General features: G+C 28.0%; 112 protein-coding genes (2 of these 112 cut by a window edge). 54 read left to right on the forward strand and 58 right to left on the reverse strand.

Features of this window, described 5'->3' with window-relative positions; all coding sequences use genetic code 11:
* The 9 genes from cyoE to MPF13_RS01010 form a co-directional block, all read right to left on the reverse strand.
* Nucleotides 1-854, reverse strand: partial view of a heme o synthase gene (gene cyoE / locus MPF13_RS00975; protein ID WP_502924063.1) — the 5' portion only. 13 nt of this gene lie to the left of the window's left edge; only the first 854 of its 867 coding nucleotides appear in the window; the start codon lies at nt 852-854; its stop codon lies beyond the left edge, outside the window.
* A 231-nt stretch (nt 855-1,085) separates the two neighbouring features.
* On the reverse strand, nt 1,086-3,155 hold the full coding sequence (gene remB / locus MPF13_RS00980) for a gliding motility outer membrane protein RemB (RefSeq protein WP_249980379.1): 2,070 nt from the start codon (nt 3,153-3,155) through the stop codon (nt 1,086-1,088).
* 1 nt (nt 3,156) lies between these two features.
* Nucleotides 3,157-3,729 (reverse strand): acyltransferase, encoded by a 573-nt coding sequence (locus MPF13_RS00985; protein ID WP_249980381.1) that lies wholly within the window; start codon nt 3,727-3,729, stop codon nt 3,157-3,159.
* 3 nt (nt 3,730-3,732) lie between these two features.
* On the reverse strand, nt 3,733-4,479 hold the full coding sequence (gene deoC, locus MPF13_RS00990; protein ID WP_249980383.1) for a deoxyribose-phosphate aldolase: 747 nt from the start codon (nt 4,477-4,479) through the stop codon (nt 3,733-3,735).
* 67 nt (nt 4,480-4,546) lie between these two features.
* Complete coding sequence (locus tag MPF13_RS00995; RefSeq protein ID WP_249980384.1) at nt 4,547-5,299, reverse strand: energy transducer TonB; 753 nt, start codon at nt 5,297-5,299, stop codon at nt 4,547-4,549.
* A 67-nt stretch (nt 5,300-5,366) separates the two neighbouring features.
* Entirely contained in the window at nt 5,367-6,044 is a 678-nt protein-coding gene (locus tag MPF13_RS15535) for a CHAT domain-containing protein (protein WP_284041116.1), read from the reverse strand.
* Nucleotides 6,038-8,047, reverse strand: a complete 2,010-nt coding sequence (locus tag MPF13_RS15540; RefSeq protein WP_284041117.1) for a CHAT domain-containing protein — start codon at nt 8,045-8,047, stop codon at nt 6,038-6,040. Before MPF13_RS15540 ends, MPF13_RS15535 begins: the two co-directional genes overlap by 7 nt.
* A 64-nt stretch (nt 8,048-8,111) precedes the next feature.
* Complete coding sequence (locus MPF13_RS01005) at nt 8,112-11,366, reverse strand: leucine-rich repeat protein (protein WP_249980385.1); 3,255 nt, start codon at nt 11,364-11,366, stop codon at nt 8,112-8,114.
* A gap of 147 nt (nt 11,367-11,513) precedes the next feature.
* Nucleotides 11,514-12,926 (reverse strand): DUF4412 domain-containing protein, encoded by a 1,413-nt coding sequence (locus tag MPF13_RS01010; RefSeq protein ID WP_249980386.1) that lies wholly within the window; start codon nt 12,924-12,926, stop codon nt 11,514-11,516.
* Nucleotides 12,927-13,024: 98 nt separating this feature from the next.
* Here MPF13_RS01010 and MPF13_RS01015 point away from each other — a divergent pair, with 98 nt between their 5' ends.
* The 5 genes from MPF13_RS01015 to MPF13_RS01035 all read left to right on the forward strand — a co-directional run bounded on the left by MPF13_RS01015 (nt 13,025) and on the right by MPF13_RS01035 (nt 20,155).
* Nucleotides 13,025-13,576: an RNA polymerase sigma factor gene (locus tag MPF13_RS01015; RefSeq protein ID WP_249980387.1), complete on the forward strand. Its 552-nt coding sequence runs from the start codon at nt 13,025-13,027 to the stop codon at nt 13,574-13,576.
* Nucleotides 13,577-13,581: 5 nt separating this feature from the next.
* Nucleotides 13,582-14,217 (forward strand): tetratricopeptide repeat protein, encoded by a 636-nt coding sequence (locus MPF13_RS01020; protein ID WP_249980389.1) that lies wholly within the window; start codon nt 13,582-13,584, stop codon nt 14,215-14,217.
* A 25-nt stretch (nt 14,218-14,242) separates the two neighbouring features.
* Nucleotides 14,243-16,978, forward strand: a complete 2,736-nt coding sequence (locus tag MPF13_RS01025; protein ID WP_249980390.1) for a CHAT domain-containing protein — start codon at nt 14,243-14,245, stop codon at nt 16,976-16,978.
* A 520-nt stretch (nt 16,979-17,498) separates the two neighbouring features.
* Nucleotides 17,499-18,233 carry a LytR/AlgR family response regulator transcription factor gene (locus tag MPF13_RS01030; protein WP_249980392.1) on the forward strand — a complete coding sequence of 245 codons (735 nt, stop codon included), beginning with the start codon at nt 17,499-17,501 and terminating at the stop codon, nt 18,231-18,233.
* 5 nt (nt 18,234-18,238) lie between these two features.
* Nucleotides 18,239-20,155 carry a tetratricopeptide repeat-containing sensor histidine kinase gene (locus MPF13_RS01035; RefSeq protein ID WP_249980393.1) on the forward strand — a complete coding sequence of 639 codons (1,917 nt, stop codon included), beginning with the start codon at nt 18,239-18,241 and terminating at the stop codon, nt 20,153-20,155.
* Here MPF13_RS01035 and MPF13_RS01040 read toward each other — a convergent pair.
* Complete coding sequence (locus MPF13_RS01040; RefSeq protein ID WP_249980395.1) at nt 20,147-20,716, reverse strand: DUF3109 family protein; 570 nt, start codon at nt 20,714-20,716, stop codon at nt 20,147-20,149. The genes MPF13_RS01035 and MPF13_RS01040 overlap by 9 nt on opposite strands.
* A gap of 82 nt (nt 20,717-20,798) precedes the next feature.
* Between MPF13_RS01040 and MPF13_RS01045 the strand changes: the two genes are divergently transcribed.
* The 3 genes from MPF13_RS01045 to MPF13_RS01055 all read left to right on the forward strand — a co-directional run bounded on the left by MPF13_RS01045 (nt 20,799) and on the right by MPF13_RS01055 (nt 22,862).
* Nucleotides 20,799-21,386, forward strand: coding sequence for a MarC family protein (locus MPF13_RS01045; RefSeq protein WP_249980396.1), 588 nt, complete (start codon nt 20,799-20,801; stop codon nt 21,384-21,386).
* Between the two features lies 1 nt (nt 21,387).
* Nucleotides 21,388-21,993 (forward strand): FAD-dependent oxidoreductase, encoded by a 606-nt coding sequence (locus MPF13_RS01050; RefSeq protein WP_249980397.1) that lies wholly within the window; start codon nt 21,388-21,390, stop codon nt 21,991-21,993.
* Between the two features lie 134 nt (nt 21,994-22,127).
* The gene (locus MPF13_RS01055; protein ID WP_249980398.1) at nt 22,128-22,862 is read left to right on the forward strand and encodes an energy transducer TonB; all 735 of its coding nucleotides are present in this window, start codon (nt 22,128-22,130) and stop codon (nt 22,860-22,862) included.
* A gap of 61 nt (nt 22,863-22,923) precedes the next feature.
* Here the strand turns inward: MPF13_RS01055 and glmS are convergent, their stop codons facing one another.
* From glmS to MPF13_RS01070, 3 genes are read right to left on the reverse strand one after another with little or no spacing between them, the layout of a single operon-like run.
* Nucleotides 22,924-24,780, reverse strand: coding sequence for a glutamine--fructose-6-phosphate transaminase (isomerizing) (gene glmS / locus MPF13_RS01060; protein ID WP_249980400.1), 1,857 nt, complete (start codon nt 24,778-24,780; stop codon nt 22,924-22,926).
* Between the two features lie 15 nt (nt 24,781-24,795).
* The gene (locus tag MPF13_RS01065; RefSeq protein ID WP_249980401.1) at nt 24,796-26,352 is read right to left on the reverse strand and encodes a DUF4270 family protein; all 1,557 of its coding nucleotides are present in this window, start codon (nt 26,350-26,352) and stop codon (nt 24,796-24,798) included.
* A 12-nt stretch (nt 26,353-26,364) separates the two neighbouring features.
* Nucleotides 26,365-27,174 carry a glycogen/starch synthase gene (locus MPF13_RS01070; RefSeq protein WP_249980402.1) on the reverse strand — a complete coding sequence of 270 codons (810 nt, stop codon included), beginning with the start codon at nt 27,172-27,174 and terminating at the stop codon, nt 26,365-26,367.
* Nucleotides 27,175-27,271: 97 nt separating this feature from the next.
* Here MPF13_RS01070 and panC point away from each other — a divergent pair, with 97 nt between their 5' ends.
* The 4 genes from panC (at nt 27,272) to radA (ending at nt 31,023) form a co-directional block, all read left to right on the forward strand.
* Nucleotides 27,272-28,123 carry a pantoate--beta-alanine ligase gene (panC, locus tag MPF13_RS01075; protein WP_249980403.1) on the forward strand — a complete coding sequence of 284 codons (852 nt, stop codon included), beginning with the start codon at nt 27,272-27,274 and terminating at the stop codon, nt 28,121-28,123.
* A 24-nt stretch (nt 28,124-28,147) separates the two neighbouring features.
* Complete coding sequence (panD, locus tag MPF13_RS01080; protein ID WP_109404124.1) at nt 28,148-28,498, forward strand: aspartate 1-decarboxylase; 351 nt, start codon at nt 28,148-28,150, stop codon at nt 28,496-28,498.
* A 2-nt stretch (nt 28,499-28,500) separates the two neighbouring features.
* Complete coding sequence (locus tag MPF13_RS01085; RefSeq protein ID WP_249980404.1) at nt 28,501-29,445, forward strand: lysylphosphatidylglycerol synthase transmembrane domain-containing protein; 945 nt, start codon at nt 28,501-28,503, stop codon at nt 29,443-29,445.
* Nucleotides 29,446-29,661: 216 nt separating this feature from the next.
* Nucleotides 29,662-31,023 carry a DNA repair protein RadA gene (gene radA / locus MPF13_RS01090; protein WP_249980406.1) on the forward strand — a complete coding sequence of 454 codons (1,362 nt, stop codon included), beginning with the start codon at nt 29,662-29,664 and terminating at the stop codon, nt 31,021-31,023.
* Between the two features lie 97 nt (nt 31,024-31,120).
* On the opposite strand, the gene MPF13_RS01095 is transcribed toward radA, so the two are convergent.
* The 3 genes from MPF13_RS01095 to MPF13_RS01105 all read right to left on the reverse strand — a co-directional run bounded on the left by MPF13_RS01095 (nt 31,121) and on the right by MPF13_RS01105 (nt 33,689).
* The gene (locus MPF13_RS01095; RefSeq protein WP_249980408.1) at nt 31,121-32,128 is read right to left on the reverse strand and encodes a sugar kinase; all 1,008 of its coding nucleotides are present in this window, start codon (nt 32,126-32,128) and stop codon (nt 31,121-31,123) included.
* Nucleotides 32,129-32,282: 154 nt separating this feature from the next.
* Nucleotides 32,283-33,029: a uroporphyrinogen-III synthase gene (locus tag MPF13_RS01100; RefSeq protein ID WP_249980409.1), complete on the reverse strand. Its 747-nt coding sequence runs from the start codon at nt 33,027-33,029 to the stop codon at nt 32,283-32,285.
* Nucleotides 33,030-33,047: 18 nt separating this feature from the next.
* Nucleotides 33,048-33,689 (reverse strand): DUF4271 domain-containing protein, encoded by a 642-nt coding sequence (locus MPF13_RS01105; protein ID WP_249980410.1) that lies wholly within the window; start codon nt 33,687-33,689, stop codon nt 33,048-33,050.
* Between the two features lie 81 nt (nt 33,690-33,770).
* Here MPF13_RS01105 and MPF13_RS01110 point away from each other — a divergent pair, with 81 nt between their 5' ends.
* Genes MPF13_RS01110 through MPF13_RS01125 form a run of 4 tightly spaced genes read left to right on the forward strand, consistent with a single transcriptional unit; the run spans nt 33,771 to nt 36,791 of the window.
* A complete protein-coding gene (locus tag MPF13_RS01110; protein WP_249980412.1) occupies nt 33,771-34,502 on the forward strand; it encodes a polyprenol monophosphomannose synthase in 732 nt (243 codons plus the stop codon).
* Entirely contained in the window at nt 34,499-34,960 is a 462-nt protein-coding gene (locus MPF13_RS01115; protein WP_249980413.1) for a GNAT family N-acetyltransferase, read from the forward strand. Before MPF13_RS01110 ends, MPF13_RS01115 begins: the two co-directional genes overlap by 4 nt.
* A 9-nt stretch (nt 34,961-34,969) precedes the next feature.
* Nucleotides 34,970-36,310, forward strand: coding sequence for a dihydroorotase (locus MPF13_RS01120; RefSeq protein ID WP_249980415.1), 1,341 nt, complete (start codon nt 34,970-34,972; stop codon nt 36,308-36,310).
* A gap of 1 nt (nt 36,311) precedes the next feature.
* Nucleotides 36,312-36,791: a DUF4296 domain-containing protein gene (locus tag MPF13_RS01125; RefSeq protein ID WP_249980417.1), complete on the forward strand. Its 480-nt coding sequence runs from the start codon at nt 36,312-36,314 to the stop codon at nt 36,789-36,791.
* Here MPF13_RS01125 and MPF13_RS01130 read toward each other — a convergent pair.
* On the reverse strand, nt 36,775-37,782 hold the full coding sequence (locus MPF13_RS01130) for an NAD-dependent epimerase/dehydratase family protein (RefSeq protein ID WP_249980419.1): 1,008 nt from the start codon (nt 37,780-37,782) through the stop codon (nt 36,775-36,777). The two genes, MPF13_RS01125 and MPF13_RS01130, sit on opposite strands and share 17 nt — an antisense overlap.
* 163 nt (nt 37,783-37,945) lie before the next feature.
* Between MPF13_RS01130 and tyrS the strand changes: the two genes are divergently transcribed.
* Nucleotides 37,946-39,238 (forward strand): tyrosine--tRNA ligase, encoded by a 1,293-nt coding sequence (gene tyrS, locus MPF13_RS01135; RefSeq protein ID WP_249980420.1) that lies wholly within the window; start codon nt 37,946-37,948, stop codon nt 39,236-39,238.
* A 107-nt stretch (nt 39,239-39,345) separates the two neighbouring features.
* Here tyrS and MPF13_RS01140 read toward each other — a convergent pair whose 3' ends face one another.
* The 3 genes from MPF13_RS01140 to MPF13_RS01150 all read right to left on the reverse strand — a co-directional run bounded on the left by MPF13_RS01140 (nt 39,346) and on the right by MPF13_RS01150 (nt 41,100).
* Nucleotides 39,346-39,792 carry a YHS domain-containing (seleno)protein gene (locus MPF13_RS01140; protein ID WP_249980421.1) on the reverse strand — a complete coding sequence of 149 codons (447 nt, stop codon included), beginning with the start codon at nt 39,790-39,792 and terminating at the stop codon, nt 39,346-39,348.
* Between the two features lie 2 nt (nt 39,793-39,794).
* Complete coding sequence (locus MPF13_RS01145) at nt 39,795-40,250, reverse strand: YHS domain-containing (seleno)protein (protein ID WP_249980422.1); 456 nt, start codon at nt 40,248-40,250, stop codon at nt 39,795-39,797.
* A gap of 64 nt (nt 40,251-40,314) precedes the next feature.
* Complete coding sequence (locus tag MPF13_RS01150) at nt 40,315-41,100, reverse strand: alpha/beta fold hydrolase (RefSeq protein ID WP_249980424.1); 786 nt, start codon at nt 41,098-41,100, stop codon at nt 40,315-40,317.
* A 46-nt stretch (nt 41,101-41,146) separates the two neighbouring features.
* Between MPF13_RS01150 and MPF13_RS01155 the strand changes: the two genes are divergently transcribed.
* Together MPF13_RS01155 and brnQ are read left to right on the forward strand one after the other, a co-directional pair.
* On the forward strand, nt 41,147-42,694 hold the full coding sequence (locus tag MPF13_RS01155) for a serine hydrolase (protein WP_249980425.1): 1,548 nt from the start codon (nt 41,147-41,149) through the stop codon (nt 42,692-42,694).
* Between the two features lie 5 nt (nt 42,695-42,699).
* A complete protein-coding gene (gene brnQ, locus MPF13_RS01160) occupies nt 42,700-43,977 on the forward strand; it encodes a branched-chain amino acid transport system II carrier protein (protein WP_249980426.1) in 1,278 nt (425 codons plus the stop codon).
* Here brnQ and MPF13_RS01165 read toward each other — a convergent pair whose 3' ends face one another.
* The gene (locus tag MPF13_RS01165) at nt 43,978-44,952 is read right to left on the reverse strand and encodes a LuxE/PaaK family acyltransferase (protein ID WP_249980427.1); all 975 of its coding nucleotides are present in this window, start codon (nt 44,950-44,952) and stop codon (nt 43,978-43,980) included.
* 77 nt (nt 44,953-45,029) lie between these two features.
* Here MPF13_RS01165 and MPF13_RS01170 point away from each other — a divergent pair, with 77 nt between their 5' ends.
* The 5 genes from MPF13_RS01170 to MPF13_RS01190 all read left to right on the forward strand — a co-directional run bounded on the left by MPF13_RS01170 (nt 45,030) and on the right by MPF13_RS01190 (nt 48,547).
* Complete coding sequence (locus MPF13_RS01170) at nt 45,030-45,728, forward strand: hypothetical protein (protein WP_249980429.1); 699 nt, start codon at nt 45,030-45,032, stop codon at nt 45,726-45,728.
* A 5-nt stretch (nt 45,729-45,733) separates the two neighbouring features.
* Nucleotides 45,734-46,138 carry a hypothetical protein gene (locus MPF13_RS01175; protein ID WP_249980430.1) on the forward strand — a complete coding sequence of 135 codons (405 nt, stop codon included), beginning with the start codon at nt 45,734-45,736 and terminating at the stop codon, nt 46,136-46,138.
* 97 nt (nt 46,139-46,235) lie between these two features.
* Nucleotides 46,236-46,691: an RNA polymerase sigma factor gene (locus MPF13_RS01180; RefSeq protein ID WP_502924065.1), complete on the forward strand. Its 456-nt coding sequence runs from the start codon at nt 46,236-46,238 to the stop codon at nt 46,689-46,691.
* Nucleotides 46,691-48,028, forward strand: coding sequence for a hypothetical protein (locus MPF13_RS01185; RefSeq protein WP_249980432.1), 1,338 nt, complete (start codon nt 46,691-46,693; stop codon nt 48,026-48,028). The genes MPF13_RS01180 and MPF13_RS01185 overlap by 1 nt, the downstream gene beginning before the upstream one ends.
* Nucleotides 48,029-48,193: 165 nt before the next feature.
* Nucleotides 48,194-48,547 (forward strand): hypothetical protein, encoded by a 354-nt coding sequence (locus MPF13_RS01190; RefSeq protein WP_249980433.1) that lies wholly within the window; start codon nt 48,194-48,196, stop codon nt 48,545-48,547.
* Here MPF13_RS01190 and MPF13_RS01195 read toward each other — a convergent pair.
* Nucleotides 48,535-49,593, reverse strand: coding sequence for an isoaspartyl peptidase/L-asparaginase family protein (locus MPF13_RS01195; RefSeq protein WP_249980435.1), 1,059 nt, complete (start codon nt 49,591-49,593; stop codon nt 48,535-48,537). The genes MPF13_RS01190 and MPF13_RS01195 overlap by 13 nt on opposite strands.
* A gap of 112 nt (nt 49,594-49,705) precedes the next feature.
* On the opposite strand from MPF13_RS01195, the gene amaB reads away from it, so the two are divergent.
* The 4 genes from amaB (at nt 49,706) to MPF13_RS01215 (ending at nt 55,271) form a co-directional block, all read left to right on the forward strand.
* Nucleotides 49,706-51,247: an L-piperidine-6-carboxylate dehydrogenase gene (gene amaB / locus MPF13_RS01200; RefSeq protein WP_249980437.1), complete on the forward strand. Its 1,542-nt coding sequence runs from the start codon at nt 49,706-49,708 to the stop codon at nt 51,245-51,247.
* Between the two features lie 101 nt (nt 51,248-51,348).
* Nucleotides 51,349-52,716: a DUF1800 domain-containing protein gene (locus MPF13_RS01205; protein ID WP_249980439.1), complete on the forward strand. Its 1,368-nt coding sequence runs from the start codon at nt 51,349-51,351 to the stop codon at nt 52,714-52,716.
* Between the two features lie 10 nt (nt 52,717-52,726).
* Nucleotides 52,727-53,917 (forward strand): DUF1501 domain-containing protein, encoded by a 1,191-nt coding sequence (locus MPF13_RS01210; RefSeq protein WP_249980440.1) that lies wholly within the window; start codon nt 52,727-52,729, stop codon nt 53,915-53,917.
* A gap of 85 nt (nt 53,918-54,002) precedes the next feature.
* The gene (locus MPF13_RS01215) at nt 54,003-55,271 is read left to right on the forward strand and encodes a hypothetical protein (RefSeq protein ID WP_249980442.1); all 1,269 of its coding nucleotides are present in this window, start codon (nt 54,003-54,005) and stop codon (nt 55,269-55,271) included.
* A 143-nt stretch (nt 55,272-55,414) separates the two neighbouring features.
* Here MPF13_RS01215 and MPF13_RS01220 read toward each other — a convergent pair whose 3' ends face one another.
* The 22 genes from MPF13_RS01220 to trxA (MPF13_RS01325) form a co-directional block, all read right to left on the reverse strand.
* Complete coding sequence (locus MPF13_RS01220; protein WP_249980444.1) at nt 55,415-56,554, reverse strand: ATP-binding protein; 1,140 nt, start codon at nt 56,552-56,554, stop codon at nt 55,415-55,417.
* 1 nt (nt 56,555) lies between these two features.
* The gene (locus MPF13_RS01225; RefSeq protein WP_249980446.1) at nt 56,556-57,419 is read right to left on the reverse strand and encodes an aldo/keto reductase; all 864 of its coding nucleotides are present in this window, start codon (nt 57,417-57,419) and stop codon (nt 56,556-56,558) included.
* The gene (locus tag MPF13_RS01230) at nt 57,420-58,172 is read right to left on the reverse strand and encodes an SDR family NAD(P)-dependent oxidoreductase (RefSeq protein ID WP_249980447.1); all 753 of its coding nucleotides are present in this window, start codon (nt 58,170-58,172) and stop codon (nt 57,420-57,422) included.
* 147 nt (nt 58,173-58,319) lie between these two features.
* Nucleotides 58,320-59,261: a hypothetical protein gene (locus tag MPF13_RS01235; protein ID WP_249980448.1), complete on the reverse strand. Its 942-nt coding sequence runs from the start codon at nt 59,259-59,261 to the stop codon at nt 58,320-58,322.
* Between the two features lie 161 nt (nt 59,262-59,422).
* Nucleotides 59,423-60,289: an ATP synthase F1 subunit gamma gene (gene atpG, locus MPF13_RS01240; RefSeq protein WP_249980449.1), complete on the reverse strand. Its 867-nt coding sequence runs from the start codon at nt 60,287-60,289 to the stop codon at nt 59,423-59,425.
* Nucleotides 60,290-60,338: 49 nt separating this feature from the next.
* Nucleotides 60,339-61,916, reverse strand: coding sequence for a F0F1 ATP synthase subunit alpha (atpA, locus tag MPF13_RS01245; protein ID WP_249980451.1), 1,578 nt, complete (start codon nt 61,914-61,916; stop codon nt 60,339-60,341).
* A 21-nt stretch (nt 61,917-61,937) separates the two neighbouring features.
* Nucleotides 61,938-62,495 (reverse strand): ATP synthase F1 subunit delta, encoded by a 558-nt coding sequence (gene atpH, locus MPF13_RS01250; protein WP_249980453.1) that lies wholly within the window; start codon nt 62,493-62,495, stop codon nt 61,938-61,940.
* A 7-nt stretch (nt 62,496-62,502) separates the two neighbouring features.
* Nucleotides 62,503-63,003: a F0F1 ATP synthase subunit B gene (locus MPF13_RS01255; protein ID WP_249980454.1), complete on the reverse strand. Its 501-nt coding sequence runs from the start codon at nt 63,001-63,003 to the stop codon at nt 62,503-62,505.
* A 100-nt stretch (nt 63,004-63,103) separates the two neighbouring features.
* Nucleotides 63,104-63,292, reverse strand: a complete 189-nt coding sequence (gene atpE, locus MPF13_RS01260; RefSeq protein ID WP_013993139.1) for an ATP synthase F0 subunit C — start codon at nt 63,290-63,292, stop codon at nt 63,104-63,106.
* A gap of 36 nt (nt 63,293-63,328) precedes the next feature.
* Nucleotides 63,329-64,465: a F0F1 ATP synthase subunit A gene (gene atpB, locus MPF13_RS01265; protein WP_249980455.1), complete on the reverse strand. Its 1,137-nt coding sequence runs from the start codon at nt 64,463-64,465 to the stop codon at nt 63,329-63,331.
* A gap of 81 nt (nt 64,466-64,546) precedes the next feature.
* Nucleotides 64,547-64,936, reverse strand: a complete 390-nt coding sequence (locus MPF13_RS01270; protein WP_249980456.1) for a DUF6168 family protein — start codon at nt 64,934-64,936, stop codon at nt 64,547-64,549.
* Nucleotides 64,929-65,147: an AtpZ/AtpI family protein gene (locus tag MPF13_RS01275; protein ID WP_249980458.1), complete on the reverse strand. Its 219-nt coding sequence runs from the start codon at nt 65,145-65,147 to the stop codon at nt 64,929-64,931. The genes MPF13_RS01270 and MPF13_RS01275 overlap by 8 nt, the downstream gene beginning before the upstream one ends.
* A complete protein-coding gene (locus MPF13_RS01280; protein WP_502924024.1) occupies nt 65,113-65,484 on the reverse strand; it encodes a bactofilin family protein in 372 nt (123 codons plus the stop codon). The genes MPF13_RS01275 and MPF13_RS01280 overlap by 35 nt, the downstream gene beginning before the upstream one ends.
* A 43-nt stretch (nt 65,485-65,527) precedes the next feature.
* A complete protein-coding gene (gene porW, locus MPF13_RS01285; RefSeq protein WP_249980461.1) occupies nt 65,528-67,750 on the reverse strand; it encodes a type IX secretion system periplasmic lipoprotein PorW/SprE in 2,223 nt (740 codons plus the stop codon).
* 131 nt (nt 67,751-67,881) lie between these two features.
* Nucleotides 67,882-68,577 (reverse strand): ABC transporter ATP-binding protein, encoded by a 696-nt coding sequence (locus tag MPF13_RS01290; protein ID WP_249980462.1) that lies wholly within the window; start codon nt 68,575-68,577, stop codon nt 67,882-67,884.
* A gap of 20 nt (nt 68,578-68,597) precedes the next feature.
* Nucleotides 68,598-70,064, reverse strand: coding sequence for a DUF5687 family protein (locus MPF13_RS01295; RefSeq protein WP_249980464.1), 1,467 nt, complete (start codon nt 70,062-70,064; stop codon nt 68,598-68,600).
* A 49-nt stretch (nt 70,065-70,113) separates the two neighbouring features.
* Nucleotides 70,114-70,812 carry a hypothetical protein gene (locus MPF13_RS01300; protein WP_249980465.1) on the reverse strand — a complete coding sequence of 233 codons (699 nt, stop codon included), beginning with the start codon at nt 70,810-70,812 and terminating at the stop codon, nt 70,114-70,116.
* Nucleotides 70,813-70,814: 2 nt separating this feature from the next.
* The gene (locus MPF13_RS01305; RefSeq protein WP_249980467.1) at nt 70,815-71,492 is read right to left on the reverse strand and encodes a hypothetical protein; all 678 of its coding nucleotides are present in this window, start codon (nt 71,490-71,492) and stop codon (nt 70,815-70,817) included.
* A 3-nt stretch (nt 71,493-71,495) separates the two neighbouring features.
* Entirely contained in the window at nt 71,496-72,152 is a 657-nt protein-coding gene (locus MPF13_RS01310; protein ID WP_249980468.1) for a hypothetical protein, read from the reverse strand.
* Nucleotides 72,153-72,156: 4 nt separating this feature from the next.
* Nucleotides 72,157-72,807, reverse strand: coding sequence for a hypothetical protein (locus MPF13_RS01315; protein ID WP_249980470.1), 651 nt, complete (start codon nt 72,805-72,807; stop codon nt 72,157-72,159).
* 1 nt (nt 72,808) lies between these two features.
* On the reverse strand, nt 72,809-73,147 hold the full coding sequence (locus MPF13_RS01320; protein WP_249980471.1) for a PadR family transcriptional regulator: 339 nt from the start codon (nt 73,145-73,147) through the stop codon (nt 72,809-72,811).
* 303 nt (nt 73,148-73,450) lie between these two features.
* Nucleotides 73,451-73,810: a thioredoxin gene (gene trxA / locus MPF13_RS01325; protein ID WP_249980473.1), complete on the reverse strand. Its 360-nt coding sequence runs from the start codon at nt 73,808-73,810 to the stop codon at nt 73,451-73,453.
* Nucleotides 73,811-73,964: 154 nt separating this feature from the next.
* Here trxA (MPF13_RS01325) and MPF13_RS01330 point away from each other — a divergent pair, with 154 nt between their 5' ends.
* The gene (locus MPF13_RS01330; protein ID WP_249980475.1) at nt 73,965-76,124 is read left to right on the forward strand and encodes a prolyl oligopeptidase family serine peptidase; all 2,160 of its coding nucleotides are present in this window, start codon (nt 73,965-73,967) and stop codon (nt 76,122-76,124) included.
* A 237-nt stretch (nt 76,125-76,361) separates the two neighbouring features.
* Nucleotides 76,362-77,288: an ABC transporter ATP-binding protein gene (locus MPF13_RS01335; protein ID WP_249980476.1), complete on the forward strand. Its 927-nt coding sequence runs from the start codon at nt 76,362-76,364 to the stop codon at nt 77,286-77,288.
* A gap of 530 nt (nt 77,289-77,818) precedes the next feature.
* On the opposite strand, the gene MPF13_RS01340 is transcribed toward MPF13_RS01335, so the two are convergent.
* Both MPF13_RS01340 and MPF13_RS01345 read right to left on the reverse strand, forming a co-directional pair.
* Nucleotides 77,819-78,127 (reverse strand): GIY-YIG nuclease family protein, encoded by a 309-nt coding sequence (locus MPF13_RS01340; protein ID WP_249980478.1) that lies wholly within the window; start codon nt 78,125-78,127, stop codon nt 77,819-77,821.
* Nucleotides 78,128-78,605: 478 nt separating this feature from the next.
* The gene (locus MPF13_RS01345) at nt 78,606-81,437 is read right to left on the reverse strand and encodes a VPS10 domain-containing protein (protein WP_249980479.1); all 2,832 of its coding nucleotides are present in this window, start codon (nt 81,435-81,437) and stop codon (nt 78,606-78,608) included.
* 163 nt (nt 81,438-81,600) lie between these two features.
* Between MPF13_RS01345 and MPF13_RS01350 the strand changes: the two genes are divergently transcribed.
* A complete protein-coding gene (locus MPF13_RS01350) occupies nt 81,601-82,938 on the forward strand; it encodes a DEAD/DEAH box helicase (RefSeq protein WP_249980480.1) in 1,338 nt (445 codons plus the stop codon).
* Between the two features lie 57 nt (nt 82,939-82,995).
* Entirely contained in the window at nt 82,996-84,285 is a 1,290-nt protein-coding gene (locus MPF13_RS01355) for an aminopeptidase P family protein (RefSeq protein ID WP_249980482.1), read from the forward strand.
* Between the two features lie 65 nt (nt 84,286-84,350).
* Here MPF13_RS01355 and MPF13_RS01360 read toward each other — a convergent pair whose 3' ends face one another.
* Both MPF13_RS01360 and MPF13_RS01365 read right to left on the reverse strand, forming a co-directional pair.
* Complete coding sequence (locus MPF13_RS01360) at nt 84,351-85,355, reverse strand: sugar kinase (RefSeq protein WP_249980484.1); 1,005 nt, start codon at nt 85,353-85,355, stop codon at nt 84,351-84,353.
* 75 nt (nt 85,356-85,430) lie between these two features.
* A complete protein-coding gene (locus MPF13_RS01365; RefSeq protein ID WP_249980486.1) occupies nt 85,431-86,213 on the reverse strand; it encodes an alpha/beta fold hydrolase in 783 nt (260 codons plus the stop codon).
* A 150-nt stretch (nt 86,214-86,363) separates the two neighbouring features.
* Between MPF13_RS01365 and ppk2 the strand changes: the two genes are divergently transcribed.
* Complete coding sequence (gene ppk2, locus MPF13_RS01370; protein WP_249980487.1) at nt 86,364-87,164, forward strand: polyphosphate kinase 2; 801 nt, start codon at nt 86,364-86,366, stop codon at nt 87,162-87,164.
* A gap of 50 nt (nt 87,165-87,214) precedes the next feature.
* Here ppk2 and MPF13_RS01375 read toward each other — a convergent pair whose 3' ends face one another.
* Nucleotides 87,215-88,075 (reverse strand): winged helix-turn-helix domain-containing protein, encoded by an 861-nt coding sequence (locus tag MPF13_RS01375; protein WP_249980489.1) that lies wholly within the window; start codon nt 88,073-88,075, stop codon nt 87,215-87,217.
* 131 nt (nt 88,076-88,206) lie between these two features.
* Here MPF13_RS01375 and MPF13_RS01380 point away from each other — a divergent pair, with 131 nt between their 5' ends.
* Together MPF13_RS01380 and MPF13_RS01385 are read left to right on the forward strand one after the other, a co-directional pair.
* A complete protein-coding gene (locus MPF13_RS01380; RefSeq protein WP_249980491.1) occupies nt 88,207-88,767 on the forward strand; it encodes a YceI family protein in 561 nt (186 codons plus the stop codon).
* Nucleotides 88,768-88,771: 4 nt separating this feature from the next.
* Nucleotides 88,772-89,347 (forward strand): hypothetical protein, encoded by a 576-nt coding sequence (locus MPF13_RS01385; protein WP_249980492.1) that lies wholly within the window; start codon nt 88,772-88,774, stop codon nt 89,345-89,347.
* A gap of 47 nt (nt 89,348-89,394) precedes the next feature.
* Here MPF13_RS01385 and MPF13_RS01390 read toward each other — a convergent pair whose 3' ends face one another.
* The 4 genes from MPF13_RS01390 to MPF13_RS01405 form a co-directional block, all read right to left on the reverse strand.
* Entirely contained in the window at nt 89,395-89,751 is a 357-nt protein-coding gene (locus tag MPF13_RS01390) for a cupredoxin domain-containing protein (RefSeq protein ID WP_249980494.1), read from the reverse strand.
* A gap of 59 nt (nt 89,752-89,810) precedes the next feature.
* Entirely contained in the window at nt 89,811-90,359 is a 549-nt protein-coding gene (locus MPF13_RS01395) for a carboxymuconolactone decarboxylase family protein (protein ID WP_249980496.1), read from the reverse strand.
* Between the two features lie 300 nt (nt 90,360-90,659).
* Entirely contained in the window at nt 90,660-90,974 is a 315-nt protein-coding gene (trxA, locus tag MPF13_RS01400; RefSeq protein ID WP_249980498.1) for a thioredoxin, read from the reverse strand.
* 231 nt (nt 90,975-91,205) lie between these two features.
* Complete coding sequence (locus MPF13_RS01405) at nt 91,206-92,045, reverse strand: helix-turn-helix domain-containing protein (RefSeq protein WP_249980499.1); 840 nt, start codon at nt 92,043-92,045, stop codon at nt 91,206-91,208.
* Nucleotides 92,046-92,163: 118 nt separating this feature from the next.
* Here MPF13_RS01405 and MPF13_RS01410 point away from each other — a divergent pair, with 118 nt between their 5' ends.
* Both MPF13_RS01410 and MPF13_RS01415 read left to right on the forward strand, forming a co-directional pair.
* On the forward strand, nt 92,164-92,703 hold the full coding sequence (locus MPF13_RS01410; protein ID WP_249980501.1) for a dihydrofolate reductase family protein: 540 nt from the start codon (nt 92,164-92,166) through the stop codon (nt 92,701-92,703).
* Nucleotides 92,704-92,869: 166 nt separating this feature from the next.
* Nucleotides 92,870-93,262 (forward strand): hypothetical protein, encoded by a 393-nt coding sequence (locus tag MPF13_RS01415; protein ID WP_249980503.1) that lies wholly within the window; start codon nt 92,870-92,872, stop codon nt 93,260-93,262.
* Between the two features lie 58 nt (nt 93,263-93,320).
* Here the strand turns inward: MPF13_RS01415 and thiL are convergent, their stop codons facing one another.
* A complete protein-coding gene (gene thiL, locus MPF13_RS01420) occupies nt 93,321-94,370 on the reverse strand; it encodes a thiamine-phosphate kinase (protein ID WP_249980504.1) in 1,050 nt (349 codons plus the stop codon).
* A 148-nt stretch (nt 94,371-94,518) separates the two neighbouring features.
* Here thiL and MPF13_RS01425 point away from each other — a divergent pair, with 148 nt between their 5' ends.
* From MPF13_RS01425 to MPF13_RS01495, 15 genes are all read left to right on the forward strand, one after another.
* Nucleotides 94,519-95,736, forward strand: a complete 1,218-nt coding sequence (locus MPF13_RS01425; RefSeq protein ID WP_249980506.1) for a choice-of-anchor B family protein — start codon at nt 94,519-94,521, stop codon at nt 95,734-95,736.
* A 46-nt stretch (nt 95,737-95,782) separates the two neighbouring features.
* Nucleotides 95,783-97,696 carry a M1 family metallopeptidase gene (locus MPF13_RS01430; RefSeq protein WP_249980508.1) on the forward strand — a complete coding sequence of 638 codons (1,914 nt, stop codon included), beginning with the start codon at nt 95,783-95,785 and terminating at the stop codon, nt 97,694-97,696.
* Between the two features lie 63 nt (nt 97,697-97,759).
* Complete coding sequence (locus MPF13_RS01435; protein ID WP_249980510.1) at nt 97,760-98,536, forward strand: UDP-2,3-diacylglucosamine diphosphatase; 777 nt, start codon at nt 97,760-97,762, stop codon at nt 98,534-98,536.
* A gap of 105 nt (nt 98,537-98,641) precedes the next feature.
* Entirely contained in the window at nt 98,642-99,631 is a 990-nt protein-coding gene (locus tag MPF13_RS01440) for an AAA family ATPase (protein WP_249980512.1), read from the forward strand.
* Nucleotides 99,632-99,708: 77 nt separating this feature from the next.
* Nucleotides 99,709-100,578 (forward strand): DUF58 domain-containing protein, encoded by an 870-nt coding sequence (locus MPF13_RS01445; protein WP_249980513.1) that lies wholly within the window; start codon nt 99,709-99,711, stop codon nt 100,576-100,578.
* Nucleotides 100,579-100,586: 8 nt separating this feature from the next.
* A complete protein-coding gene (locus MPF13_RS01450) occupies nt 100,587-101,504 on the forward strand; it encodes a BatD family protein (protein WP_249980516.1) in 918 nt (305 codons plus the stop codon).
* Nucleotides 101,491-102,495 (forward strand): vWA domain-containing protein, encoded by a 1,005-nt coding sequence (locus MPF13_RS01455; RefSeq protein WP_249980993.1) that lies wholly within the window; start codon nt 101,491-101,493, stop codon nt 102,493-102,495. The genes MPF13_RS01450 and MPF13_RS01455 overlap by 14 nt, the downstream gene beginning before the upstream one ends.
* A 3-nt stretch (nt 102,496-102,498) precedes the next feature.
* Nucleotides 102,499-103,545 carry a VWA domain-containing protein gene (locus tag MPF13_RS01460; RefSeq protein WP_249980518.1) on the forward strand — a complete coding sequence of 349 codons (1,047 nt, stop codon included), beginning with the start codon at nt 102,499-102,501 and terminating at the stop codon, nt 103,543-103,545.
* Between the two features lies 1 nt (nt 103,546).
* Nucleotides 103,547-104,362, forward strand: a complete 816-nt coding sequence (locus MPF13_RS01465; protein WP_249980520.1) for a tetratricopeptide repeat protein — start codon at nt 103,547-103,549, stop codon at nt 104,360-104,362.
* A 25-nt stretch (nt 104,363-104,387) separates the two neighbouring features.
* A complete protein-coding gene (locus MPF13_RS01470; protein WP_249980522.1) occupies nt 104,388-106,151 on the forward strand; it encodes a BatD family protein in 1,764 nt (587 codons plus the stop codon).
* Nucleotides 106,152-106,153: 2 nt separating this feature from the next.
* Nucleotides 106,154-106,912 (forward strand): SH3 domain-containing protein, encoded by a 759-nt coding sequence (locus tag MPF13_RS01475; RefSeq protein WP_249980524.1) that lies wholly within the window; start codon nt 106,154-106,156, stop codon nt 106,910-106,912.
* Nucleotides 106,913-106,971: 59 nt separating this feature from the next.
* Nucleotides 106,972-107,277 carry a hypothetical protein gene (locus tag MPF13_RS01480; protein ID WP_249980526.1) on the forward strand — a complete coding sequence of 102 codons (306 nt, stop codon included), beginning with the start codon at nt 106,972-106,974 and terminating at the stop codon, nt 107,275-107,277.
* An 81-nt stretch (nt 107,278-107,358) separates the two neighbouring features.
* The gene (locus tag MPF13_RS01485; protein WP_249980528.1) at nt 107,359-108,954 is read left to right on the forward strand and encodes a SulP family inorganic anion transporter; all 1,596 of its coding nucleotides are present in this window, start codon (nt 107,359-107,361) and stop codon (nt 108,952-108,954) included.
* A 112-nt stretch (nt 108,955-109,066) separates the two neighbouring features.
* A complete protein-coding gene (locus MPF13_RS01490) occupies nt 109,067-110,929 on the forward strand; it encodes a SulP family inorganic anion transporter (RefSeq protein ID WP_249980530.1) in 1,863 nt (620 codons plus the stop codon).
* A gap of 14 nt (nt 110,930-110,943) precedes the next feature.
* Nucleotides 110,944-111,573 (forward strand): carbonic anhydrase family protein, encoded by a 630-nt coding sequence (locus MPF13_RS01495; RefSeq protein WP_249980532.1) that lies wholly within the window; start codon nt 110,944-110,946, stop codon nt 111,571-111,573.
* A gap of 53 nt (nt 111,574-111,626) precedes the next feature.
* Here the strand turns inward: MPF13_RS01495 and MPF13_RS01500 are convergent, their stop codons facing one another.
* On the reverse strand, nt 111,627-112,025 hold the full coding sequence (locus tag MPF13_RS01500; RefSeq protein ID WP_249980534.1) for a hypothetical protein: 399 nt from the start codon (nt 112,023-112,025) through the stop codon (nt 111,627-111,629).
* Nucleotides 112,026-112,063: 38 nt separating this feature from the next.
* Nucleotides 112,064-112,585 carry a CvpA family protein gene (locus MPF13_RS01505; protein ID WP_249980536.1) on the reverse strand — a complete coding sequence of 174 codons (522 nt, stop codon included), beginning with the start codon at nt 112,583-112,585 and terminating at the stop codon, nt 112,064-112,066.
* Between the two features lie 83 nt (nt 112,586-112,668).
* Between MPF13_RS01505 and MPF13_RS01510 the strand changes: the two genes are divergently transcribed.
* A complete protein-coding gene (locus MPF13_RS01510; RefSeq protein ID WP_249980537.1) occupies nt 112,669-113,025 on the forward strand; it encodes a hypothetical protein in 357 nt (118 codons plus the stop codon).
* Here the strand turns inward: MPF13_RS01510 and MPF13_RS01515 are convergent, their stop codons facing one another.
* On the reverse strand, nt 113,026-113,820 hold the full coding sequence (locus MPF13_RS01515; protein ID WP_249980539.1) for an SDR family oxidoreductase: 795 nt from the start codon (nt 113,818-113,820) through the stop codon (nt 113,026-113,028).
* A gap of 104 nt (nt 113,821-113,924) precedes the next feature.
* Here MPF13_RS01515 and MPF13_RS01520 point away from each other — a divergent pair, with 104 nt between their 5' ends.
* Nucleotides 113,925-115,289 (forward strand): TlpA family protein disulfide reductase, encoded by a 1,365-nt coding sequence (locus MPF13_RS01520; RefSeq protein ID WP_249980541.1) that lies wholly within the window; start codon nt 113,925-113,927, stop codon nt 115,287-115,289.
* A gap of 2 nt (nt 115,290-115,291) precedes the next feature.
* On the opposite strand, the gene MPF13_RS01525 is transcribed toward MPF13_RS01520, so the two are convergent.
* Nucleotides 115,292-115,343: the 3' portion of a DMT family transporter gene (locus MPF13_RS01525; protein ID WP_249980542.1), read on the reverse strand. The gene runs 851 nt beyond the window's last position; the window shows 52 of its 903 coding nt (coding positions 852-903); the start codon falls outside the window, past its right edge; the stop codon is at nt 115,292-115,294.

Consider the following 115,343-nt stretch of genomic DNA (forward strand, 5'->3'; position numbering starts at 1 on the left):
TTATCAATTACATATACAACTTGTATTACTGTAATATATAAAACACTTGATAGCATAAGTTTTCTTGCATCAACGTTTTCTTCACTTTTATGTAATTTAATTCCAAAATATAACATATACACTCCTAATAGCGCTACAATTACTGCTGTTATAGGATGTATATAAAATGCACCAGATAATTTTAATACAGGTGCAATAGATACCAATATCATTATTATAGTGTAAAAAATAATCTGTTTTACTGCTCCTTTGTCTTTTTTTCCCATAGGTAGCAAATTAAAACCTGCTTTCATATATTCTTCATGTTGTAGCCAACCAATTGCCCAAAAATGCGGGAATTGCCAAAAAAACTGAATCATAAATAAGAAACCAGCTTCCATACCAAAATTATTAGTTGCAGCTACCCAACCTAACATAAAAGGAATTGCTCCTGGAATTGCACCAACAAAAACAGATAATGGAGTAACAGCTTTTAAAGGAGTATAAACACTTGTATATAAAAATATTGAAATTGCTCCAAATAAAGCTGTTTTAGGATTAATAGTATATAATATTGTTAAACCTAAAATTGTAAACACAATTGCTAAAGTTAATGCAACATTAACAGACATTCTACCAGTTGGCAAAGGTCTATTTTGTGTACGTTTCATTATTGCATCTGTATCTTTTTCTATAATTTGATTAAATGCATTTGATGCACCAACCATAAAAAAACCACCTATAGCTAATAATAAAAGAGTTACGTAATTTATTACATCTATAGCAAGCAAATATCCTGCTACAGAAGAAAAAACAACACTTAATGACAAGCCAACTTTAGTAAGTTGTTTAAAGTCAGAAATAATAGTTTGCATAGATATTTTATTGTCTGTATTAACTGCTGATTCCAAAATTTATAAAAAAATAGTTTGCAAAGGTATTTGATTATTATGACTTTACCATATTTTTTATTGGCTTTTGATTTAAATAAAAAAACCCACTCAATAAATTGAGTGGGAAAATTGCTATGAAAAAGAAAAAGTGTGGTTTACGAATAAACCACACTGCAAATATATATATAATATTTTTTCTTTTTGCAAAAAATTTTAAAAATCGAAATACCAATTAAATAAATCTGCTCTAACACCTACAGAAAACCAAACATTTGTACCTGAAGGAGAACTTGTTAAGGGTGTTTTAGAAGAAAAATCTCTAAAAGATAAACTTGCAAATAAATTAGTATTGTTGGATGGGTTTATTAAATAATTAGCTTGTATGTCTGCAATAAAGATGTTTGCTGTATTACCTTGTGTAAGTTCTATACCTGTATCTGCTAACCTGTTTTCGTAAGTTTGATAAATATCTCCACCATAACTTATAACCTGATCATTTAGGTCAAACCCTTTTTTTCCATAAATAATTTTTGCACTACCACTCCATCTATCTTTCTTGTATCTAGCAATTGCAATGGCTTCCCAAAAGTTTGCACCCCAAGAATGTCCTAAAGGTTGACTGTAGTTTCCGTAATTTAAAATTGGTGATTTATGTGCAAAAGTATAAGGGCGAGCTCTATTATATTCTAATTGTAATAATAGGTTTTCTACTTTAAAGGCATCAAAATATTTTGCTCCTAATTGATAGGCAAATTTATGTCTCCAATCACTCATATCTCCTAAATTTCCAAAAGAAAATTCATCAACCATAAATTGAGAGTATAAAGAAATGTTATCATTTAACTTATACTTACCTGTTAAACCAATAATTGCATTACCTGCATCTTCACCTCTATTAAACTCTAGAGATCTGTAAAAAATTATCGGATTTAAAAAACCTGCGTCTATTCCATTTTCTCCAGCAGAAATAGCTGTTTCAAAAAAACCTAAGTTTAATTTATCTGTAATATTTACACTTAAATAATGAGCTGCAACATATTTTCTAGCATGTTCATTTGGATCTGATACAGAACTTATTGAAGGTTCTGTGTTCCACATCCAAATATTGGTGTATTGAAATTTCCATAAATCTACTTTCATTTTTAGGTAAGTAGTAGGAGAAGAAACATCAGATAAAATAAATGACCTATAACCATCTCCAATAAAATTTTTACCATTCCCAAATTGAAATTGCATGTGTTTATTTGGTGTATAGGCTAAATAGGCTTCTGCAACAGGATAATCGTGAGAATCTGTTCTGTGTCCTTTAGATTTACCTCTTCCAGGAACTAAACCTTCAGAATTTTTAGGTTTAAAGTTTAAAGCAGGATTTGTAATATAACTATTTACATACTCTGCAAATCTACCTTGGCTTTCATAATATGTAGTAGAAAATGAAAAATTTTTCCCTATTTCTCCATTTACATTTACAATTCTAGAATTATTAAAAGTATAGGCTAGGTCTGAGTTATCTTTTCCTAATTGAACATCAAACAACATATCTACAGTAAACCAATAATCATCTTTTTTTACTTGCAATAAATGTTCGTTCCAAACTTTATTACCTAACCAAGTTCTTTTGTTTGGTTTTAAAAATTGCTTTTTATTCTCAGTCAAATCATAATGAGCACTAACTTCATTATATGTATAAGGTTTAGATGCTGTGTGTGTGCCTTTTGCTTTATGCAAAGCAAATTCATAATCTACATAGTTTTTATGTGTAAAAGGAATGTTTAATTTACTAGTATGTTCTAAAAATGTAGAGTCTGCAATTCTTGTTTTTTCTACAACATCAAAAAGACTTTCTTTTTTTACTTCTACAATTGTTGGATTAACTTCTGTATTAAAAGTTTCTTCTACAATTGGAAACTTTATAGGAAGCTCGAACTTCATTTCTATTGCATGATTATTATAAAAAGCTGGTGTAATTTTAGGAAAAACTTTAAATGCTCTTTTTACCTCTTCTCTAATTTCTCCATAAGGAGTATTTACATAAATTAACTTAAAATTACCCTCTGCAGTAACTGCAAAAATAGAATTTGCTGTACCAACAAAACCTTCGTTTTCTACAATAGCTGGTGTTTTAAATTCTGCAAAAAAATGTTTTTTTGCAGTTGCGTAAAAACAATCTTCTAAAGACTTAATTTCTGATCCTTTACAGACATCAAAAACAGGAAACCTTTCTTCTTGAGCCAATAATATTGATGGAAATAATAAAACTAAAAATATATATTTTTTTATCATCCTATAATTTTATAACAGTATTGTTTTTTAGTTGATATTTTTGATTGCTCTCTTTACAAATAGCAATTCCGTTTTTGTTAAACTCTAAAGTATGCCCATACTCACTTACCCAACCAATTTGTTTAGAAGGGTTACCAACAACAAGTGCATAAGGTAAAACTTCTTTTGTAACTACAGATCCTGCACCTATAAGTGCAAACTCTCCAATATTGTTACCACAAATTATAGTTGCATTTGCACCTATGCTAGCTCCTTTTTTTACAATAGTTTTTTGGTAGTTTGTATTTCTTTTTATGGCGCTTCTAGGGTTTATTACGTTTGTAAAAACCATAGATGGACCTAAAAACACATCATCTTCACAAATAACACCAGTGTAAATAGAAACATTATTTTGAACTTTTACGTTTTGTCCTAAAACCACTTCTGGAGAAACTACTACATTTTGACCAATATTACATTGATTACCAATTACACAATTAGACATTATATGACTAAAATGCCATATTTTAGTGTCTTTTCCTATACTGCAATTTGCATCTATTACAGCAGTTTCATGTGCAAAATATTCTGGCATAAATTAGTATCCTGAATTTGAGTTTTTTTCTTTATTTACAATTTCTTTAGATGATGATGTACCTATTCTATCTACACCTAATTCTACCATTTTTACAGCAGTTTCATAATCTCTTACACCTCCTGCAGCTTTTATTTTTAATGGTTTTGAGTTGTCTGCAATTAATTGCATAGTCTCAAATGTAGCTCCATTTGGTAAGTTATTTTCTGTTTTAAAAAAACCTGTTGAAGATTTTACAAAAACTTTACTTGCATTTTCTTCTCCAAATACTGTAAAAACAATGTTTTTAATTAATTGTGAAATTACAACTATTTCTTTATTTGTTAAGGCAGCAACTTCAATTATCCATTTTACAACTTTGTTGTTATCTAATGATAATTTAATTCCATTAGTTATTTCGTTTTTAACCAACTCAATTTCACCTCTTTTAAAAGCTTGGTAATTTACTACAAAATCTAACTCATCTACACCTAAATCTATTGCCTTTTGTGCTTCTTCTAATTTTTCTTCAGTTGTATAAGTACCTTCATGAAAACCAATTACAGTTCCTATAAGAATACTTTTATTTGCTTCTTGAAGCATTTTTTTTGCTAATGAAATATAATTAGCACGAATCATTATTAGTTTATAATCATACAAAATAGCTTCTTTAATTAATTCGATAACTTTTTGCTGATTTTCTTCTTCTGAAAGATTTGCTTGACTTGCTGTTTTTAAGTAAGTAGCATCTAAATATTGATTGATTTCCATATTACAAAAGTAAGGAATTCTAAAAAATTAATGATAAAAAAACCCAACCTTTTGGTTGGGTAAATTATTATTCTATTCTAAAAGAAATGGGTAAGTTATACCTAACTTTTACTGTTTTACTATTTTGTTTACCTGGTTTAAATTTTGGTAACTTTTTTATAATTCTATTTGCTTCTTTTTCTAGAGCTTTATATGCAGTTCTAATTTTAATATCTACAACTTCGCCTTTATCATCAATAACAAACTGTGTTTGTATTTTATGCTTACCAGAATGTAAACCTATTTCATTAGCTAATTCTATATCAAAATTACGTTGTACAAATTGTTTCATCTTTTTATCAAAACAACGTTTATTTTTTTCTTTTGATAAGTTTTCACATCCTTTAAAAACAGGTGCATCCTGAATATTAATAAAAGGAATATCCCCACCAAAATTACAATACTGAATCTCTTCTTCCTCTATAACTTCTTCAAAACTATCTAAATCTATAAAAGTAGGTTCTTCATTAGAAATATCTAAAATATTTTCTATACTATTATTATCCCCTTTTACAACCTCATCAGCAATAAAAGGTATTGGTTTTACAACTTTTACTTTAGGAATAACTTTAGGCTCTTTTGTAAAAAGAACTTCTGTACTTGGATCTATGTAAACAGTTTTGAGTTCTTCTGGGTAATTATGACTCATTACTGTTTTTTGAACGGTTTGGTGCTCTAGTGCAACATACACTATAAAGAGCACTAAGACTAACCCTAACTGCATAAAAATGTTAGAGAATTTTTCTAATTGTTTGGTTGGTAGTTTTTTTAAGTTTTTCATAATTAGAAAGTTTTTAAATGTTAAGACTTTGTTAAAACAAAGAGTATGCCATAAAAAAACTACAGTCTTATTTCTTTTTAAAAAACTTAAAAAACAATAAAACTAAAACGCTAAAACAGAGCAAGATAACCCAATATATTTGTTTGTTATCAGCCACTACAACAGGGGCAACATCACCAGAAACAATTAAACCTGCCCAATAATAGGGTTTTTTAAGCTTAAAGTTTGTTTCCTTTTTTAAATAGGCTTTTTTAGCTTCTTTAAGTGCTTCATTTTTTGTGAATCCTTTTGCAAGATTTGTATAAAAATGAATCATAATTTCTTTAGTAGAATTGTCTGGAATTTTCCATAAACTAGAAACTGTGGCTGGAATTCCAGAAAAACTAAAAGCTCTTTGTAAAGATACTGGAGAAAGATTATTATCTATAGTTCCACTTCCTGTATTGCATGCACTTAACACAGCTAAATTTGAATTTAATTTTAAACCATAAAGCTCTTCTAAATACAATTTATCTTCTTTAAAATCTGAAAACATAAAATAACTTAATTCTGGTTTTACATTATCTATTTTAGCATGCATTGCCAAATGTAATATTGATGCATTTTTAGAGTATTTAATAAAATTATTTTTAGATGCTTGCTTTGCAGAATACAATTTGCTTGGAAATAATGTTGCTATTTTTTCTGCTTCTTCATTAGCCCCTTTTAAACTAGATTTATAATTAGGTAAGAAAATTTTTAGCATAGAATTTTGTGCTCCTTTTTTTCTTGATTTAAAAAAATTAAATGAGATGCATAAGATATATTGTAACTTTCAATCAAATAACTTTTATTAGTATTCACTAAAGTTTCAAAAGGTAAATTGTGTAAAATTTGATCGGGAATAATATATAAATTTTGTGCAAAATTTAATTTGAATGGTACTAAAGTAGTGTATAAATAAGCCCCAATTTCTTTATTTTCTTGAATACTTTTTATAATTTTTAAATATTCTTTTACTGCTGTTTTAGCATCTTTTTTAAAGGTAATTTTCTTTAAAATTACTTCTAAATTTGTTATTTTAAACACATATAAGTCTTCTTCAAAAAACTTATATCTTAAAACAACATCTTCTTTTTTTAATATTGATTGAAATTCTGAAATAGAAAATTTTGAAAAAAGTGATGTTGCAATTTCTGGATGCTTTTTCTCTATTTTACTTCTGTATTCTACTATTTTTTTTTCTAAATCTATAATAAGAAGTGTGTCATTTTTTTTTCTGGCATCCACTATTTGACTTCTTATTTTTTGTTCGAAAGTAAAAAGTGAATCTGGTAAAAACGATTTGCTTAAAGTTCTGTTTTGAAGAAAATTTTTCCAAGCTAATTTGTTTTCAATATTTTCTATTTCAGTAATAATTTCATTAGTTTTTAAACTATGTACTTCTTTTGTTTTTAAAAGACCTCTAAAAGTAAGATTGTAATAGTCTTTAAGTTTCTCACTAAATTCTTCTTTTGAATAAACGTTTTTAAACTGAGTTAAGCCCATTAAATACATTTTAGAAGCAAATTCTTTAGCTTGTTCTTTTTTAGGAAAAGCTTCTAAAATCATGTCTGCAATTTCTACAAACAAACCTGTATGATTTAATGCAGAACTTGGCTTAAAATTGGTGAAGTCTTTATCTAGTTTTTGGTTTCCTTTATGAATAGACAAAATCATTTTACTAAAAGTTTCTAAAGCTTTATTAAAATCTTTTTGTCCTAAATAAACAATACCCCTTTGTGCTAAAAAAAAAGGAATTCTACTATCATCTTTAGATGCTAAAGAAAGAATTTCATTGTTTTTTAACAACGCTTCTTTATAGTTTTTACTAAATCTTAACTTTTTTACTAAATTAAATTTAAATTGAATAACATATTCTGGATTGTTTTTTTTGTCCAGAACAAACAAGGCTTTTTCTAAATAATTACCAGCTTTAAAAAATGCTTCTTTTAAGTTAAATTTTTCTCTATGGTTTAAATAAAAATCGCCAACTAAATTTAAAGAAACAGCATACATTAAAGTTTCTTTGGTATTAAATTGTTTCTGATTTCTAATTTTTTGAAGTTTAGTTAAACTAGAAATTAGTTTTTTTTCATTTCCTTGAGCTGCATATAAAACAACAGATTTATACAATAACAAAACATCTTTAGATGCTTGGTTTTTATCTACTTGTATGTGTTTTTTATGTTTTTCATACGTATCTAATCCTTTTTTTATATAATATTCTGCCTCATTAAAGTACCCATATCCAGTTGCAGAACTACTTACATCTGCATAAATAGAAATTAAATAATCGTAATTAGGGTTTTTTAATTTACTTAAAATAGCTTCAGCAGATTTTACAGAATTGTAAGAAATTAAATATTGCTCTGTATAATATTCTGAAAAAGCCCTATCAAAAAAAGCCATTCCTTTTAAGTTTTTTCCTTCATCATTATTTGTACTAAACTTAATAACATTGTTATAAGAAAAAATAGATTCTTTATACTTACCTAAACCATATAAAGAGTTTGCTTTTAAATAATGAATTTTGGTTTGTAATAAACTGTCTTTTGAGTTCTTAGCAACATTAAATGTTTGTGTATTTATGCTGTCTAATACTTTTTGGTAAGCTCCTTTATTATATAAATTATTTAAATAATCTATTAGTTTTTGGTTTTTATTTTGCTGAAAACCAAAAGAACATAAAGAATAAAAAAAGGTGATAAAAAATACTTTTTTAAGCAAAGGTTTATTTTAAGAAATTCATCTAAAAATAAACAAATATTTTTTAGCACCTTTCTTAAGAATTTTAATTTATGATGAACCTTTTAGATACAACTTGATTTTCGGTATTTGTTTTTATAAAATAAATACCTTTTGACAAATTAGATGTATTTATGGTAAGCGTAGAATTGTTAAAACCATTTTTAACTAAAACTTTTTTACCTAAAGTATTAAACACTTCAACTTTATTTAAACCAGAATTATTTAAAAGTTTAACTGTAACAATTGTTGATGCAGGGTTAGGGTATAAAACTAACTCGTTTTTAAATTCTAAAAACTTTTCTACAGATAACACACTTGTTTCTGCTGCTTTTAATGTAAATGTTCCTGTTTCAGATGTGTTTTGAGTTTTAGGTGCATTGGCCTCTAACCAAACTTTAAGGTAAAATGTTGTACCAACTGTTAAATTGTTTAAAGAAATTGCGGTTCCACATGCAATTGGAGCCAAACTACTACAAGATTGATAGATTGCAAATTTTAACTGCCCTCCAAAACCAGAACCTTCTATACTAAACTCTCCACTTTGTGGAACAATAACAGAAAACCAAACATCTGCAATAACATTGCCAACTGCACAAGAAGGATTGTTATTAGCATTTCCACTATTTAAGTTTCCTGGTGTTTGTTGTCCAAAAGTTAGCGGAATTGCATTTGAACAATCGTCATTAAATGGAATACAATCTAAACTAAAAGAACTCGTATTATCTATACTTAAAAGATTATTTGTTGCCCAGGTTACATCATCTACTTTAATACAAGTTAAATTAGGATTATTAACAGATGTAAATAAATTTATTTTTGAAGTGTTATCATTTTTAAGATTTAAACTTGTTAACTCGTTGTTTGAAATACTTAATTGCGTTAAATTTTTATTGTTTTGAATATCGAAATACTTTAATTTATTAGAAAAAGCATCTATACTAACCAATAAAGTATTTGAGTAAACATTTAAATTTACCAATTGATTTGTACTACAATTTAACACTTCTAAATTGGGGTTTTTACTTAAATCTAACTTTGTTAACTGATTATTAAAACACCATAATTTTGTTAGATCTGAAAAACCAGTAACATCTAAATCTATTAATAAATTAGCACCAACATGTAATTCTTTTAACTTTACATTGGTTTGTAAATTAATACTTGAAATTGAATTTGAAAATAAATTTAATTTCTCTAAATCTATATTATTTGATAAATTTATAATTGAAATTTGGTTATCGCTAGCATTTAAATCTATTAAAGAAGTAAATGCCTCAATACCTGTTAAATCTGAAATATTTTTATCAGAAACATCTAAAATAGTTAGAGCATTTATTTGATCTGTATTCACATATTTATCTCCTATAATTCCATTTCCTAAACCTAATGATTCTAAATAAGATTCAAAGTTTACATCTGGTATTAAAGTTCCTTCTCCACAAGTTTCAGAAAAGGTACTATTAGAATCTTTGGTCCAAACAATTGTATTTGTAGCACTATAATTTGCATTATCTACATTAATACATAACAATTTTGGGTTTTGTTGACTTTCAAAATTTGTAATATTTGTATTGTTACCGTTTTTAATATTTAAGGTTGATAAATCATTTAACCAACAAACAAGTTCCACTAAAACTATATTTTTTGATAAATCTAAACTTTTAATGATGTTGTCATTAATAATAAGTCTCTGTAGTTTTAAATTATTGGTAACATCTATTTCCGAAAGTTTATTTCTTGCAAGTCTTATTGTTTCTAATTCTAAATTTTTACTTACATCTATTGAGGTTAAATCATTTTCATTAACATCTAACAGCGTTAAAGAAGTAAAGTCTTCTATACCTGTTAAATCAGAAATATTACCTGCTCCAATACTTAAAGATATTACCCCAGATATATCTGAAGTTAAAACTTTTCCATTTAAAGAATTATCAGAATCTATATTTAAATCTATTAATGCTTGCTCAAAATTAGAATCTGGTATTGCAGTTGTTGGTCCTGTAGAATTATTTTCTAAAACTTTACCAAAATCTTTCCAAACATCTGTACCTCTATAAGCAGTATGTGTATTTGTTGGCACATGTAAATCTGCAGTAGCTAATGCAACGTTATCAAAAACATTGGCTGTTATTGCTAAAGGAGTAATCCAATTTACTTTTACTTGAGTTAAAGAAGTATTAGATAAAGCAAAATTATTAATTGTTGTAACTGTTTTAGGTATTTCTATTTCTGTTAATGCCAAACAATTGTCAAAAACATAAGAAGATAATGAAGATAGCGTGTTTGGCAAAGTTACATTTGATAACTTATAACATTTATGAAAAGCATAATCTGCAATTGTATGTACAGTATTAGGAATTACTATATCTGTTAATTTATAACATTCTTGAAAAGCTCTATTTTTAATTTCTTCTAATGAATTAGATAATGAAACTGTTTCTAATTTAATACATCTTTGAAAAGAACTTATTCCTACAGATGTAACAGAATTTCCCATAGTTACATTTGTTAAATTTCTACAATCTCTAAAAGCAAATAGTTCTATTTCTTCTACCAAATTAGGTATAACAATAGAAGTTAAACCACTAGCTTCAAATGAACTCTCGTTTATCTTCTCTAAAGAAGTTGGTAATGATATGCTAGTTAAACTTGTACAACTTTGAAAAGCTGAGTCTCCAATAAAATCTACACTATTTGACATACTAATACTTGCTAAATTTGAACAACTATTAAAAACATCATTTTGAATTATTGTTACAGAATCTGGTAAAGAAATACTTGTTAACCCACTATTAAAAAATAAATAATCTTTTAATATTTCTATAGAGCTAGGTAATGTAATTGTTGTTAAGTTAGTACAACCCCAAAAAACACTACTACCCATTTGAGTAATAGAATTTGGTAAATTTATAGTGGTTAAATTTGTACAATTTCTAAAAGTACTATTATAAATTGCTGATAAAGATTCTGGCAAAATAACTTCTACTAAAGATGAGCAGCCCCAAAAAGCATTTTCTCCAATTACATTTACTTCATTTGGTATCGTAATTTTTGTAATAGTAGTACATCCATTAAAAGCTCCAATTCCTATTTTAGAAACTGTATAAGAAATTCCATTATTTTCTACAGTACTTTGTAGGTTTAATTCTCCATTATAACAAGAATTCCCATCTACTTCTACAATTAAATTTGTTGAATCTGTAATTTTATAATTTACTCCATCAATTGTAAAATCTTGAGCATTTATAAACCCTATTGATATAAATAATGCTAATATTAAAGTAATTTTTGTTTTCATAGTTTTTATATTAGTGTTGTTGATTTTGTTAGTGCAAACGTTGTTATTATAATCTATTATTTGCTCATTTTTTATTTCTAATACTTGTAGAGATTACAAACACAAACAATAAATTAAGTGGTAGTTTTTTTTAAAAAGCAACTTATTTTAAATGCCCATTTTTTTATACTCAGAAGTGTTTATAGTTACATTTTTGTTTGAAACTTTAACAACCTTAATTGTCCAACTTTGCCCTTGATGATTTGAGTTTAATTCTAAAACAAAACCTTGTAAATAAGGATTGTTTAATTTCATACCCAACAATGGCATTTCTATATTTTGGATTGGAAATTCTTTTGTAACCCAAAAACTAGCAGAACCTTTAGAGTTTGTATAATTATAATCCACCCTATATTCTTCACAATTATATCCTAAAATAGATTTTGTTTTTCCTGTTTTTTTGTATTCAAAATCTTTACCATCAGGTAATTTATCAGACATATTGTACTGATTTCCCATTTGCTCTAAAGAAGTAGATTTTTTCATTTTCATACCAGCAACATTCATAAAAGCTGTTGATGATTTTGGTGTCATAACCATAGTTACAGAACCTTGACCTTGCATTTCTTTAGCAGCAACAGACATTCCATAAATATCAGGGTAATTACCTAACAGAAATTCCATTTCATATTTTTCATTTCTATTATCAGTAATTTCTACTTCAATACTTTTGTTAAATGAAAATGCTTTTGGAATGTTAATAGTAGGAGACAGTTTTTTATTGATATAACTTTTATCCGTTTTTGTAATAGAAGTATTGGTTGTAACATTCTTTTTTTCGTTTATAATTTTAGTAACTAAAAACTCAGGCTCAATTGTGCTAAAATTTCCTAAAACCATAGAAGTCCCTTTAGTTTTTGTATAACTACCGTCATTATTTTCAATTACAGAAGTAACTAACTCACCTTCTCCATTAAAACTAAAATCTACTTTTTTATCTTTCTGAATATTAATAGTTACAGCCCCTTTTTTTAAAGAATAAGTTTGATAGTTTTTAGTAACAGCTTTTGTAAAATTATCTTTAGATTTTGCTTTGTTTGGCAATGAAGGATCATAACTTAACTTTAATGTAGCTTCAGAAGGAATTAAAAATTTCCCCTTTTTATTGATTTCTTCAATACTGATTCCGTTTTTTAAAATCAACACATAACCATCATGAATATCTGCACTATGAGACCACCAAGATCCATTTAATTGAAACTTTTTTTCTTCTTTCATAATTTTTGTTCTTCCTAATTCATCAATGGTAACACTTCCAAATTTAGTGGTGTGAGAAATTGAAAAATCCCCATAATCTTTATTTTTATTTACAGGTAAAGCAACTTCTTTTTTCTTAGTTTTCTTTTTTCCGTTTAACAAACTATCAACAGTTTTATCTGCTTCATTTTCTATTTTATTTTCTACCTTTTGCTGTACTTTATTTTTTAGTTTTTTCCAAAACTGAGCGTTTGTAGGCGTTATAAAACAAATTGATAAAATTAAAAATGTGGTTAGAATTTTTTGGTTGGTTTTAAATATCATCTTTAAAGTATTTTTTCTTTAATGATTCTAAAACCTAAAGGTTAACATTTTTTTATTTATTTTTATTATTTGTTAACCTTTCACTTTTAAAAACATTAATGAGCGAACATCAACTAATCTTACTTTTAAAAGATTCTGATAAAGAAGTGCTTAAAATGTTGTACACAGAAAATAGAAATCCCTTTATAAATTTTGCAAGAAAATTTCAGATTTCTGAAGAGGACATTCTTGATGTATATCAAGATGCAATAATAGTACTACAAGAAAAAGCTATTAAAGGAGAATTAGAAAATTTAACCTGCTCTATAAGAACCTTTTTATTTGGTATTGGAAAATATATGTTGTTTGAAAAAGCTCGAAAACATAAAAAGAAATTACCTCTTTTTCCAGAAAAAAAAGAAGATTACAATTATCTAGAAATTTGTAATGATTTTTTTGAAATTGAAGAAGAACTAAATGAATTACAAGTGTTACTAAAAAATGCTTTTTCAACATTAGGTAAGAAGTGTAAGGAAGTTTTAACGCTATTTTATTATAGAGGTTATACCATTGATGAAATTTCAGAAACATTAAATTATGAAAATAAAAATGTAGCTAAAAGTCAGAAATCAAGATGTATAAAACAATTAAAAGAAAAGATTAAAAAGTAAAACTCATGGAAGAAAAAGAGTTTGATAAAAATCTAAAAAAAATAATTACTTCTCAAGAACGTAAACTCCAAAAAAAGTATTTACGCTCTGTAGAAGCATCTTTAATTAACACAAATAAAAGTAAAAAATTTAGCTGGTTAATAGCTGCTTCTATTGGTTTGTTTATAGGTTTAGGTAGTTATTTGTTTTTATTTAACAACTCTCTTTCTAACGAAGAAATTTACAACACCTACTTTTCTCCATATGCTAATGTTGTTGAGCCTATTGTAAGAGACAAAGTAAACCTATCAAAAAAAGCAGAAGCATTTAGTTTGTACGAAAGAGGAGAGTATAAAAAAGCAATTATAAGCTTTAATCTTTTAAGTGATAAAGATTCTATAAATACTGCAACTCTTAATTTTTACAAAGCGAATACCTACATAAAGTTAAATGAGTTTGAAAAAGCTAAAAAACTTTTTCATAAAGTTATAGAAAATAACAGTAAAGAATGGAAACAAGAAAGTATGTGGTATTTAGCTTTAATTGCTATAAAACTGAATAACATAGATACTGCTAAAACGCATTTACAAAACTTACAAAAACAAAATAAACAAGCTTTTAAAACTGAAGAAATAAAAACAATTTTAAGTAATCTTAAATAGATTTTATTAATGTAAAACCAAAATAATGATTTGTAAAACTAAAATACTTTTTTGCTTTTATTATGTTTGGTTTTTCTTTAGTTTTCAATCTATATCTGCGCAAAAAACAACTATTAATAGCAATGCAGAACAATTAAAAGAGTTAAAAAACAAAAAACTACAAAGCTCTAAAGATAGCCTTAAACTTGCCCAATTATACCTTTATCAATTTATAGAACTACACAAAGAAAAAAAAACTATAAATAACCTTTCTTCTATTGACAATGGAATTTTAGCATGCCCAAAATCTCAAAAAGGAGATAGTCTTAAAGCTGTTTTTTATAATAAGAAAGCCTACTTAGAAAGCGAGTTAGGGTTTAGTATGAAAAGCTATAAAAGCATTTTAACCTCTTTAAAATTATTAGAAAAAATAGACAATCCAAACTCTGGTTATGTAATGGGTGCCTATCTTTTATTATCTAATAAAAACGCTTATTTCGGAAATTTTGAACAAGCTAAACATTACATGCGTTTAGCCGAAAAGACTTACGCTAAAAATAAAACTTTTATTGACCAAAATACTTGGCAATTAAATGGTAATAATCATAGACTTGGAGTTATAGCCAAATATCGAAAAATATACATGCTTTGGAAATTGTCTAAAAATTCAAACGATAGTTTATCAATTATAAACACTATGAATTCTTTAGAAAAAATACACAACCAATCTAATTTTCATAAAGAAGAAAGAATTTATTATAGTACAGCTCTAAATCATATTGGAGATTGGTATATTACTCATAAACATGATTCTTTAACAACTTTTAAAGACATTTCTACTGGTTTAAATTTTCTGTTTAAAGCGCAAAATTTAACAGAAAAAGAAAAATATCCTGGTACAATTTGGTCTATAAAATACAACATTGCTAAAGGTTTTACTAAAGGAAACTTGTTAAATAAAGCAGATAGTACAATGGCTGTTTTATTTAAAGGAATCTCTAAAAATGATGGTAGGCTTCCTTTTTTCTATGCTCAAAAAGGATTGATCAAAGCTAGGAAAAATCAAAAAGATAGCGCGTTATTTTATTTTAACAATTCTATTAAAAAAATTCATCGTGGAAAAAACATTCTTACCAAAGATTATAAGAATTTTAAACCTAGTAAAAGTTACAATCATACACGTTTACTTCTAAGAATAAGTGAAGAACTTACTAATTATTATTCTAAAGACTCTATTGTTCAAAAAAAAATAGCATCTATCTATTATTTAGCTTTGCAACAATTCGAAAACAGTTATTTAGATACCAACTTTAATGCAAAACAAAATAATCAGCTTCGTAGAATAATTCAGGGTGTTTTAAGAAATAGAAAAACAGGGTATCTTAATAATTATTTACCTCAAAAAACAATTTTAAACAAGTTTGAAATTTTTAGAAATAAACTGGAATGGAAAAAGTTTTACGAAAATCGTTACACAAATATTTTACCAGAACTAGATTCTATAAAAAATAGAAATTTAGAATTAGCTTCTTTAATCAATAAAGCAAAAATTGCTAAAAACGTACCACTTAAGGATTCTATTCAAAAACTTATTTATACTCACGAAGATTACAAAAAAAAGGAATTTCCTCAGTTAGAATTACTAAGTAACTTTAATTTTTCTATTGATAAATTACAAGATAAATTAACCAATAAAGATCTAATTTTAAAATACATTTTATTAAATAATGAAATTGCAATTTATCAAATATCTAAGAACAATTTTAAAGTTCAAATACTTCCTTGGAGAGCAAATGAAAAAAATGAATTAAACAATTTTATAAAAAACATTCGTAACAGAAACTACAACTCTAATTTAGGAATAAAATTAGGGCAAAAACTAATACCAGATGTAAATAAAAGTATTACTCACCTTATCATTAATCCAGATGGAATGCTATTTAAATTACCTTTTGAAACTTTACAAACAAAAGGAAAATTTACAACAGACCGTTTTCAATTTAGTTATACATCTAATTTAGGTTTAATAAATTTTAAATCTAATAAAACATCAACATCAAAAGATATTCTTATTTACGCTCCATTATATGCTAATTCAAGCACCAATAATAATATTAGAAATAAACCTTCCTTTTTAAAAGGTGCAAGTACAGAAGCTAAAAATATAAGTAAACTATTTCCTTCTAAACTTTATAATGATAAAAATCTAACAAAAGCTAAATTCATTTCTACTGCAGTTAAAGGTAAAATTTTGCACTTAGCAATGCATGCAGAAGTAAATTATGATTATCCAGAATTAAGTCGATTGTTGTTTAGTAATAATTTAAAAAATGAGGATGAACACTTATACTTAGAAGAATTGTATGGTTTAAGTTTAAATGCAGAATTAGCTATTTTAAGTGCATGTAACACTGGCTCTGGAATAGAAAAAAATGGAAATTTAGAATCTTTTCAAAGAGCTTTTACTTTTGCTGGAGTACCTGCAACAGTTGTAAGTTTATGGGAAGTACCAGATTCTTCTACAGAACAAATTATGGTGCTATTCTATAAAAATTTAAAAGAAGGTCAAACAAAATCTGAAGCATTACAAAATGCAAAATTAAAATTTAGAGAAACAAATACTTTTAACAAATTATCTGCTCCATATTTTTGGGCAGGTTTTGTTGTATATGGAGATGATGCTCCAATAACAAATGATAAATCATCTTCATTTTACTTTATAATTACTGTTTTAATTATGTTTGTTTTGATGATACTTTATAAGAAAAAAAACAAAGTATAAATACTATTTCAAAAGTATATAAACTAAAAAAAGCATCACAAAATTGTGATGCTTTTATTTATAAATTGATTAACCCCCTACAGTAAATCAATAAATAAAATTTCTTTATGATACATTCCTAAATGCTTTACAAATGTAAAATTTACTTATTTAATTAAAACCAACTTTTGTATAATTGGTTGTAAATAATGTACCAATAACAATAAATTGTATTAAAACATCTCAAATTAAAACCTTATAAAGTAAAAAAGCCTCACAAATTTGTGAAGCTTTTTTATTTATAAATTGGCTAACCCCCTACAGTTAATCAATTTTAAACTCTTTCTTTTCATTGAAAAGTTACATTTCCCCCAAAATGCACTCCAAATGTAAAAAGAACTACATTTATAAAATTTTACTTTTGTATAAATGGAAGTAAATTCTGTATAAATAACAATTTTTAGAAGCAAATCGATCTTTCTATATTATTAAAGTAATAAAAAATGTAAATAATATAGTATTTTTGGGTAAAACCGTTTTTATGTTAACAGCTGTAATTGTAGATGATGAACCAAAAGCCATACAAGGCTTATCTTGGGAATTATCTAATTTTAAAGACCAAATAAAGGTTATTGCAACTTTTAATGATCCAGAAAAAGCTTTAATTTATATAGCTGAAAATGAAATTGATTGTCTTTTTTTAGACATTGAAATGCCAACTATGGATGGTTTTCAGTTTTTAAGCAAACTTAAATCTAGAGATTTTGCAGTAGTTATTACAACTGCCTATAATGAATATGCAATAAAAGCTCTAAAAAATGAAGCTATAGATTACCTACTAAAACCTATAGACACTGATGATTTAGAAGAAACCATCGTAAAAGTTAAAAACTATAATTTTAGATCTTTAAATTCTAGTAAGATTGAAAAAGTATTGCTAAATTTTAATAAAAAATTAAACAATAAAAAAATAACTATTAATACTGATGGAAAGTTAATTTTTTTAGCACCCAAAGAAATTTTATTTATAGAATCTGATGGAAATTATTCTACAATTCATACTACAGAAAACAAGAAAATTGTTGTAACAAAAAAATTAAAAGAAGTAAATACTTTATTACCTGAAGATGTGTTTTTTAGAATTCACAATTCTTTTATTGTAAACTTAAAAAAGGTAAAAGAATTTTATAAAACTGATGGATATGTAGTTTTAGAACAGAACCATAAAATACCTGTTTCTAGACAAAAGAAAGCAGAATTTTTAGATAAACTATAAGAAGTATGAAAGTTAAAATAACTTCAATTGTTTTTTTACTATTTAGTATTGTTTCTTTTTCTCAAACAAAAGAAATCAATAAAAAAATAGATTATCTAGTTGATAACAAATTTTCATCTTTAGATATTATTGATTCTGTTTTAAGAAAAAACAGAAAAGATAAACCTATCTTAGAATTATTAGTTAAAAAAAGTAAAGAAAAAGCTTATTTAGAAGGTGAGTTTTACGGATCTAATGGTTTAGGTAGGTATTATAGAGATCACTCTATTTTTAATAAATCTATTACTTTTTACAAAAAAGCTCTTGGAATTAGCAGAGTTTTAAAAGACACTGTTTCTGAAGTAAAGATTTTAAATTCTATGGGTTCTGTTTACAGAAGGCAAGATGATATAAGAAAAGCATTAAATTACCATAAAGAAGCTTTAGACATAGCAGTTCATATTAAAAACCCAAAAGTTAGTATTAAAAAGAGTATTAGTATTTCGCAAAATAGTATTGGAAATATTTACATATCATTAAAACAATACAAATTAGCTTTAAATGAGTTTAAAAAATCAATTGTTGTTCAAAGAGAACTTGGACATAAATTAGGCTTAGCTATAAATCATCAAAATATTGGAAATGCACATGAAGAACTTGGAGATTTAGATAAGGCTCTTAATAATTATAAAAAATCTTTAAATTATAACAACCAAATAAGTTCTAAAATTGGAAGAGTAATTTGTGGTTATAGTATAGCTAATGTATTAATAAAACAAAAAAAATATAACAAAGCTTTTATTACTGTTGATACTGTTTTACAAACAGCCATACAACAAAAAGACAAATACTACCTTTCTAACACTTATAGTACTTTAGGTTTAGCTCAATTGCATTTAAATAAATTGGATAATGCTAAAAAAAATTTAACAACCGCTTTAAAAATTGCAACAGAATTTAACGTACATACAATTGTTGTTAAAGCAAATGAAAATTTAGCTTTATTATATGAAAAACAGAATGATTTCCAAAAAGCATTTAATTATTATAGAATTGCAAAAGAAGAAGATGCTAAAACTCTTAACGAACGTAATTTACTTTATGTTAGTGAAATAATTGCTAAATATGACAAAGAGCATAGTGAAAATCAAATAAAAGATTTAGCTAAAAAAAATCAAATTGCTCAACTACAAATTACTAGAAATAGAAATATTTGGATAATGGTATTAAGTATTTTGGCTTTAACCACTGTTGTATTTTTTTCTATTTCTAAACAAAAAGGGTTAAAAAATGAAAAAAGAATTCTTTCTTTAAAACAAGACGCTTTAAGAAGTCAAATGAATCCTCATTTTATGTTTAATGCTTTAAATTCAATTAAACTTTATATCATAGAAAATGATCAGAAAAAAGCAACTTCTTATTTAAATAAATTCTCTAAACTAATGAGAAAAATTTTAGAAGCATCATCAATACAAGAAACTACTTTGGCTGAAGAAATTCAAACAATGAAGCTTTATATGAGTATTGAAAATATTCGTTTTTCTAATGAAATCGATTTTAATATTGCAATAGATTCTAACCTAAGTTTAGAAACCATAAAGATACCTCCTTTGGTATTACAACCTTTCTTAGAAAACTCTCTATGGCATGGTTTATCTTCTAAAAAAGAGGATAAAAAAATAACAATTTCTATTAAAAAGGTTTCGCCAGAATATATTCAAATTGCAATTGAAGATAATGGTATTGGTAGAAAAGCTTCTGCAAAAATTAAAGCTGAAAAATCAATAAATAGAAAATCTATTGGAATAAATTTAACTGAAGATAGATTGCTTAATTTTTCTAAAAACCTAAAAAATGATTATTCAATTACCTATGTAGACTTAGAAGATAAAAACATTCATACAACAGGTACTAAAGTAATTATTAAACTTCCTTTATTTTAAATGTTTTTCTGCAACTTTTTCTAATTCATCATACCAATCTTGTCCAAACTTTCTAACAAGAGCTTGTTTAACAAATTTATAAACTGGTACTTGTAATTCTTTCCCTAAAGAACAAGCATCATCGCAAATTTCCCATTTATGATAATTTACAGCAGCAAACTCGCTGTAATCTTTTACTCTTACAGGATATAAATGACAAGAAACTGGTTTTTTCCAATCAATATCTCCTTGGTTATAAGCCTCTTCAATTGCGCATAAAGCAGTATTTTTTTCATCAAAAATTACATAAGCACAATCTGCTCCATTAATTAAAGGGGTTTCTAATTCTCCCCATTCACTAGTTACCCAAGTTCCTTCTTTTTCTATTACCTCTATACCTTCTTTTCTTAAATAAGGTTTTACTTTTGGATAAATTTCTTCTAATATTTTAGTCTCATCTTTATCTAAGGGTGCTCCTGCTTCACCATCTATACAACAAGCTCCTTTGCAAGCAGCTATATTGCAAACAAAATCTTTTTCGATAATCTCTTCTGAAACGATAGTTTTTCCTAGTTGAAACATGCTGCAAAAATAGTATTATTTTTTTCTATAACTTTACGTTTAGCTAAACTAAGTTATCTAATTTTGCAAAAAATAAGAAATTATGAATTTTAATTTTAAAGAAGTCTTTACTGCTTTTATGGTTTTATTTGCTGTAATTGATATTATTGGTAACATACCAATAATTATAGATTTAAGAAAGAAAGCTGGTCATATACAATCTGAAAAAGCATCTTTAATTGCAGGTTTTATCATGATAATCTTCTTGTTTTTAGGTCAAAGTTTATTACAATTAATTGGTATTGATGTAAATTCTTTTGCTGTTGCAGGATCTTTTATTCTATTTTTTATTGCTTTAGAAATGATTTTAGGTATAACTTTATATAAAGACAATGATGATGATGTAAATTCTATAACAGCTTCAATATTTCCATTAGCTTTTCCGCTAATTGCAGGTCCTGGAAGTTTAACTACTTTATTATCTTTAAGAGCAGAATTTTATATAGAAAACATCATTATAGCTGTTTTACTTAATGTTTTATTAATATATGTTGTTTTAAAAACTTCTTCTAAAATAGAACGTATTATTGGGCCAAATGGAATTCAAATAATTAGAAAAATATTTGGTGTAATTTTACTTGCAATTTCTGTAAAACTTTTTGCAGCAAATATTAAAATGCTTTTTGTTTAATATGATTTTTGATGTTTTAATAATTGGTGGTGGAGTATCTGGGTTACAATGTGCATTAGTTTTAGGATCTGCAAAAGATAAAATCTTTGCAAAAAATAAAAAAATTGGCATTTTTACTCATCAAAGAGCTTCGCATTTGCAAAATGCTTTATTTAATAATGTTTTAGGTTTACCAAGTAAAACATTAGGAAAAGATATCTTAGTAGAAGGAAAAACTCAATTAGCATTACAATACCCTCATGTTAAACAAATAGAAAACGTAAAAGTTACATCTATTTCAAATGATGAAAAAGGTTATTGTGTAGAAACTAATAATAAAACTTACTACAGTAAAAATATAGTAATAGCTTTAAACTATTCTAAACCACTTACAATAGAAGGTTTAGAGCCATTTATTGAGCCTCACAAAAGAGCAAACCCTGTTAAAGATAGAATACAACTTAAAAACAATAATCACCTTATAAAAAAAGGTTTATACTGTTGTGGTACTATTTCTGGATGTAGAAGTCAATTTGCAATTGCTGCTGGAAGTGGAGCAAGTGTTGCTACAGACATTTTAACTCTTTGGAATAACAACACTCCTACAAAAGTGCATGACAAATTATGATGGAAATCATATTTTAAGGGCCCTAAAATTTATAATTTTATAATCAGAAGTTAAATAATTAAGAATTTGATAATTTCTGATAATATTTTATAAATAACGAAGTTAAAAACATAAACTTTTAAAAGGGTTACAAAATGGAAATTAAAAAGAATCCAAAACAACAGTTAGAAAATTATAGCAAAATTTTCTTACAAATAGGGTTAGTACTTTCTCTATTTATTATTTACACCTTAATTGAACATAAAACTTTTGAAAAAAGCAATCTTCAAAGCTTAGGGCAAGCAAATATGGTGGAAGATATGAAAGAAGACATTCCTATTATTGAAATTCAAGAAGTAAAACCACCACCAAAAAACACACCACCACCTGTAGTTGAACAAATAACAGTTGTAGAAGATGAAAAAGAAATTGAAGAAACAGTTATAGAATCTACAGAAACTGATGAAGATGAAGGTGTGGTTATTGATACTGAAGATATTATTGAAGTTGAAGAAGCAGAAGAAGTTGAAGAAGATATACCTTTTATTTTAATTGAAAAAGTACCTGTTTATCCTGGTTGTAAAGGAAATAACACTAAACTTAAAAAGTGTTTTACAGCTAAAGTAACTAAGTATTTTGGGAAAAAATTTGATGTTAACTTAGCAAACGAATTAGGTTTAGAACCAGGAAAAAAGAAATTATTTGTAGTGTTTACCATAAACAAAAAAGGAAACATTACCAATGTTAGAGCAAGAGGTCCACACCCTAGATTAGAAAAAGAAGTGGTGAAAATTATTAGCTCTTTACCTAAAATGACTCCAGGTAAACAAAGAGGAACTCCAGTTGGAGTAAGTTATAGTATACCAATTACTTTTGAAGTAAGAGTTTAAATAACATAAAACCCAGCTAATAGCTGGGTTTTTTTATATTTATTAAAAAGATAACTTTTCTCTACTCTACAGTAACAGATTTTGCTAAATTTCTTGGTTGATCTACATTTTTATTTAATAAAACTGCAATATGATAAGATAGCAATTGAAAAGGAATTGTTGTTAACAAAGGAGTTAACGCTTCTTCTGTTTCTGGTATTTCAATTACATGATCTGCTATTTCTTTTACAGTTTCATCTCCTTCAGTTACAATTGCAATAATTTTACCTGACCTTGATTTTATTTCTTGAATATTACTTACAACTTTTTCATAATGACCTTTATTTGTAGCAATTACAAAAATTGGCATATTTTCATCTATTAAAGCAATAGGTCCGTGTTTCATTTCAGCAGCAGGATATCCTTCTGCATGAATATAAGATATTTCTTTTAGTTTTAAAGCTCCTTCTAAAGCTACTGGGAAATTAAAACCTCTACCTAAATACAAACAGTTTGGTGCATCTTTATAAACATCAGCAATACTTTTAACCTTATCATCAATTTTTAATAATGATTCGATTTTACCTGGTATTAACTGTAATTCTTGTAAATACATTCTATAAGCTGAATTAGATAAAGTTCCTTTTACTTTAGCTAATTTTAAAGAAATTAAAGATAAAACAGTAATTTGAGTTGTAAATGCTTTTGTAGAAGCTACTCCTATTTCTGGTCCTGCATGTGTATAAGCTCCTGCATGAGTTTCTCTAGCTATAGAAGATCCTACAACATTGCAAATTCCAAAAACAAATGCTCCTTTAGATTTTGCCAATTTAATTGCTGCTAATGTATCTGCAGTTTCTCCAGATTGAGAAATAGCAATAACTACATCATTTGAAGTTATAATAGGGTTTCTATATCTAAATTCTGATGCGTACTCAACTTCTACAGGAATACGAGCCATATCTTCAATTAAATATTCCCCTACTAAACCTGCATGCCATGAAGTACCACAAGCAATAATAATTATTCTATTAGCATTTAAAAATTTATTTAAATGATCATCAATTCCAGACATTTTTATAATACCTTCTTTTGGTAACATTCTACCTCTATAAGTATCAATAATAGCTTTTGGTTGTTCATGAATTTCCTTTAACATAAAGTGTTCATATCCTCCCTTTTCTATCTGGTCTAAACTTAATTTTAATTCTTGAATGTTAGTATCTACTATAGAATCATCATAAATTCTACGTACCTTAATACCATCATTAATTCTAATAATTGCTAATTCTTCATCTTCTAAATAAATAGCGTCTTTAGTATATTCTATAAAAGGTGAAGCATCTGATGCAACAAAAAATTCTTTATTATCTTTTCCAACACCAATTGCAATAGGGCTTCCTAACCTTGCTACAACCAACTCATTTGGTTTTGTTTTATCAAAAACAGCAATTGCATACGCCCCAATAACATTATTTAATGCTAATTGAACAGCTTGCCCAAGCTTACAATTTTCTTTAGTTTTTACTTCTTCAATTAAGTTAACTAATACTTCTGTATCTGTATCACTTTTAAAAGTATACCCTCTAGAAATTAGTTCTTTTTTTATTGTATCATAATTTTCTATGATACCATTGTGAACTATTACTAAATCACCAGATTGTGAAACATGAGGGTGAGAGTTAACATCATTAGGTACCCCATGAGTTGCCCAACGTGTATGTCCAATTCCAATATTTCCTTTTTTTCTAGCTTCTTCTTTATTTGTAATTTCTTCTAAATCTGAAACTTTTCCTTTAGTTTTTGAAAGATGAATTTGATTTCCATCATACATCATTATACCAGAACTATCATAGCCCCTGTATTCTAATCTTTTTAAACCATTAACAACTATTGGATATGCCTCTCTAAAACCTATGTAACCAGTAATTCCGCACATAACAATTCTTTTTTATTAATTCTTTTTCTCTGAATATGATATTTTTAACTCAACCTTTTTACCATCAATTGCTGTATGATTAAAAAGTGTAACAGCCTTAGGATTCCAACTATAATTTGCATAAACAGTATCTGAAACCGCTTGCATATCTGTTGAATTTACCACTTTAAGCTTTAAAGTTGGAGAGTAACTTGTTTCTCCGTTTAAAATATCAGAAATATAATCTGTAATTTTAAATGTATATTTTTCTCTTTTTCCATCTCCATCTCTTTCTAAAAACCCTCCAAAAACAGCAGTTCCTTCTGTATATATATCTTTTACATGACTAAAAGTAGGATTTACTTTTTCATCACTTTTATATAAAAATAATTGATATGGAGCTACAATTGTATCTGCAGATTGATTGATATAAAAAGTTAAAGAAGCATCATTTATTAATAAATTTTTATCTTTTAACTCTTCTATTTTATTGTTTATATCTACAGCATTAGATCCAAATAATTTTACAGTAGCCTCACTTCCTGCTGCTCCTTGTAAAATTACTTCATCATTAACTGGATATGATTTTTCTTCCATTTTATAGTTACTTGTAGTTATACCTGATAAAGGAAAACTATCATTTTTATGAATAGTATCTATAATTGCTCCACCTGTAACAACAGTGTTTGTGTAATATACTTCTACTGAAGGTCTAATAGTTCCATTAAAATTTAATGATATCAAAGAACCTTCATTTCCTGTTGCTTCTAAAATTAAACCTCTAAAATAATTATTAAATGCATCTTGAGAATTAAACTCTGCAGACTCATATTTATCTAAAAACAATTCTTTAATCTTCTCTTCTTTTAAAGGTATAACAGCAAAAGGAAGAGGAACTTCTGAAGTTGTAGAAGTGTTATAAGTAATTGTGTCTTGAGACGCTATAGTATTATCACTTAACCATCTTTTAATTACAATAGCTGTATCTGTAGCTCTTGGTTTAAATTGAAAGTTTACATCAGTATTTAACTCACCTCCTGTTTTATCAAATACATCATTAGAACTAAATGAATTAAATTTTGATGGATCTGTTGGGTTAAGTGTATTTAAATAAGTACTTGTTTGATATACATTAAAATTAAATGCTTTAGTTTGATCTCCTATTATCGAATCTAATTCATAAGCTGTACCATCATCATTTAAAGTAGCCTGATATGGTAATCTTAAGAAAACAGTATCTATTGTAGTTACTACAGTTGTGTCAGAATCATAAACATTTGCATCATCAATAACTTTAAGATTTGCACTAATTGCTAACTGAGAAATAATAGAAGCCTCTATATTCTCATATTCATTACTTGTATGTACACCTAATAAATATAAACTTGGATTGAGAGTAACATTTCCTGTTGCAACTTCTGTTACTGGACTATTTTCTACTACTACATCTACAAGTAAACTACCTGTAGAAAATTTTGTATTACTAATAATACTTGTACCAATATCTGTAAAATCTTTTTCACAAGATATAACTGTAGCTAAAACTAATAATGAAGCGACAAAATATGCGCTTTTTTCAAAAATTTTCCTCACTTTATAATAAAATTAATTGGCTGGAATTAAACCAGCATAAAAATCTAAATAACTTTCTTTTAAGTTTTCAGTCTGATACCCTAAAACAGGTACGTTTTGTTCTTCTATAAAAGAAGTAAGTTCGTCTGAAATCTCTTCACTACCATGAATAATTGCATCAGAATTTTCAATGGCACTTTTTAAAATATTTGTAAAGTTTGGTGTTTTAATTGTTGCAGTTTTTTCATCACTTATATTATCAAACTTAACTTTTTCAGCTAAAGTTTCATCTAAAGTTCCTTCAAAACCATTATTATATAAAGAAGTAACAATTTTACTTTCAGTAAACAAAGGTTCTTCTTTGTAAAATTCTTTTAAATAAAGAGGTAAAAGAGAAGCCATCCATCCATGAACATGAATAATATCTGGAGCCCAATTTAATTTCTTTACAGTTTCTATTACTCCTTTTGCAAAGAAAATTGCTCTCTCATCATTATCTTCAAACAGCTCATTATCTTCATCAGTAAAAACTGCTTTTCTCTTAAAATATTCTTCATTATCTATAAAATAAACTTGCATTCTTTCTTTTGGAATAGAAGCTACTTTTATAATTAATGGCATATCCATATCATTAACAACTAAGTTCATACCAGACAAACGAATAACTTCGTGTAACTGATGTCTACGTTCGTTAATAACGCCAAACCTTGGCATAAAAATTCTTGTTTGTACCCCTTTAGAATGTGCATTTTTAGCAACATTAAAGGCTGTTGATGATAATTCTGTTTCTGGTAAGTATGGAACTACTTCCGACGAAACAAATAATATTCTCTTGTCCTTCATTAAATCAATCTCTTTTATAAGAAATGCAAAAATACAAATTAATATGCTAATATCGTGTTAAAATGGTAAGTTTGCAGTCTTTACTTAATTATTAGAGATGAAAATTTTTAACACCAAACAAGAAATAAAAGCATATTTAACCTCAAAAAAAGAGGAAAATATATCTATTGGGTTTGTGCCAACTATGGGGGCTTTACATGAAGGTCATTTGTCTTTAATAAAAAAAGCAAAGAAAAAAAATGACATAACTGTAGTAAGTATTTTTGTAAATCCTACACAGTTTGATAACCCAGAAGATTTGGTAAAATATCCAAAAACAATAGAAAACGACATAAAACTTTTAGAAACTGTTTCTTGTGATGTATTGTTTTTTCCTTCTGTAAAAGAAATTTATGATGATAATATTGCTTCAGAAAAATTTGATTTTGATGGTTTAGAACATCAAATGGAAGGAAAATTTAGAGATGGCCATTTTGATGGAGTTGGTACAATTGTAAAGTCATTCTTTGAAATTATAGAACCTAACAGAGCTTATTTTGGACAAAAAGATTTTCAGCAATTACAAATCATTAAAAAAATGGTAAAAAAACATCGTTTGAATGTAAAAATCAAAGGGTGTCCTATTTTTAGAGAAGAAGATGGTTTAGCAATGAGTTCTAGAAATACTAGACTTACTAAAGAACATAGAATTGCAGCTCCTTTTATTTATAAAACACTAAAAAAAGCACGCAAAAAATTTGGCACAGAAAATGCTATTAAAGTTACAGAATGGGTAACAAAACAATTTAAAAAACATCCTTTATTAGATTTAGAGTATTTTACAATTGCTGAAGAAAAATCATTAAAAACCATAAAAAACAAAGAATTTAATAACAAATACCGCGCTTTTATTGCGGTTTTTGCAGGAGAAATACGATTAATTGATAACATTCGTTTAAAAAATCATTAACCAAAAAATCATTATTTTTGCCACATGTTAGTACAAGTAGTAAAATCAAAAATCCACCGTGTAAAAGTTACTGGTGCAGATTTAAATTATATAGGAAGCATTACCATTGATGAAGATTTAATGGATGCAGCCAACATTATAGAAGGAGAAAGAGTTCAAATCGTTAACAATAATAATGGTGAACGTTTAGAAACTTATGCAATTCCTGGTCCACGTGGAAGTGGAGAAATTACTTTAAACGGAGCTGCCGCAAGAAGAGTAGCTGTGGGAGACGTTTTAATTTTAATCGTTTACGGATTTATGGACTTTGAAGAAGCTAAAAACTTTAAACCTTCTTTAGTTTTTCCAAACGAAAAAGACAACACACTTACATAATTTTGAGTTTTAAAAAAACATTAAAAACTATATTACCTCTCATTTTGGGAGGTTTTTTAGTTTGGTATTCTATTTCAAATATCTCTATAGATGTATTAATAGGATATTTTAAAGAAGCAAAATATAGCTGGATTTTTCTTGGTTTATTTTTCGGAGTTTTAAGTCATCTTTCTAGAGCTTATCGTTGGAAATTTATGTTAGAACCAATAGGCTGTAAACCAAAATTTACAAACAGTGTTTTGGCTGTTTTGGTTGGTTATTTAGTAAATTTAGCATTACCAAGAGCTGGAGAAGTATCTAGAGCAGTAGTTTTAACAAACTACGAAGATGTTCCGTTTGAAAAAGGTTTTGGAACCATTGTAGCAGAAAGAATTGCAGATTTAATTATGATGCTTTCCATCATATTAATTACACTTTTTGTGCAATTCGATTTTATCTATGATCTTTTAATAAAGAACTTTAATCCTACAAAAATTATTATTGGTTTAGCAGTAGTAATTACTGGTTTTTACATTTTAACTTCTTTAGTAAAAAAAGCAAAATCGGGTATTTTACTTAAAATTAAAACCTTTGTTGCTGGTTTAGTAGAAGGTGTTACAAGCATCTTTAAAATGAAAAATAAATGGGCTTTTATTTTTCACACTGTATTTATTTGGACAATGTATGTTGCTATGTTTTGGGCAACAATTCCTGCAATTGAAGGTTTAAACGTTCCTTTTGGCGGAATTTTAATTGGTTTTATAGCTGGTGGTTTCAGTATTGCAGCTACTAATGGCGGAATTGGTTTGTACCCAATTGCTGTGGCTGGTGCTTTGGCTTTGTTCGATATTCCTACAGAACCTGCAACCGCTTTTGGTTGGATTATGTGGACTGCACAAACTGCAATGATTATCGTTTTTGGAGGTTTGGCATTCTTATTTTTGCCAATTTACAATAAGAACAAATAACTTCGAGTTATTTTTTAAAAATTGTATCGAGAAGTTGGGCGTTCCCTAAAGGTCGCGCTTTCCACTATATCTTTTTGCAGAAAAAGCAAAAAGGATGTCGTTTCAATCGCTAACGCAACTGTTTGCTAACTTTTAGAAAACCGATTATTTTTTTAAAGTTAAGTTTCAATTTTACTTTGTAACTTTGGTACTTTCAAACTTTGTAACTCAAAATAAATGGCCAAAACCAAAACAACATTTTTCTGTCAGAACTGTGGTACACAACATGCAAAATGGGTAGGTCAATGTGGTGCTTGTAAAGAATGGAACACCATTGTAGAAGAAGTAATACAAAAAGAAGAAAAACGTGTTTGGAAACAATCTACAACTGCAAAACAAACCGTAAATAAACCTTTAAAAATTGCAGATATTGTTCTAAACCCTGAAGAACGAGTTGTAACCAATAACAACGAATTAGACACAGTTTTAGGTGGTGGTTTAGTTAAAGGTTCTGTAACACTTTTAGGTGGAGAACCAGGAATTGGAAAATCTACTTTATTATTACAAGTTGCCTTAAATATTAGTCAAAAAGTGTTGTACGTTTCTGGAGAAGAAAGTCAGTCTCAAATAAAAATGAGAGCAGAACGTTTGGATGCAGAAAACTCTAATTGTTTAATTTTTACAGAAACTAGTACACAACAAATTTTTAAAAATATTGAAGAAACTGAGCCAGAAGTTTTGGTTATAGATTCAATACAAACATTACACACAAATTCTATTGAAGCTTCTCCTGGAAGTATTTCTCAGATTAGAGAAACTAGTGCAGAATTAATAAAATTTGCCAAAGAAACTGCAACTCCGGTTTTGTTAATTGGTCATATCAACAAAGAAGGAAACATTGCTGGTCCTAAAATTTTAGAACATATGGTAGATGTCGTTTTACAATTTGAAGGCGATAGAAATCACACATATAGAATTTTACGAAGTCAAAAAAACAGATTTGGTTCTACATCAGAATTAGGTATTTACGAAATGCTTTCTAACGGATTAAGAGAAATCTCAAATCCGTCAGAAATTTTAATTTCTAAAAAAGATGCAGATTTAAGTGGAACTGCAATTGCCTCTACTTTAGAAGGAATTAGACCTTTAATGATAGAAATACAAGCCTTAGTTTCTACTGCGGTTTATGGTACACCTCAACGTTCTACAACCGGTTATAATTTAAAACGTTTAAATATGATTTTGGCTGTTTTAGAAAAAAGAGCTGGTTTTAAATTGGGTGCAAAAGATGTGTTTTTAAACATTACTGGAGGTATAAATGTAGATGACCCAGCAATTGATTTAGCAGTTGTTGCTGCTATATTATCTTCAAATCAAGATATTGCAATCAATCCAAATGTTTGTTTTGCTGCAGAAGTTGGTTTGGCAGGAGAAATAAGACCCGTTTCTAAAATAGACCAAAGAATTACAGAAGCAGAAAAATTAGGATACAAAACGATTGTTACCTCTAAATACAACAAAATATCTTCTAAAAACCATAACATCAAATTGGTTTTAGTTGGTAAAATTGAAGAAGCTTTTGCTACTTTGTTTGCTTAATTTTTTATGATTATACTAACAACAATAAAAAGCGATTACAAGTATTGATATAATCACTTTTTAATTAGTTTTTAAAAAAAGAAGTACAACTACTATTTTATCTCTTAATTTTACCAGAAGTATTACCTTCCATTAAACTAGTTACATTATCAACAGAAACCATATTTACATCTCCAACAACAGTATGCTTTAAAGCACAGGCTGCTGTTGCAAAATTTAATGCTTGCATATCATCTTTTTCATATTGTAATAAACCATAAATAAGTCCAGAAGCGTAAGCATCTCCAGTTCCTACACGATCTATAACATGTGTAATATCTAGTTTTTTTGCTTTAATATATTGTTTACCAGTCCACATTTTACCTTGAATTTGTTGGTGAGAAGCACTGATAGATTTTCTTGTTTTTCCAACAACTTTTTCAATTCTAGGAAATTTCTCCATTAATTCTTTTGCTGCTCCTTGAAAGCCTCCACCAGACACTCCAAGTCCAAACATTTCTTTAATTCCACGACTACTTGTAATAACAATGTCTGTATTTTTAACTAACTCTGGCATTACTTCTTGCATTGTTTTGCCATATTTCCACATATTCTGTCGAGAATTAATATCCCCAGAAACTTTAATTCCCATTTTATTGGCAGTTTTTATAGCCTCTATACAACATTGAGCTGCTCCTTCAGAAACTGCAGGTGTAATTCCTGTCCAATGAAACCAATCTGCACCTTCTAGCACTTCTTCCCAATTAATCATATGTGGTTTAATTAATGAAAAAGCAGAACCTTCTCTTTCATAAATTACCTCACTAGATCTATGTACAGCTCCTTTTTGAAGAAAATATTTGCCTAACATATTATCTCCATATATAACATTTATAGTACCTAGCCAATGTTTACGTAAAAATTGAGTTGCTGCTCTACCTAATGCATTATCTGGAAAACGAGTAACATGTGCAGCTTTCATACCTAAATAACCACATGAAATTGCCACATTTGCTTCACCACCACCATATACAAGATCAAACGAACTTGCTTGAGAAAACATAGTATATCCAGGAGGAGATAATCGCATCATTACTTCTCCAAATGTTATTAATTTTTTATCCATTTTAGTGTAATTTGTAATTTTGTTTTATCCTTTTGAAGATATTTAAAAATTACGAAATCTACAATTAATATAATATTTAATTAAAAAATTAAATATTAGAAACAAAAAAACCGAACATTTCTGTTCGGTTTTATATTAATAGTAAAAAATATTATTATTTTTTATTTACAGCCTTAATATATTTATCTAATGCCATAGTCATAGAAGGTGTTTCTGGTGAAGGTGCAGTAATATCGCACTTTAAACCTGCTTCTGTTGCTGCTCTTACTGTAGAATTACCAAATACAGCAATTCTTGTATTATTCTGTTTAAACCCTGGGAAATTCTTAAATAAAGAATCAATTCCTGAAGGGCTAAAGAATACTAATACATCATAAAATACATTTTCTAAATCAGACAAATCACTTACTACTGTTCTATATAAATCTAATCTTGTCCATTTAACTCCTAATTTATCTAATTCTGTAGGAATTAATGGTTTTAATTTATCTGAACTTGGTAATAAGAATTTTTCTGTTTTATGTTTCTTTATTAATTTAGTTAAATCTGGAAATGTTCTAGTACCTACATAAATTTTACGTTTTCTGTACACAACATATTTCTGTAAATAGTAGGCTACAGCTTCAGATTGACAAAAATATTTCATTGCATCTGGCACTTTAAAACGCATTTCTTCAGCAATTCTAAAAAAATGATCTACAGCATTTCTACTCGTTAATATAATTGCAGTAAAATTATTTAAGTCTACTTTTTCGCCTCTAACTTCTTTTACAGGTATTCCTTCAACATGAATAAAAGGTCTAAAATCTATCTTAACTCTCTGCTTATCAGACAAATCAAAATAAGGAGATGTTTCTGTCTTTGGTTCTGGTTGAGATACTAAAATCGTTTTCACTTTCATACGCTTTCTTTTATGTAGTTAAAACAGCAATTTAAATAAGATAAATAGCGGTGCTATTTCAAAGGCGCAAAGGTACAAAATAAAATAAAACAACTCTTTTAAAATCAGGTTTTTATTATTTATCACATATAATAAGAAGCGAATAGAAAATAACACCAATGAAAAATAAACTAAAAAAGAGGTGTTTAATTGCGAATATTCAACTAAAACAATACCTATTAGTAAAAACAATGAAACAGAATACAAATAAATAGCCTTAGAAAACAAAAAGAATTTTACTTGTTTTGATAGCATAAATAACTGAGAAAACAGGAATTCTAATAGCTTTTTTACTATAAAATACGTAAAAACAAGACCAAAAACCTTAAAAAAAACAATTAATCCTTGTTTAAATGAACTAAAATAATACACTAAAGCTTTATAAAGTACTAATGATAAAACTGTAGTAGAAAAAACAAAAATTAAACTTTTAAAAGCATTAAAAAACGAATTATTTTCTTCAATTTCATCTTCAATAGCTCCAATATTTAAAAAAGAAAAAGCTATTCTTTTTAACCTTTTTACACTTATTCCTTTAAGAAGAAAAATAAATACCAACAAAGACACCAATAAAATGGTAATCCAATTTGTGTCTATTATTGTTCTTTCTAATGCTTGCACCTTTTCTGTTTTGCTAAGATTAACACAAAATTAGTAATTAAATAATGTATATTTGCCAACTTACTACATGAAAATTAATTTATGTCAGACGCGTTAGTCATAATTCCTACCTATAACGAAAAAGAAAATATAGAAGCTATAATAAGAGCTACTTTTAATCAAGAAAAAGAGTTTCATATTTTAGTGGTAGATGATAATTCTCCTGATGGAACTTCAGAAATTGTTGAAAGTTTAATTGAAGAATTTCCAAATAGTCTTTTTATAGAAAAAAGAATGGGTAAACATGGTTTAGGTACAGCATATATTCATGGTTTTAAATGGGCAATTGCAAAAAAGTACGATTATATCATAGAAATGGATGCCGATTTTTCTCACAACCCAAAAGATTTAATTCGTTTATACAATGCTTGTAGTAAAGAAGGAGGAGATGTTTCTGTTGGTTCTAGGTACGTAAACAACCAAGTAAACGTTGTTAATTGGGACATGACAAGACTGTTACTTTCTTATTTTGCAACTAAATATGTTCGTTTAATTACTAGAATTCCTCTGTTTGATACAACTGCAGGTTTTGTTTGTTGGAAAAGAGAAGTTTTAGAAACCATAAACTTAGATAGAATTAAGTTTATTGGTTATGCGTTTCAAATAGAAATGAAATTTAAAGCTTGGAAACATGGTTTTAATGTGAAAGAAGTTTCTGTAATTTTTACAGACAGAACTTTAGGAACTTCTAAAATGGATAGTAGAATTATTTCTGAAGCCCTTTTTGGAGTTATAAGAATGAAGCTAAAAGGAATACCTAAAAAAAGAAAATGAAGGGCATTTTTACTAGAGAAGCAACTTTAGAAGATCTAGAAACACTCTTAGAATTTGAACAAGGAGTTGTAGAGGCAGAAAAACCTCTAGATCCTTTTTTAGGAAAAGGAGAACTTCATTATTACAACATTCCAGAATTAATTACAGCAGACTATACTCAATTTTTAGTTGCAGTTTCAAATAATGAAATTGTTGCATGTGGGTATATTAGAATAGATAATTCTAAAATTTATCAAAAAAACCCAAAACATGGCTATATTGGTTTTATGTTTGTAAAACCTTCTTTTAGAGGACAAAAAATTAGTACAATACTATTAGATTCTTTAAAAAACTGGGCTAAAGAAAAAGAGTTAAAAGAATTAAGATTAGACGTATATAACAATAATATTGAAGCATTAAAAGTTTACGAACGTTTTGGATTTACCAAAATATTAGTAAATATGAGAATGGACATTTAAGAACAACACATGGCAAAATCAACTTTAATCAAAAACGCAAAAATCGTAAATGAAAACAACACTTTTATAGGCGATGTTTTAATTGAAAACGAAATCATTAAAGAGATTTCTACTAATATAGAAGCAACAGAAAATGTTGATGTTATTAATGCTGATGGAAAAACGTTAATTCCTGGTTTTATTGATGACCAAGTGCATTTTAGAGAACCTGGTTTAACTCATAAAGCAAATATTGCTACAGAAAGTAGAGCCGCTGTTGCTGGTGGTATAACTACTTTTATTGAAATGCCAAACACAGTGCCACAAGCAACAACTCAAGAATTATTAGAAGATAAATTTAAAATTGCTGCAAATGATTCTTATGCAAACTATTCTTTTATGTTTGGTGGTACCAATGATAATTTAGAAGAATTATTAAAAACAGATCCAAAACAAGTTGCAGGAATCAAATTATTTTTAGGCTCTTCTACAGGAAATATGTTGGTTGATAATGAAGCTGTTTTAGAAAAAATATTCTCATCAACTAAAATGATTATCTCTGTTCATTGTGAAGATGAAGCTACAATTAGAAAAAATACACAAGATTTTAAAGATAAATATGGAGATGATATTCCTGTAAAATACCATCCAATTATTAGAAGTGAAGAAGCTTGTTATTTATCTTCTTCTAAAGCTATAGAATTGGCAAAGAAAACAGGAGCAAGGTTACACATTTTTCATTTATCTACTGCAAAAGAAACAGAGTTATTTAGAAACGATATTCCTTTAGAAGAAAAGCAAATTACTGCAGAAGTTTGTATTCATCATTTATGGTTTTCAGACAAAGATTATGCAGAAAAAGGAACGCATATAAAATGGAATCCTGCTGTAAAAACTGCAGAAGACAGAGCTGGTTTATGGAAAGCTTTATTAGATGATAGAATTGATGTTTTAGCAACAGACCATGCACCTCATACTTTAGAAGAAAAAACAAATGTTTACACAAAAGCTCCAAGTGGAGGCCCATTAGTACAACATGCAGTAACTGCTATATTAGAAAAAGTAAAAGAAGGTGTAATATCTATTGAAAAAGCAGTTGAAAAAATGAGTCATAACCCTGCTAAATTATTTCAAATTGAAAAACGTGGATTTATAAAAGAGGGATATTATGCAGATTTAGTATTAATAGATACTAATAAACCTCAAACAGTTTCAAAAGATAATATTTTATACAAATGTGGTTGGTCTCCTTTTGAGGGAACTACTTTTTCATCTACTATTTCACATACTTTTGTAAATGGAAATTTAATGTATAACAATGGTGTTTTTAATGATGAAATAAAAGGAAAACGTTTGACTTTTAATCGTTAATATGAAAAAACTAAGCTACATTTTAATTCTTGTTTTTTTAGTTTCTTGTACTAGTAATACTATTTTTGAGAAGCCAAAAGACTTAATTCCTAAAGATACAATGACTATGTTGATTCAGGATATGATAATTGCTTCTTCTGCTAAATTTGTAATTAACAAAAACCAGCAAAAGAAAATTAATTACATGCCTTTTATTTATGATATATATAAAATTGATAGCTTGCGTTTTGCAACAAGTAACTTTTATTATACCAGTAAAATAGATTTGTACGAAGAAATTTTAAATGAAGCTAAAACTCAAATAGACAATAAAAAAGAGTTTTATACAAAAATGAAATCTGATTTAGATTCAATTAGAAAAGACTCTATTAAAAAAGCTGCTTTAAAATTAGAAGAATTAGACACTATAAATCTAGATACAGTTGTTGTAGATTCTTTAAAAACAGATATTAAAAAAGACACACTTAAAAAGAAGAATTAGTATAATTTATTGAAGTTTCTTTAATTACTTCTTCAATTTTTTGAAATTTAAAATTAAGTTCTTTTGTAATTTTTTCTGAAGTATATTTAGATATAGCATGAGCACTTTTTGCTGAATACTTGCTTAAAAAAGGTGCTTTTCTGGTAAAAAAAGATACAAAACTAGAAACTCTCCAAAAGAGTGAAGTTTGCCAAGGTTGTATTTTTATTGAGGGTCTATTTTTTTTAAAAGAATCTGCCATTAAAAAGAAAATATCTTTAAAAGATTTGTTTTCAGAAACCAAAATAAAACGTTCGTTTTTAACATCAGAATTCATAAGTAAAACCATAGCTTTTACAACATCTTTAACACCTACAAACCCAGTAATTCCTTCAGTATAATATTTAAACCCATTGTAAACTTGTGTAAATAATTTACTAGAACCATATTGCCAAAAACCGCTTCCTAAAATTACTCCAGGATTTACAATTACAACCTCAACACCTTCTTGACTTGCACGCCAAATTTCCATTTCTGCGCCAAACTTAGTTATAGAATATCCACTATTATCTTCTTGAGAGTTCCACTCACAATCTTCATTAATTAAACTTCCATTTAAAGAATTACCAATAGAAGCTATAGAACCTACAAAACAAATTTTATCAACTTTTGCATCAATAGATAAGTTTACAACTACTGCTGTTCCATGAATATTAACTTTACGCATTTCTCTATAATCATTAGGATTAAAAGAAATTAAAGCTGCACAATGATATACTTTATTTACATCAACAAAGGCAGGTATCATAGAAGGTACATCTGTAATATCTGCTTTAAACCATTCTATTTTAGAAATTAAAGATTCATCATTAGTGTAAAAAGAAAAAACTTCTTTTACCTTTTCTATCCTTTCTTTAGAACGATAAATAGCACGTATTTTTTCATCATTTTTAATTAAATGATACAATAAATGTGCGCCAACTAACCCTGTACCTCCAGTCACTAAAATCATACTGCTAATTTATGATTTTTTCATTGATAAGTTTATCTTTGCCATCTGAAAATAGCAAACTAAAAATTGCTGTAAGATGTTACATAAAAGTATTGAAAATTGATAATCTTCAATACTATTGATTTAACATTTCTATTTTAAATTGAATAAATTAATATTTATAATGACAAATTTTGTTGAAGAATTGCGTTGGCGTGGACTATTACATGATATCATGCCAGATACAGAAGAATATTTATTAAAAAATAAAACAGCTGGTTATATTGGTTTTGATCCAACTGCAGATTCTCTACATATTGGTAGTTTAGTGCAAATATTTATTTTAAAACACTTTCAAAATGCAGGCCATAATCCTATAGCTTTAATTGGTGGAGCAACTGGTATGGTTGGTGATCCTTCAGGAAAATCTGCAGAACGTAATTTATTAGACGAAGAAACTTTAGCTAAAAACATTGCTGGGGTTAAAGAAAATTTAGAACGTTATTTAGATTTTGATGCCACAGCAGATAACAAAGCAGAATTGGTTAACAATTACGATTGGATGAAAGATATTTCTTTAATTGATTTTGTAAGAGATACTGGTAAACATATTACTGTAAATTATATGATGGCTAAAGATTCTGTTAAGAAACGTTTAAGTTCAGAATCTTCTGTAGGTATGAGTTTTACAGAGTTTACTTACCAATTATTTCAAGGATACGATTTTTATCATTTATACCAAGAAAAAAATTGTAGACTACAAATGGGTGGTTCAGACCAATGGGGAAACATTACTACTGGTACAGAATTAATTAGAAGAAAAGCACAAGGAAAAGCGTATGCAATTACTGTTCCTTTAGTTACCAAAGCAGATGGAACAAAGTTTGGTAAAACAGAAGGTGGAAATGTGTGGTTAAATGCAGACAGAACCTCTCCTTATAAATTTTACCAATATTGGTTAAATTCTTCTGATGAAGATGCAGAAAACTTTATTAAAAAGTTTACATTTTTAGACAAAGAAACAATTGAAAATTTAATTGCAGAACATACAGAAAGCCCACATTTACGTTTATTACAAAAAAAATTAGGAGAAGAAGTAACTATTTTAACTCACGGAAAAGATGCTTATGAAAACGCTTTAAAAGCTTCTAATATTTTATTTAGTAAAACTTTTAAAACAGACATAGAGCAATTAGACGAACAAACTTTTTTAGATGTTTTTGAAGGAGTGCCTCAAGCTACAATTTCTATAAACGAAATTAATGAAGGTTTAGATATGATTGGTGCTTTAGCTGCCAAAACAAACTTTCTAAAATCTAATGGAGATGCTAGAAGAGCTTTAAAAGAAAACTCTATTTCTGTTAATAAAGTAAAAGTAAAAGACGATTACTCTATTACTCAAGATGATTTAATTTCTAACAAATATGTAGTTTTACAACGTGGTAAAAAAAGTACTTTTTTATTAAAAGTTGAATAAAAAACAAATGTCATTTATTAAAATGATACAGATATAAAAAGAGAGCTGAATTACTTCAACTCTCTTTTTTCATTTACATTAACAATTTCCTCCAAAATTGCTTTCAACTATCCTTTTTTAATAATATTTACCCAATTTTTATCTGCCTTATTTTTTAACGTTTCAGCACCTTCTTCTTGCCAAAGTTTAAGAGTATTTATACCCCAAGAATTGTAAAATAAATACAATTTACCATCTCTAATTTCAAATGTTTTAGGGTCTATAGATACTTTTTCTGCTTTAGCTCCAATTGCATAAGCACAATAACCACCATAAGCAGGTATATATTTTTTTGGTGATTTAGTAAACATCTCTAAATGTTCTTTTGATGAAAATTTAAACTTTACTCCATCAAAAGTTGATACAAACATTTTATCTCCTTTTTCTGCCTTGTTGTTAAAATAAGATACAACATCATATCCTTCTGCAACAAATCCTTTTTTTAAGTTGTAATTATTTTTTTGTCCTAGTACAGAAAATGAAATCAGTACAATTAATAAGGTAAATTTTTTCATTTTTAATTCTTTTTATGTTTTAAACCTTCCCAGTTTTTATCTGCTTTAACTTTTAATTTTTTGGTATCTCCTTCTTGCCAATCTTCTAACTTACTACCAAAAAAAGAGCTGTAGAATAAGTATAATTTTCCATCTCTAATTTCGTAAGCTTCTCCATCAATATACATTTTGGTATTTCTTTCTGCTACTGCATATGCACAATAACCACCATATTGAGGTACATATTTTTTAGGGTTTTCTGTAAACATTTTTAAATGTTTTTCTGATGAAAACCTAAACTTAGCACCATCATAAGTAGTTGTAAATTTATTTTTCCCTTCAACAGGTTTTTTTTCTTCAAAATAAGATACAACATCATAACCTTCTGCCACAAAGCCTTTTTTAGTATTATAATCTATTTTTTGAGCTGATAAATACGTAGAAATTCCTAAAAAGAATAAGAATAAATATTTTTTCATTCGATTGGTTTTAATCCATAGTCGAAGAAATTTTTAATTAATTACAAAGAAAAACCAAAACGTATTAAGAAGCTTTTGTAAAATCTATTAAAGCTGATGTTAATTCTTTTCTATTTTCTATATGACTCATATGTCCATCAGGAAAAACAATAAACTCAGAATTTGTAATTTTGGCTTCTTTAACTGAAGTTTTATAATCTAAAACAGGGTCTTTCTCTCCAATTATTATCAATTTTTTAAAACTGTTTTCTTTTAAAACATGATTTCTATTTGGACGAACTCTCATACCTTCTTGTCCTGCAATGTAACCTTGAATAGGAGTTTGTAAAGCTTCATTTAAGGCAAGTTTCATCTCGTCTTTAAAAATAGTTCTACTTTTTTCTCCAAATAAATTGGTAAAAGACATTCTTACCATATTTGTAAAATTGTTTTGCACCATTTTATTTGCGCGAGCTCTTAACTTTTTACGTTCATTGTCATCTTCAAAAGAAGTTGAGTTCATTAAACACAAACCCTTTATTTTTTGTGAGTATTTTTCTGCAAAAGCCAATGCAACATAGCCTCCTAAAGAATGACCAATTAACTTACATTTTCTTATTCTTAAATGTTTTAATACAGCTTCTATAGTTTCTGCAAACAACTCCATAGAATGAGAATACCCTAAACAATCAGAATTTCCATGTCCTAATAAATCAATAGAAATTACTCTATTTCTTTTAGATAATTCAGGAATAATATTACTCCACATTGTTCTATTTTCTAGGAAACCATGAATTAAAACAACAGCAGCACCTTTACCTAAATCAGAATAAGAAATTTGCGCATTTTTAAAGATGATAGAATTTTGCATGAAGCAAAAATATGTATCTTTAAGTCTTAAAAATAATATTTCAAAAATGAAATTTCAAAAAGCACTTATTTTAACATTCTTGTTTGTATCAACAAGCTTTTTTGCTCAAATTGATGAATTGGTTTTAGATGATTTAGTAAAAAACACTCTACATACTTTTGATGTTCCTGGTATTTCTGTTGGAATCTTAAAAGATGGAAAAATAGTTTACGCTAAAGGTCATGGAGTTCGTTCTTTAACCAATAAAAAAAACATGAACGAAAACACTTTGGTAGGTGTTGCTTCTAACAGTAAAGGGTTTACTTGTTTTGCTTTAGCAATGATGGTAGATGCTGGTAAATTAAATTGGGATGATAAAGTAAGAAAACACATTCCAGAATTTCAACTTGCAGATGCATGGGTTACAGAAGAATTTACTGTAAGAGATTTGGTAACTCATAGAAGTGGAATGAGCTTAGGTGCTGGAGATTTAATGTTTTTTCCTGAAGGAAATGATTTTACCACAAAAGACATTATTAACAATGTAAAACACTTAAAACCAGAATCTTCTTTTAGAAGTAAATTTGCGTACAATAACAACATGTTTATTATTGCTGGTGAAGTTTTAAAACGAGTAAGTGGTCTTTCTTGGGAAGAATTTATAGAAACAAAAATCATGAAACCAGTTGGAATGATTAATAGTAAAGCTTCTTACAATAGAGTTACAAATAGAACAAATATTATTGATGCACATACAAGAGCAGATGGAAAAGTAATTCAAATTCCACATGATTGGAGCGAAACTGCAAATCCTGCTGGTGGAATTATGAGTAATGTTAAAGACATGCTAACTTGGGCTAATTTTTTAATGAATGATGCAGTTACAAAAAACGGAAAACGTCTATTAAGCGAAAATCAATTTCATGAACTTTGGCAATTGCAAACTCCGTTAAAAGTTAGAAAAAATGACAGCTATAATTCAAACTTTAAAGGTTATGGTTTAGGATGGTTTTTAACAGATGTAAAAGGTGGTTACAAACAAGTATATCATACAGGAGGTTTAATTGGTACTGTAACACAGTTTACTATGATTCCAGATTTAGATTTGGCAATTGTAGTACTTACAAATCAAATGAATGGTAATGCATTTAACACCATTACAAACACCATTAAAGATTCTTATTTAGGGTATAAAAACAGAAATTGGCTTCAAAAATTAGGAGCAAATAATGCTAAGTATTTAAAATATAATGACAATTTAAAAGCAAAGATTTTTAATAAAGTAGCATTAGCCAAAAACAATAAAAGCTTGCCAAAACCTAATCAAATTGTAGGTACTTATAACGATAAATGGTTTGGTAATATCATTATTTCTTATGATGATAACAAATATACAATTAAATGTGAACGTTCTTCAACATTAATTGGAGAGCTATTACCTTACAACCAAACAACATATGTTGCAAAATGGAATAATAGAAGTTATGATGCTGATGTTTTTGTGCAATTTACTTTTGATGAAAAAGGAATTACAACAGGTGCAACTATGAAATACATTGCACCAATTACCGATTTTAGTTTCGATTTTCATGATTTAAACCTTAAAAAACAATAATAATTTTGATTAAAACAAAAGATAACTGGATTGCTGGTTTTGCACTTTTTTCACTTTTTTTTGGAGCAGGAAATTTAATTTTACCACCATCTTTAGGTACAAAATCTGGTGCAGATTGGTGGATTGTTGTTTTAGGATTTGTATTAACTGCTGTAACTATTCCTATTTTGGCAATTTTTGCCCACGCAAAGTTACAAGGTACTTTATATGATTTTGGTAAAAAAGTTTCTCCAATTTTTAGTACTGCATATTGTATGCTTATTTATGTAATTGCAATTGCAATTCCTTCTCCAAGAACTGCTGCAGTTACTCATGAAATGGCAATTCAACCATTTTTTGAAACAAAACCCATTTTTACAAGTATTATTTACTTTGGGTTGGTTTTTGTTTTTGCAGTAAATAGAAACAAAATAATTAGTTTAATTGGTAAATTTTTAACACCAATTATAGTCCTAATTTTATTTATAATCATTTTAATTGCTGCCTTTTCTTCTTCTGGTAGCATTTCTCCTTCTACTTTTAAAACTCCTTTTGTAGATGGTATTTTAGAAGGTTACCAAACTTTTGATGCTATTGGTGGTGTTGTGGTTGGTGCAGTAATTATTATTTCTTTAAACTTAAAAGGTAATGATAGTTTTGATGCTAGAAAAAAACTAATTACAAAGGCAGGAATAATTGCTGGTTCTGGTTTGTTATTAATTTATGGAGGCTTAATTTTAAGTGGCTCTTTATTATCTTCTACATTTGCAGAAAATGCTTCAAGAACCGAAATTTTATCAAGTTTAAGTACTCAAACTTTAGGTGATTTTGGTACTGCTTTTTTAAGCATTTTAGTTGCTTTAGCTTGTTTTACAACAGCTGTTGGTATTGTAACAGGTACTGCAGATTATATAAAAGGAATTTGCAATTATTCTAAACAAGCATTTATTATTACAGCAGCAATTTCATGTATAATTGGTGTTATTGTTGGTAGTTATCAAGTAGATTTTATTATCACTTTAGCTGTACCAGCTTTAATGTTTTTATATCCAATAACAATAGTTTTAATTTTACTAAATATTGTACCTAACAAATATGCTTCAAAATTGGTTTTTAGAAGTGTAGTTTTAGTAACTTTTATATTTAGTATAACAGATTTTTTAGGGTTTATAGTACCTAGAGAAAGTTTAACAGGTATTAAAAATATTATTCCTTTAGCCAATTCTAGTTTGGGTTGGGTTTTACCTGCTTTAATTGTTTTTATAGGATTAAACTTAAAAAAGTTTACACTAAAAACAACTTAATTATAAGACCATTAAATTACAACCTCTAATATCTGAATTATCAAAACGACCTATGATTTCGAAAGTGTCGTTTTTGTGTATTTTTCCTAAATCTTGAGTTGCAATAAAAGAACAAGAATTATAATTTGCTAAATCAATTACATTAATTCCTCCTGTTTTTCCATTTTTTAGAATGGTTAAAGCATCTTCTGTATCTCTTGTAAGAATTTTCATCCAAGGTGGAGTTTTAAAAACGCCTTTTCCATCAGAATATCCTTGACTTAACAATTCTGTCATTCCATATTCTGAATGAATTTCATCAACACCAAATCCTTTTTGCAAAATTAAATGCAATTCTTCTCTTATTAGTTCTTTCCTTCTTCCTTTCATACCACCAGTTTCCATAATTATGGTGTTTTTAAGGTTAAATTGTTGCATTTCTACTAAGTCTAATAAAGCAAATGAAACTCCAATTAATAGCGTTTTTTCTCCTTTTTTATTTAATTCTTCGAGTTTTTTAGCCAATTCTAACAAATTATCTAAATAAAATCCACTTTCTGGTTTATTAGACTTTTTAATCAAATCATCTACCATAAAAACTAATGAAGAGCCTTTTCTTTCTAAATAATTTGGTAATAAAGCTAACACAGTATAATCTTCTATGTTTCCATAAAAATGAGAAAATCCTTTTAAATAACTTTCTTTGTACAAATTAATATCTGTAACAAAATGTTTACTAGTTAAACTTCCTGTGGTACCAGAACTCGTAAACGTTTCTTTAATTTTTTCTAAGGATGAAATTACTTTTCTACTCTTAAAAAAATGAATTGGTAAAAACGGAATTTCTTCAACTTTAGAAACATCAGAGGGATGAATGTAAAGTAAATCGCAAAAAGACCTATATACTTTATTATTTTTAAATTGATGTTTAAAAACTTCTAAAGCAACTTGCTTAAAATCTTCTGGAGTTTTTATGTTAAATATTGATTCTTGCATATACTTTTGCAAAAATAACATTATTACACGCAACCTTTTTAAAGTTTTTGCATCTTGTAAGAAAAGAAGTCAATTTTATGAAACTAATTTTAAAATTATTAACCGTTTTTAGTCTGATTTTTGTTTTTAATAGTTGCGAAAACAATGATCCAATTATAGATTCTAACAACCTTTTATTAGGTTTTTGGATTGAGCCAACTTATGATAATGAAACTACTACTTTTAAAAGATCTAATTCTTTTAAAGAAAATGCTTATGGTATTTCATTTAGTAAAAATGGAGATTTTATAACGCAAACTTCTGGTTGGTGTGGCACACCTCCTCTTACTTTTTTTAAAATTAATGGTACTTTTTCATTAAATGAACCTCTAATTGATATCACTTCAGAAAGTTACCCAACAAATTATACTTGGAGAATTGTTTCTCTTACTGAAAACGAATTAATTGTAAAAAGAGAATTAACATCACAAGAAAAAGATCATAGAGCTTTAATGGATTTATTTTATGAAATCCAAAATTTAGCTTACAGTGTTTCTTGTTCAGATGCCAATGATTGGTTGTTTACAGCTTATGGTGCTAAAGCATGTGGAGGTCCTCAAGGTTATATTCCTTATTCTAATAAAATAGATACTGTTGCATTTCTTCAAAAAATAGAAGCATATACACAAGCAGAAAAAGAATACAATTTTAATCACGGAGTTGCTTCTACTTGTGACATACCAGCTATTCCTAAAAGTGTTGTTTGCGAAAACGGATATCCAACTCTTAAATATTAATTAAAATGAAAAAAATTACCCTAGTACTAATTGGTTTACTAATTTTTAACTCTTGTTTAAATTCAGATTATAAACCTAATTACAAGTTTGAATATTTACCTATAGAAGAAGCTATAGCTCCTGTAAGTTTTACTTATGGAGAAATAGACACAATTACTGTAAAATACTCTTTACCCAATGGGTGCTATTCTTTTGATCATATTTATTATAAATCTGTAGATACTACAAGAGTAGTTGCAATAACAGCACTTGTAGAGTTAGACCAAGAATGTACAGAAGCTTTAATAACAGAAGAAAAAAAGATTGCTGTAAAAGCATCACAAGAAGAAGACTATGTTTTTAAATTCTTTAAAGGAGTAGATAGTAATGGCGATAATATTTTTGAGGAAGTAATAGTTCCTGTAAATTAGAACCATCAAACTAGAAAAACTCATACAACAATGTTGCAAACAAGAAATTGCAGCACAAGCAAAGGTTTATCAACTATTTTCTGATAAGCTTTTTGCTATTTGTTTAAAATATTCTAGCAATTATCAAGATGCAGAAGATAATTTACAAGATAGCTTTATTGCAATTTTCGAAAAAATAAAACAATATAAAAACAAAGGTTCTTTTGAGGGTTGGATAAAAAGAATAACAATTAACACAGCATTACAAAAATATAGAGAGAAATCTCCTTTACAAATTGTAGACGAAATTATTGAAGAAGAAAAAGAACCAGAAGCATTTAATTTTGAAAAAACAACAGTTAATGTAGATACTTTATTGGTTCTCATTCAACAATTACCAGACAGATATAGATTAATTTTTAATTTATATGTTTTAGATAATTACAATCATAAAGAAATTTCTGAAATGCTAAAAATTTCTGTTGGTACCTCAAAATCGAACCTTTCTAGAGCAAGAAAAATTTTAAAGGAAAAGTTAGAAATTCATCAAAAAAAAGTAAAAACAATTAATTAATGGATCATAAAAATTTAGATACATTGTTTCAAGAACAACTTAAAAATTTGGAGGTAACTCCAGATAAAAAAGTATGGAACAATATAGAATCTAAACTTAAGGAGAAAAAGAAAAAAGTTTTTCCAATTTGGTGGTTTACAGCTGGCGGAATTGCTGCTGCAATTGTTTTAGCATTACTAACATACCCCTTTTTTAATGATGAAACTGAATTAAATAATTTAGATACAAAAACTATAATTACAGAAAGTTCTAAAGAAAAAACTAAAGTAGAATCTATAATAAAACCCCAAAAAGATTTACAAAATCAACAAGAAAACATAGAAGAAAAAGTAATTATTGCTGTTAAAAAAAAGAAACAAATTATAAAAAATAATACTAAAAACAAGAAGACACTAGTTAGCACAAAAAACGCTGTGAAAAAGATTTTTTTAGCTGACAATTCTCCTAAAAACAAAAAAAATGTTTTAACAAAAGAGAAAACAATACTTAAAGAAAATACTATTACTGATGCAAATAATGCAATTAAAAGTAACAAAGCAACAGTTACTAAAGCTGAAAAAAATATTTCTGTTAAAAAAATAGATTTAAATAATTATGTGCAAAAAAAAGACAGTTTATTTTCTTCTAAAAAGCTTAGAAAAAAATGGTCTATTGCTCCTGTTTTTGCGGTTTTAAATTCAAATTCTTTTTCTAACACATCTCCTGTAGATAGAAATTTATCTAACTCTACAAAAGGAAAAAATTCTTATTCATATGGATTTAAATTAGACTATAAAATAAATGATAGGTGGACTATCCAGTCTGGAATTCATATACAAGAAATGAGTTATGTTAATAATGAAATTACTGTAGAATCTTCCATTAACCAAAACGCTTCATCAATTGCATTTAATAGTGGAGAATCTTTTTCTTTTAATGGTAATTCTAATGAAAATTTAGATCTTAGTAGCAACCCAATTTATGATACAGCAAGTTTAAATGGAAATTTAAATCAAAACTTTGGATACATAGAAGTTCCTATAGAAATTAAATATACTTTATTAAAAACAAACAAGTTTAACACACAAATTGTTACTGGGTTTAGTTCGTTGTTTTTAAATAAAAACGAAATAAAGTTTAACTCACAATTTCTTACTAGATCTGGAAAAGCAACTAATTTAAATTCAATTAATTTTAGTGGTAATTTAGGTTTAGATTTTAATTACTCTTTAAATAATAATTGGTCTTTAAACTTAAATCCTATGTTTAAAGCTCAATTAAATACTTTTAATAAAAATGCAAATAATTTTTCTCCTTTTAACTTAGGAATATACTCTGGTATAAAATTTAATTTTTAATATCGTTTAACGAGTTTCTTCGTTATTTTAACGAAAAAAATAAAAATAGAAGAAAGAAAAATCTTAATTTTGACTGAAATTAAATTGCACATTTAACAATACATAGTTAATTAAATATAATTATTTTGTTAACTTTTTCAATTTTAACCCCTTATATTAATAATAATGAAAAAAGTGATGTTTTTAAAAACAACATACAGAACCTTTAGTGGAACAAAAGAAATTGTAGAACTTAAAAATAAAAAAAGTACTCAATGGCTTATTTATAGAGATAACAAACCAGCTTATTTTGTAGATTTTTATGATTTAGATAAAGAATCTAATGCTATGATGAATAGTTTGGTTCTTTGTAATAAAAAAACAATAGAAGAAACTTTAGAATTAATAAATAAGAAAAATAACGTAAATCTTTCTATTCCTAAAATTACTCGTTTAGGATATAAAAAGAAAATAAAATCTAAAGAAATAGAACTAGACTTAGGGCCAATACCAGAAGAATGGTTGTCTTATTCTTTATAGATTTTTACAACTAAGTTTCCTTTTTCATCCATAGAAGCTCTATACATACCTGCAGTATTAAACTCAAAAGACATATTTCCTTTTTTGTCTAGTGCCACAACTCCACCTGTTCCCCCAAGTTTTGTAAGTTTATTTTGAATCACATCTTTTGTGGCTTCTTTTAATGTTTTTTGTTGATACTCCATTTGAGCAGAAATATCATAAGCAACCTGACTTCTAATAAAATATTCTCCCCAACCAGTTGAAGAAACTCCACAAGTTAAATTATTAGCATAAGTTCCAGAACCAATAATTGGAGCATCTCCAATTCTTCCCCAACGTTTATTAGTCATTCCTCCTGTAGATGTACCAGCTGCTATATTTCCATTTTTATCTAAAGCAACACAACCTACTGTACCAAATTTTGCATTTTTAATATCAGCATCATAAAAAGCTGCTTTTTTATCATCATGATCTAACTCTGTTTTATTTCTATTTTTAATTCTTTGAAGCGATTTAAATCTTCTTTCTGTATAAAAATAACTAGGGTCTACAATTTCTAAACCTTTTTCTTTAGCAAAAACAGAAGCACCTTTACCAGAAAGCATTACATGATCAGAATCTGTCATAACTTTTATAGCCAATTCTATAGGGCTTTTTACATTGGTAACACCAGCTACAGCACCAGCATTTAATGTTTTTCCATCCATAAAAGAGGCATCTAATTCATTGGTTTCTTCATGTGTAAAAACAGCTCCTTTACCTGCATTAAATAATGGAGATTCTTCCATAACTTGAATGGTTTTCATTACAGCCTCTGCACTTGTTCCTCCGTTTTTTAATATAGTATGCCCTACTTTAATAGCTTCTTCTAATTTAGCTTTATAAGCAGCTTCTTTTTCATCAGACATGTTTTTCTTTAAAATTGTACCTGCTCCACCATGAATAATAATTGCAAACTCATTTTGTACAGAGTTCAATTTATCTTCTTTAATTGTAGTGTCTATATCGTTTTTACATCCTAATAAAATCAATAAAAAAGAAAAAAGTAGCAGATAGTTTTTCATATTTAATTTGTTTAAAATTTAACAAAATATAATGTTTTTGTTTAATTTATAAATGAATAAAAAAATTGTAATTTCGTTTCTCGAATTTAAACAACAAAAACGGAACAACAAAATGATAGACTTTGGAATTAAAGAATCATTACTTGATTTAGGTATAAAAGATTTAAATAATGGAACTTCTACAGGTTCTAACAATTTTTCTAATGGAGAAATTATTGAAAGTTATTCTCCAGTTGATGGAAAACTGATAGGAAAAGTAAAAACTACAACAAAAGAAGACTATGAAAAGGTGATGCAAACTGCTACTAAAGCATTTTTATCATTTAGAAACATGCCTGCTCCACAAAGAGGTGAAATTGTACGTCAGTTTGGAAATAAATTAAGAGAATTAAAAGAACCTTTAGGAAAATTAGTTTCTTATGAAATGGGTAAATCTTTGCAAGAAGGTTATGGAGAAGTACAAGAAATGATTGACATCTGCGATTTTGCTGTAGGATTATCTCGTCAATTAAATGGACAAACAATTCCATCTGAAAGACCAGGTCATGTTATGAGAGAACAGTGGCATCCAATAGGTGTTGTTGGTATTATTTCTGCTTTTAATTTCCCTGTTGCTGTTTGGGCGTGGAACACTGCTTTGGCGTGGATTTGTGGTGACGTTTGTGTTTGGAAAGCAAGTGAAAAAGCTCCTTTATGTGCTGTTGCTTGTCAAAATATTATTGCTTCAATTTTAAAAGAAAACAACTTGCCAGAAGGAATTTCTTGCATAATAAATGGAGATTATAAGGTTGGAGAAATGATGACTGCAGATACTAGAATTCCATTAGTATCAGCTACTGGATCTACAAGAATGGGTAGAATTGTAGGTGCTAAAGTTGCAGAACGTTTTGGTAAATCTTTGTTAGAATTAGGAGGTAATAATGCCATAATTATTACGCCAACTGCAGATTTAAAAGTAGTAGTTCCTGGAGCTGTTTTTGGAGCTGTAGGTACTTGTGGACAAAGATGTACTTCTACAAGAAGATTAATTATTCATGAATCTGTATATGATAAAGTAAGAGATGCCATTGTTGGTGCTTACAAACAATTAACAATTGGAAATCCTTTAGATGAAAAAAATCATATTGGACCTTTAATTGATAAAGATGCTGTTAAAACCTATTTAGCTGCTATAGAAAAAGCAAAAAAAGAAGGTGGAAATGTATTAGTAGAAGGTGGTGTTTTAGAAGGTAAAGGTTATGAATCTGGTTGTTATGTAAAACCAGCAATTATAGAAGCAGAAAATCATTTTGAAATTGTACAACATGAAACTTTTGCTCCAATTTTATATTTAATGAAATACCAAGGTGAAATAGAAAATGCTATTGCAAAACAAAATGGAGTTGCACAAGGATTGTCTTCTGCAATTATGACAAATGAGATGAAAGAAGCAGAGAAATTCTTGTCTTATGCTGGTTCAGATTGTGGAATTGCCAATGTAAATATTGGAACTTCTGGAGCAGAAATTGGTGGTGCTTTTGGTGGAGAAAAAGAAACTGGAGGAGGAAGAGAGTCTGGTTCTGATGCTTGGAAAGTTTATATGCGCAGACAAACAAATACCATTAATTATTCTGATGAATTGCCTTTAGCACAAGGAATTAAATTTGATCTTTAAGAGATTATAAAAGTTATAATAAATGTAAAAAACCAACTCAAAATGAGTTGGTTTTTTTATGTTAAATTTAAACTATCTTTAAGTTTTTTAGTCTAACCTTCATGAAATCAGCACATATTAAACATTTATACAATAGAATTGGTTTTGGTATTACTCCAAAAGAAGTAAAACGTTTGTCTAAAAAAAGTAAAAAAAAAGTGATAAATGAATTATTTTCTTCATCTAATACAACTACAAATTTATCTGTAGACATTTCATTTTTAGAGGGTATAAATTATAAAGATTATAAAAAACGAAGAAGAGAGCTTCAAAAAATAAGTAGAAATAAGGTAAAAGAATTTTCTTTTGCTTGGTTTGAAAGATTAAACAATCCTACAGAAATTTTAAGAGAAAAAATGACTTTGTTTTGGGCAAATCATTTTGTTTGTGAAAGTAAGAACATCTTATTTGTTGATAGTTATAATAATTTACTCCGTAAAAACGCTCTAGGAAATTTTAGAGATTTTACAAAAAAAATATCTAAAGAAGCTGCAATGCTTGGTTATTTAAACAACAAACAAAACAAGAAAAAAAGTCCGAATGAAAATTTTTCTAGAGAATTAATGGAACTTTTTACTTTAGGTCAAGATCAATACACAGAAAAAGATATTAAAGAAGCTGCAAGAGCTTTTACAGGTTATAACCATAAGTTTAGAGGAGAATTCTCTTTTAGAGAAAAACATCATGATAAAAATGAGAAAACCTTTTTTGGTAAAACTGGTAATTTTAATGGTGATGATATTATAGACCTCATTTTAGAAAAAAAACAATGTGCTCGTTTTATATCAGAAAAAATATACACCTATTTTGTAAATGAAAACATCAATAAAAAACATATTGATGAAATGGTTACTGTTTTCTACAAAGATTATGATATAGAAAAATTAATGCACTATGTTTTAAGCTCTAAATGGTTTTATGCTGATGAAAATATTGGGACAAAAATAAAATCGCCAATAGAGTTTTTGGTCGGTATAAATACAATAGTACCTTATACTTTTAAAAAAGAAAAACAGCTTTTTTGGGTTCAAAAAATGTTGGGTCAGGTTTTATTAAGTCCTCCAAATGTTGCAGGATGGAAAACAGGTAGAAATTGGATAGATAGCAACACCATAGTTTCTCGTTTACGTTTGCCTTCGGTTTTATTAAATAATGCAGAAATTGCCTATTCAGAAAAAGGAAATGAAGAGACAATTATTACCAATCTTAAAAAAAGAAAACTAACTAAAAAGGCGTATATAAAAATTAAAGCTAACTGGAATTTATTTGAAGAAAACTATAAAAATATTTCTAATAAAGAGTTAATTCATCAAGTTATTACTTCAGAAATAAATAAAGGAACTGCAGAAATGTTAGATAAAAATAAAACACTTTCTAAACATGATTTTGTTGTTCAGTTAATGAGCTTACCAGAATATCAACTTTGTTAAATCGAAAAACATGAAACGTAGAGATTTTTTAAAACAGTCAACACTTGCTTCAGGTATGTTTTTTGTGCCTCAGTTTTTAAAGGCTTTTGAGCAGTTACCAAACAAAACATTTAGCAACAAAAAAGTAGTCATTATTCAGTTAAAAGGTGGTAATGATGGTTTAAATACAGTAGTGCCTTTTCACAACGATATTTATTATCAGCAAAGAAATAAAATCGCTTTAAAACAAAACGATTTATTTAAAATTTCTGATGAAGTTGGGCTTCATAAAAGTTTAAAACCGTTACAAAACTTGTATAATAAAGGCTTTGTAAGTATTATAAATAATGTTGGTTATCCTAACCCAAATTTATCTCATTTTAGATCTACAGATATTTGGCAAACTGCAAGCGATAGTAATGAGTTTTTACAAAATGGTTGGATTGGTCGTTATTTAGATCATACAAAAGGAAATCCTTTTTCTGCTATTGAAGTAGATGATAGTTTGTCTTTAATGTTAAAGGGAGAAACACAAAATGGTTTAGCAATTACAGACCCTAAAATGTTTTATAATTCTATGCGTGCACCATTTTTTAACAATGTGGTTTCTAATTATAATGATGCACATTTAAGTGAACATAATTTGGGGTATTTGTACAATACTATGATAGATGCAAAATCATCTTCAAAATATATTTACGAAAAAAGTAAAACTAAAAGTTCTTCTGCAGCTTACCCTAAAAATTTGTTTGGAAAACAATTAAAAACCATTTCTCAATTTATAAATTCTGGTTTAGAAACGCAAGTATATTATGCTGGTTTAAGTGGTTTTGATACACATGCAAACCAAACAAACTCTCAAGCAAGATTACTGAAAACTTATGCAGAAAGTATGGAGGTTTTTATAGAAGATTTACAAAAAAACAATGCTTTTAATGATGTGTTAATTCTTACTTTTTCTGAATTTGGAAGACGTGTAAAACAAAACGAATCTAATGGTACAGATCATGGAACTGCTAATAATGTTTTTATAATGGGTAAAAATTTAAAAAAACAAGGTTTGTATAATAATTTACCAAATTTGGGTGATCTAGATAAAAATGGAAACCTAAAATATGAAATAGATTTTAGAGAAATTTACGCAACAATTTTAGACAAGTGGTTACAAGTAAATGATAGCGAAATTTTAAACAAATCGTTTTCTAAATTAGGGTTTATTTAATTCTTGACAATCTAACAAAAACAACTAACTTCGTTATAAAATGATTTGATACTCGTTTTAAAGTATATAAACGTTGTAAAACATTATGAGAAACATCCGTAATCTTAATATCATTCTTTTTATTTTATCATTTACAACAGGTTTTTGTCAAAGTAATTTGATAATTCCTCAAAATGGAATTGAAGGTATTTCTATAAAAATTGACACAACTGATATTTCAGTAGTTGAGAAACTTTACGGAAATGAATTTGAATTGAACGCAAACCAATCTTACACAAGATATACATATCCAAAAATTGGTTTAGCATTTCAATATGAAAGTGATGATAAAAATAAAATTATTCGTTCAATATTTTTAAAAAGCCCATTTCAAGCAAAATTGGAAAATGGAATTGAGCTGAATAAATCTTCAATGAAGGAAGTTTTCGAAAAGTATTCTGATAAAGGTTGTTTTACTTCTAAAACAAATGCTTGGCACTCGCAAAAAGGCATTTCATTTTTCATCAAAAAGGATAGCACTACAAAAGGATACAATATTGAAAATAAATTATATAAAATAGAAATTCACAATAAAAACAAATTTGGAATGACTTCTCAAGTCAATTTTGAGTTTGATAAAGAGCGAAAAGAAGAACGAATACAAGAAATGGTTAATGTTTTAAAAGATGACGATTTCACCTTTGAAAAATTTGATGATTTTTGGAAAATTCAAAAAAAGAATAACACCAAACCTTTTCCTTTAAAAAAACAAGAGAATTTCAAAAGAGAACTTGATTTCGACTTAGATCAACTTAATAGTGAAATAAGAATTTATGGTAGTGTTTTTGAACTTAATATTCTAAAATGTAATAATAATTTAGTTTATTTAAAATTAACGTCAGAGAATAAGATTTTAGTTGAAAGGTATTCTAATAAACAAATTGATAAATTACTTAATAAACATAAGAACAAAACAAATATTCCAATCGATATAAAAAATTCTATTGATTTCCCTACTGACACTTATGTTTACGGAACATTCTGTGGATTTGCAGGAATGCCACCTACTGAATCACAAACAATGATTGATTTAGTAAATAAAGGGAAATATTATAAGCTTGCAAGACGATTGAACTCAATGAACCCTGAAATTGCAACTTATGGATATATTGGACTTTACTTTTTAAGAAAAAAAAGAATAGAAGTAAAACCTCCTGAATTATCAAAAATGGCAGAATTGAAAAATTCAAATATTCAATTAATTACTTGTCAAGGTTGTATTTTTGGAGTTACAGAAACAATTAAAGATGTATTGTCCGAAGATAATTTGAAAGTTATATATTCAGCTTATCGAGAAAGTGGATTACTAAAATAACATATTACAACACCTATAAAATTAATTACTAGTTCAAACCTACTTAAAAAATTCTCACAGATTTTCTTTCTGGTTTTATTTGCTTAATTAGGTGCTTAAACCAGGAAATAAAACATATACACTAACACGTTAAACGAAACTTACTAATTATACTTCACTTTTCTAATTACTCTTAATACTTCTTTATAACTGATGTAAGTAGTTTTATTAGGTAGATCTTTAATATACTTTTTAGCTTTTTTAAGTTGTTCTGCAACCTCTAAAAAACCATGTAAATAACAAATTAAATAATTAATTGGTAATCGTAATAAATCTTCTTGTTCTGTTACAGAAAGAGCTGTTTTATTTTCAATTTTTTTAACAATAGCATTGCAATTATTATAGATATGATGAATTATTTTTCCATCAAATTTTGGTGGAACAAATAAAAATTCTTTAACAATATCGTGTTTGCCATTGTCTTTAAAATTGATAATTGTTTTCTCTAACTGATAGTGTTTTTCTTGTTTTTCTAATCCTAAAAAAATGTATTCTGTTATTATAAAAGAATGTTTATTAAAACTAATTTGAACATCGTCTAAAGCAGAAAAAAACAATTGTACTTGTTCGTTTATCAACTCAATATCTACTCTAGAAAAATATTCTTTATTGTTAATTAGTTTCTTTTTACCTGCCCAACACAAAACAAATTGTTCGTTAAAAACCTTGTATTGTGGGTTGTATTCTGGTTTATGATTATTTATAAAATCGAAAACGCCATTTAGTGTTAATTCAATATTATTACGTGCATTTTTTTCTATTGCAGCAACAATAACTTTATTGGTATTTATTAATTCAAAGGCACTAGTTACAGGCAAAGAATTACTACCTCTTCTGTAAAATATAGTTCCTTGTTTGTATTTCCACGCATTTTTTAAAAGAGAAGATATTCTATTATTTGGATGTATAGTAACCAAACCAATAACTTTATGACGTTGTAATCTTGGAAAAGGAACGTTTTCGTATTCAATTTTTGGAGGGTTGTTTAAATACGCATTTACCAAATTTTGAATCTTGCTATCATCAAAAAAATCGACACCAATTATTTTATTTTCTTCATCTTCAACACCAATAACGATGTAAGAATTGTTTTCTGGATTAGAATTAGAAAGCGCACAAATGTGTTTTAAAAATTTAGCTTTACCGTCTTTAGAACTTAAAGATAATTTTTGCTTCTTATCATAAAAACTATTCTCATCATTATGAGAGAGTAGATTTTTAATAAGAAGTCTTTTATTAATCATTTTACGGCATTTCTTGTCCTTGGCTTGCTTGCAACAATAAAAACCAATCTTCTATGTCTAAATTAATTTCTAAAGCTTTATTTGCTTTTAAAATTCGTTCTTTGTTTGTAGTACCAATTACTGGTGATATTTTTGCAGGATGTTTTAAAATCCAACTTAACAAAAGTACATCTTTAGAAACATTATACTTTTCTGTTAACGTTTTTAAAACTTCTTGTATTCTTTTAGATTGATTATTATCTTCTTTAAAAACAACTCCTAAAGGACTCCAACACATTGGCTGAATTCCGTTTTGTAACATTTGATCTAAACTACCATTAAAGATTGCATTATGTTGTGTTAACGAAAATTCTATTTGATTTACAGCAACATCAATTTTAGCCGAAATTAAATCCACCTGAGAAGGTGTAAAATTTGATACACCAAAGTTTATAATTTTACCACTTTCTTTTAATAAAGTTACTGCTTCTGCAATTTCTATAGGTTGCATTAACGGACTTGGTCTGTGCAGTAAAAAAGTATCTAAATAATCGGTTTTTAAATTTTTTAAAGACGCTTCTACACTAGAAACAATATATTCTTTAGCGTAATTATAATGTTTTACTTTATTGTTTCTTGTATTACCAACAAGTTGGATACCACATTTAGAAACTAATTTAATTTCTTCTCTAGCAATTCCACTTTCTATAAACGCTTTTCCAAATTCGGCTTCAGTTGTATAATCTCCATAAATATCTGCATGATCAAAAGTTGAGTTTCCATTTTCTACACAAAATTGAATCATATCAACTTGTTCTTTGGTAGAAAATTGTTTTCCCCATTTTCCCCAAGACATACAACCAATTATAATTTTTGACTTATGCATTTAATCTTTATTTAAAATTGTAGGAGTTGCTTGTGCTGTAGGATATACTACTAAATCTTCAATATTTACATGATAAGGTCTTGTAACCACAAAGTAGATGATATCTGCAATGTCTTCTGCTTGTAATGCTTTATAGCCAGCATAAACAGATTTTGCTTTTTCTGTATCTCCTTTAAAACGAACATCAGAAAACTCTGTTTCTACTGCTCCAGGATGAATTGCAGAAACACGAATGTTATGTTTGTTTAAATCTATTCTCATTCCTTTATTTAGAGCATCTACAGCATGTTTAGATGCACAATATACATTTCCATTAGGATACACATCTTTTGCAGCTATAGAGCCAATATTTACAATAAAACCACTATTTCTTTCTGTCATTTGAGGAATAATTGCTTTAGAAACATATAACAGTCCTTTTACATTAATATCCATCATTGCATCCCAATCATCTAAACTTCCATTTTGTATAGATGATAAACCATGAGCATTACCAGCATTATTTATTAAAATATCTATTTTTTTAAAATTGTCTGGAAGTGAGTTAATGGCATTTTCAACTTCATTTCTTTTAGAAACATCAAAATGCAAAGTGGCAACTTCTGTAAATTCTGATAACTCTTTTTTAAGAACATCAAGTCTTTCTTTTCTTCTTCCGCAAACAACTAATCTAATATTGTTTTTTGCAAAAATTTCTGCAGTAGCTTTTCCAATTCCAGATGTGGCTCCTGTAATAAATGCTGTTTTAGTCATACCTTAAAAATATAAAAAACAAGTTGCATCAAATTTTATTTGTAACGTAATTTTTTCATCAATTATTAACAAAGAAAAAACCGCTCTGTGAAGAGCGGTTTTCCTTTTGATTGGTAACTAACCAATCAAAAATCAACTAACCAAACTTTATTTTAAATTTCTTCTATTCTTTGTCTTTCTTACTACTTTAGTACGTTTTCTACCATTATTCCTTACAATATCTTTTGCTTCTTTTTTAGTTTTTGCACCTTTTAAATATTGTACAAATCCTCTTCCAGAAAACTCATATGTAGTTTTAGAATTTACATTGTAAAGTTCTATTCTTCCATCATTAATAACGGTTAATTCAAACTCTTCAATATCTCCTCCATCATAATTAAGTGTTAAAATCTTTAGGTCTTCATAACCTGTTACATCAAAGATTTCGTAACCACCAACGTAATTCCAATTAATATTATCAACTTGCGTGCCAAAACTATCTTGAGAACTATAAAATGTTGTTATATTTTCTGGTGTAAATGCTAAATAATTTTCATCATCAAAAGCGTTAGGAACACCTCCATTTGTAATTTCTTTTTCCCAAGCATTATATTCTTGTAAGAAATATTCTATGTTTTCATAAAACAACTTATCATAATCAAAATTATTAGTATTATAACCTATTAAATAATAGTCTACATTTTGTCTGTAATTATATAGCCTAATTTCATTATTAGATATAACAGTTACTTCAAAATCGTTTGCTCCATCTATATCATGGTTTGTATTTAATAAGCCATTAAAAGTATTGTATGTACCTACATCAATTCCTAAACCATTTCCTGTTCTTCCAATATCTACAATGTTATTATTTGCGTATAAAATTCCGTTTAAAAACGATAGTGTAAATGCTTTAGATACATAAGGAATATCTCCATTTCCTGTTGTTCTATGATAATCTATATACCAAACATCATAACCAGAAACAATGTTTTCTAAAGAAACTTGATTGTTATAATCATTGTCAAATGAATCTTCATAATATGTGGTACATGAGCTAAAAAGCGCTCCTGTTATTAGTATTGCGAAAAGTAATTTTATTGATTTCATAAGCTTTAGTTTTATGGTTATGCTTATGTAATTTCAAAATGCGTGCCAAAAATAAATTTGAAGAAAAAAGGAGGTGAAAATAACCTATAAAAAGAGATATTATAAGAAACAAAAAAAGCGAACCAAATGGTTCGCTTTTTAAATATTATAAAATTATTTTGTTAGTTATTCAAAGCTTCTGCTCCTCCAACAATTTCTAAAATTTCATTAGTAATTGCTGCTTGACGTGCTTTGTTATAAGTTAACAATAATTCGTCTCTTAATTCTGTTGCGTTGTCTGTAGCTTTATGCATTGCAGTCATACGTGCTCCATGTTCTGAAGCAAAACTATCTCTTATACCTTTGTATAATTGCGTTTTTAATGACTTAGGTATTAAAGCTTCAACAATTTCAATTTTAGATGGCTCAAAAATGTAGTCAGAATTTACTGCTGATTCATCTCCTCCTTCAATAGGTTTAATTGGTAAAAATTGTTCTACTTGAGGAATTTGAGTTGCTGCATTTTTAAATTGATTATAAACCAATTCAATTTTATCATAAGTACCTTCAGAATACAAGTTCATTAACTGTTCTGCAAGTTTTGCAACATTGTCAAAAGTTAAATCATCATAAATATCGTTTTTAGTTTCAATAATATTGAATTGTTTAGATAATACATCTGCACCTTTTTTACCTATTGCAAATAAATCTACCTCAACATCACTATATTTTTCTTTTACAGTTTTTATAACTTCTTTAGAGATAGATGAATTAAATCCACCACATAAACCTCTGTTTGATGTTACTACAACTAATAAAACTTTTGAAACCTCTCTTTGAGTAGAATATGCCCCACCAGCATCACTATCTAAAGTTGCACTTAAATTTTGCAACAATTCAGTTAGTTTAGATGAATATGGTCTCATTGCCGTAATTGCATCTTGTGCTTTTTTCAACTTTGCAGCAGATACCATTTTCATGGCAGATGTAATCTGCATTGTTGATTTAATAGAGGTAATTCTATTACGTATTTCTTTTAAGTTTGCCATTCTATTGGAATTTTGAGATTCCCGCTTTCGCGGGAATGACAACTATTTTTTATTCAAAATGAGTAGAAATCTCTTTAGCTGCTGCTTCTAAAACTGCAGTTGTTTCTGGAGTTAATTTTCCAGATTTTAATACATCTAAAGTATCTCTATGTTTTGCGTTTAAGTAATCGATATAATCTTTTTCGAATTTCTTTACTTGCTCTACAGGAACATCTTTTAATAAGTTCTTAGAACCTGCATAGATAATTGCAACTTGATCTTCTACTGCGAAAGGATCATTTTGAGCTTGTTTTAAAATTTCAACATTACGTTGTCCTTTAGAAATTACACTCATTGTAGCTGCATCTAAATCAGAACCAAACTTAGCAAATGCTTCTAATTCACGGAACTGAGCTTGATCTAATTTTAAAGTACCAGATACTTTTTTCATAGATTTAATCTGAGCATTACCTCCAACACGCGATACAGAAATACCTACGTTAATTGCTGGACGAACACCAGAGTTAAATAAATCTCCATCTAAGAAAATTTGACCATCCGTAATAGAAATTACGTTTGTTGGAATATATGCTGATACGTCTCCTGCTTGTGTTTCAATAATTGGTAATGCAGTTAAAGAACCTCCACCTTTTACGATTCCTTTTAAAGAATCTGGTAAATCGTTCATTTCACTTGCAATTTTATCATCATTAATAACTTTTGCAGCACGCTCTAATAATCTTGAGTGTAAGTAAAATACATCACCAGGATAAGCCTCACGTCCTGGAGGTCTTCTTAATAATAAAGAAATTTCACGGTAAGCAACAGCTTGTTTAGATAAATCATCATAAATAATTAAAGCTGGTCTTCCAGAATCTCTAAAGTACTCTCCAATTGCAGCTCCAGCAAATGGTGCATAAACTTGCATTGCTGCAGGATCTGATGCATTTGCTGCAACTATTGTTGTATAAGCTAAAGCTCCTCTTTCTTCTAACATGTTTGCAATTGCTGCAACAGTAGAAGCTTTTTGACCAATAGCTACATATATACAGTATACTGGCTCACCAGCATCGTAAAATTCTTTTTGATTTAAGATAGTATCTAAAGCAACAGTAGATTTACCTGTTTGACGGTCTCCAATGATTAACTCACGTTGACCTCTACCAACAGGAATCATTGCATCAATAGATTTAATACCAGTTTGTAATGGCTCTGTTACTGGCTCTCTAAAAATTACCCCAGGAGCTCTACGCTCTAATGGCATTTGATAAGTTTTACCTTTAATTGGACCTTTACCATCAATTGGGTTTCCTAAAGTATCTAACACACGACCTACAACTCCTTCTCCTGCTTGTAGAGAAGCAATTCTTTCAGTACGTTTAACAGTAGAACCTTCTTTTACTGATGTAGAAGCACCTAATAATACAACTCCTGCATTATCTTCTTCTAAGTTTAATACGATACCTTCTAATCCGTTTTCGAATTCTACTAATTCACCATATTGAACATTAGAAAGACCGTAAACACGAGCAATTCCATCTCCTACTTGTAAAACAGTTCCAACTTCATTTAAAGTTGCTTTAGCTTCAAAATTTGTTAACTGTTGTTTTAAAATTGCTGATACTTCAGCTGGTTTAATACTTGCCATCTTTTATAATTTGATGTATTATTAAATTTTAGGAATATAATGACTGTTGTCAAATTCCTTTTTCAATTCGTTTAAATAATTAGAGATACTTGCATCATATTGCACATCTCCAACACGTAAAATAAATCCACCTAAAATAGATTCGTTTACTTCGTTTACTAAATTTGCTTTTTCTCCAGTTAAAGCTACAATTTTAGCTAATACTGCTTTTTCTACATCTTTAGTTAAAGGAACAGCTGTAATTACTTTAGCCTCTTGCATATGTTTATCATAATCATATATGATAGCATATTGTTTAGCTATAGACTCTAACATTGCTATTCTTTTATTATCTTCTAATAAATGAAATAAGCCAAGAGTAATATTGTTAATCTTAGAACCAAATAAAGCGTTTAATACTTTAATTTTATCTTCTGATTTTACAATAGGACTTCTTAACATCACTTCTAAATCATCATTTTCAGAAATTGTAGCTCCAATTAATAACATATCGTCATTAACTACAGTTTCTTCTTTAGAATCTTTAGCAAGATTTAAGATTGCTTTTGCATAACGTAATGCTGCTCTTGCGTCTTTCATGCTTAAATTAGTTTAAAGTAACATCTTTTAAGATTCCTTCAACTAATTCTAGTTGATCTTTCTTAGAAGATAGTTCTTTTTTAATTACTGACTCTGCTATACCAATAGATAATTCTGCAACATTTTTCTTTAATTCTGCTAAAGCTGCTTGCTTTTCTTGAATTATAGAAGCTTGTGCGTTTTCTATTAATTTTGTTGTTACTTCTTTAGCATCTTCTTTTGCTTCAGCTAACATATTATCTCTAATATCTCTAGCTTCTTTCATCATTGCATCTCTTTCTGCTCTTGCTTCTTTTACTAACCTTTCGTTATCGGCTTGTAAATTTTGCATTTCTTTACGTGCATTTTCTGCAGCTGCTAAAGCATTTTCAATTCCAGATTCTCTTTCTTCTAAAGAGTTTAAAATTGGTTTCCAAGCAAACTTTACCATTAAAGCAATTAATGCTAATAATAAGATTGTTGAAACTGCAAATAACCCTGGTGAAAAATCGTTTAATAAAGTTTCCATTCTATAAACTAATTAATTTATTTGTTTCTAGTTGTTTAATTTTAAAAATAGGTTCTGTAACCAACCGTTACAGAACGCTATTTTTTTGTTTTTGTTTGGATTATTTTCCTAAGAATAATGCACCAAATGCTAAACCTTCTAATAATGCAGCGATAATAATCATTGCTGTTTGAATTTTTCCAGTTGCTTCTGGTTGTCTAGCAATACCTTCCATTGCTTTTCCACCAATTTGACCTAAACCAATTCCTGCTCCGATTACGATTAATCCTGCTCCAATTAAATTGTACATAATAAATGTATTTTTATTAAATTAAACAAATTTGTATTAATGAGCTTCTGAATGGTCTGCTACTGCCATACCTATAAATAATGCTGAAAGCATTGTAAAGATATAAGCCTGTAAGAAAGCCACTAAAACCTCAATTAATGTTATAAAAAATGATAATACTAATGACAACCCTGTTGCTCCAACCACACCTAGTGATTCTTTAAGAGTAAACATAATTGCTATTAAGCTCATTACCACAATATGACCTGCTGATATGTTTGCGAACAAACGTACTAATAATGAAAACGGTTTAATTACTAAAGCTCCAGCTAATTCTATAATTGCTAAAACTGGTCTAATTAAAACAGGAACCCCTGGCATCCAAATCATGTGCATCCAGTATCCTTTGTTTCCACTAAAAGTGTAAATTACTAATGTAAAAATTGCTAAACATCCTGTAACTGCTAATTGCCCAGTTACGTTAAATCCTAAAGGTGTTAAACCTACTAAGTTTAAAACCCAAATAAAGAAAAATACAGTTAATAAATACCCTGTAAATCTTCTATAATGTTTATCTCCAATATTTGGTCTTGCAATTTCATCTCTAACATATAAAACCAATGGCTCTAATACTCTTGCAAATCCTGTAGGAACTTGTTTTGTTTTGTATTGTTTTGCTAATCTTGAGAACCAGAAAATTAATAAAAACCCAATTAAAAGAATACCTACTACACTTTTAGTTATAGAAAAATCTAATACTTTATGTGCATTAGTTGCATGATGAGTTTCATCAAAAGAAACAGTTGCTGCTTCCTTATCTAATTCATAAATTTTAGAGTGAATTTTAGCAAATTTTAATCCGTTTTTTTCAACGATTACATGCCCATCATCATTATGATGAAATTCTGAAGACATAAAAGTAACTAAACCTTCACTTGTCCATAAAATGATTGGTAAAGGAAAACCTACATGTACTCTTTCGTTTGCATCGCTTGTATAAGAGAACAATGAAAAGTCATGAGAATCTTTAATGTGGTGCAAAATATATGCCTCTACTTCTGCCTTCGTATTTACACGTCCACCATCATTCTGGTTATCGTGCTTTTTATCAGATTCTGTTGCGTAACCTATTGAAGTAAAAAAGGTTACTGCTGCTATTAAAAGAAACTTGATTGATTTTTGTGCAATCTTCATTGTTAAAATACGCTTTCTAAATTCGGCGCAAAGATATAGAATTATTCAGAATCTCAAACCTTTTTTAACGGTAATTATTTATTATTGCTTTTTCTTCAATATTTTGGCAACTAAAATAGCTTCTGTTAATAAAAAAACAATCATTGGAATAAATAGTGATAATCTTGCCTGAAAAGAGAGTCCTTCTTCAGAAAAAAGGGGATTATTAAAGATAATGCTAAATAAAATTAATTTTAAAACAATAGTACCTAAATAGATAAAACCTAATTGTTCAAATATTTTATTAACAGTAGAAAAGATTAAAAAATTTACACAAATTAACAGGGAAAAACCCAAATGAAAAAGGTATACTTTTTTAAGAGAAAAAGGTAAATTAATTTGCTGATTTTCTATTACAAATTCGTGTAATGAAAAACTTAAAAGAAATAGAGAAAAGAAAATTATAGTAAAAACAAGAATGCTTCTAATCATTAATTCTGTTGGCTTGTTTTATTAAGGAATACATTGCTAAAAAAATGGCAATTAAAGTAATTGTTTCTGTTAGATAAGATGTTTCAAATTTTACATCTAACCATTTACCCAACAAAAAACCTAAATAAATAGTTAATCCCATTTGCAAACCTGCTCCTGAGAGTTGCAATGCTTTATTAAGCGGTTTTTTCTGAGAGTCTTTTTTTGTCATTAGAAGAATTCAATTCTTTAATAGCTCCTTTCATTGCACAAGTTGCGTTAAATGAAGCTCCTGGTTCTATAGAAAGTTTACCAATTACAACATCTCCAGATATGTCTGCAGTACTTTTTATAGTTAATGTATTTGAAACTAAAAGTTCTCCAGAAAATTTACCTTCTATATCTGCGTTTGTAGCTTCTACTTTTCCTTTAATAAAACCATCTACACCAATAATAACTCTACCATTTGTAATAAGGTTTCCATCTAAATTACCATCAATTCTAAAATCTCCATCAGATTTAATCTCTCCAACAATTGTTGTGTTTTTAGCTACAACATTTCTTTCCATAATTTTATTCTTTTGAGGTTTTTTGTCTTTATTACTAAACATTCTATTTACTTAATTGTTCTATTATTTCTTTTGCCCTCTTTCCTTCTTCTGTGTTACCATATTTAATAACAATAGCTTCTAATGCAAATTTATACGTTTTTTTATCTGTGTATTTACCTAAAGCATAGGCTCTTAAAAGTTCAAATTTAGCAATTATTTTTGAATTTTGAATTGAAGGTAGAATGTCTACAACTTCTTTAACTGTTTCATGAAACTTATCTTCTTTATATAAATAATAAAGTTCTTTGTATTTGTTTTCTATTTCATTTACAGAAATTTCTTCATTTATTTTTTTGTTTGGAGATAAGATTGTTTTTGCAAAAACAGTTTTTGGATACTTTGTAAGAATTACATTTTTATGTTTTGTAGCTTTTGTGGTATCTCCTAAATCTGTATAAATTTGATAAAGATGCCAATTTATTGGTAAAATTAAATCTTTCTTAGGATTTAATGATGCAACTCTTTCTAACCTTTGAATAGCTATTTTAGGGTTTTTAAATTGTTCTTTATAAATTAAACCTAACTCGTATAAAGCTTGATTTCTATTTAACTTTAAAGTCTCTATAACTCCTTTATTTGTTGGCACTGTTTCTAGGTAACTTGCTAAATCGTAACGTAAATTTTTCTGAGCAACTTGCACAGAATCTTTATCTGTATTGTTTGTAGAAGTTTTAGAAGACCACCTCCAATTATCTTCTAATTTACGACTACCCCATATTCTTTTAAATTCTGTATTACCAAAACTTAATGATTGAGGATTGTAAAAATACCATTTTCCTTTTTTGTTAGATTGCAAAGAACTACCTCCAAATGTATCTCCAAAAGCTGCCTGATTTAACTTTAACTGAGCTGCTTCTTCATCTGCCTTTTTTAGATTGTCTATATATTTTTGAAAATAAATTTCTTGATCTGTTTTAGAAAGCGATGCTATTTTTATAATACTATCGTTTTCAGTTACAATGTTTTCAAAATTAATTAAGGAAGCTAAGTTTTTATGTTTTCTTTTTATTCTTCTTATTCTAAGACTTAAAGTATCTGTAGCAATGTTTAAAATACTATCATAATAAGCACTTGCTAATTGATATTCTGAGTTTTTAAAATTAATGTTTCCTAATCTTTCAAATGTAAACGTTTGCTGTTTTACGTTATCAGATTGTGCTCTTAGAGATTTGTTATAATAATCTACTGCTAAATGAATGCTATCATTTTTTTCATGTAAATAACCAACCTGATAATACAACTCATCTAAATATTTTCTATTATCTCTATCTTTAATCAGTTTTTGCATTTTTTCTAAAATTGCAACTGAAGCAGAATCATTAGTAGCATTTTTTGCTAACTCAATATTTGCATGAATTTTATATTTGTAAGGTGCTTTTTTAAAATTGATAATTTTATTAAACACAACAGAAGCAGAATCTTTCTTGTTTTCTGAACTCAAAATCTGACCTAAAACAAACAAGTTTCTTGCTCCTTGATTTTTATCGTTTAAAGTTTCTGTTGCTTTTACAAGATACTTTTTTGCTTTTTGTAAACTATCTGTTTTAATATATGCCATTGCCAAAGCTGTGTAACCTTGCTCTTTAATTTCTTCTGGCAAATCTATTTCTAAAGTATCTTTTACTTGTAATAAAAGCTTTAAAGATTCTATAGCAAACTCTTCATTATCTAACCTAATATTAGTTTTTGCTCTCCAAATTTTAGTTTCGTTAATTAAACTTGCAAAAGGATAATTTGTAATAACATAATTAAAAGCTTCTATTGCTGGTATAAAACGTTCATCATAATAACGTGCTTTTCCTAATAACAAATAAGAATCATCTATTTGACTGTTACGTTCTATTCCGTTAATATTCATTCCGTGTTTCTGAATTGCTTTTACAGCTTTTTCTTCAGCAATACCAAAAGGAGTTGTCGCTTTTTTTGCTTCGTTATTATCATTACCAAAACCAGCTCCCATAGCAGAATTAAACGTAGGTATTTCTACCTTTTCGCCTTCAAACTTAATTGGCTCTATTGGTAGTTGTTGAAACCAATCGTCTTTATAACCTTCATTAATATCACTTATTCCTTTTTTAAAAGCCTCTTTACCATTAAAAAGCACATTGTATTTAGTGTTTAACGAATGCCAGTTTCTACTAAGTACAGTGTCTTTTTTTGTGCTACAAGAATATATTACTGCAAATACAGAAAGGAATAAAACTATTTTTTTAGCGAATTTCACAAAAATAAATATTGATTAAATTATTAATTTAATAGACTACAGAGAACTAAAAACTCTTATTTACAACTACTTTCTATAGAAAATAGTATAAATAAGAGCGTAAAAATAGTAATAAATTAAGAAAAGATTGCTTATACAGAAAAATAGCTTTCTAATTCTTTTAAAGTTTCTGTAGATGTTTCTATATCTTTTACTACGTTTCCTTTATCTAAAACTACAATTCGTTCGCAAACTTCTGTTACGTGGGTTAAATCATGACTAGAAACTAACACTGTAATTTCTCTGTTTTCTGTTAAGGTTTTAATAATGGCTTTTAATCTTATTTGAGTTGTTGGGTCTAAATTTGCAAAAGGCTCATCTAAAATTACCACTTGTGGATTACCCATTAAAGCAGCTACAATTCCTGCTTTTTTTTGATTTCCTTTACTTAAATCTCTTAAGTATTTTTTCTTTCCAATAATTTCATCATTAAAAAACTCATCAAACTGCGTTAAAAAAGATTTTACATCAGCTTTATTCATTCCTCTTAAATCACCAATAAAATCAAAATATTCTTCTGGTGTTAAATATCCTATTAAGAAAGATTCATCTATAAAAGAGCCAGTAAAATTTTTCCAAGCTTCACTTTGGTTTACAACAATATCATTATTAGTAATTGCACCAGTTGTTGGTCTTATTAAATCTAATAAAATATTGAATAATGTTGTTTTTCCTGCTCCATTGTTACCTACTAAACCAAAACTTTGTCCTGTAGGAATTTCTATAGATGCTACATTTAAAACTTCTGCTTTACCGTATTTTTTTGAAATTGTATCTATTGTAATCATTGTGTCTTTTTTTTGTTGAATTATGCTTCTTTACCAAAAGCGTTAATCATAGCGTATTTGTCTTTAATGTATTTTTTCTCGATAAAATTCATTGCATAATTTTTTAGCAATAAACTTATAATTCCTATAGCTGCAACCACTATAAAACCAGAATTATGACCCACAAATTTGTTAAATACCCAAAACAATAACATTGGCAACAACATTAAAGGAATAATAATTAAAAACTGTGTTGCACTTGTACCTTGTGTGTTACCAAAACCACTTTTTGTTAAGTCTATTCTTTTTCTGTTAAAAGACCCTGAATACAATAAAAACAGTGAATTAAAACCGATGTTAAAAATAGCTCCAGCAGTTATCATTAAAAAAATATCTGTACCAAAATACAAGTAAGGAAAACTTAAAAAGTATAAAATGGTAGTCATAGCAACCATTAAAACCCATTTAGATTCTAAAAATTTACGATATCTAAAACTTTGACTCATTAACATTTTGTAATGAGCACTATCCCAAGCAGGAATAAATTGTCCATAATTTAACGTAAAACCTCCTGTTATAAATAATGATGCAAACATTAACATTGCAGGCATTTTTGCATACGTATCATTTGTAAAGAAAATTAATCCGTAAAAAAGGAATAAGAAAGACATTAAAAACACTGTTTTTGTTCTTTTATTTCTCCAAATTAAACGAATATCATTTTTAATAAATGGAGCAACATCACCTAATTTATCTGCCCAAGATAAATCTGCAGTATTTGCTTCTTCAACCTTTGTAGAAACTGCAGCATCTAAATACACTTGGTTGCGTAATTGCTTGTAATTTAATTGATATAAAGCTGCTAAAACAACAACTCCTTTTAATGAGAATATTGGATTTTGATAAATATAATCGAAGATAGATCCTCCAAAACTAACAACATCATAAATACCAAATTTTTGTAAACCTATTAAAACAACTAAAACTGTTGCTATTGCTATTAATGCTTTATTGTTTTTGTTGATTAAAAAATTTAAGAAATTTGATGATTGAATAATTAAAATCATGGTTGCTAACCAACCTAATACTCCTGCAGTATTGTAACCTTCTTTTATTAATACTACAGAAAAAGGAATGTAAAAAAACAAGCCCAAAATATTAAAAAAAGAAAAGGCAGATTTACCTAAAACATAATGCACCAATTTGGTTTTTTTAATTGGTAAAATAAGCAAAGGCTTAATATTCATTATTGGTAATGTTTGCATTAAATAGCGAACAATTAAATCTCCTAAAATGGCAAAAAGTAAAAACGAATTTACAATTTGTAAAGGATCTTGTTCAGGAAATTTTTTCTTTAAAATAAAGTAACCTCCAACTCCAATAGCTAAAAAAGCGACTAAAAAATAAAGGACAAAAAAGCCCATAATTATTTTTAAAGCGATTCCTTTTTGCCAATGAGAAGATCGGAAATATTGTTTCCATTCTAATTTTAAAAAGTGTGAAATCATAAGTAGTAATTAGTTTGATTGATTATAAGTAGATTAGAAACTGAATTTGTTACAAAGTTTTTGAGATTTTATATTCTGGATACGTTTCTTCTAATAGTTCTTCTGCTTTTTCTGGAATGACAACAAGAGTGATATATGAATAAAGAATTGCTAAAGTAATAATAGTAGCTATAATTATTTTAGTTATCATTGATTCTGAATGCCTTAAAAAAGTTGAAAGATTAAAAAGATTAGAAAAAACAAGTATACTGCTAAAAGCTCCAACTCTAAATATAATATCTTCTAATAAGTATTTTTTATTATTTTCTTTAAACCTTTTTTTTGCTTTTTTTGATACTTTAGAAGCTAAAACAATATCTATAGTAGCTAATATTAACATAAACACAGACAAGTAATCATGTTTTATATTTAAAGTCATTAACGTGTAAAAGAAAATAAAAATAGTTGCAGAAATTATTATTTTAGGTATTGATAACCAGTCTTTCATAAATTTGAAAATAAGTCTGTTGTACCTTGTTCCTAATTGTTTTTGTCTACTTTCTACAACATCCATAAACCCAAAAATACCGAATTTTTTAAATGATTTATCTCGAGCTTGTTCAAAAGACAAGTTTGGATATTCAACCCAAATCTCTTCAATATCATTTGCTAAATGATCTACCAATTCTGTTTGTACATCGTAAAAATATACGTAATGTTTTCTGGTGAATTTGTAGAGTTCTTGAATTTGATTTTCAGATAATTTCATACTTAAACTAAAATGTTAGGATATTGTTCTTTAACCTCATTTTTATTTTTATAATAAACTGTAGCTGTAGACCATAAAAACAGTACAAATACAACAAAAACGCCTAATTGAATACTATTATGAATTGGATTTAAAAGACCTTCTGAAGTTCTGAAAATTGTAATAGAGTTAAAAAGAATAACTGAATTGTTTATAATTTGAAACAAGCTATTATTCATATTTAAAGCTAAAAATTCTTCTTTCTCTTTCCTCTTTTTAAAGAACAAACTAAAGAAGAAAGCAATTATATATAAAAATCCTAAACCAGTTAAAATTTGAAAGAAAGTTTCTTTGTTTTCAAATAAATTCATCAATAAAAATAATAGATAAAATAGAGCAATAGAAACAATTATTTTAGGCAACTTAAAAAAAGTAATTAAGTGCTTTAAAGATTGTTTATAAAACTTTGTTTGAACAGCTTTTGTTTTTTCTTTTAGTAATTTACTAAAACCTCTATCAGAAAAATTTCTATGAATATTTTCAATTTCTCTTTTAAAATTTAAATCAGGATTTTCATCTAACTTTTCCTCCAAAATATTGGCAAAATGATCTACAATTTCTGTTCTAACATCATAGAATTTTATTCCACAAGAAAAGATGTAATTGTCTATTTGTAAAAGTTGCTCTTTTGTTAATTCCATAGTTTATGAAATTTTATATTTTTTGATAGCTTCTTTGTGTTTTTTGTAGAAATGAAAATAAGTATATGTAGAATAAATAAAACCTATTAAGATTGTAACTTGAATTGAGTCTAAAGTTCCATTTTTAGTAAGATAATCAAAATCAAATAAAAGAATTAATGCCATAATTAAATTTAAACTTTGCGTATTTAATATGAAACTATAGGTAGTTGATGTCTTGTTTTTTAATTTTAATATAAATAAAACTAAAAAAATAATAAAAGTGCAAATAGATGAAATTTGAAAAAATAGGTTAAGTCCGTTTTTTGCAGTTTCAGATAAAATATAACTTGATTTTTCTATAAAAAAATATGTAGCAATAAAGATTGGAAAAGGAATGAAAAACCAGTTTGAAAACCTCTTTTTTGCTTTTTCTAATACAATTTTAGGTACAGAAAACATAACTCCAAACATATAACTAGAAGAATGTTTTAAGTGTTTATTCCATTTAACTGTAACATTATTAAAAGCAGTTTCAAAATCTAATTTTTCTGTTTGCATTTTTTCTTCAATATCAGAAATAATATGATCCAATACTTCTAATCTAACATCTATAAAAGTAATATCTTTTACATTTAAATAATGCTCTACTTTTTGTATTTGTTCTTTTGTTAATTCCATAGCGTTAGTTTAACAAGTGTTTGTATTTTTCTAAGATGATTTTTCTTTTTTCTCTAATTACCATGTATGCAGCAAAACTATATATTACTGTAAATGAAGTATAAATTGTAAATAGAAAATTATTTGACATAATTAATTCTTCAACACCAAAAAACCCTGGTAAATGTATCATTAAATAACTAAGCCATATATCTGAACCTAAATATTTTACTTCATCCATTTTTCTTAGTTTCTTTTTATTTATCATTCCAAATAAAATTGAAATCAAAAAGACTATGCTTACTATAATTACAAAAGAACCCCAAAGCCATTTATCATTAAGATTTTCAACTAAAAAGTAAAAAAGAACAAATACCAAAAGCGTGAATGGCAACAATTTTGTTTCTGTAAAAAAACTAAAGAATTGTTTCCAAGTTTCTTTTCCGTACTTTTTTTGATGCCTATTTGCAGAATCAAATACAAATTTTCTAATAAATCCCATTTCATTAGATAAAAACTGAGATAAATTTCCGTTTTCTGTTGTAGCTTCGAAGTCAGAAATTAAATGATCTGTCAATTCAATTCTAGTTTCGTTAGTAATACTTGGGTATTTTCTTAATAAATAACCCTCTAAAAAAGCCAATTGCTTTTCTGTTATTTCATAGCGCTTTTCCATATTACTCCAAACTAAATTTAGGATTAACCAAATGCTGCATGGTTCTTAAAAACTCTTGCATTTCTTCCAACTTGTTGGCAGTTTCTTTTGTGCCAGATTCTGTTAATTTGTAATATTTTCTAAGTCGGTTTCCAACTTTTGCAACCTCTACATCTAACAAACCATCAGCTTCTAATTTGTGCAATGCAGGATACAAAGCACCTTCAGTTATTTTTAATTCGCCTTTGGTGAGTTCTTTTACTTTTTGTGTAATTTCATAACCATACATTTTATCATTAGTTTCTAATAATTTTAAAATAATAGTTTGCAAAGAACCTTTATATAATTTCTGATTTCCCATATTTATAATGTGTAATCTTTATTTGTATATACGTATAATTGTTTACACTGTCATTTCGAGTAATTTCGATTTTTCATCGAAATTGTATCGAGAAATCTTTAAGTTCTCGATACAAATTTTTCATTCTTCAAAATTCACTCGAACTGACATTTTACCTTATTTGTGTAAATCACACCAAATATACATAATTTTCTTATACATTAGATTCTTAGGCATTCGTTTATTTGATAAAAAAAATCCTGAGTTAAAACTCAGGATTGTAATTTTGTTATTTAAATTGCTTCGTAAAATTGCAACAAAAAATTATTTTGAAACCTTTAAAACTTCAGCAATAATACGTTCTAAATCTGCTTTTGGTAAAGCACCATTTGCCATTTGTGGTTCTCCTTCTACTGGGCAAAATAACATTGAAGGTATACTTCTAATTCCAAATGCTGCAGATAATTCTTGTTCTGCTTCTGTATCAATTTTATAAATATCTACCTTACCCTCATATTCTTCAGATAAAGTTTCTAGAACAGGAGCTAACATTTTACATGGTCCACACCAATCTGCATAAAAATCTATCAATGCAGGTTTATCTCCTTCAAATTTCCATTCTTTGTTTTCTTCAAAATTAAAAACCTTTTCTAAAAAAGTTTTCTTTGTTAAGTTTTCTGTCATGCGTTCTTTTAATTTTATACAAATGTAGTCGTTTTTAAACACCTTAAATTACATTGTATCAACAATATGAAACCGAAAACGTTAAAAACTGTTAAAATACTGACAATATGTTAAATAACTTCTAATTTTGGTAGCATCTCAAACACAATCAAACATGAAAAATAAATTAATCTTACCTATTTTAATGGCAAGTGCTATTTTAGTCTCTTGTAAAGAAGAAATGAAACAAAGAAATATAGAAATGACTTATCCTGAAACTGTAAAAAAACCAGTTATTGATACACTTTTCGGAACCGAAGTTGTAGATAATTACAGATGGTTAGAAGACGATAGAAGCAAAGAAACAGAAGATTGGGTAAAAGCAGAAAATGCAGTTACTTTCGATTATTTGAGTAAAATTCCATACAGAGAACAATTAAAATCTCGTTTGTCAGAATTATGGAATTACGAAAAAGTAGGTAGACCTTTTAAAGAAGGAGATTGCACGTATTTTTATAAAAATAATGGTTTGCAAAACCAATATGTAGTTTACAGAAAAAAAGGAGATTCTGATGCTGAAGTTTTTTTAGATCCTAACACTTTTTCTGAAGACGGAACAACATCTTTAGGTTCTTTAAGTTTTTCTGAAGATGGTAAAACTGCTGCGTATGCAATTTCTGAAGGTGGTTCTGATTGGAGAAAAATTATTGTTATGGATGCAGAATCTAAATTAATTAAAGAAGATACTTTGGTTGATGTAAAATTCTCAGGAATTTCTTGGTACAAAAACGAAGGTTTCTACTATTCTAGTTACGATAAACCAAAAGGAAGTGAGTTGTCTGCAAAAACAGATCAACACAAATTATACTATCATAAATTAGGAACATCACAAAAAGAAGATGCTGTTATTTTTGGAGCAAAAGCTTCAGAAAAGCACAGATATGTTGGTGGTTATGTTACAGAAGATAATAAGTACTTAGTTATTACTGCATCAGTTTCTACATCAGGAAACAAACTATTTATCAAAGATTTAGAAGCTAAAAACAGCAAATTAGTTACGGTTTTAGATCATGTTAAAAGTGATACATATGTAACTAAAAACAAAGGAAGTAAATTGTATTTAGTAACCAATTTAGATGCTCCAAATAAAAAGGTAGTTACAGTAGATTTTAAAAATCCAACACAAGAAAACTGGAAAGACCTTATACCAGAAACAGAAAATGTTTTAAGTTTAAGTTCTGGTGCAGGATATTTCTTTGCAGAATATATGGTGGATGCAGTTTCTAAAGTATTACAATACGATTTTGAAGGAAAATTAATTAGAGAAGTAAAATTACCAGGTGTAGGTTCTTCTGGTGGTTTTGGAGGAAAAAAAGATTCTAAAGAACTGTATTTTTCTTTCACAAATTATAGTACTCCTGGTTCTTTATACAAATTCAACCCAAAAGATGGAACGTATGAATCTTATTGGAAACCAGCAGTAGATTTTAATTCTGATGCTTATACAAGCAAACAAGTTTTTTACACATCTAAAGACGGTACAAAAGTACCAATGATTATTACCCATAAAAAAGGTGTAGAATTAAATGGTAAAAATCCAACTATTTTATATGGTTATGGAGGTTTCAACATCAGTTTAACCCCAAGTTTTAGTATTGCAAACGCAGTTTGGATGGAACAAGGTGGTGTGTATGCAGTTCCTAATTTAAGAGGTGGAGGAGAATATGGAAAAAAATGGCACATTGCAGGAACTCAATTAAAAAAACAAAATGTTTTTGACGATTTTATTGCAGCAGCAGAATATTTAATTGAAAATAAATACACTTCTTCAGAATATTTAGCAATTCGTGGAGGTTCTAATGGAGGACTTTTAGTTGGTGCAACAATGACACAAAGACCTGAATTAATGAAAGTTGCATTACCAGCAGTGGGAGTTTTAGATATGTTACGTTACCACACTTTTACTGCAGGAGCAGGTTGGGCATATGATTATGGAACAGCAAATGACAGCAAAGAAATGTTCGATTATTTAAAAGGATATTCGCCAGTTCACAATGTAAAAGAAGGTGTAAAATACCCAGCAACAATGGTAACTACAGGAGATCATGATGATAGAGTTGTACCAGCACACAGTTTTAAATTTGCAGCAGAATTACAAGCAAAACAAACGGGTAGCAATCCTACTTTAATAAGAATAGAAACCAATGCAGGTCATGGAGCAGGAACGCCTGTTGCAAAAACTATTGAGCAGTATTCAGATATTTTTGGGTTTACATTATTCAACATGGGCTTTGATCAATTGCCAAATCCACCAAAAAATAAAATTAAATCTTAAGTAGATTTTTTTAATAAATTCTAAAACCGATACAATTTTGTGTCGGTTTTTTTTGGGCGTTACCACAAGGGTCACGCTTTCACTACTCGCTGTTTCATTCTTCAACGAGCTCAAACAAACCGTTCAATCGTTAACGCAGGCAAATTTGTAAGCTAATTGTTAGTTCTAGAGTTTTTTTACATTTCAAAAAAAATAGTATCGATAACAATTTCAAAATAGAAAACCTATTTTTGCAGCATGTTAAAAGTAAACAACATTTCTTTTCAATATCACAAAGACAAAGCTGTTTTAAACGATTTTAGTTTTTCTTTACAAGAAGGAGAACATCTTTGTGTAATGGGAGAAAGTGGTTGTGGAAAATCTACACTTTTAAAAGCAATTTATGGTTTGGTAGATATAAACAAAGGAGAAATTCTTTGGAATAATGAAACTATTTTAGGACCTAAAGATCAGTTAGTTCCAGGTTTTGAAAACTTTAAATATGTTGCCCAAGATTTCGATTTAATGCCTTACATTTCTGTATCAGAAAACATTAAAAAATTCTTATCTCGTTTTTACCCAGAAGAAAGTGAAACTAGAACCCAAGAGCTTTTAGAAGTTATAGAAATGAAAGCTTTTGCTAACACCAAAGTTAAAAACCTAAGTGGAGGTCAAAAACAACGAGTTGCAATTGCCAGAGCTTTGGCAAAAGAACCTCAATTATTGTTGTTAGATGAACCTTTTGGACAAATAGATAACTTTAAGAAAAACTCTTTACGTAGAAATTTATTTAGCTATTTAAAAGAAAAAAATATTGCTTGTATTGTGGCTACTCACGATAAAAATGATGCGCTTTCTTTTGCTGATTCTTTGATTGTAATTCGGAATCATAAAATATTAGCAAATGATACCCCAAAAGCAATTTATAACAATCCAACAGAAAAATACATAGCAGCTTTATTTGATGATGTAAATGAAATAACCATCAATAATAAAACAGTTTTGTTATATCCACATCAAATTACTGTTGTAGAAAATTCAGATTTAGAAGCAACTGTTTTAAACACTTATTTTAAAGGTTCTTATTGGTTAATAGAAGCAGAGTTTGAGAATCAAAAAGTATTTTTTAATCATACATCAGAAATACAAAAAAGTGCTAAAATTTATTTACAATTATTGTTATAAATTACCCTTGACATTTCGAATGAAGAGAAACGTAATTGAGAAATCTCATTATAGCAATATTATATAGATTTCTCCACAAGGTCGAAATGACAAACTGAATGTCATTTTGAGTGAAACGTAGTGTAGTCGAATAATCTTATCAATGAAACCTCAAATAGATTTCTCCATAAAGTCGAAATGACAAAAAAGAAGAAAAAATATACACCTTGTCATTTCGAACGAAATAAAATGAAGTTTAGAAATCTCTTTCTTTTAATTATAAGATAAAAAACTGAATGTCTTTTTGAGAGAAACAGAGATTTTTTTGTCATTTCGAACGGAGTAAAACATAGCTGAGAAATCTCACATGTTATTAATTTAGATTTCTCCACAAGGTCGAAATGACATACTGAATGTCATTTCGAATGAAACGCAGTGGAATTGAGAAATCTTATTCTTTTAGATCAATAGGCTTCTCCATAAAGTCGAAATAACAAAGTATGTGTCATTTTGAGCAAAGTGAAACGTAGTCAAAAAATCTAATTTTAACCTTAAATCTCATCATTTAAAAAATCCCAATTTGGATTTTTAGTAGCAATCAAAAAATCTTTTTTCTTTCTATTCCATTTTTTTAATTGTTTCTCTCTACTAATTGCAGTTTCAATATCTTGATAATGTTCAAAATAAACTAAATACCTACAATTGTATTTATGAGAAAAATGTTTAGAATTTGCCTCAGGATTTGAATGGTAATACAACCTTTCTTTTAGACTATTTGTCACACCAATATATAAAACCGTTTTACTTTTATTGGTAATTATATAAATGTAATAATTATGGTTACCTAAGGTCTTTTTCATTGAACTAATATAAGATTTAGATTGTCATTTTAATGAACTAGAATGTCGTTGAGATTTCTCCACAAGGTCGAAATAACAAACTGAATGTCATTTTGAGCGAAACGTAGTGTAGTCGAAAAATCTTATCAATAAAACCTCAAATAGATTTCTCAATAAAGTCTTAATAACAAAAAAGAAGAAAAAATATACACCTTGTCATTTCGAACCAAATAAAATGAAGTTTAGAAATCTCTTTCTTTTAATTATAAGATAAAAAACTGAATGTCTTTTTGAGAGAAACAGAGCTTTTTTTGTCATTTCGAACGGAGTAAAACGTAGCTGAGAAATCTCACATGCTGTTAATTTAGATTTCTCCACAAGGTCGAAATGACAAACTGAATGTTATTTCGAATGAAACGTAGTGGAATTGAGAAATCTCAATAAAAAAAACGCTAAAATTCAGTTGAAAATTAGCGCTCTTTCTTAATTTATATACTTTTTATTTTACTTCAAACTTAGAAGAAGCTTCTCCAATTTTAATAATGTATTTTCCTTTAGGTAAATAATACACATCATTTTTAGCTTTCTTAATATCAGTATCTTTATTTGCTTTCTTGTATGCTTTTAATCCTTTTTTAGAAAAAGAAACATCAAAAATAGCTTCATTAAAACCTTTATCTGCATCTATAGAAAATGAGTTTACTTTTGTATCATCAGAAAAAATATCAACTGTTACTTTTTTAGTATCATTTGCATAAAAAGGAATATTTAATTCTGGTGTATTTGCTTTTAACCATTTACTCCAAGAACTTCCCCAAGAACCTCTTTTTCTAATAGAATTAATTGTAAAAATTTCTATTTTATTATGCTTTTTAATTCCTTTAGTAAATTCTTGTATAGCCCCAATATTTGCTTTGTACAAGCTACGTCCATGTGTACCAACAATTAAATGTTTTGCAGTGGGTTGAATCACCAAATCATGCACAGCAACATTTGGTAAATTCTTGCTAAAAGCTTCCCAAGAAGTTCCATAATCAAAAGAAACAAACAAACCATTATCTGTACCTAAATACAATACATTTTCGTTTTCAGAATCTTCTCTTATAACGTTTACAGAAGATGTTGGTATGTTACTACTAATGCTTTTCCATGTTTGTCCATAATCATCAGAAACAAAAACATAAGGTGTAAAATCATCAAAACGATATCCGTTTAAAGTTACATACACACGTTCTTTTTTAAATTTAGAAGCAATGACTCTAGATACCCATAAATTTTTAGGAAAGGAGTTAGAAATTTGCGTCCAACTACCTCCTCCGTTTTTAGAAACATGCACCAAACCATCATCAGAACCTGTGTATAATAATCCAAATTGAAACGGACTTTCAGAAATAGAAGTTAATGTTCCGTAAGCAACATTTCCTTTTTTTCCTCCAGTGGTTAAATCTTCTGAAATTGTTTCCCAATCATCACCTTTATTTAAAGAACGGTGTAATTTATTACCTCCTAAATATAAAATATCTTGATTATGTTTAGATAAAAGAATAGGAGTTTGCCAGTTAAAACGATATGGGTTTTCTCCTAAAGTGTGTTTAGGCTGAATGTATTTGTTTCTGCCTTTTTCTCTATCAATTCTAAAGTAATTTCCAAATTGATAACCTGTATACACAATATTTGGGTTTCTATCATCAACTTGAACTTGCATTCCATCTCCACCCATAATTGACTCATATGGATTTTGACCAGTTTGTTTCCAACGTTTGTCTATTCTAGCATTATGGTTTGCAACCCAAACACCATTGTCTTGTAAACCACCATATACTTTATAGTTTTTTTGATTGTCTGCATACACAGCATAAAACTGACCTACAGCAGGGGCGTTTAACTTAATCCAGTTTTCTCCATCATCGTAAGAAATGTTTAAACCACCATCATTACCATCAATTAAATGACCTTGTTTTTTAGGATTTACCCACAATGCTTGATGATCTGCATGTACATTTTCTCTACTGATAGACTTGAAAGTTTTTCCTCCATCTTTAGATTTTAAGATTGGAACTCCTAAAACATAAATTCCGTTTTCATCTTGTGGATCTACTCTAATTTCACCAAAATAATATCCATAAGAATAATACAAATCATCTAAATAACCTTCATGGGTTTTTTTCCAAGATTTACCTCCATTAGTAGTTTTAAAAACTTCAGCACCAACAACAGGTGTATCAAATAACATAGAATTTGCATCTTCTAAATATTTTGCCAAATCAATTGGTTTTACGTTTCCAGAACGTACCATTTGTTTTACATTTTCTGCTCTATATTTTTCTTGAAATCCGTTTGTTTTTAAATAGGTATTTAACTTTTTATCTGTTAATTTTAAAAACTCACCTGTAGACATGGTTTTAAAATCTTCTTTAGTTAAAGCATTAGAAGTTTTCTTTTTCTTAGTGTCTTTTCTTCTAAACTGACTGTCATGAAAAGCATATACTGTATTTTCATTAAAAACTGCTAATCCAATTCTACCAACACCATTACCTGTTGGGAAACCGCTTTTATCAGCAATTTTTGTCCAAGAATTACCTGCATCTGTACTTTTATAAATAGCAGAATTACTTCCATCTCCATCAAAATTCCAAGCTTTACGTTCTCTTTCCCAAGAGGCAGCATACATAGTGTTAAAGTTTTCTGGTGCAAAAGCAACATCAATAATACCTGTATCTTTATTTATAAAAAGTGATTTTGTCCAAGTTTTTCCACCATCTGTAGTTTTAAAAACTCCTCTTTCATCATTTGAAGAATATAAATGACCAATAACTCCAACAACAACTTCGTTTGTATTGTTTGGATTAATTAAAATTCTACTAATATGATGAGAATCTGGCAAACCAACATTGGTCCAAGTTTTTCCTTTATCTGTAGATTTTAACATTCCAATTCCTGCATAAGAAGAACGAGATGAATTCTTTTCTCCAGTACCTACCCAAATGGTTCCCGTTTTCCAATCTACTGCAATATCTCCAATATTTTGAGTTGAAGAATTGTCTAAAACTGGTGTAAAAGTAGTTCCGTTATTATTTGTATACCACAATCCTCCAGAAGCGTAACCCACATAAAATTCTGTTGTATTATCTGGGTTTACAGCCATATCTACAACACGTCCACTCATAACTGTTGGTCCAATATTTGTAAACTCTATATTCTTTACCAAAGAAGTGCTCATCATTTGAGATTTCTGTTGTAGAGATTGTTGAATTACATCAGCACTTGTTGCATTTTGAGCAATGACTGTTGCTGAAAAAGATAAGAATAGAAACTTAAAAATAAACTTCATAATTAGTAAGGTTTGGTTTGAATTGTTGAAATTACCAATAGTATTAACAATAACAAAAAAATTAACATAAATTGGGAAATAGCATAAGTACCCTCTTCTATTTAAAACAACGTATCTTTGCTGCAGAAATAACTACATAAAGTTGATTTCTTAAAAGATTTCTATGACATTTTCAGATTTAGGTTTATCCCAAGCATTGGTAAAAGCAGTTGAGGAAAAAGGATATACCAAACCATCTCCAATACAAGAAAAAGCAATTCCACATATTTTAGAAGGCAAAGATATTTTAGCATCTGCCCAAACAGGAACAGGAAAAACAGCAGGTTTTACTTTACCTGTTTTGCAATATTTATCAGAAACAAAACACCCAAAATACAGACCTTTACGTGCATTGGTTTTAACACCAACAAGAGAATTGGCTGCTCAGGTTTATGATAATGTTAGAGAATACAGTAAATATGTAAACATAAAACCGGCTGTAGTTTTTGGTGGTGTAAAACCAGCTTCTCAAATTGCTACTTTACGTAGAGGTGTAGATATTTTAGTAGCAACACCAGGTAGATTGTTAGATTTACATGCTCAAAAAGCAGTTTCTTTTAAAAGAGTAGATGTTTTAATTTTAGATGAAGCAGACAGAATGTTAGACATGGGTTTTGTTAGAGATATCAATAAAATCATCAGTTTTATGCCTGCAAAACGTCAGAACTTACTTTTTTCTGCAACGTTTTCTAAAGAAATTAAAAAATTAGCTTCTGGTATTTTAAGAAACCCTGTTGAAGTTGAAACTGCAAGACAAAACTCTACCGCAAAAAAAGTAACTCACAAAGTTTTTAAAGTTGATAAAAAGAAAAAAACTGAGGTTACAGTTAAGTTGATAAAAGACAATAATTGGAATCAGGTTTTAATTTTTACAAGAACAAAACATGGTGCTAACAGATTGACAAAAAACTTACTGAAAGCAAAAATTTCTGCAGCAGCTATTCACGGAAATAAAAGTCAGGCAGCAAGAACCAAAGCACTTAAAAACTTTAAAGACAACTCAATTAGAATTTTAGTAGCTACAGATATTGCAGCACGTGGTTTAGACATTCCTTTATTACCTCATGTAATTAATTACGAGTTACCAAATGTACCAGAAGATTATGTGCATAGAATTGGTAGAACAGGTAGGGCTGGAGCTGCAGGAGAAGCAATTTCTTTGGTTTGTAGTGAAGAAACTGAATATCAAAATGAAATTGAAAAGCTTTTAAAAGAAAAGTTAGAAACTAAAATTATTGAAGGTTTTGAACCTACAGATACTGCTCCTCCAAAAAGAGCAGCAACACAAAGCAAAAGTTCTTTTGGTAAAAAGAAAAAGAAAACAAATGCTAATGCTCAGAACAATTCTACCGATAATTCTAAAAAGAATAAACCTAAAAGAAAACCTCATTTTAAGGGGAAAAAACCTGCAAACACTTCTGGAAGAGGAAGAACAGGAGCTCCAAAAAAGAAACGTTTTTAAGGTCATTTTTTATTGATAATTTTATCGTTACATTTGTTTTTATAAATTCAAATACAGATGAAATATCAACCTATAAATTCAGCACTTTTTATAAAAAATAGAAAAAATTTTGCTTCAGCAATGAAGCCTAATAGTTTGGCTATTTTTAACTCTAATGACATTTATCCAATAAGTGCAGATAGTACAATGCCTTTTGAGCAGCACAGAGATATATTATATTTAAGTGGTGTAGATCAAGAAGAAAGTGTGTTGTTTCTTTTTCCTGATTGTCCTAATGAAGCTTACAGAGAAATTTTATTTGTAAGAGAAACAAATGAACATATTGCAATTTGGGAAGGAGAAAAATTAACAAAAGAAGCAGCTTTTAAAACAAGTGGAATTAAAACAGTTTTTTGGTTACAAGACTTAGAAAAAGTTTTATTCGAACTTTCTACATATTGCGATACTTTTTACATCAATACAAATGAACATTACAGAGCAAATGTAGAAACCGAAACTAGAGAAGACCGTTTTACAAAATGGTTATTGGCTAAATATCCTGCACATTCTGTAGCTAAAAGTAATCCTATTTTACAAAGATTACGTTCTGTAAAAGATCAAATTGAGATCGATTTAATTCAACATGCATGTAATATTACCGAAAAAGGATTTAGAAGAATTTTACCTTTTATAAAACCTGGTGTTTGGGAATATGAAATTGAAGCAGAATTATTACATGAGTTTGTAAGAAATAGATCTAAAGGATTTGCATATACACCCATTATTGCTTCAGGAAATAACGCAAATGTTTTACATTATATAGAAAACAATCAGCAATGTAAAGCTGGCGATTTAATTTTATTTGATATTGCTGCAGAATATGCTAATTATAAAAGTGATTTATCTAGAACTGTACCAGTTTCAGGTAAATTTACAGACAGACAAAAAGCAGTTTATAATGCAGTAAATAGAGTTAAAAAAGAAGCTACAAAAATATTAGCTCCTGGTGTTTTATGGAAAGAATATCATGTAGAAGTTGGTAATGTTATGACTTCTGAATTGTTAGGTTTAGGCTTATTAGACAAAGCAGATGTGCAAAATGAAGATAAAAATTGGCCAGCATATAAAAAGTATTTTATGCACGGAACTTCACATCATATGGGATTAGATACACATGATTATGGTTTGTTACATGAGCCTATGAAAGCAAATATGGTGTTTACAGTAGAACCAGGTATTTATATTCCAGATGAAGGTTTTGGTATTCGTTTAGAAGATGATGTTGTAGTACAAGAAAAAGGAGAACCCTTTAATTTAATGGGAAACATACCTATTGAAGCAGAAGAAATTGAAGATTTAATGAATTAAAAATTAAATTCATAAAAAAAAAAGACGAGTCTTAGACTCGTCTTTTTACTTTATATAAATAAATATTATCTATTTAATCTTCCTGTAGTATTACCTGCTAAAATGTTTAATACATCGTCTTCATTTGCATAATTTACATCGCCCATATACGTATGTTTAATTGCACAAGCTGCACTACCAAACTCCATAGCTTTATAATCGTCAAATTTTTGTAAACCATGAATTATACCAGCTGCATAAGCATCTCCAGTACCAATTCTATCTACAATATGAGTAATATCTAAATCTTCTGTTTCTCTAAACTCAACACCATTCCACATTCTAGATCTTATTTTGTGCCAAGAAGCATTTACAGAAGTTCTAATTTTATCAAAAACTTTAGTAATGCTTGGAAACTCTTTTATTAATGATTTACTCGCTTCAATAAAATCTTCATTAGAATAACTGTAATTAGTACCTAAAACTTCATTTATTTCATTAACACCTCCTATAAATACGTTAGAATAGCTTAATAAATCTCTTAAAACCTCTTTTGGATTACCACCCCATTGCCATAAACCACTTCTGTAAGTAGGATCTGCAGAGATTTCTAACCCTTTTTTTTGTGCAAGAATTAATCCTTCTTTTAATGTTTCATATCCACCTTCACAAAGAGCAGGAGTTATACCTGTCCAATGAAACCATTTTCCTTTTTTTAATGAGTTTCCCCAATCTACCATTTCTGGTTTTATTTCCGAGAAAGAAGAATGAGATCTATTATAAGAAATAGAACTTGGTCTCATAACAGCACCTACTTCTAAAAAGTAAACACCTAAAGGTCTTTTAGATCTAACAATAGCAGAAGTACTTACATCAAATTTTCTTAGATAAGAAATTGCTGTATCTCCAATAAAATCATCAGAAATACATGAAATGTGTTTTACATCTCCACCAAAATTTGCAATAGAAATACCTACATTTAGTTCTGTTCCTCCAAAATAAAATTCTACATTGTTAGATTGGATAAACTTTTTATTTCCACGTGGTGAAATTCGCATTAAAACTTCTCCGAACGTAATTATCTGATTCATAATAAAAACTTTTATAAAGCAAAGATAGTTCAAAAAAATGAAAATTGGTTAACCAATTTAATTATTAAAATACTATTATTTTAAAGATGTAATAAAACGTATTGTTTGGTTGTTAAAAGTATCTGGTTGCTCAACATTTACAACATGTCCGCAATTATCTATTATATAAAGAGAAGAGGTTATATGTTTAGAAACAATATTTTTTATAGAAGGTAAAAATAAATGGTCTTCTGCACCCATTATATACAAAGTAGGTATTTTAATATCTTTTGCTCTAAAAAAACGTAATAAAGGGTTTATTTCTGAAGTTAATTTAAACCACCTTAAAAATTCTTTTTGGTATAGTTTTTTTGCTTCGTTTACAAATAATGATCTTGATTTTTTATGATTTCTTTTAGGCATTATTATAAAAGCAAATAACTTATAAAGAAGCATATAAGGCACTACAGATTTAAAAATATTACCAACTTTCATTAATACTTGAGATCTAAAATTTAATTTAATTATGGCTCCACCCATAATCATACTTTGTACTAAATCTGTTTTCTTTTCAGCTAAATTTCTAATTAAAATTGTACCCAAAGAAATACCAATAAAATGCGATTTTTCTATTTTTAAATGCTCAATAACCTCAACTATATCATTGGTTATTGAATCAAAAGTATATTTAGGATTAAATGTGTCTTTTAAGGTAGGTTTACTATCTCCATGACCACGTAAATCTAAAATTAACACATTAAAGTGCTTTTTAAAATCTCTAACCTGTTTGTACCAAATAGAACTACTACCTCCTGCTCCATGAACAAAGGTTACCCATTCTTTTGAGGTTGTATGCGAATAAGAATAATAGTTTAACAAAGAATTTGGTTAGGTTTATATTATAAAACGATGGGCAAAAATAGTATAATTTAATTTGATGTTATTTTTCTTTCTTTTTAAAGTTATTTATAATTGATTTAAAATACGTTAGCTCTTTTAATACTTTTCAATTTTTTGTAAATTGCATGTATGGAGAATACAACATCAAAAAAAGAAAAGAAGAAGAAATTTAATTACGAAGAAGAGCTTGTAAAACTACATACAGAATTGGTTAATTTACAAGAATGGGTAAAAAAAGCGGGGTTAAAAGTTGTTATTATTTTTGAAGGTAGAGACGCCTCTGGAAAAGGAGGAACAATTAAACGTTTTACAGAGCCTCTAAACCCTAGAGTTTGTAAAGTTGTAGCTCTAGGTGTACCTACAGAAAAAGAAAAAACACAATGGTATTTTCAACGCTATGTGCCCTATTTACCTGCTGCAGGAGAAATTGTTTTGTTTGATAGAAGTTGGTATAACAGAGCAGGTGTAGAAAAAGTTATGGGTTTTTGTACAGAAGATGAACACAATGAATTTTTACGTTCTTGCCCAGAGTTTGAACGCATGTTAGTAAGATCTGGAACCATTGTTTTAAAATACTGGTTTTCTGTAAGTGACGAAGAACAAGAAAGACGCTTTAAAAACAGAATATCTAATCCATTAAAAAGATGGAAATTTAGCCCTATGGATTTAGAATCTCGTTCACGTTGGATGGAATATTCTAAAGCAAAAGATCAAATGTTTGCACATACAGACACAAAACAAGTGCCTTGGTTTGTTGTAAATGCAGATAATAAAAAGAAAGCTCGCTTAAATTGTATCAGTCATATTTTAAGTAAAATTCCTTACGAAAAAGTAAATTTAGAACCTATTGAGTTACCTCCTTTACCTGAAGATAAAGGCTATGTAAGACCTCCTTTAGATTATCAAACTTTTGTACCAGAAAAGTTTTAAAAATACATTTTATATAGAATAATAAAGGCGAACAGAAATGTTCGTCTTTTTTATTTTATCTCTAGTTTGTAACCAACACCATGAATGTTGGTTAGTTTAATATTTTTATCTTCTTGTAGTTTTTTTCTTAGTTTAGAAATATATGTATCTAAACTTCTACCCACAAAAACGCCATTATCTTCCCAAACTTTTTTGGTAAGTTCTTCTCTTTTTATTGTTTGATTAGGATTAGCTACAAAAATTTCTAAAAGTTCACATTCTTTTTTAGAAAGCGGAATTTCGGATGCTTTTTTAACCAGTTTATTTTGTTCTGGATAAAATTGAAAACTTCCTAAAACTGTATGGTTTTTAGTACTTTCTTCTTCAACTTTATCATTTTCTTGATTGTTAAAAAAAAGCCTGTAAAGTATTCCTAAAATTAAAGGTATAAAAATGTACAAAAGCCAAGAATTATTGGATGATGATTTTTTTAAAAACCTAAGTTCTATTTGATAACAGTTAATTGGCAACTCTCTTCCTGCACAAGGAATAATAGTTTGTTCTTCTAATTCATTAATTTCATAACTATAAGCTACTTCTTTGTCTAAACATCTTATAACCTCTACTCTATAATTAGTAGAAAGTGAGCTTTTATTAAAAACCGATTTAACAATGTTAACAAGAATATTTGGTTGAAAAGAAAGCTCTTTTTCAAAAGATATAGCATATTTATTTACGGTAATTTCTTTAATTGGTAAGACTAAAGAAGTTGAATCTTTTTGAGCTAACAATAATTGATTTCCAACTTCACGTAAAGCAACTTTTACTTTTTCAGAAAAATCTTCGGTTTCATTTTTTGATGATGAAAAATTTAAAAAACCAAAAACAGTAATTGCTAAAAGTAAAACTCTAAAAACATTCTTTTTGTTCATATAAATACAAATAACTAACAAATCCATCAATTTTTACAACTGTTGACACTTCTTTTACATTTTTTTGACACTTTTTTTCTCTTCTAGAAATAGTTTTACTGAAAATTATAATCATCACTAAAACAATAATTATGAAAAAATTTATGCTTTGTATTACTGCATTTCTAATGTTTAATATTGCTCAATCTCAAGAAAAACTAACCATTAACACCCAAAAAAGTTCTATTAAATGGATTGGAGAATACACCTTCTATTTTGGTGGTCATGATGGATTTATCAACTTTAAAGAAGGATATTTTATAAAAACTAATGATGTAATTACTGGTGGCGAATTTATAATAGATATGAATTCTATTACAAATACAGATATTGAAAACAAAAAAGCAAATAATGGTTTGGTGAATCATTTAAAAGACCCAGACTTTTTTGATGTAAATAAATATCCTTTAGCTAAATTGGTAATTACAAATACTGAGTATTTTGAAGATAAAACCATGAGAATTCATGCAAATCTTACGTTAAAAGGAATTACTAAACCTATTAAATTTAATGCAACTCCAAACTATCAAGATAAAACTTTAAAAACAAGATTTAAAATTGATAGAAGAGAATGGAATGTTAGCTACAAAAGTAAAGTAAAAAATAGCGCAATTTCTGATGCTATTGGTTTTGAAGTTTCTCTAAAATTATAAGACTATGAAAAAAACACTATTTGTAATTACTTTGTTCTTTACTGTTTTTGTCTTTGGACAAAAAAACGAATTCAACTTAATAAAATTAGACTCTACTTGGGGGCAAGAAGTATTACGTTTCCCTGCAAGAGACATGAATTATATTGGTGTTGGAGAAGTGCGTTTTCCTCCCAAAGGATGGATTAAACCAGAACACACTTTTTTCTGGTCTTACACCTATGCTTGGAGCATAAACGTAAATAGAAAAATACCTGAAAGTGAACTAGAACTAGATTTAGAAAAATACTTTAACAGTTTAAATAGAGTTGATGTAAATGATAAAACAGACAACCGAAAAACATCTGCAACCATAACTAAAATAAAAAGGAAAAAAAGAACAACTTATTATGAAGGAAAAGTACATACTTATGATCGTTTTGCAACAAATAAACGATTTACATTAAACGTAAAAATTGAAAGTAATTTTTGTAAAAAGACAGAAAAAACAGTGCTTTTATTCACTTTTTCTCCAAAAGAATTTACACATAAAGTTTGGAAAACTTTAAACAAAATAGAATTAGAAAGAGGGATTTGTAATTAAAAAAAGGGCGAACATTTCTGTTCGCCCAATCATTTGAATTAATAAAATTATTCAACTATTAATGTGTATTGTGGTGTTGGATTTAAAGGACAGAAATACACATACTCTCCTTTTTTTAAGACTACTTTGTTAGACGTTTGTTTTGTATTGTTTTTTACTTGTTCCTTTACGTAAGCATTTTTTATATGCGCTTTAACATCTGCTTTTGGAGCTAAAACAAAACCTATGTTATGACCAACATTATTGTTAGAAATTTCGAAGATATATGCACCTTCAGATAAGGTAATTTGTTTTTGAGTAAACTCGCCTTTTGTTTGCTCTAAAGAAACTGTTTTTACTTCTTGTGCATTTGTATTAAATGCAAAACCTAATACGATTACTACTACTGCTATTAATTTTTTCATGATTACTTTGTTTTTAATTGATATTATTTTGTCTTTTCTATCTAAGTAGATAAATTTTATTAAACTGTTGCTAATTCTAAAGTTTGTGCTACTGGAAAATCTACAGGAACTTCTGTTGTTTTATGAAAATAGTTTGTAATAGTAATTTCTCCAACCAATAAAATTGCATCTGCAATACTTCCTTTTGTGTAACCTGCTGCATATAGATTTTCTACTGTTTCTTGTGTTGCTGCTCCTCTGTTTATTGCTACACTTTTAGCAAATTTTGCCAAAGCATCTAATTTCGAATCAAAAGATGCTTTACCCGTTCTTAATTCTAAGGTTTGATCTTCTGTAAAACCATTCATTTTACCAATTGCAGTATGAGCAGATAAACAATATACACACTCATTAACTTGACTTACTGCTAAGTTGATTACTTCTTTTTCTTTGGCAGAAAAACTTGTTTTTCCTTGTCCTATTGCTAAAAAGTTACCCAAAGCAGTTTCACTATGTGCAAGTGCTGCATATAAATTTGGTACAAAACCTAATCCTTTTTCTAATTGATTAAAAATTGCTTGGTTATTTTCTGATACTTCGTTTTTTGTTGGTACGTTAAATGTGCTCATAATTTACTTTGTGCTGAATTTAGTTCAGCATCTTATTTATTTTATTATTAATTATTGTGTTTAAAATTGTTTTTAAGTTGTCATTTTGAGCGTAGTCGAAATGACAAGTTGTTATTTGCATTCGCAAAGTTGTTGTTCTGGGTTTTGCTCATCATAAGTTTGGTAACCCCAACAGTTAGGACATTGTGTGTTTTCTATTGTTTTCATATTGTTGTTTTTGTTTGATACTGCAAAGATGCAACCAACATTGACCTTTAAAATTGGACAAAAGTTCCTTTGATTTGGACAGTGGTTTTTTCTTTATTTTAACCTATCTATTTTATCTCTTAAGTTTTTCTCTGTAATTAAACCTGTATGCTTTTCTACTGCTTTTCCATCTTTTATAAAAACTAATGTTGGTATGTTTCTAATTCCGAATTTTGCTGCAAGTTCTTGGTTGTTATCTACATTTATTTTTTTGATAGCAACATGGTCTTTTAACTCATCTGCTAATTTGTGAATTGTAGGTAACAATGTTCTACAGGGTCCACACCAATCTGCATAAAAGTCTAATAAAACATTGTTGTTATTTTCTATAACATTGCTAAAGTCTGTTTGATTTATTTGTATTTCCATTTTTGTGTTTGTTTTAATTACACTGCAAAGATGCAACCAACATATACCTCTAAAAATGGACAAAAGTTCTTACTGTTTGGACATTGAAAAAAATTGGCAAAAATGCACGCGTGAAGGATTGAAACGACATCCTTTTTAAATATCTCTTCGAACGCAGTTAAGAAGTAGTTATTTAAAAAGATACAGTGAAAAGCCTGACCTGAAAGGGCACGCAAAAAAAGAAAAACGAGTTTAATAGTCTTTTTTAAACTGTAATGGAGATTTAGAAATTGCTTTGGTAAAGAAGCGTGTAAAATAAGCAGGATCGTTAAAACCGAGCTCGAAAGCTATTTCTTTTACAGTTTTATCTGTGTAAATCAGTAGCCTTTTTGCTTCTAAAAGAATGCGACTTTTAATAAAATCGGAAGGTGTTTTGGCTCCTAATTTTTGAAAATGTTTGGTAATAGATTTAGGCGAAAGTGCTAGCCTTTTTGCATAATCGGATACAGAATGTAGTGTTCTAAAATTTTGCTCTACCAACAAACTAAAATCTTTAAACAACCTTGTTTCTGTGTCTTCTTTTATAATGTGATTTTCTTTCTTAACACGAACTGCATTGATAATAAATTGTTTTAAGTATGCCTGCAACATATCATATTGTGCAGTTTCGTTTTGCTGAAATTCTTCTATTAAACTTTCTAAAATAAAGTTGAGTTTTGCAGTTTCTTTTTGGCAAGGTTTTACAAACGGAGTTTCGTAAATATTATTAAACAAAATTCCATTACAAGCTACTTCTGCATCATGTGTTTGTATGCAATAAAAATCTCTTACAAAGGTTAGTTTATAGGCGGTTTTTATTTGCTCTGAATCTACTGTAAATACTTGCCCTGGAGATAAAAAGAACAATACATTGTCATTAAATGTGTAACTTTCAAAATCGATGTTATAGGTTCCTGTTCCTTCTTGAATCCAATAAATAGAATAGGCATTTTGTTGTACTGAATGATCTATTGTACATGCTTTCTCAAACTGAACTGTACTTACCGAAAAAGTTTCTTTAAAAGAGTATTTTGTAATGTCTTGAACCGCCATTTCATTGTTTTGTTTGTGGTTGGTCGTAAAAAGTTATTAAACCTTATTTCTTTTTAAAACTAAGAAGACTTATCAATGTTTTTTCAATACTTTTATCTTTTCCAAAATTTATTTAAAAATGAAAAACAGCGTATTTATTGCTACAAGTTTAGATGGTTTTATTGCCGATAAAAATGGCAATATAGATTGGTTACATAAAATACCAAACCCTAATAATGATGATTTAGGTTATATAGCTTTTACTAATTCTATTGATGCTATTGTTATGGGTAGAACTACTTTTGAAACTGTTTGTGGTTTTGATATAGATTGGCCTTATACCAAACCTGTTTTTGTATTAAGTACAACATTAACTAAAGTGCCCGAAAATTTAAAAGACAAAGTGTTTTTAATTAATGGAACCTTAACAGAGGTTTTAAAAAGTATACACAAAAAAGGGTATCAAAAACTTTATATAGATGGAGGTAAAACCATTCAGAGTTTTTTAAAAGAAGATTTAATTGACGAATTAATAATTACCACAATTCCGATAGTTTTAGGAGGTGGTTTTCGTTTATTTGGAGATTTACCTAAAGAACTAAATTTAGAATTGGTAGCTTCCAAAACATTTTTAAACCAATTACAACAAACACATTACAGAAGAAAAAAATTACTATAAAAAACTATAAAACAGCTTCTTAAAATTTAAAAAACATTATTTACCAAACTGAATTACTTGAGTTATCTCACGGTTTTCAGTGATATAAAAATTTCACGGTTTTTGGGGATTGACAACTACTTTTTGTTTTGTTAACTTCACATAAAAATAAATCCCCCTATTTAAAATGTGGACAATCAAAGAAAATAATGAAACCAGACAATTTTTTGTAATAGAGCCCTCTTTTTATGATGTAATGAATCCTTGTGACGATTTTACAATGAAATGTTTAGAAGTTTTAAGAAGAAAATTGCCTGCTCATTTTACAGACTTTCCTAATGGCTGTAAATTTGGACTTATTAGGTATGCAGATTTTTTAGAAAACAAATATCCAGCAATAGGTATTACTTGTAATTCTATAGAAGATCATAAGAAAATTCCAGATTTTATAGATTTAATTAATGAAGTTGAAATATTAATTAACAAGATAGGCTTAATAAATATTAAAAAAGAAGCTGAAAAAATAGAGACAATAGGATGGGAAAAATTAAATTCTATTGGTTGGTATTTTGAAGATTAAAAAACAAAAAAGCGAAAACTATAAAGTTTTCGCTTTTTTATATAAATTGCTATTATTCTTAATTATCGTTTAAAGCATTCCAACCTTGTGCTTTTAAAGCTATTTCTTGGTTTGCTCTTGTTACTAAATTTAACCCTTGGTTTTCTGCAACTATATGACCAACTATAGAAAAATTTGGATTCCCTTTTATTTTATCAAAATCTGAAATTGGCACCGTAAATAAAAGTTCGTAATCTTCTCCTCCACTTAAAGCTACCATTGTAGAATCTAATTCAAATTCTTCACAAGCAGAAATTACTTGAGGATCTAAAGGCAATTTATCTTCATAAACTTTACAACCTACTTTACTTTGAGTACAAATATGAAAAAGCTCTGATGAAAGTCCGTCAGAAATATCAATCATAGAAGTTGGTTTTACTTCTAGTTCTTTTAATAACCCAGAAACATCTTTACGAGCTTCTGGTTTTAATTGACGTTCAATTAAATAGGTATAATTATCTAAATCTGGTTGATTATTTGGATCTACTTTAAATACTTGTTTCTCTCTTTCTAAAACTTGTAATCCTAAATAAGCAGCACCTAAATCTCCAGAAACCACAATTAAATCAGTTTCTTTAGCACCATTTCTATAAATTACTTCTTCTTTTTCTGCCTTACCAATAGCGGTTACAGAAATTAAAATTCCTTTCGTAGAAGAAGTTGTATCTCCTCCAACCAAATCTACTTTATAAGTTTCACTAGCCAACTGAATACCTGCATACAATTCTTCAATTGCTTCTAATGGAAACCTATTAGAAACAGCAATAGATACAGTTATTTGTTCTGCAACTCCATTCATTGCATAAACATCAGATAAGTTAACCATAACAGCTTTATAACCTAAATGCTTTAAAGGCATATAACTTAAATCGAAATGAACACCTTCTACCAACAAATCTGTAGTAACTAAAGTTTGTTTTTCTGAAGCATCTATAACTGCAGCATCATCTCCAACAGCTTTAACTGTTGTAGCTTTTTCTACCTTAAAATATTTAGTAATATGATTTATTAAACCAAACTCACCAAGTTCAGCTAACGATGTTTTTTGTGTATTTTTATCTTCTAACATACTGCAAAGATAGGTACATTCTAAAAAACCACAGAACTACTTTAACACCTATATTTATTTATTTTATTTTTTAAATAGTATTTTTGATATAGAACTGCTACAATAATAATTTTATTAAATACGTTTAATAGTTTCTAAAAATATTTAAATGATAAAAAAGACATTTTTTATAATACTGATAGCATTAATTGTTGGTTGTGCAAAAAATGATGTTTTTGAAAGAGAAAATCAAATTATCATTAATCCTATAGCAAAATGCGAAAATGGTTTTGCGGGAGAATACCCTTGTAATGACTACGATTTATTGACTCACATTTCTTTAGAAGAGTTAGGTGATGAAAACACAATAGCTAGTAATTGTTGGGGTTGGTCAGACCCAGTTAATAAGAATGAATTTGCTTTAATTTGTACAAATAAAGGAGTTACGTTTATTAATATTACAGATCCAGCAAACGCTGTAGTGTTAGGTACTTTAAAAACTAAAAATGAAGATAACGTTTTAAGAAACATTGTAACATTTCAATCTTTTGCATATGTCATAAGTGAATCCTCTAATCATGGAATTCAATCATTAAACTTAGGAAGGTTACTAGGTATTAACAACCCTCCTGTAGAGTTTACATCAGATAAAGATTATAACTTTTTTAGAGGCGCAAGCAACATTTCTGTAGATGAAAATTCTGGTTTTGCATATGTTTCTGGAACAAATACTTTTAATGGAGGTATTCATTTTTTAAATTTAAACAAACCATCAAAAGTACTTGAAAGTGATGGTTTTGCAGATGATTCTTATAGTAATGAAACAAAAGTTATTACCTATAAAGGTCCAGATACAGATTATACAGATAAAGAAATCTTAATTGGTAGCAACAACTCAGAAGTTGTTATTTTAGATGTAACTGATAAAGAAAACCCTGTAAAAATAACCTCTTTTACTTATCCAAATATTGGTAAAGCTCATCAAGGTTGGTTTACAGAAGATTTTAAATATTTTATTTTTGGTGATACTTTAGATGAAATAAATAATGGTGTAAATACAAATACAATAGTTTATGATTTTACTGATTTAGACAATCCTGTTCATCATTTTAATTACGAAGGAAATACAGCTGCAATAGACAATAAAAGTTATGTAAAAAATAATTTATATTATCAGGCAAACTTTACAAATGGAATTAGAATTATAGATATTTCTAATATCGATAGCAAGTCTTTTACTGAAATTGGTTTCTTTGATACATATCCAGAAAACAATAATACTGAAGCAAAAGGAACTGTAAATGTGTATCCTTATTTAGAAAGTGGAAATATTATTGTGAGTGACACAAACAATGGTTTCTTTCTTATTAGAAAAAGTAAAACATAATTTTTTTTGTAAAAAAAGAAGTATTTTAGTCATCAAACCATTTTAAATGACGCGTTTCTTCATTATCTTATTTCTTTTTTTAGGCAGTATTTTAAAAACCAATGCTCAAAAAACAATAAATATTGTTGAAGCAGAAGCTAAATCTGCAGTATCTAAAATACATTTTAAAGCAAATCCTAATACTAGTAATTATGATATTACCTATCATAAACTAGAGTTTACTGTAGATCCTGCAATAACAAATATTACAGGTAAAGTAACTACAACATTTACAGCTTTATCCAATTTGTCTACAGTAGCTTTTGATTTAGATGATAACCTTACTGTTACCTCTGTAACTCAAAATGGGAATTCTGTTTCGTTTACACAAAACTCAAATGATGAATTGGTAATTACACTTGAAAACAGTTTAAATCAAGGAGACTCTACATCAGTTTCAATATCTTATAATGGTAACCCAAAAAGTAGTGGTTTTGGTTCTTTTGAGTTTAACAATCATAATGGAACACCAATTCTTTGGACTCTTTCTGAACCTTATGGAGCCTTAGGTTGGTGGCCTTGTAAGCAAGATTTAAATGATAAAATTGATGAAATTGATGTTTATATTACTGCTCCAGAACAATACACCTCTGTTTCTAATGGATTACAACAAAGCACAACAATAAGTGCTGGACAAAAAACAACTCATTTTAAACATCAATACCCTATTCCTGCTTATTTAATTGCAATTGCAGTTACTAATTATCAAACCTATTCTCACACAGTTTCTAATAACGGAAATCCTTTTCCAATAGTAAATTATGTATATCCAGAAAGCTTAACTTCTGCTCAAAATAGTACAGAAGTAACTATTGATATTATGAACCATTTTATTGATTTATTTGGCAATTATCCGTTTGAAAACGAAAAATATGGGCATGCACAATTTGGTTGGGGAGGAGGAATGGAACACACAACAGTTTCATTTATGGGTAGTTTTAATAGAAACTTAATAGCACACGAATTAGCACACCAATGGTTTGGAAATAAAGTTACTTGTGGTAGCTGGAAAGACATCTGGTTAAATGAAGGTTTTGCAACTTATTTATCTGGATTAACTGTAGAACATTTAGATGGTGAAACTGCCTTTAAAAGTTGGAGAAATGCTACTATTAATTCTGTAACTTCTGCTACTGATGGAGCTGTTTATCTTTCTGATATAGACACTACAAGTGTTGGTAGAATTTTTAACGGAAGATTATCTTATAACAAAGGCGCAATGGTTTTACATATGTTGCGTAAAAAATTAGGAGATACTAACTTTTTTAAAGGTTTAAAAAATTACCTTTCAGATGCTAATTTAGCCTATGGTTATGCTAAAACTACAGATTTAATTGCTCATTTAGAGTCTGCAAGTAACTTAGATTTAGAAGAATTTTTTAATGATTGGGTTTATAATCAAGGATATCCTTCTTATAACTTAGCATGGAACCAAACTTCTTCTAACATCTTACAAATTGAATTAAATCAGACTCAAAGTCATAATTCTGTTTCATTTTTTGAAGCCAATGTTCCTATTCGTTTACAGGGTTCAAATAATGAAGTTTTAGATGTTATTTTAAACAACACTAACTCAAATCAAACATTTATAGAAAATGTAAATTTTATGGTTAATTCAGTAGATTTAGATCCCGATTTTCATTTAATTTCAAAGAACAATTCTGTAACTTTAAGCATAGAAAATACACCGTATTTATTAAAAAATATAGAAGTATTTCCAAATCCAATAAATAATATTTTAACTATTAAAACATCAAAAAACATTTCTATAAACAAAACATTTATTTATAGTTCTTTGGGTAAAGAAATATTGAAATCAAATAAAAATAAAATAAATCTAAGTCAGCTTTCTACAGGTATCTATTTTATAAAAATACAAACAGATTATGGAGAATTCTTTAAAAAGGTAGCTAAAAACTAATCTGTAATAAATACCCTTTATAAATAAGTTTTTCTATTTTTACAAATATAAATATTTCAACTTTTGATTTCTATAACTGCCTCAGAAAATAAAAAAATCTATTTTGCTTCAGACCAACATTTAGGAGCTCCTACACCAGAAGCTAGTTTTCCTCGCGAAAAAAAATTTGTAGCTTGGTTAGATCATATTAAAAAAGATGCAGAAGCTATTTTTTTATTAGGAGATTTATTTGATTTTTGGTTTGAATACAAAACCGTTGTTCCTAAAGGATTTGTACGAGTTTTAGGAAAATTAGCAGAAATAAAAGACTCAGGTATTCCTATTTACTTTTTTATAGGAAATCATGATTTATGGATGAATGATTATTTTGAAAAAGAATTAAACATTCCTGTATATCATAAACCGCAAGAATTTTTAATTAATAATAAAAAGTTTTTAATTGGTCATGGAGATGGTTTAGGTCCTGGAGATCATGGATACAAACGCATGAAAAAAGTGTTTACTTTTCCTTTATTTAAATGGATGTTTAAATGGTTACATCCAGATTTAGGAGTACGTTTAGGGCATTATATGTCTGTAAAAAACAAAATGATTTCTGGTGATGAAGATGCAAAATATTTAGGAGATGATAATGAATGGTTGGTTTTATATTGCAAACAAAAACTTACAGAAAAACATTACGACTATTTTGTTTTTGGTCATAGACACCTCCCTTTAGAAATTAAATTACAAGAAAATAGTACCTATATAAACCTTGGAGATTGGATTCAATATTTTACCTATGGAGAAATTAATAATTCCGAAATTAAACTGTTAAAATTCAATCAAAATTCCCTTTAAATTAAACAAAAACTTACGAAATCTTTAACCAACTTTTAACAAATGGAAATATGTTAAAATTGTAGTTTTGTTTTCGTAAAAATTAACACCTAATACAATATTACAATGGATGTAGATGTAAGAGCTATTAATGAAAAAATAGAAAGAGAAAGTGCCTTTATAGACATTCTTACTCTTGAAATGAATAAAGTTATTGTAGGTCAAAAACAAATGATAGAAAGTTTGTTAATTGGTTTACTTGGTAATGGTCATATTTTATTAGAAGGAGTTCCTGGTTTGGCAAAAACTTTAGCAATTAACACATTGTCAAAAGCTGTACAAGGTAGTTTTAGTAGAGTACAATTTACTCCAGATTTACTACCTGCAGATGTTGTTGGAACCATGATTTACAACATGCAAAAAAATAGCTTCGAAATAAAAAAAGGACCAATTTTTGCAAACTTTGTATTAGCAGATGAAATTAACAGAGCACCTGCTAAAGTACAATCTGCTTTGTTAGAAGCAATGCAAGAGCGTCAAATTACAATTGGAGACACTACTTTTAAATTAGACGAACCATTTTTAGTAATGGCAACTCAAAACCCAGTAGAACAAGAAGGAACTTATCCTTTACCAGAAGCACAAGTAGATAGATTTATGCTAAAGGTTGTAATTGATTATCCAAAATTACAAGACGAACAAATGATTATGCGTCAGAATTTAACTGGCGGATTTGCAACTGTTAATCCAGTAGTTACTGTAGATCAAATTATTAAAGCAAGAGAAATTGCTAACGAGGTTTACATGGATGAAAAAATAGAAAAATACATTCTAGATATCATTTTTGCAACACGTTATCCAGAGAAATATAACTTACCACAATTAAAAGATTTAATCAATTTTGGAGCTTCACCTCGTGGAAGTATCAATTTAGCAAAAGCAGCTAAATGTTACGCTTTTATTAAAAGAAGAGGTTATGTAATACCAGAAGATGTTAGAGCTGTTGTTACAGATGTTTTACGTCACAGAATAGGAATTACTTATGAAGCTGAAGCAGAAAATGTAACTTCTGTTGACATTATTAATTCTATTATTAACGAAGTAGAAGTACCTTAGACAATTGTCAATAAAACAATAAACAATTATCATCTTAAACATTGATAACTGTTAAATGATAATTGATAAATGAAACAATGGATACTAAAGAAATACTAAAAAAAGTTCGTAAAATAGAGATTAAGACACGTCGTTTGTCTGATCATATTTTTGGAGGTGAATATCATTCATCTTTCAAAGGACGTGGTATGACTTTTTCTGAAGTACGTCAATACCAATTTGGAGATGATGTAAGAGCAATTGATTGGAATGTTACTGCACGTTATAACGAACCTTATATTAAAGTTTTTGAAGAAGAACGTGAGTTAACAATGATGTTAATGGTAGATGTTTCTGGGTCTGAATTATTTGGAACATCAACACAATTTAAAAAAGAAACAGTTACAGAAATTGCAGCAACATTAGCCTTTTCTGCAACTCAAAATAACGATAAAGTAGGTTTAATTTTATTTTCTGATGATATAGAGCTTTTCATTCCTCCTAAAAAAGGAAAAAGTCATGTTTTAAGAATTATTAGAGAATTGATAGAGTTTAAACCAAAAAGCAAAAAAACAAATATTTCTGCAGCTTTAAAGTTTTTATCGAGTGTAATGAAAAAAAGAGCCATTGTTTTTATGTTATCTGATTTTATGGATGATGATTACGAAAAAACTTTGAAAATTGCAGGAAAAAAACACGATTTAACTGGTATTAGAGTGTATGATAAACACGATGAAGAAATTCCTAATTTAGGAATGGTGCCAATGTTAGATGCAGAAACAAACAATATTCAACTAATAAACACATCATCTAAATCTGTAAGAAATAGTTACAAAGCAAATGCTTTACGTTTGTCTAATTATTATATAGACATGTTTAAAAGAAGTGGTGCAGGTGCTATTAACACTAGAGTTGATGAAAGTTATGTGAAAAAATTATTAGGTTATTTTAAACACAAAGGAAGATAGTTTTTGAAATGAAAAAACAAATATTCTACATATTATTATTAATTTCTACTATTAGTTTTGCTCAAAAACCAATGGTAAAAGCAGAAATTGATACCACCAATATTAGAATTGGTGAACAATTCAATTTAAAAATTTCTGTTGATGAAACTCAGAATGTAATTCTACCAAAATTACAATTACAAGGTTTAGAAATTATAGATTCTACGAAAACAGATACCGTTAAAAATTCTTTAATAAGAAAATATATTTTAACCGGTTTTGATAGTGGTGCTTTTTACATACCTCAACAACAAATATTTGTAAAAAATCAAGCTTATTTAACAGATTCACTTTTAGTAAATGTAGCAACAATTGCTGTAGACACTACTAAAATTAAGAAGTTTCCAATAAAATCTATTAAAAGTGAACCCTTAACTTTTGATGATTATAAAATATACATTTACATACTTTTAGCAGCTTTAGCTATTATTGGTTTCTGGATTTATTGGTTTGTTATTAGAAAACGTAAAGAAGAGGAAGAAGAACCAACTTACAGAGCTTTACCTCCTTATGAAGAAGCAATTTTTAGACTAAATGAATTAGACGAAAAATTATTGTGGCAAAACAATAAAATAAAAGAATATTATTCTGAACTAACACAAATTGTTCGTGGTTATATTGAACGCGAATTAAAAGTACCTGCTTTAGAAAATACCACAGATGAAGTTTTAAGCATGTTAAAAGATTTTAAAGATGCAGAAACTATTTTAACATCAGATGAAACAATTAAAAAACTAAAAGATTTATTACAAGAAGCAGATTTGGTAAAGTTTGCAAAATCTAAACCATTAGCTTTAGAAATAGAAGAAGACAGAAAAGACGCGCAAGATATTGTGAGTAATTTAAAACCTAAACCAATTATTGAAGAAAATGATGAATTGGAGTAATTTTGAATTTCATAATCCAGAGTTTTTATGGGTCCTAATAATCATTCCTTTATTAGCGATTTGGCATTTCTTTATGCGCAAAAAAGACACTGCAGTATTAACAATGCCAAGTGTAAAAGGTTTTAAAACAGATTCTATAATATCTAAATTAAAACCTCTTTTATACCTGCTAAGACTGTTAGCTTTAGCAGCCATTATTGTTGCTTTAGCAAGACCAAGAAATGTTTCTGTAAGTAAAAAAACAAAAACCAACAGAGGTATAGATATTGTAATGGCTATTGATGTTTCTGCAAGTATGTTGGCTAGAGATTTAAAGCCTAACAGATTAGAAGCTCTTAAAAAAGTAGCAGTAGATTTTGTTGATAGAAGACCAAATGACAGAATAGGAATTGTAGTTTATGCAGGAGAAAGCTTTACACAAACCCCAATAACAAGTGATAAGGGTATTGTAAAACGTACCATATCTGAACTAAAATGGGGGCAATTAGAAGGTGGAACTGCTATTGGTATGGGATTAGGTTCTGCAGTTAACAGATTAAAAGAAAGTAATGCAAAAAGTAAAGTAATTATTCTTTTAACAGATGGTGTAAACAACTCTGGAAATATCGACCCAAGAACAGCAACTGAATTAGCAAAAGAGTTAGAAATTAAAACCTATACCATTGGAATTGGAACCAATGGAATGGCAGATTTTCCTTGGAGTAGAGACCCAAGAACAGGTAATTTACAGTTTAGAAAACAACAAGTAGAAATTGATGAAAAATTATTAGAAGAAATAGCTTCTGAAACCGATGGAAAATATTTTAGAGCAACAGACAATACATCTTTAAAAGAAATTTATGATGAAATTGACAAGCTCGAAAAAACAAAAATAGAAGAATTTAAATACTACAACTATCAAGAAAAATATAGAATTTTTGTCTTTTTAGGATTAGGATTCTTGTTGTTAGAATTTGTTTTAAGAAATACAATTTTTAAAAGTTTTATTTAAACGATGTATAAGATAGAAGAACCAATTTATTTTACCTTTTTAATAATCATTCCTATAATGGTTGTTATTTTCTTGTTGGTTTTATGGTGGAAAAAAAGAACGCAAAAAAAGTTTTCTGATTTAAATTTATTGAAAAGGTTAGCACCAAATTCATCTGTATTTAAATCTGTCTTAAAGTTGATAATTTTACTATTAGGAATCACTTTTTTAATTATTTCTTTGGTAAATCCTAAAATGGGAACCAAACTTAAAACAGTAAAAAGAGAAGGTGTAGATGTTGTTTTTGCTTTAGATGTTTCTAAAAGTATGTTGGCAGAAGATATTGCTCCAAACAGGTTAGAAAAGGCTAAACAAATTATTTCTAAAACAATAGATAAATTAGGATCAGATAGAGTTGGTATTATTATTTACGCAGGTAATTCTTATCCGCTTTTACCAATAACTACAGATCATGCAGCTGCAAATATGTTTTTGCAAAATGCAAATCCAGATATGGTTTCTAGCCAAGGAACAGATATTAATGGAGCTTTAGAATTAGCAAAAACATATTATAATAATGATGAGCAAACAAATCGTTTTTTAATTATTATTTCTGATGGAGAAGATCATCAAGAAGAAACAAAACAAGTTGCTCAAACACTAACTAACGAAGGTGTAAAAATCTTTACAATTGGTGTAGGTACAGAAAATGGAAGCCCAATTCCTATGCGTTTAAATGGCTCTATGATTGGCTATAAAAAAGATAGAAAAGGAGAAACTGTAATTACAAAACGCAAACCAGAAGTTTTACAAGGTATTGCAGATGCTGCAGACGGACAATATATTGATGGTAATGTAACCGAAAAACCTGTAAAAGTTATTTCAGAAATTATTGCAAATGCAGAAAAAAATGAATTTGAAACCAAACAGTTTTCTGATTACAAAGACCAATTTCAATGGTTTTTAGCAATTGGTTTGTTCTTTTTAATTATAGATATTTTCTTATTTGAAAAGAAAACTAAATGGTTAACAAAAGTTGACTTGTTTAACGAAGAAAACACTAAAAAATAACATGAAGAATATACAATACATACTTATCGTTTTCTTAATGCTATTTTCATCAAAAGAAGTATTAGCACAAAAAGATTCTATTGCATTACAAAGAAAAGCTAGAAAATTATTACGTAATGGAAATGATTTGTATCAAAAAAAGCAATTTACAGATGCTTCTGTGGCCTATCAAAAAGCACTAGCTAATAATACAAAATACAACAAAGCTTCATATAATTTAGGAAACGCTTTGTATCAAAATAAAAACTACAAAGAGGCAATACCACAATACGAATTAACTGCAGAAACTGCTAAAGATAAATTTACAAAAGCAGAAGCATACCATAATATTGGTAATGCAATGATGGAGCAAAAACAATATCAACAAGCAGTAGATGCTTATAAAAACTCTTTAAGAAATAATCCTAATGATGATGAAACTCGTTATAATCTTGCTGTAGCTCAAAAATTATTAGAGAAAGAAAAGCAAGATAATAAAGGAAAAGACGACAAAAAGAAGAATAATAAAAACAACGACAACAAAAATAAAGACGACAAGAACAAAGACAAAAACAAGGATAAAAACAAAGGCGAAGATAAAAACAAAAAAGACGATAAGAAGAAAGATGGTGAAGGAGATAAAGACAAGAATAAAGATCCTAAAAAAGACAACAAAAATAATCAGAAGAAAAAGCCTAAGCCTCAACAGGGAAAAATGACTCCTCAACAAATTAAACAATTATTAGAAAGTTTAAATAATGAAGAGAAAAAAACCCAAAAGAAAATGAACGCCAAAAAAGCAAAAGGTAAAAAAGTAAAACAAGAAAAAGATTGGTAGATTTGCAATCTCATAGAAAATGAAGATGAAGTTGAAATTTTATATAACGCTATTTATTAGCTTACTTTCACTAACAGTAGTTGCTCAAGAAACTACTTTAGTTGCAAAAGTGAGTAAAAATAAGTTGGGTGTAAACCAACGTTTAAGAATTGAATTTTCAATTAACAAACAAGGTGGAGATGATTTTTCTCCGCCAAAATTTACCAATTTTAAAGTTGTAGGTGGCCCAAGTCAGTCTGTTAGTCAATCTTGGGTTAATGGAAAAGTAAGCTTTTCACAATCATACACATATATCATTCAGCCAAAAAAGAAGGGAGAATTAACTATTGGTGCTGCAAGTATTAAAATTGGAGGAAAGTCTATAAAATCTAATCCTATTAAAATTATAGTTTTAGATGCTGTTACTTTACCAAAAGATCCTAATGATCCTAATTATGTTGCACAACAAAACATACATTTAGTAGCAGAAGTATCTAAATCTAAACCTTATGTTGGAGAAGGTATTTATGTGGAATATAGATTATATGTTAGCGAAAACATTAATGTATATGATACAGGTGTAACTGAAGCACCTCAATACAATGGTTTTTGGAATCAGAATATTAAAATAAATGGTTTTCCTGTTAAAATGGGAAAATATAATGGTGAAGATTATAGATATATTGTTTTACAAAAAGCTTTATTAATACCTACTAAAACTGGAAAACTTACAATAGATCCTATGAAAATGGATATTGTTATTGGTGTTCCAACAGGTAGAGCAGATTTTTTTGGAAATGTAATTACTAGAAATATTAAAAGAGAATTTGCTTCTGCAAAGAAAATTATTAATCCTAAAAGCCTTCCTTTAGAAGGAAAACCAGAAAACTTTAATGGTGCTGTTGGAGATTATAAATTTGATGTAACTTTAAGCAAAGATGTTTTAAAAGCAAATGAAAGTTCGCAAATTAAAGTTGCAGTTACTGGTAAAGGAAATCTAAAATTATTTGAATTACCAGAAATTACAACTCCTGTTGAGTTAGAAAAATATCAACCAGAAAGAAAAGAAAAAGTTCGTGTTAGAGCTAGTGGTATTTCTGGTACAGTATCAGATTTATATACTGTAGTTCCTCAGTATAAAGGAAAATATAAAATACCAAATGTTTCTTTTTCGTATTTCAATCCTACAGAAAAAAAATACTATACTATTACCACAGATGATTTCTTTGTAGATGTGTTAGAAGGCAAAGAATTAAAACCTGTTGTAGATACAAATACCATTCAAAAGCAAAACGTTATTGCAACCGGAAAAAACTTTAGATATATACAAACTAAGAGTAATTTTAAAACTATAAAAACTAGTGATTTCTTTAAATCTAACTTATTTTACATTCTATTATTATTACCTTTAATTGCAATACCTATTGGTATTTTTATTGCAAAAAAGAATGAAGCAAGAAGTAATGATATTGTTGGTAACAAACTAAGAAAAGCAAATAAACTAGCTAAAAAATATTTATCTGAAGCACAAAAACAATTGGGTGAAAAAGAAGCTTTTTATGAAGCTTTAGAACGTGCACTTCACAATTATTTAAAAGCAAAACTAGGTGTAGAAACTGCAGATATAAGTAAAGAAAAAATAACCCAAATCTTAGAAAGTAAAAACATAGAATCTAACACTATTAATCAGTTTATTGAAGTCTTAAAACATTCTGATATGGCTCGTTATTCTCAAATAACAACTACAGAAATGGAAGCAGAATTTGAGAATGCAAAACAAGTTATTGTAGAACTAGATAAACAATTATAAAGATGAAGAGAATATTATTTTTATTATTAATTATTGCCAATTCTGTTACTGCACAAAATGTAGATAGCTTATTTGTTTCTGCCAATAATTTATACAAAAATGGCAAATTCCAAAAAGCTATTGATCTATATAAAAAAGTAGAATCTCAAGAATTAGTGTCATCAGAATTATATTATAATTTAGGTAATTCTTACTATAAACTTAACAAAGTTGGACCTTCTATTTATTATTACGAAAAAGCTTTAAAGTTAAATCCATTAAATGATGATGTTAAAAACAATTTGGTTTTTGCAAAACGTTTGGCTTTAGATAATATTGAAGAATTACCGCAAACTGTACTTCAAAAATTTAATGCAAACTATTTACAAAAGTTGTCATACAACCAATGGGCTATTGTAGTTGTTGTTTTTTCTTTCTTAGGAAGTTTGCTTTTCTTATTGTTTTATTTTGCAGAAGTACCTTCTAAAAAACGATTCTATTTTGTTACAAGTATAGCTTGTTTTATAATATTATTAAGCTCATTATTTATTACTATTAATCAATACAATTCTTCATTAGCAAACAAAGAGGCAATTGTATATACAGAGAAAACCGATGTAAAAAATGCTCCAACATTAAACTCTGAAGATGTATTTACATTACATGAAGGAACTAAAGTAATTGTTCTTGATAGTGTAGATAATTGGAAAAAAATTAAAATAGCAGATGGTAAAATTGGTTGGATTATAGCTGAAGATATTAAACTTTTTGATGATATTTAATTATTATTTAACAAAAAAAGTAAACTATTTTTATATTTTAGCCATTCAAAAAAATATCCTTGAGAAAAAAAATAACTTTTTTTTTAGTTTTTACCTTTTCAATTTTAGTTGTTACACCTACTGTAATTAGCTTAATTGATGACTCTCAAAATGTCGCTATTTTTTTAGACATTAATGAAGAAGAAGATAAACAAGGTAAAGAAGAAACAGTAAAAGAAATAGAAATTAAGTTACAATCTACAGATCAATCTGATTCTTTATTTTTAAACGGAATTCAGAAAAAGAAAAATGTTCGATTTAGAACAAAAAATTACAATTCTCAGTATTCTAAAAATACTACACCTCCACCTCGGATTTTGTCTTAGTTTATAAAACAAATTCAATTTTTCTTATCAATCAATTTAAAAATCTCTCTATTTTAATAAGTAGAGTAAAAATTTATATATATGTTTAAATACATTAAAAACGACTTACCTGCAAGTATTGTAGTGTTTTTCGTAGCATTACCTTTATGTTTAGGTATTGCTTTAGCAAGTGGTGCCCCATTATTTTCTGGATTAATTGCAGGTATAATTGGTGGTGTAATTGTAGGGTCATTAAGTGGCTCAAAAATAGGAGTAAGTGGTCCTGCAGCAGGTTTAGCTGCAATAGTATTAACAGCAATTGGTACTTTAGGTGGTTATGAAAACTTTTTAGTTGCTGTAGTTTTAGGTGGGGTTATACAATTAGTTTTTGGTTTCTTAAAAGCTGGGGTTATTGGTTATTATTTTCCATCTTCTGTAATTAAAGGTATGTTAACTGGTATTGGTATTATTATTATTTTAAAACAAATACCTCACTTTTTTGGTTATGATGCAGATCCAGAAGGAGATTTTGCTTTCTTTCAAATAGATGGTGAAAACACTTTTTCTGAAATATTAAATTCTATAAACAATATTAGTATTGGATCTACAATTATTGGTATTATTGGATTGAGTATTTTATTACTTTGGAGTAATGTTTTATCTAAAAAAGGAAAAATATTTCAAATTATTCAAGGTCCATTAGTAGCTGTTGCTGCTGGTATTATTTACTATATTTCAACATCATCTGACTCTAAATTTGGTATAGATTCTTCTCATCTTGTAAGCGTTCCTGTACCAGATAGTTTCGATTCTTTTATTGGTCAATTTAGTTTTCCTAACTTTAGTGCTATTACTAACGTAGAAGTTTGGGTTGTTGCCTTTACAATTGCTTTGGTAGCAAGTTTAGAAACTTTATTGTGTGTAGAAGCTACAGACAAATTAGATCCTCATAAAAATGTTACACCTACAAACAAAGAGCTTTTAGCTCAAGGTGTTGGTAATGTAATTTCTGGTTTAATTGGTGGGTTGCCCATTACGCAAGTAATTGTTAGAAGTTCTGCTAATATTCAATCTGGAGGAAGAACAAAATTATCAGCAATAATTCATGGTTTATTTTTGTTAGTATCTGTTATATTAATTCCTAATTTATTAAATAAAATTCCATTATCTGTATTAGCAGCTATACTTTTAGTAGTAGGATACAAATTAGCTAAACCAGCTTTATTTAAACAGATGATTGGTTTAGGATGGAAACAATCTTTACCGTTTTTTGTAACAGTATTAGGAATTGTTTTTACAGATCTTTTAGTAGGTATCAGTTTAGGTTTATTAGTAGGTATTGTTGTTATTCTTTTAAAAAGCTACCAAAACTCTCACTTTTTACATAAAGAAGGTGAAGATGTAGATGATGGAAAAATTAAAATGACATTAGCCGAAGAAGTTACATTTTTTAACAAAGGAGCTATCTTAAAAGAGTTAGATAGAGTGCCTAAAAACTCATACCTTGAAATTGATGTAACTAAAACGAGGTATTTAGATCATGATATTATCGAAATTTTAGAAGACTTTTCTAAAATTAAGGCTAAAGAAAGAAAAATAGATATAAAACTTATTTCAAAACGTGGTACTGTAGAAAACCCACCAAGTTTTATTGAATTTTTTAAACTTAGACCAAAATCAAATATAAGTTTAAGCTAAATATTAAAAAAAATCTAAAAGATTAAAAAGTTGTTTTTTAACTTTAAAAAAACAAGTTCCTACAAAAAAGTATTAACTTGTAAATTAGCTTTTTAATCTTTTAAATTTAATTATGAAAAACATATTCTCAAATATTAAAGGTGATATTTTTGGTGGTATAACTGCTGGTATAGTTGCACTACCTTTAGCGTTAGCTTTTGGGGTGTCTTCTGGTTTAGGACCAACTGCAGGTCTTTATGGAGCAATTTTTATAAGTTTTTTTGCAGCACTCTTTGGTGGAACCAGTACTCAAATTTCTGGACCAACAGCACCAATGACAGCTGTAAGTATGGTAATAATTGCTGGTATAATTGCTGCAAATGATGGTGATGTTGCTAAAGCTTTACCTGCAATTTTAATCATTTTCTTATTAGCAGGTCTTTTTCAAGTTGTATTAGGAATTTTAGGTCTAGGTAAATATATTAGATACATTCCATACCCTGTAGTTTCTGGTTTTATGACAGCAATTGGTGTTATAATTTTATTAACTCAAATTTTACCATCTTTAGGATATTATCCAAAAGAAGATGTTGAATTTGTTTCTAAATTTAAACCACAAGCAGAAGAAATTATTTTAGAAAACATTTTAAAAGAAGAAGCTGGAGAAGGTATTTTAGTTTTAGAAGATTTTAAACAAACTATTTCTAAAGCAAAATTAATAACACCTGAAGAAATTCATAAAGAATCTCAAGTTTTAGCCGGAAAAGAAACCTCTGGAGCTTTGGGAGCTATAAAAGCAATTCCAAGAGCAGTAAATAATATTAATTGGCTTGAGCTTTTATTAGCGCTAGCAACAATTGTTATTATTTATGGTTTTAAAAGAATAACCACTAAAATACCAAGCACATTAGTAGCTTTAATTGTAGTTTCTGGTGTTGCAGTAGCTTTTGGACTAGATTATAGAACAATTCAAGAAATACCAAGTGGAATTCCACAAATTAAATGGGAAATATTCACTGACTTTTCTTTAGGTAATGTTACACCTTATATTTTTTCTGCTTTAACTTTAGCTTTATTAGGAGCAATAGACTCTCTTTTAACAAGTGTAGTAGCAGATAATATGACTAAAACCAAACACAAACCAAATAAAGAATTAATTGGTCAAGGTATTGGTAATAGTATTGCAGCTTTATTTGGCGGTATTCCTGGAGCAGGAGCAACAATTAGAACAGTAGTAAACATTAATGCTGGTGGTAAAACCAAACTATCTGGTATGATTGCAGCTGTTTTACTATTAGTAATAATGTTAGGTTTTGGTCCTGTTGCATCTAAAATTCCTGCAGCAGTTTTAGCTGGTATTTTAATTACTGTAGGTATTGGAGTAATGGATTATAAAGGAATAAAAGCAATTCCAATTTTACCAAAAGACGTTAAATTTGGTTCTATAAAATTAAGTTCAGAAGTACTAATTATGTTTATTGTATTGGTATTATCTACTTTTTGGAACTTAGTTTACGCTGTTGGTATTGGTATGGTAATAGCTTCTTTAATGTTTATGAAAAAAATTGGAGATTTAACTGCAAAAAGATCTGATGTAAAATCTCTTAATGAAGAAGCTTGGTCAGATGAAGCTAATTTTCCTAAAAACTTAGCAGAAGAAGTGTTTATAAAGCATATTAAAGGACCATTATTTTTTGGTTATACAAGCGATTTTCAAGCACTTTCATTACAAATTCCTGCAACAGCAGAAACTGTTATAATACGTTTAGAAAAAATGCAATATATGGATCAGTCTGGTTTATATGCAATGGAAGACGTGTTACAAGATTTAAAAACAAAAAATATTGAAGTTTTATTTGTTGACTTATTAGATCAACCTAGATATATGATGGAAAGAATAGACATCATACCAGATTTAATACCAGAAAAACACATTTTTAAAACATTTGAAGAATGTACAAATTGGGTAAAAGAAAATATTAAAGACAAAAATTAATAAATATTAAAATTATGAAAAACATAGCAATTAATAAAGAAGTACAAAATGGTTTAACTCCTCAAAGTGTTTTATCAGATTTAATAGAAGGAAATAATAGATTTATAGATAATAACTTACAAGCTGCAGATTATAATGCATTAGTAAAAGACACTGTTGGTGGTCAATTTCCAAAAGCAGTTGTATTATCTTGTATAGATTCAAGAGTACCTGTAGAGCAAGTTTTTGACCAAACTATTGGAGATATTTTTGTAGCAAGAGTTGCAGGAAATTTCGAAAATGTAGATATTTTAGGAAGCTTAGAATATTCTTGTGCAGTAGCAGGAAGTAAATTAGTTTTAGTTCTTGGTCATGAAAGTTGTGGTGCAGTTAAAGCTGCTTGTGATGGTGTAGAATTAGGAAACATAACTGCAATGTTAGATAATATAGGACCTGCTGTTAAAGTAGCTGCTTTAGATTTTGAAGATGATGTAGACTCTACAAATAAAGATTTTGTTGCTAAAACAGTAGAACAAAATGTACGTTTAACTATTGAAAGAATTCGCGAAAAAAGTCAAATTCTTGCAGATTTAGAAAGTAAAGGAGCTATTGAAATAGTTGGTGGAGTTTACTCTTTACAAACAGGAAAAGTTGAGCTTTTATAAAAAGAAACTTTTATAAATAAAAAAACCAAGAATTTATTCTTGGTTTTTTTTATTTAATCAAAATTGTATTTATCTTTTTTAGCTTTGGTTAACCTTCCTTCCCAAGATTTACCTCCTAAAGTTGTAGTGTAATACACTTTTTTTCCTCTAACTTTATTTACAATTATATGTGTTTTAGTTCCCATTTTAAAAGGAAAATTAGGTAGTGTAGATTTTCTTATTATTAAATAATATTCACAATCACTTAACCACAAAATATCTGCCTTTATAAAATGTTCTTGATCATTATGGTATTCTATATAATCGTCTCCTTTAAAAACAACTACAACTTCTTTCTTGGCGTTTCTATAAGTAAATATGTTATCTCTTAAGATTCCACAATCTTTTGAAGAAGTGAAAGACATTAACATAGTTATGCTAAATAACATTAATATTTTATAAAATTTTCTCATCCTTTTTTTTAAAACGTTCGCAATTTACAAATTGCCACTTAAATTTCTAAATTATCTAACAGGGTTTTTTCCTGTTTATCTTCTTTTATTATTGAGGGGAAAATTGTGGGGGCTATTTTTTTTACTGGGCTATATAAAATAGATTTTTCTAAGGTTTCCTTTTCTATAAAAGGGATTGTATCATTCATTTTTCCAAAAAAAATAAAAACAACACTTAAAATTAATCCAATTTTTAAAGCACCAAACACACCTCCTAAAATCTTATTTAAAATTCCTAAAGCTGCAAAATCTGCAATCTTTGTTAGCACTTTTCCAAGTAGGGCAATTATAACAATAATTATTACAAAAGTAATGGCAAAAGATGCTAAAGAAATGTATTCAGGTTTCCAAGATACATATTCTTTTAGAAAATCGGAAACAAAATATGAAAAATGAATAGCTCCATAAACTCCACCAACTAAAGCTACTAAAGAGGCAACCTCTACAAATAAGCCTTTCATTACTCCTTTAACAAATCCAAAAAGTAATAATGCAGCAATTATTATATCAAAAATATTCATTAATTTATTTTCTTCAAACCTACATCTTTTTTACAAAACTTAAAAATGTCGGTTGTATCTTTACACTTTTCTAAACAAGTAATATGCCAAAAATAATAACCTTAAAAGAAAAATGGGATTTGTTAATCAATAAATTAACCAATCAATTTGCAGATGGAGATGAGCTTAATATAGATGGTGTAATCTATTTAGTAGGCGTACAAGAATTGGGGCAAGGTCATAGAGCATTTAAAAAAGATGAAAAAATGAACCTGATGCATATTGCTATTTGCAAGCTTTTAGAACCTTATGGTTATTATGAATTTGATTATTTTGATGATGATGGTTGGCCACATTATAAAACTTTAACAGAGTTACCAAATTTAAAACCTGGAGAGCAAACTGTTTTAATGAAAGAAGCTATTGTTACTTATTTTGAAAGTATTTCATATTTAAAATAATTAAGTTACGCTTAATTTTCTAATCATTTTAGATAACAATTTAGGGAAAAATCTTTTTACATAAACTCCTAACTTTTCTTTGGCTCCAGCTATATAAACTTCCTCTTTTTTGCTGTTAATTGCTTTTAGCATCAATTTTGCAAAATGTTCTGGTGCAATTCCGTTTTCTGTAGCAGTATCCATTTTTTCTTGTGGAGTTCCATTTCCTGTTAATGCATTTATAGAAACATTTGTCTTTACAAAACCAGGGCAAACTAACGTAACAGAAATGTTATCTTTATGGTGTTCTGCTCTTAAGCTATCAAAAAAACCATGCAAAGCGTGTTTACTTGCAGCATAAGAAGAACGTAAAGGAGTTCCTATTTTACCAACAATACTTGTTGTTACCACAAACTGTCCGTTTTTGTTTTTAATAAAATGGGGCAAAATAGCTTTTGTTAATGCAACTGTTCCTAAATAATTAATATCCATTATGCGTTTATCAACAGAAATTTTAGTGTCTTTAACCAAAGAACGCTGACTAATTCCGCCATTATTCACTAAAATATCTACCTTACTAAAACAAGTAATTGCTTCATCAACCTTTGGTTGCAAATTGTTGTAATCTTCTAAATCTAAAGTAATTATTTTTACTGATGATGGGTTTTTACACAAACCTTTTACCAACTCTAAACTTTCTTTTTTTCTTGAAGATAAAATTAAATTTACATTCTTTTTTGAAAACTCAATAGCTAAGGCTTTTCCAATTCCAGAAGATGCACCTGTAATCCAAACAACTTTATTGTTAATACTCATTACTTTGTTTTTATATTACAATATACTTTATTTACATTAGAAATAGTATTTTTGGTACACTTCTTGAAAACAATTAAACAAGAACAAAAATCTACTTTTATAAGATGAAAAAAATACTCGTTTTAATATTCTTTATTTCTTCATTAGTACAAGCACAATATACTATTAATGGAACAATGACACCAACAATAAAAAGTGATTGGGTTATTTTATATAAAATAGAAGGTGCTAGACAAAAATTTGTTCAAAACACAAAAATTAAAATAGATTCTGTTGAGTATCTAGGAAAAAAACAAGCAATAGGTACTTTTACTTTTACCTTGCCAAAAGACACAAAAATTGGTTCTTATAGAGCAACTTATAAATTAGAAGGTGCTGGTTTTGTAGATTTTATTTTTAATAAAGAAGATGTTAGCTTTGGTTTTCATCCAGATTATCCTAACCAATCTATTACTTTTTCTGCATCTAAAGAAAACATTTTTTACAAACAATATTTAGATGCTATTTCTAAAGCTCAACAAACTTTAGATTCTATACAAGTTAAGGCCTTACAAAACCCAGATTTAGATTTAAAAGCACCATATAAAACTGCATACACCAATGTAAACAATGTTCAGATCAGCTATTTAAAAGCTGCAGAAAACATGTATGTTAAACCTTTTGTACAAGCATCTTTTAGAAATAGTTCTTCAGAAATAATAGACAACCCTAAAAAGTATATGTCTAATATGGTTAGTACTTTTTTTGATAGAATGGATTTTAACAATAAAGCGTTATTAAACTCTTCTTTTTTGGTTGATAGAATTACAGATTACGTTTTTTATATTAATTATTCTGAAGACCCAAATACACAACAAAAACTTTATAAAGAATCTATAATTAAAGTAATGTCTAAGATTAAAAACAATCCTTTTAAAAAGGATGTAATAGAGTTTTTAATCAGTCAGTTTGAAACAACAATGAATTTAGATTTGATAGATTATTTATTTGATAACCATTACAATAAATTACCAGAAAGCATACAAAACAAAAAGTTTAAAGATGAAAAGCAAAAACTTTTTGCTGCAGAAATAGGAAGAATAGCTCCTAATTTTTCTTGGAAAGAAAATGGTAAAACATTTGAACTTTCTAAATTAAATGATGCAGAAAATTATTTATTAATTTTTTGGAGTACAGGTTGCTCACACTGTATTCGCGAAATTCCTCAAATTCATAAATTATTAAAAGAAAATAAAAAAGTAAAAGTAATTGCTTTTTCTCTTGAGCAAAATGATTTTGCATGGAAAAATTACAAGAAAACTTTACCTAATTGGCATCATGTTTTAGGCTTAAATAAATGGGAAAATAAAACTGCAAGAACCTATAACATTGTTTCTACACCTAGTTATTTTGTTCTAAATAAAGACAAAAAAATTATTGCAAAACCAGATCAACTAAAAGATGTTAAAGCATTCTTAGAAAAGCTTTAATTTTATTTTTCTTTGGCTTTTTTTAAAGAGGTTATAACAATACCTATTATAACC

This window comes from Polaribacter sp. Z022, assembly GCF_023555495.1.
In the GTDB taxonomy this organism is placed as follows: Bacteria; Bacteroidota; Bacteroidia; order Flavobacteriales; family Flavobacteriaceae; genus Polaribacter.

Bases quoted from the DNA above. Each gene is read 5' to 3' on its own strand.
- remB (WP_249980379.1), bottom strand. From the start codon at position 3,155: ATGATAAAAAAATATATATTTTTAGTTTTATTATTTCCATCAATATTA.
- MPF13_RS00985 (WP_249980381.1), bottom strand. From the start codon at position 3,729: ATGCCAGAATATTTTGCACATGAAACTGCTGTAATAGATGCAAATTGC.
- deoC (WP_249980383.1), bottom strand. From the start codon at position 4,479: ATGGAAATCAATCAATATTTAGATGCTACTTACTTAAAAACAGCAAGT.
- MPF13_RS00995 (WP_249980384.1), bottom strand. From the start codon at position 5,299: ATGAAAAACTTAAAAAAACTACCAACCAAACAATTAGAAAAATTCTCT.
- MPF13_RS15535 (WP_284041116.1), bottom strand. From the start codon at position 6,044: ATGCTAAAAATTTTCTTACCTAATTATAAATCTAGTTTAAAAGGGGCT.
- MPF13_RS01005 (WP_249980385.1), bottom strand. From the start codon at position 11,366: ATGAAAACAAAAATTACTTTAATATTAGCATTATTTATATCAATAGGG.
- MPF13_RS01010 (WP_249980386.1), bottom strand. From the start codon at position 12,926: ATGATATTTAAAACCAACCAAAAAATTCTAACCACATTTTTAATTTTA.
- MPF13_RS01015 (WP_249980387.1), top strand. From the start codon at position 13,025: ATGAGCGAACATCAACTAATCTTACTTTTAAAAGATTCTGATAAAGAA.
- MPF13_RS01020 (WP_249980389.1), top strand. From the start codon at position 13,582: ATGGAAGAAAAAGAGTTTGATAAAAATCTAAAAAAAATAATTACTTCT.
- MPF13_RS01025 (WP_249980390.1), top strand. From the start codon at position 14,243: ATGATTTGTAAAACTAAAATACTTTTTTGCTTTTATTATGTTTGGTTT.
- MPF13_RS01030 (WP_249980392.1), top strand. From the start codon at position 17,499: ATGTTAACAGCTGTAATTGTAGATGATGAACCAAAAGCCATACAAGGC.
- MPF13_RS01035 (WP_249980393.1), top strand. From the start codon at position 18,239: ATGAAAGTTAAAATAACTTCAATTGTTTTTTTACTATTTAGTATTGTT.
- MPF13_RS01040 (WP_249980395.1), bottom strand. From the start codon at position 20,716: ATGTTTCAACTAGGAAAAACTATCGTTTCAGAAGAGATTATCGAAAAA.
- MPF13_RS01045 (WP_249980396.1), top strand. From the start codon at position 20,799: ATGAATTTTAATTTTAAAGAAGTCTTTACTGCTTTTATGGTTTTATTT.
- MPF13_RS01050 (WP_249980397.1), top strand. From the start codon at position 21,388: ATGATTTTTGATGTTTTAATAATTGGTGGTGGAGTATCTGGGTTACAA.
- MPF13_RS01055 (WP_249980398.1), top strand. From the start codon at position 22,128: ATGGAAATTAAAAAGAATCCAAAACAACAGTTAGAAAATTATAGCAAA.
- glmS (WP_249980400.1), bottom strand. From the start codon at position 24,780: ATGTGCGGAATTACTGGTTACATAGGTTTTAGAGAGGCATATCCAATA.
- MPF13_RS01070 (WP_249980402.1), bottom strand. From the start codon at position 27,174: ATGAAGGACAAGAGAATATTATTTGTTTCGTCGGAAGTAGTTCCATAC.
- panC (WP_249980403.1), top strand. From the start codon at position 27,272: ATGAAAATTTTTAACACCAAACAAGAAATAAAAGCATATTTAACCTCA.
- panD (WP_109404124.1), top strand. From the start codon at position 28,148: ATGTTAGTACAAGTAGTAAAATCAAAAATCCACCGTGTAAAAGTTACT.
- radA (WP_249980406.1), top strand. From the start codon at position 29,662: ATGGCCAAAACCAAAACAACATTTTTCTGTCAGAACTGTGGTACACAA.
- MPF13_RS01095 (WP_249980408.1), bottom strand. From the start codon at position 32,128: ATGGATAAAAAATTAATAACATTTGGAGAAGTAATGATGCGATTATCT.
- MPF13_RS01100 (WP_249980409.1), bottom strand. From the start codon at position 33,029: ATGAAAGTGAAAACGATTTTAGTATCTCAACCAGAACCAAAGACAGAA.
- MPF13_RS01110 (WP_249980412.1), top strand. From the start codon at position 33,771: ATGTCAGACGCGTTAGTCATAATTCCTACCTATAACGAAAAAGAAAAT.
- MPF13_RS01115 (WP_249980413.1), top strand. From the start codon at position 34,499: ATGAAGGGCATTTTTACTAGAGAAGCAACTTTAGAAGATCTAGAAACA.
- MPF13_RS01120 (WP_249980415.1), top strand. From the start codon at position 34,970: ATGGCAAAATCAACTTTAATCAAAAACGCAAAAATCGTAAATGAAAAC.
- MPF13_RS01125 (WP_249980417.1), top strand. From the start codon at position 36,312: ATGAAAAAACTAAGCTACATTTTAATTCTTGTTTTTTTAGTTTCTTGT.
- MPF13_RS01130 (WP_249980419.1), bottom strand. From the start codon at position 37,782: ATGATTTTAGTGACTGGAGGTACAGGGTTAGTTGGCGCACATTTATTG.
- tyrS (WP_249980420.1), top strand. From the start codon at position 37,946: ATGACAAATTTTGTTGAAGAATTGCGTTGGCGTGGACTATTACATGAT.
- MPF13_RS01140 (WP_249980421.1), bottom strand. From the start codon at position 39,792: ATGAAAAAATTTACCTTATTAATTGTACTGATTTCATTTTCTGTACTA.
- MPF13_RS01145 (WP_249980422.1), bottom strand. From the start codon at position 40,250: ATGAAAAAATATTTATTCTTATTCTTTTTAGGAATTTCTACGTATTTA.
- MPF13_RS01150 (WP_249980424.1), bottom strand. From the start codon at position 41,100: ATGCAAAATTCTATCATCTTTAAAAATGCGCAAATTTCTTATTCTGAT.
- MPF13_RS01155 (WP_249980425.1), top strand. From the start codon at position 41,147: ATGAAATTTCAAAAAGCACTTATTTTAACATTCTTGTTTGTATCAACA.
- MPF13_RS01165 (WP_249980427.1), bottom strand. From the start codon at position 44,952: ATGCAAGAATCAATATTTAACATAAAAACTCCAGAAGATTTTAAGCAA.
- MPF13_RS01170 (WP_249980429.1), top strand. From the start codon at position 45,030: ATGAAACTAATTTTAAAATTATTAACCGTTTTTAGTCTGATTTTTGTT.
- MPF13_RS01175 (WP_249980430.1), top strand. From the start codon at position 45,734: ATGAAAAAAATTACCCTAGTACTAATTGGTTTACTAATTTTTAACTCT.
- MPF13_RS01185 (WP_249980432.1), top strand. From the start codon at position 46,691: ATGGATCATAAAAATTTAGATACATTGTTTCAAGAACAACTTAAAAAT.
- MPF13_RS01190 (WP_249980433.1), top strand. From the start codon at position 48,194: ATGAAAAAAGTGATGTTTTTAAAAACAACATACAGAACCTTTAGTGGA.
- MPF13_RS01195 (WP_249980435.1), bottom strand. From the start codon at position 49,593: ATGAAAAACTATCTGCTACTTTTTTCTTTTTTATTGATTTTATTAGGA.
- amaB (WP_249980437.1), top strand. From the start codon at position 49,706: ATGATAGACTTTGGAATTAAAGAATCATTACTTGATTTAGGTATAAAA.
- MPF13_RS01205 (WP_249980439.1), top strand. From the start codon at position 51,349: ATGAAATCAGCACATATTAAACATTTATACAATAGAATTGGTTTTGGT.
- MPF13_RS01210 (WP_249980440.1), top strand. From the start codon at position 52,727: ATGAAACGTAGAGATTTTTTAAAACAGTCAACACTTGCTTCAGGTATG.
- MPF13_RS01215 (WP_249980442.1), top strand. From the start codon at position 54,003: ATGAGAAACATCCGTAATCTTAATATCATTCTTTTTATTTTATCATTT.
- MPF13_RS01220 (WP_249980444.1), bottom strand. From the start codon at position 56,554: ATGATTAATAAAAGACTTCTTATTAAAAATCTACTCTCTCATAATGAT.
- MPF13_RS01225 (WP_249980446.1), bottom strand. From the start codon at position 57,419: ATGCATAAGTCAAAAATTATAATTGGTTGTATGTCTTGGGGAAAATGG.
- MPF13_RS01230 (WP_249980447.1), bottom strand. From the start codon at position 58,172: ATGACTAAAACAGCATTTATTACAGGAGCCACATCTGGAATTGGAAAA.
- MPF13_RS01235 (WP_249980448.1), bottom strand. From the start codon at position 59,261: ATGAAATCAATAAAATTACTTTTCGCAATACTAATAACAGGAGCGCTT.
- atpG (WP_249980449.1), bottom strand. From the start codon at position 60,289: ATGGCAAACTTAAAAGAAATACGTAATAGAATTACCTCTATTAAATCA.
- atpA (WP_249980451.1), bottom strand. From the start codon at position 61,916: ATGGCAAGTATTAAACCAGCTGAAGTATCAGCAATTTTAAAACAACAG.
- atpH (WP_249980453.1), bottom strand. From the start codon at position 62,495: ATGAAAGACGCAAGAGCAGCATTACGTTATGCAAAAGCAATCTTAAAT.
- MPF13_RS01255 (WP_249980454.1), bottom strand. From the start codon at position 63,003: ATGGAAACTTTATTAAACGATTTTTCACCAGGGTTATTTGCAGTTTCA.
- atpE (WP_013993139.1), bottom strand. From the start codon at position 63,292: ATGTACAATTTAATTGGAGCAGGATTAATCGTAATCGGAGCAGGAATT.
- atpB (WP_249980455.1), bottom strand. From the start codon at position 64,465: ATGAAGATTGCACAAAAATCAATCAAGTTTCTTTTAATAGCAGCAGTA.
- MPF13_RS01270 (WP_249980456.1), bottom strand. From the start codon at position 64,936: ATGATTAGAAGCATTCTTGTTTTTACTATAATTTTCTTTTCTCTATTT.
- MPF13_RS01275 (WP_249980458.1), bottom strand. From the start codon at position 65,147: ATGACAAAAAAAGACTCTCAGAAAAAACCGCTTAATAAAGCATTGCAA.
- MPF13_RS01280 (WP_502924024.1), bottom strand. From the start codon at position 65,484: ATGGAAAGAAATGTTGTAGCTAAAAACACAACAATTGTTGGAGAGATT.
- MPF13_RS01290 (WP_249980462.1), bottom strand. From the start codon at position 68,577: ATGATTACAATAGATACAATTTCAAAAAAATACGGTAAAGCAGAAGTT.
- MPF13_RS01295 (WP_249980464.1), bottom strand. From the start codon at position 70,064: ATGATTTCACACTTTTTAAAATTAGAATGGAAACAATATTTCCGATCT.
- MPF13_RS01300 (WP_249980465.1), bottom strand. From the start codon at position 70,812: ATGAAATTATCTGAAAATCAAATTCAAGAACTCTACAAATTCACCAGA.
- MPF13_RS01305 (WP_249980467.1), bottom strand. From the start codon at position 71,492: ATGGAATTAACAAAAGAGCAACTTTTACAAATAGACAATTACATCTTT.
- MPF13_RS01310 (WP_249980468.1), bottom strand. From the start codon at position 72,152: ATGGAATTAACAAAAGAACAAATACAAAAAGTAGAGCATTATTTAAAT.
- MPF13_RS01315 (WP_249980470.1), bottom strand. From the start codon at position 72,807: ATGGAAAAGCGCTATGAAATAACAGAAAAGCAATTGGCTTTTTTAGAG.
- MPF13_RS01320 (WP_249980471.1), bottom strand. From the start codon at position 73,147: ATGGGAAATCAGAAATTATATAAAGGTTCTTTGCAAACTATTATTTTA.
- trxA (WP_249980473.1), bottom strand. From the start codon at position 73,810: ATGACAGAAAACTTAACAAAGAAAACTTTTTTAGAAAAGGTTTTTAAT.
- MPF13_RS01330 (WP_249980475.1), top strand. From the start codon at position 73,965: ATGAAAAATAAATTAATCTTACCTATTTTAATGGCAAGTGCTATTTTA.
- MPF13_RS01335 (WP_249980476.1), top strand. From the start codon at position 76,362: ATGTTAAAAGTAAACAACATTTCTTTTCAATATCACAAAGACAAAGCT.
- MPF13_RS01340 (WP_249980478.1), bottom strand. From the start codon at position 78,127: ATGAAAAAGACCTTAGGTAACCATAATTATTACATTTATATAATTACC.
- MPF13_RS01345 (WP_249980479.1), bottom strand. From the start codon at position 81,437: ATGAAGTTTATTTTTAAGTTTCTATTCTTATCTTTTTCAGCAACAGTC.
- MPF13_RS01350 (WP_249980480.1), top strand. From the start codon at position 81,601: ATGACATTTTCAGATTTAGGTTTATCCCAAGCATTGGTAAAAGCAGTT.
- MPF13_RS01355 (WP_249980482.1), top strand. From the start codon at position 82,996: ATGAAATATCAACCTATAAATTCAGCACTTTTTATAAAAAATAGAAAA.
- MPF13_RS01360 (WP_249980484.1), bottom strand. From the start codon at position 85,355: ATGAATCAGATAATTACGTTCGGAGAAGTTTTAATGCGAATTTCACCA.
- ppk2 (WP_249980487.1), top strand. From the start codon at position 86,364: ATGGAGAATACAACATCAAAAAAAGAAAAGAAGAAGAAATTTAATTAC.
- MPF13_RS01375 (WP_249980489.1), bottom strand. From the start codon at position 88,075: ATGAACAAAAAGAATGTTTTTAGAGTTTTACTTTTAGCAATTACTGTT.
- MPF13_RS01380 (WP_249980491.1), top strand. From the start codon at position 88,207: ATGAAAAAATTTATGCTTTGTATTACTGCATTTCTAATGTTTAATATT.
- MPF13_RS01385 (WP_249980492.1), top strand. From the start codon at position 88,772: ATGAAAAAAACACTATTTGTAATTACTTTGTTCTTTACTGTTTTTGTC.
- MPF13_RS01390 (WP_249980494.1), bottom strand. From the start codon at position 89,751: ATGAAAAAATTAATAGCAGTAGTAGTAATCGTATTAGGTTTTGCATTT.
- MPF13_RS01395 (WP_249980496.1), bottom strand. From the start codon at position 90,359: ATGAGCACATTTAACGTACCAACAAAAAACGAAGTATCAGAAAATAAC.
- trxA (WP_249980498.1), bottom strand. From the start codon at position 90,974: ATGGAAATACAAATAAATCAAACAGACTTTAGCAATGTTATAGAAAAT.
- MPF13_RS01405 (WP_249980499.1), bottom strand. From the start codon at position 92,045: ATGGCGGTTCAAGACATTACAAAATACTCTTTTAAAGAAACTTTTTCG.
- MPF13_RS01410 (WP_249980501.1), top strand. From the start codon at position 92,164: ATGAAAAACAGCGTATTTATTGCTACAAGTTTAGATGGTTTTATTGCC.
- MPF13_RS01415 (WP_249980503.1), top strand. From the start codon at position 92,870: ATGTGGACAATCAAAGAAAATAATGAAACCAGACAATTTTTTGTAATA.
- thiL (WP_249980504.1), bottom strand. From the start codon at position 94,370: ATGTTAGAAGATAAAAATACACAAAAAACATCGTTAGCTGAACTTGGT.
- MPF13_RS01425 (WP_249980506.1), top strand. From the start codon at position 94,519: ATGATAAAAAAGACATTTTTTATAATACTGATAGCATTAATTGTTGGT.
- MPF13_RS01430 (WP_249980508.1), top strand. From the start codon at position 95,783: ATGACGCGTTTCTTCATTATCTTATTTCTTTTTTTAGGCAGTATTTTA.
- MPF13_RS01440 (WP_249980512.1), top strand. From the start codon at position 98,642: ATGGATGTAGATGTAAGAGCTATTAATGAAAAAATAGAAAGAGAAAGT.
- MPF13_RS01445 (WP_249980513.1), top strand. From the start codon at position 99,709: ATGGATACTAAAGAAATACTAAAAAAAGTTCGTAAAATAGAGATTAAG.
- MPF13_RS01450 (WP_249980516.1), top strand. From the start codon at position 100,587: ATGAAAAAACAAATATTCTACATATTATTATTAATTTCTACTATTAGT.
- MPF13_RS01455 (WP_249980993.1), top strand. From the start codon at position 101,491: ATGAATTGGAGTAATTTTGAATTTCATAATCCAGAGTTTTTATGGGTC.
- MPF13_RS01460 (WP_249980518.1), top strand. From the start codon at position 102,499: ATGTATAAGATAGAAGAACCAATTTATTTTACCTTTTTAATAATCATT.
- MPF13_RS01465 (WP_249980520.1), top strand. From the start codon at position 103,547: ATGAAGAATATACAATACATACTTATCGTTTTCTTAATGCTATTTTCA.
- MPF13_RS01470 (WP_249980522.1), top strand. From the start codon at position 104,388: ATGAAGTTGAAATTTTATATAACGCTATTTATTAGCTTACTTTCACTA.
- MPF13_RS01475 (WP_249980524.1), top strand. From the start codon at position 106,154: ATGAAGAGAATATTATTTTTATTATTAATTATTGCCAATTCTGTTACT.
- MPF13_RS01485 (WP_249980528.1), top strand. From the start codon at position 107,359: ATGTTTAAATACATTAAAAACGACTTACCTGCAAGTATTGTAGTGTTT.
- MPF13_RS01490 (WP_249980530.1), top strand. From the start codon at position 109,067: ATGAAAAACATATTCTCAAATATTAAAGGTGATATTTTTGGTGGTATA.
- MPF13_RS01495 (WP_249980532.1), top strand. From the start codon at position 110,944: ATGAAAAACATAGCAATTAATAAAGAAGTACAAAATGGTTTAACTCCT.
- MPF13_RS01500 (WP_249980534.1), bottom strand. From the start codon at position 112,025: ATGAGAAAATTTTATAAAATATTAATGTTATTTAGCATAACTATGTTA.
- MPF13_RS01505 (WP_249980536.1), bottom strand. From the start codon at position 112,585: ATGAATATTTTTGATATAATAATTGCTGCATTATTACTTTTTGGATTT.
- MPF13_RS01510 (WP_249980537.1), top strand. From the start codon at position 112,669: ATGCCAAAAATAATAACCTTAAAAGAAAAATGGGATTTGTTAATCAAT.
- MPF13_RS01515 (WP_249980539.1), bottom strand. From the start codon at position 113,820: ATGAGTATTAACAATAAAGTTGTTTGGATTACAGGTGCATCTTCTGGA.
- MPF13_RS01520 (WP_249980541.1), top strand. From the start codon at position 113,925: ATGAAAAAAATACTCGTTTTAATATTCTTTATTTCTTCATTAGTACAA.